102 protein-coding genes and 2 pseudogenes (1 of these 104 running past the window's edge) are annotated in these 112020 nt (G+C 73.4%); 58 read left to right on the top strand and 46 right to left on the bottom strand.

What is annotated here, in order from left to right:
* From ilvA to ACGF1Z_RS16375, 3 genes are all read left to right on the top strand, one after another.
* Positions 1-514 carry the end of a threonine ammonia-lyase gene (gene ilvA / locus ACGF1Z_RS16385; RefSeq protein WP_393004415.1) on the top strand. 722 nt of this gene lie to the left of the window's left edge, so 514 of the gene's 1236 nt are visible here — the last part of the coding sequence; its start codon lies off the left edge, out of view; its stop codon occupies positions 512-514.
* 155 nt (positions 515-669) lie between these two features.
* On the top strand, positions 670-1746 hold the full coding sequence (locus ACGF1Z_RS16380; RefSeq protein WP_393004413.1) for an ATP-binding cassette domain-containing protein: 1077 nt from the start codon (positions 670-672) through the stop codon (positions 1744-1746).
* Complete coding sequence (locus tag ACGF1Z_RS16375; protein ID WP_393004411.1) at positions 1743-2600, top strand: ABC transporter permease; 858 nt, start codon at positions 1743-1745, stop codon at positions 2598-2600. Before ACGF1Z_RS16380 ends, ACGF1Z_RS16375 begins: the two co-directional genes overlap by 4 nt.
* Positions 2601-2616: 16 nt before the next feature.
* Here the strand turns inward: ACGF1Z_RS16375 and ACGF1Z_RS16370 are convergent, their stop codons facing one another.
* The 4 genes from ACGF1Z_RS16370 to ACGF1Z_RS16355 form a co-directional block, all read right to left on the bottom strand.
* On the bottom strand, positions 2617-4950 hold the full coding sequence (locus ACGF1Z_RS16370; protein ID WP_393004409.1) for a protein kinase: 2334 nt from the start codon (positions 4948-4950) through the stop codon (positions 2617-2619).
* Positions 4951-4971: 21 nt separating this feature from the next.
* Positions 4972-7356 (bottom strand): PQQ-binding-like beta-propeller repeat protein, encoded by a 2385-nt coding sequence (locus tag ACGF1Z_RS16365; protein ID WP_393004407.1) that lies wholly within the window; start codon positions 7354-7356, stop codon positions 4972-4974.
* A gap of 106 nt (positions 7357-7462) precedes the next feature.
* Entirely contained in the window at positions 7463-7960 is a 498-nt protein-coding gene (gene greA / locus ACGF1Z_RS16360; protein ID WP_393004405.1) for a transcription elongation factor GreA, read from the bottom strand.
* Between the two features lie 201 nt (positions 7961-8161).
* Entirely contained in the window at positions 8162-8563 is a 402-nt protein-coding gene (locus tag ACGF1Z_RS16355) for a DUF4307 domain-containing protein (RefSeq protein ID WP_393004403.1), read from the bottom strand.
* Between the two features lie 96 nt (positions 8564-8659).
* On the opposite strand from ACGF1Z_RS16355, the gene mca reads away from it, so the two are divergent.
* Both mca and ACGF1Z_RS16345 read left to right on the top strand, forming a co-directional pair.
* On the top strand, positions 8660-9541 hold the full coding sequence (mca, locus tag ACGF1Z_RS16350; protein ID WP_393004401.1) for a mycothiol conjugate amidase Mca: 882 nt from the start codon (positions 8660-8662) through the stop codon (positions 9539-9541).
* Positions 9534-9767, top strand: a complete 234-nt coding sequence (locus ACGF1Z_RS16345; RefSeq protein WP_393004399.1) for a hypothetical protein — start codon at positions 9534-9536, stop codon at positions 9765-9767. The genes mca and ACGF1Z_RS16345 overlap by 8 nt, the downstream gene beginning before the upstream one ends.
* A 256-nt stretch (positions 9768-10023) precedes the next feature.
* On the opposite strand, the gene ACGF1Z_RS16340 is transcribed toward ACGF1Z_RS16345, so the two are convergent.
* Positions 10024-13188 (bottom strand): tetratricopeptide repeat protein, encoded by a 3165-nt coding sequence (locus tag ACGF1Z_RS16340; RefSeq protein WP_393004397.1) that lies wholly within the window; start codon positions 13186-13188, stop codon positions 10024-10026.
* A gap of 328 nt (positions 13189-13516) precedes the next feature.
* Here ACGF1Z_RS16340 and ACGF1Z_RS16335 point away from each other — a divergent pair, with 328 nt between their 5' ends.
* Complete coding sequence (locus tag ACGF1Z_RS16335) at positions 13517-13912, top strand: rodlin (RefSeq protein WP_365347908.1); 396 nt, start codon at positions 13517-13519, stop codon at positions 13910-13912.
* 211 nt (positions 13913-14123) lie between these two features.
* A pseudogene (locus ACGF1Z_RS16330) lies at positions 14124-14201 on the top strand (hypothetical protein); the annotation flags it as partial.
* A gap of 307 nt (positions 14202-14508) precedes the next feature.
* On the opposite strand, the gene ACGF1Z_RS16325 reads toward ACGF1Z_RS16330, so the two are convergent.
* A complete protein-coding gene (locus ACGF1Z_RS16325) occupies positions 14509-15075 on the bottom strand; it encodes a Uma2 family endonuclease (protein WP_393004395.1) in 567 nt (188 codons plus the stop codon).
* 232 nt (positions 15076-15307) lie between these two features.
* On the opposite strand from ACGF1Z_RS16325, the gene ACGF1Z_RS16320 reads away from it, so the two are divergent.
* Positions 15308-17332: a thioredoxin domain-containing protein gene (locus tag ACGF1Z_RS16320; protein ID WP_393004393.1), complete on the top strand. Its 2025-nt coding sequence runs from the start codon at positions 15308-15310 to the stop codon at positions 17330-17332.
* A 24-nt stretch (positions 17333-17356) separates the two neighbouring features.
* On the opposite strand, the gene ACGF1Z_RS16315 is transcribed toward ACGF1Z_RS16320, so the two are convergent.
* Positions 17357-18397 (bottom strand): LCP family protein, encoded by a 1041-nt coding sequence (locus tag ACGF1Z_RS16315; RefSeq protein WP_393004391.1) that lies wholly within the window; start codon positions 18395-18397, stop codon positions 17357-17359.
* Positions 18398-18515: 118 nt separating this feature from the next.
* Here ACGF1Z_RS16315 and ACGF1Z_RS16310 point away from each other — a divergent pair, with 118 nt between their 5' ends.
* Both ACGF1Z_RS16310 and ACGF1Z_RS16305 read left to right on the top strand, forming a co-directional pair.
* Positions 18516-18719, top strand: a complete 204-nt coding sequence (locus ACGF1Z_RS16310) for a hypothetical protein (protein WP_393004389.1) — start codon at positions 18516-18518, stop codon at positions 18717-18719.
* A gap of 169 nt (positions 18720-18888) precedes the next feature.
* Complete coding sequence (locus tag ACGF1Z_RS16305) at positions 18889-19122, top strand: chaplin (protein WP_393004387.1); 234 nt, start codon at positions 18889-18891, stop codon at positions 19120-19122.
* Between the two features lie 82 nt (positions 19123-19204).
* Here ACGF1Z_RS16305 and ACGF1Z_RS16300 read toward each other — a convergent pair whose 3' ends face one another.
* Positions 19205-20455 carry an ATP-grasp domain-containing protein gene (locus ACGF1Z_RS16300; protein WP_393004385.1) on the bottom strand — a complete coding sequence of 417 codons (1251 nt, stop codon included), beginning with the start codon at positions 20453-20455 and terminating at the stop codon, positions 19205-19207.
* A gap of 157 nt (positions 20456-20612) precedes the next feature.
* Here ACGF1Z_RS16300 and ACGF1Z_RS16295 point away from each other — a divergent pair.
* Positions 20613-21758: pseudogene (locus ACGF1Z_RS16295) on the top strand (glycoside hydrolase family 26 protein); the annotation flags it as partial.
* Positions 21759-22382: 624 nt separating this feature from the next.
* Here the strand turns inward: ACGF1Z_RS16295 and ACGF1Z_RS16290 are convergent.
* The 8 genes from ACGF1Z_RS16290 to ACGF1Z_RS16255 form a co-directional block, all read right to left on the bottom strand.
* A complete protein-coding gene (locus ACGF1Z_RS16290) occupies positions 22383-23549 on the bottom strand; it encodes a GNAT family N-acetyltransferase (protein WP_393004383.1) in 1167 nt (388 codons plus the stop codon).
* Complete coding sequence (locus tag ACGF1Z_RS16285; protein ID WP_393004381.1) at positions 23546-24175, bottom strand: lipopolysaccharide biosynthesis protein; 630 nt, start codon at positions 24173-24175, stop codon at positions 23546-23548. Before ACGF1Z_RS16285 ends, ACGF1Z_RS16290 begins: the two co-directional genes overlap by 4 nt.
* A gap of 10 nt (positions 24176-24185) precedes the next feature.
* Positions 24186-25361, bottom strand: coding sequence for a glycosyltransferase (locus ACGF1Z_RS16280; protein WP_393004379.1), 1176 nt, complete (start codon positions 25359-25361; stop codon positions 24186-24188).
* The gene (locus ACGF1Z_RS16275) at positions 25358-26143 is read right to left on the bottom strand and encodes a polysaccharide deacetylase family protein (RefSeq protein WP_393004377.1); all 786 of its coding nucleotides are present in this window, start codon (positions 26141-26143) and stop codon (positions 25358-25360) included. Before ACGF1Z_RS16275 ends, ACGF1Z_RS16280 begins: the two co-directional genes overlap by 4 nt.
* Positions 26055-27887 (bottom strand): murein biosynthesis integral membrane protein MurJ, encoded by a 1833-nt coding sequence (gene murJ, locus ACGF1Z_RS16270; protein WP_393005618.1) that lies wholly within the window; start codon positions 27885-27887, stop codon positions 26055-26057. Before murJ ends, ACGF1Z_RS16275 begins: the two co-directional genes overlap by 89 nt.
* A gap of 940 nt (positions 27888-28827) precedes the next feature.
* On the bottom strand, positions 28828-30153 hold the full coding sequence (locus tag ACGF1Z_RS16265; protein ID WP_393004375.1) for an O-antigen ligase family protein: 1326 nt from the start codon (positions 30151-30153) through the stop codon (positions 28828-28830).
* Positions 30154-30155: 2 nt separating this feature from the next.
* Positions 30156-31589, bottom strand: coding sequence for a sugar transferase (locus ACGF1Z_RS16260; RefSeq protein ID WP_393004373.1), 1434 nt, complete (start codon positions 31587-31589; stop codon positions 30156-30158).
* The gene (locus ACGF1Z_RS16255) at positions 31586-32758 is read right to left on the bottom strand and encodes a glycosyltransferase family 4 protein (protein ID WP_393004371.1); all 1173 of its coding nucleotides are present in this window, start codon (positions 32756-32758) and stop codon (positions 31586-31588) included. Before ACGF1Z_RS16255 ends, ACGF1Z_RS16260 begins: the two co-directional genes overlap by 4 nt.
* Before the next feature lie 998 nt (positions 32759-33756).
* Here ACGF1Z_RS16255 and ACGF1Z_RS16250 point away from each other — a divergent pair.
* The 6 genes from ACGF1Z_RS16250 (at position 33757) to ACGF1Z_RS16225 (ending at position 37681) form a co-directional block, all read left to right on the top strand.
* Complete coding sequence (locus ACGF1Z_RS16250) at positions 33757-33996, top strand: chaplin (protein WP_393004369.1); 240 nt, start codon at positions 33757-33759, stop codon at positions 33994-33996.
* 277 nt (positions 33997-34273) lie between these two features.
* The gene (locus ACGF1Z_RS16245) at positions 34274-34918 is read left to right on the top strand and encodes a hypothetical protein (protein ID WP_393004367.1); all 645 of its coding nucleotides are present in this window, start codon (positions 34274-34276) and stop codon (positions 34916-34918) included.
* A 282-nt stretch (positions 34919-35200) separates the two neighbouring features.
* On the top strand, positions 35201-35479 hold the full coding sequence (locus ACGF1Z_RS16240; protein ID WP_393004365.1) for a hypothetical protein: 279 nt from the start codon (positions 35201-35203) through the stop codon (positions 35477-35479).
* 254 nt (positions 35480-35733) lie between these two features.
* The gene (locus tag ACGF1Z_RS16235) at positions 35734-36495 is read left to right on the top strand and encodes an LPXTG cell wall anchor domain-containing protein (protein WP_393004363.1); all 762 of its coding nucleotides are present in this window, start codon (positions 35734-35736) and stop codon (positions 36493-36495) included.
* A 115-nt stretch (positions 36496-36610) separates the two neighbouring features.
* Complete coding sequence (locus ACGF1Z_RS16230; RefSeq protein ID WP_393004361.1) at positions 36611-37108, top strand: hypothetical protein; 498 nt, start codon at positions 36611-36613, stop codon at positions 37106-37108.
* A gap of 300 nt (positions 37109-37408) precedes the next feature.
* On the top strand, positions 37409-37681 hold the full coding sequence (locus tag ACGF1Z_RS16225; protein WP_376638329.1) for a chaplin: 273 nt from the start codon (positions 37409-37411) through the stop codon (positions 37679-37681).
* Positions 37682-37741: 60 nt separating this feature from the next.
* Here the strand turns inward: ACGF1Z_RS16225 and ACGF1Z_RS16220 are convergent, their stop codons facing one another.
* Together ACGF1Z_RS16220 and ACGF1Z_RS16215 are read right to left on the bottom strand one after the other, a co-directional pair.
* On the bottom strand, positions 37742-38608 hold the full coding sequence (locus tag ACGF1Z_RS16220; protein WP_393004358.1) for a tyrosinase family protein: 867 nt from the start codon (positions 38606-38608) through the stop codon (positions 37742-37744).
* Positions 38592-38978 (bottom strand): tyrosinase family oxidase copper chaperone, encoded by a 387-nt coding sequence (locus ACGF1Z_RS16215; protein WP_393004356.1) that lies wholly within the window; start codon positions 38976-38978, stop codon positions 38592-38594. The genes ACGF1Z_RS16220 and ACGF1Z_RS16215 overlap by 17 nt, the downstream gene beginning before the upstream one ends.
* 149 nt (positions 38979-39127) lie before the next feature.
* Between ACGF1Z_RS16215 and ACGF1Z_RS16210 the strand changes: the two genes are divergently transcribed.
* Genes ACGF1Z_RS16210 through ACGF1Z_RS16200 form a run of 3 tightly spaced genes read left to right on the top strand, consistent with a single transcriptional unit; the run spans position 39128 to position 41320 of the window.
* Positions 39128-39631 (top strand): DUF5949 family protein, encoded by a 504-nt coding sequence (locus tag ACGF1Z_RS16210; RefSeq protein ID WP_393004354.1) that lies wholly within the window; start codon positions 39128-39130, stop codon positions 39629-39631.
* 17 nt (positions 39632-39648) lie between these two features.
* Complete coding sequence (locus ACGF1Z_RS16205; RefSeq protein WP_393004352.1) at positions 39649-40296, top strand: vitamin K epoxide reductase family protein; 648 nt, start codon at positions 39649-39651, stop codon at positions 40294-40296.
* Position 40297: 1 nt separating this feature from the next.
* Complete coding sequence (locus tag ACGF1Z_RS16200; RefSeq protein WP_393004350.1) at positions 40298-41320, top strand: glycoside hydrolase family 26 protein; 1023 nt, start codon at positions 40298-40300, stop codon at positions 41318-41320.
* On the opposite strand, the gene ACGF1Z_RS16195 is transcribed toward ACGF1Z_RS16200, so the two are convergent.
* Positions 41274-41900 (bottom strand): TetR/AcrR family transcriptional regulator, encoded by a 627-nt coding sequence (locus tag ACGF1Z_RS16195; protein ID WP_393004348.1) that lies wholly within the window; start codon positions 41898-41900, stop codon positions 41274-41276. The genes ACGF1Z_RS16200 and ACGF1Z_RS16195 overlap by 47 nt on opposite strands.
* Before the next feature lie 27 nt (positions 41901-41927).
* Complete coding sequence (locus tag ACGF1Z_RS16190) at positions 41928-42620, bottom strand: hemolysin III family protein (RefSeq protein WP_393004346.1); 693 nt, start codon at positions 42618-42620, stop codon at positions 41928-41930.
* Positions 42621-42817: 197 nt separating this feature from the next.
* On the opposite strand from ACGF1Z_RS16190, the gene ACGF1Z_RS16185 reads away from it, so the two are divergent.
* Positions 42818-44641, top strand: coding sequence for a phosphoenolpyruvate carboxykinase (GTP) (locus ACGF1Z_RS16185; RefSeq protein WP_393004344.1), 1824 nt, complete (start codon positions 42818-42820; stop codon positions 44639-44641).
* Between the two features lie 414 nt (positions 44642-45055).
* On the opposite strand, the gene ACGF1Z_RS16180 is transcribed toward ACGF1Z_RS16185, so the two are convergent.
* Together ACGF1Z_RS16180 and ACGF1Z_RS16175 are read right to left on the bottom strand one after the other, a co-directional pair.
* Positions 45056-45448: a hypothetical protein gene (locus tag ACGF1Z_RS16180; protein WP_393004342.1), complete on the bottom strand. Its 393-nt coding sequence runs from the start codon at positions 45446-45448 to the stop codon at positions 45056-45058.
* Between the two features lie 149 nt (positions 45449-45597).
* Positions 45598-46809, bottom strand: coding sequence for a pyridoxal phosphate-dependent aminotransferase (locus ACGF1Z_RS16175; RefSeq protein ID WP_393004340.1), 1212 nt, complete (start codon positions 46807-46809; stop codon positions 45598-45600).
* Positions 46810-46926: 117 nt separating this feature from the next.
* On the opposite strand from ACGF1Z_RS16175, the gene ACGF1Z_RS16170 reads away from it, so the two are divergent.
* Both ACGF1Z_RS16170 and mptB read left to right on the top strand, forming a co-directional pair.
* Entirely contained in the window at positions 46927-47358 is a 432-nt protein-coding gene (locus tag ACGF1Z_RS16170) for a hypothetical protein (RefSeq protein ID WP_393004338.1), read from the top strand.
* A 44-nt stretch (positions 47359-47402) separates the two neighbouring features.
* On the top strand, positions 47403-48854 hold the full coding sequence (gene mptB / locus ACGF1Z_RS16165) for a polyprenol phosphomannose-dependent alpha 1,6 mannosyltransferase MptB (RefSeq protein WP_393004336.1): 1452 nt from the start codon (positions 47403-47405) through the stop codon (positions 48852-48854).
* 55 nt (positions 48855-48909) lie between these two features.
* Here mptB and ACGF1Z_RS16160 read toward each other — a convergent pair whose 3' ends face one another.
* Positions 48910-50508 carry an amidohydrolase family protein gene (locus ACGF1Z_RS16160; protein ID WP_393004334.1) on the bottom strand — a complete coding sequence of 533 codons (1599 nt, stop codon included), beginning with the start codon at positions 50506-50508 and terminating at the stop codon, positions 48910-48912.
* Positions 50509-50527: 19 nt separating this feature from the next.
* Complete coding sequence (locus tag ACGF1Z_RS16155; RefSeq protein ID WP_393004332.1) at positions 50528-51814, bottom strand: alanine racemase; 1287 nt, start codon at positions 51812-51814, stop codon at positions 50528-50530.
* Positions 51815-51965: 151 nt separating this feature from the next.
* Between ACGF1Z_RS16155 and ACGF1Z_RS16150 the strand changes: the two genes are divergently transcribed.
* The 4 genes from ACGF1Z_RS16150 (at position 51966) to ACGF1Z_RS16135 (ending at position 55180) form a co-directional block, all read left to right on the top strand.
* On the top strand, positions 51966-53192 hold the full coding sequence (locus ACGF1Z_RS16150) for a sugar kinase (RefSeq protein ID WP_393004330.1): 1227 nt from the start codon (positions 51966-51968) through the stop codon (positions 53190-53192).
* Positions 53189-53968 carry an IclR family transcriptional regulator gene (locus ACGF1Z_RS16145; RefSeq protein ID WP_393004326.1) on the top strand — a complete coding sequence of 260 codons (780 nt, stop codon included), beginning with the start codon at positions 53189-53191 and terminating at the stop codon, positions 53966-53968. The genes ACGF1Z_RS16150 and ACGF1Z_RS16145 overlap by 4 nt, the downstream gene beginning before the upstream one ends.
* On the top strand, positions 53965-54375 hold the full coding sequence (locus ACGF1Z_RS16140) for a RidA family protein (RefSeq protein ID WP_393004324.1): 411 nt from the start codon (positions 53965-53967) through the stop codon (positions 54373-54375). Before ACGF1Z_RS16145 ends, ACGF1Z_RS16140 begins: the two co-directional genes overlap by 4 nt.
* 247 nt (positions 54376-54622) lie before the next feature.
* Positions 54623-55180 carry a hypothetical protein gene (locus tag ACGF1Z_RS16135; RefSeq protein ID WP_393004322.1) on the top strand — a complete coding sequence of 186 codons (558 nt, stop codon included), beginning with the start codon at positions 54623-54625 and terminating at the stop codon, positions 55178-55180.
* On the opposite strand, the gene ACGF1Z_RS16130 is transcribed toward ACGF1Z_RS16135, so the two are convergent.
* Together ACGF1Z_RS16130 and ACGF1Z_RS16125 are read right to left on the bottom strand one after the other, a co-directional pair.
* Positions 55177-56571, bottom strand: a complete 1395-nt coding sequence (locus tag ACGF1Z_RS16130; protein WP_393004320.1) for a M14 family metallopeptidase — start codon at positions 56569-56571, stop codon at positions 55177-55179. The two genes, ACGF1Z_RS16135 and ACGF1Z_RS16130, sit on opposite strands and share 4 nt — an antisense overlap.
* Positions 56572-56787: 216 nt before the next feature.
* The gene (locus ACGF1Z_RS16125; RefSeq protein ID WP_393004318.1) at positions 56788-58488 is read right to left on the bottom strand and encodes a chitinase; all 1701 of its coding nucleotides are present in this window, start codon (positions 58486-58488) and stop codon (positions 56788-56790) included.
* 313 nt (positions 58489-58801) lie between these two features.
* On the opposite strand from ACGF1Z_RS16125, the gene ACGF1Z_RS16120 reads away from it, so the two are divergent.
* From ACGF1Z_RS16120 to ACGF1Z_RS16055, 14 genes are all read left to right on the top strand, one after another.
* On the top strand, positions 58802-59659 hold the full coding sequence (locus ACGF1Z_RS16120; protein WP_393004316.1) for a hypothetical protein: 858 nt from the start codon (positions 58802-58804) through the stop codon (positions 59657-59659).
* A gap of 186 nt (positions 59660-59845) precedes the next feature.
* Entirely contained in the window at positions 59846-60553 is a 708-nt protein-coding gene (gene cpaB / locus ACGF1Z_RS16115; RefSeq protein WP_393004314.1) for a Flp pilus assembly protein CpaB, read from the top strand.
* Positions 60554-60559: 6 nt separating this feature from the next.
* Positions 60560-61813, top strand: coding sequence for a CpaE family protein (locus tag ACGF1Z_RS16110; RefSeq protein ID WP_393004312.1), 1254 nt, complete (start codon positions 60560-60562; stop codon positions 61811-61813).
* Positions 61814-61815: 2 nt separating this feature from the next.
* Complete coding sequence (locus ACGF1Z_RS16105; protein ID WP_393004310.1) at positions 61816-62184, top strand: TadE/TadG family type IV pilus assembly protein; 369 nt, start codon at positions 61816-61818, stop codon at positions 62182-62184.
* Positions 62181-62987 carry a TadE/TadG family type IV pilus assembly protein gene (locus ACGF1Z_RS16100; protein WP_393004308.1) on the top strand — a complete coding sequence of 269 codons (807 nt, stop codon included), beginning with the start codon at positions 62181-62183 and terminating at the stop codon, positions 62985-62987. Before ACGF1Z_RS16105 ends, ACGF1Z_RS16100 begins: the two co-directional genes overlap by 4 nt.
* On the top strand, positions 62984-64327 hold the full coding sequence (locus ACGF1Z_RS16095; RefSeq protein ID WP_393004306.1) for a CpaF family protein: 1344 nt from the start codon (positions 62984-62986) through the stop codon (positions 64325-64327). The genes ACGF1Z_RS16100 and ACGF1Z_RS16095 overlap by 4 nt, the downstream gene beginning before the upstream one ends.
* 13 nt (positions 64328-64340) lie before the next feature.
* Positions 64341-65285 carry a type II secretion system F family protein gene (locus ACGF1Z_RS16090; RefSeq protein WP_393004304.1) on the top strand — a complete coding sequence of 315 codons (945 nt, stop codon included), beginning with the start codon at positions 64341-64343 and terminating at the stop codon, positions 65283-65285.
* Positions 65286-65297: 12 nt separating this feature from the next.
* Positions 65298-66185 (top strand): DUF5936 domain-containing protein, encoded by an 888-nt coding sequence (locus tag ACGF1Z_RS16085; protein ID WP_393004302.1) that lies wholly within the window; start codon positions 65298-65300, stop codon positions 66183-66185.
* 11 nt (positions 66186-66196) lie between these two features.
* The gene (locus ACGF1Z_RS16080; RefSeq protein ID WP_393004300.1) at positions 66197-66772 is read left to right on the top strand and encodes a LuxR C-terminal-related transcriptional regulator; all 576 of its coding nucleotides are present in this window, start codon (positions 66197-66199) and stop codon (positions 66770-66772) included.
* A 96-nt stretch (positions 66773-66868) separates the two neighbouring features.
* A complete protein-coding gene (locus tag ACGF1Z_RS16075) occupies positions 66869-67096 on the top strand; it encodes a Flp family type IVb pilin (RefSeq protein WP_393004298.1) in 228 nt (75 codons plus the stop codon).
* Positions 67097-67140: 44 nt separating this feature from the next.
* Positions 67141-67752 (top strand): hypothetical protein, encoded by a 612-nt coding sequence (locus ACGF1Z_RS16070; protein WP_393004296.1) that lies wholly within the window; start codon positions 67141-67143, stop codon positions 67750-67752.
* A 137-nt stretch (positions 67753-67889) separates the two neighbouring features.
* Entirely contained in the window at positions 67890-68351 is a 462-nt protein-coding gene (locus ACGF1Z_RS16065) for a hypothetical protein (protein ID WP_393004294.1), read from the top strand.
* A 10-nt stretch (positions 68352-68361) separates the two neighbouring features.
* Positions 68362-68976, top strand: coding sequence for an OmpA family protein (locus ACGF1Z_RS16060; protein WP_393004292.1), 615 nt, complete (start codon positions 68362-68364; stop codon positions 68974-68976).
* 7 nt (positions 68977-68983) lie between these two features.
* Entirely contained in the window at positions 68984-70273 is a 1290-nt protein-coding gene (locus tag ACGF1Z_RS16055; protein WP_393004290.1) for a hypothetical protein, read from the top strand.
* On the opposite strand, the gene ACGF1Z_RS16050 is transcribed toward ACGF1Z_RS16055, so the two are convergent.
* Entirely contained in the window at positions 70255-71292 is a 1038-nt protein-coding gene (locus ACGF1Z_RS16050) for an endonuclease domain-containing protein (protein ID WP_393004288.1), read from the bottom strand. The two genes, ACGF1Z_RS16055 and ACGF1Z_RS16050, sit on opposite strands and share 19 nt — an antisense overlap.
* Positions 71293-71476: 184 nt before the next feature.
* On the opposite strand from ACGF1Z_RS16050, the gene ACGF1Z_RS16045 reads away from it, so the two are divergent.
* Both ACGF1Z_RS16045 and ACGF1Z_RS16040 read left to right on the top strand, forming a co-directional pair.
* Positions 71477-71845: a hypothetical protein gene (locus tag ACGF1Z_RS16045; protein ID WP_393004286.1), complete on the top strand. Its 369-nt coding sequence runs from the start codon at positions 71477-71479 to the stop codon at positions 71843-71845.
* A gap of 171 nt (positions 71846-72016) precedes the next feature.
* Positions 72017-73189, top strand: a complete 1173-nt coding sequence (locus ACGF1Z_RS16040; protein WP_393005616.1) for a hypothetical protein — start codon at positions 72017-72019, stop codon at positions 73187-73189.
* Here ACGF1Z_RS16040 and ACGF1Z_RS16035 read toward each other — a convergent pair.
* A complete protein-coding gene (locus ACGF1Z_RS16035) occupies positions 73161-73523 on the bottom strand; it encodes a DUF192 domain-containing protein (protein WP_393004284.1) in 363 nt (120 codons plus the stop codon). The two genes, ACGF1Z_RS16040 and ACGF1Z_RS16035, sit on opposite strands and share 29 nt — an antisense overlap.
* Before the next feature lie 38 nt (positions 73524-73561).
* Here ACGF1Z_RS16035 and ACGF1Z_RS16030 point away from each other — a divergent pair, with 38 nt between their 5' ends.
* Together ACGF1Z_RS16030 and ACGF1Z_RS16025 are read left to right on the top strand one after the other, a co-directional pair.
* Positions 73562-74299 carry a prepilin peptidase gene (locus tag ACGF1Z_RS16030; RefSeq protein WP_393005614.1) on the top strand — a complete coding sequence of 246 codons (738 nt, stop codon included), beginning with the start codon at positions 73562-73564 and terminating at the stop codon, positions 74297-74299.
* A 25-nt stretch (positions 74300-74324) separates the two neighbouring features.
* Positions 74325-75863, top strand: a complete 1539-nt coding sequence (locus ACGF1Z_RS16025; RefSeq protein WP_393004282.1) for a DUF2079 domain-containing protein — start codon at positions 74325-74327, stop codon at positions 75861-75863.
* Between the two features lie 10 nt (positions 75864-75873).
* Here the strand turns inward: ACGF1Z_RS16025 and ACGF1Z_RS16020 are convergent, their stop codons facing one another.
* Positions 75874-77031: a winged helix DNA-binding domain-containing protein gene (locus tag ACGF1Z_RS16020; protein WP_393004280.1), complete on the bottom strand. Its 1158-nt coding sequence runs from the start codon at positions 77029-77031 to the stop codon at positions 75874-75876.
* A gap of 396 nt (positions 77032-77427) precedes the next feature.
* Positions 77428-78465, bottom strand: a complete 1038-nt coding sequence (mgrA, locus tag ACGF1Z_RS16015; protein ID WP_393004278.1) for an L-glyceraldehyde 3-phosphate reductase — start codon at positions 78463-78465, stop codon at positions 77428-77430.
* A 109-nt stretch (positions 78466-78574) separates the two neighbouring features.
* Here mgrA and ACGF1Z_RS16010 point away from each other — a divergent pair, with 109 nt between their 5' ends.
* From ACGF1Z_RS16010 to ACGF1Z_RS15990, 5 genes are all read left to right on the top strand, one after another.
* Positions 78575-79336 (top strand): isoprenyl transferase, encoded by a 762-nt coding sequence (locus ACGF1Z_RS16010; protein WP_393004276.1) that lies wholly within the window; start codon positions 78575-78577, stop codon positions 79334-79336.
* A 481-nt stretch (positions 79337-79817) separates the two neighbouring features.
* Positions 79818-81140, top strand: a complete 1323-nt coding sequence (locus tag ACGF1Z_RS16005) for a PhoH family protein (RefSeq protein WP_393004274.1) — start codon at positions 79818-79820, stop codon at positions 81138-81140.
* 358 nt (positions 81141-81498) lie between these two features.
* Positions 81499-82212, top strand: a complete 714-nt coding sequence (locus ACGF1Z_RS16000; protein ID WP_393004272.1) for a transglycosylase SLT domain-containing protein — start codon at positions 81499-81501, stop codon at positions 82210-82212.
* Between the two features lie 140 nt (positions 82213-82352).
* The gene (locus ACGF1Z_RS15995) at positions 82353-83849 is read left to right on the top strand and encodes an AI-2E family transporter (RefSeq protein WP_393004270.1); all 1497 of its coding nucleotides are present in this window, start codon (positions 82353-82355) and stop codon (positions 83847-83849) included.
* A complete protein-coding gene (locus ACGF1Z_RS15990) occupies positions 83846-84556 on the top strand; it encodes a hypothetical protein (protein ID WP_393004268.1) in 711 nt (236 codons plus the stop codon). Before ACGF1Z_RS15995 ends, ACGF1Z_RS15990 begins: the two co-directional genes overlap by 4 nt.
* Before the next feature lie 65 nt (positions 84557-84621).
* Here ACGF1Z_RS15990 and ACGF1Z_RS15985 read toward each other — a convergent pair whose 3' ends face one another.
* Entirely contained in the window at positions 84622-85155 is a 534-nt protein-coding gene (locus tag ACGF1Z_RS15985) for an alkyl hydroperoxide reductase (RefSeq protein WP_393004266.1), read from the bottom strand.
* Between the two features lie 2 nt (positions 85156-85157).
* Positions 85158-85712 (bottom strand): peroxiredoxin, encoded by a 555-nt coding sequence (locus ACGF1Z_RS15980; RefSeq protein ID WP_393004264.1) that lies wholly within the window; start codon positions 85710-85712, stop codon positions 85158-85160.
* A 151-nt stretch (positions 85713-85863) separates the two neighbouring features.
* On the opposite strand from ACGF1Z_RS15980, the gene ACGF1Z_RS15975 reads away from it, so the two are divergent.
* Positions 85864-86808: a LysR substrate-binding domain-containing protein gene (locus ACGF1Z_RS15975; protein WP_393004262.1), complete on the top strand. Its 945-nt coding sequence runs from the start codon at positions 85864-85866 to the stop codon at positions 86806-86808.
* Here ACGF1Z_RS15975 and ACGF1Z_RS15970 read toward each other — a convergent pair.
* The 3 genes from ACGF1Z_RS15970 to ACGF1Z_RS15960 are packed head-to-tail and all read right to left on the bottom strand — an operon-like array spanning position 86795 to position 90347.
* Positions 86795-89146 carry an FtsX-like permease family protein gene (locus ACGF1Z_RS15970; protein ID WP_393004260.1) on the bottom strand — a complete coding sequence of 784 codons (2352 nt, stop codon included), beginning with the start codon at positions 89144-89146 and terminating at the stop codon, positions 86795-86797. The genes ACGF1Z_RS15975 and ACGF1Z_RS15970 overlap by 14 nt on opposite strands.
* Positions 89143-89826, bottom strand: coding sequence for an ABC transporter ATP-binding protein (locus ACGF1Z_RS15965; RefSeq protein ID WP_393004258.1), 684 nt, complete (start codon positions 89824-89826; stop codon positions 89143-89145). The genes ACGF1Z_RS15970 and ACGF1Z_RS15965 overlap by 4 nt, the downstream gene beginning before the upstream one ends.
* The gene (locus tag ACGF1Z_RS15960) at positions 89823-90347 is read right to left on the bottom strand and encodes a PadR family transcriptional regulator (RefSeq protein ID WP_393004256.1); all 525 of its coding nucleotides are present in this window, start codon (positions 90345-90347) and stop codon (positions 89823-89825) included. Before ACGF1Z_RS15960 ends, ACGF1Z_RS15965 begins: the two co-directional genes overlap by 4 nt.
* Before the next feature lie 261 nt (positions 90348-90608).
* Here ACGF1Z_RS15960 and ACGF1Z_RS15955 point away from each other — a divergent pair, with 261 nt between their 5' ends.
* Complete coding sequence (locus tag ACGF1Z_RS15955) at positions 90609-92786, top strand: transglycosylase domain-containing protein (RefSeq protein ID WP_393004254.1); 2178 nt, start codon at positions 90609-90611, stop codon at positions 92784-92786.
* A 61-nt stretch (positions 92787-92847) separates the two neighbouring features.
* Here ACGF1Z_RS15955 and ACGF1Z_RS15950 read toward each other — a convergent pair whose 3' ends face one another.
* The 3 genes from ACGF1Z_RS15950 to ACGF1Z_RS15940 form a co-directional block, all read right to left on the bottom strand.
* A complete protein-coding gene (locus ACGF1Z_RS15950) occupies positions 92848-94692 on the bottom strand; it encodes a SpoIIE family protein phosphatase (RefSeq protein WP_393004252.1) in 1845 nt (614 codons plus the stop codon).
* A gap of 291 nt (positions 94693-94983) precedes the next feature.
* Positions 94984-95649 (bottom strand): DUF402 domain-containing protein, encoded by a 666-nt coding sequence (locus ACGF1Z_RS15945; RefSeq protein WP_393004250.1) that lies wholly within the window; start codon positions 95647-95649, stop codon positions 94984-94986.
* 65 nt (positions 95650-95714) lie between these two features.
* Positions 95715-97109 (bottom strand): class II fumarate hydratase, encoded by a 1395-nt coding sequence (locus ACGF1Z_RS15940; RefSeq protein ID WP_393004248.1) that lies wholly within the window; start codon positions 97107-97109, stop codon positions 95715-95717.
* A 107-nt stretch (positions 97110-97216) separates the two neighbouring features.
* Between ACGF1Z_RS15940 and ACGF1Z_RS15935 the strand changes: the two genes are divergently transcribed.
* Entirely contained in the window at positions 97217-98749 is a 1533-nt protein-coding gene (locus ACGF1Z_RS15935; RefSeq protein ID WP_393004246.1) for a ricin-type beta-trefoil lectin domain protein, read from the top strand.
* Between the two features lie 88 nt (positions 98750-98837).
* On the opposite strand, the gene ACGF1Z_RS15930 is transcribed toward ACGF1Z_RS15935, so the two are convergent.
* The 3 genes from ACGF1Z_RS15930 to ACGF1Z_RS15920 all read right to left on the bottom strand — a co-directional run bounded on the left by ACGF1Z_RS15930 (position 98838) and on the right by ACGF1Z_RS15920 (position 102555).
* Entirely contained in the window at positions 98838-99500 is a 663-nt protein-coding gene (locus tag ACGF1Z_RS15930; protein ID WP_393004244.1) for a lipoprotein, read from the bottom strand.
* A gap of 189 nt (positions 99501-99689) precedes the next feature.
* A complete protein-coding gene (locus ACGF1Z_RS15925; RefSeq protein ID WP_393004242.1) occupies positions 99690-100319 on the bottom strand; it encodes an HAD family acid phosphatase in 630 nt (209 codons plus the stop codon).
* A 571-nt stretch (positions 100320-100890) separates the two neighbouring features.
* Entirely contained in the window at positions 100891-102555 is a 1665-nt protein-coding gene (locus ACGF1Z_RS15920; protein WP_393004240.1) for a fumarate hydratase, read from the bottom strand.
* Positions 102556-102775: 220 nt separating this feature from the next.
* Between ACGF1Z_RS15920 and ACGF1Z_RS15915 the strand changes: the two genes are divergently transcribed.
* Positions 102776-103471, top strand: a complete 696-nt coding sequence (locus tag ACGF1Z_RS15915; RefSeq protein WP_393004238.1) for a DUF1707 domain-containing protein — start codon at positions 102776-102778, stop codon at positions 103469-103471.
* Positions 103472-103628: 157 nt separating this feature from the next.
* Positions 103629-104003 (top strand): WhiB family transcriptional regulator, encoded by a 375-nt coding sequence (locus ACGF1Z_RS15910; RefSeq protein ID WP_393005612.1) that lies wholly within the window; start codon positions 103629-103631, stop codon positions 104001-104003.
* Between the two features lie 106 nt (positions 104004-104109).
* Here the strand turns inward: ACGF1Z_RS15910 and glpX are convergent, their stop codons facing one another.
* The gene (glpX, locus tag ACGF1Z_RS15905; RefSeq protein WP_393004236.1) at positions 104110-105144 is read right to left on the bottom strand and encodes a class II fructose-bisphosphatase; all 1035 of its coding nucleotides are present in this window, start codon (positions 105142-105144) and stop codon (positions 104110-104112) included.
* 145 nt (positions 105145-105289) lie between these two features.
* Here glpX and ACGF1Z_RS15900 point away from each other — a divergent pair, with 145 nt between their 5' ends.
* The gene (locus ACGF1Z_RS15900; RefSeq protein WP_393005610.1) at positions 105290-105805 is read left to right on the top strand and encodes a DUF4245 domain-containing protein; all 516 of its coding nucleotides are present in this window, start codon (positions 105290-105292) and stop codon (positions 105803-105805) included.
* Positions 105806-105886: 81 nt separating this feature from the next.
* Here the strand turns inward: ACGF1Z_RS15900 and ACGF1Z_RS15895 are convergent, their stop codons facing one another.
* The 4 genes from ACGF1Z_RS15895 to ACGF1Z_RS15880 form a co-directional block, all read right to left on the bottom strand.
* Positions 105887-106477 (bottom strand): malonic semialdehyde reductase, encoded by a 591-nt coding sequence (locus ACGF1Z_RS15895; RefSeq protein ID WP_393004234.1) that lies wholly within the window; start codon positions 106475-106477, stop codon positions 105887-105889.
* A 162-nt stretch (positions 106478-106639) separates the two neighbouring features.
* Positions 106640-106876: an exodeoxyribonuclease VII small subunit gene (locus tag ACGF1Z_RS15890; protein WP_393004232.1), complete on the bottom strand. Its 237-nt coding sequence runs from the start codon at positions 106874-106876 to the stop codon at positions 106640-106642.
* 64 nt (positions 106877-106940) lie between these two features.
* Positions 106941-108158 carry an exodeoxyribonuclease VII large subunit gene (gene xseA, locus ACGF1Z_RS15885; RefSeq protein WP_393004230.1) on the bottom strand — a complete coding sequence of 406 codons (1218 nt, stop codon included), beginning with the start codon at positions 108156-108158 and terminating at the stop codon, positions 106941-106943.
* A 404-nt stretch (positions 108159-108562) separates the two neighbouring features.
* Positions 108563-109915: an APC family permease gene (locus ACGF1Z_RS15880; RefSeq protein ID WP_393004228.1), complete on the bottom strand. Its 1353-nt coding sequence runs from the start codon at positions 109913-109915 to the stop codon at positions 108563-108565.
* A 54-nt stretch (positions 109916-109969) separates the two neighbouring features.
* Between ACGF1Z_RS15880 and ACGF1Z_RS15875 the strand changes: the two genes are divergently transcribed.
* Entirely contained in the window at positions 109970-110971 is a 1002-nt protein-coding gene (locus ACGF1Z_RS15875) for a 4-hydroxy-3-methylbut-2-enyl diphosphate reductase (protein ID WP_393004226.1), read from the top strand.
* 53 nt (positions 110972-111024) lie between these two features.
* A complete protein-coding gene (gene ppgK, locus ACGF1Z_RS15870) occupies positions 111025-111798 on the top strand; it encodes a polyphosphate--glucose phosphotransferase (protein WP_393004224.1) in 774 nt (257 codons plus the stop codon).
* Positions 111799-112020: the final 222 nt, after the last annotated feature.

Genomic DNA, 112020 nt, shown 5'->3' with positions numbered 1-112020 from the left:
CAAGGTGGGGCGGCCGGGCGACGTGCCGTTCGGGATCGTCCGGGAGTACGTGGACGAGGTCCGCACCGTCTCGGAGGACGCGCTGTCCTCGGCGCTGCTGCTCTGCCTGGAGCGGGCGAAGCTGGTGGTGGAGCCGGCCGGCGCGAGCCCCGTCGCCGCGCTGCTCTCGGACCCGGAGGCGTTCCGGGGCCGGGGGCCGGTGGTCGCGGTGCTGTCCGGGGGGAATGTCGACCCGCTCCTGATGCAGCGGGTCCTGCGGCACGGCATGGCGGCCGCCGGGCGCTATCTGAGCCTGCGGCTGAAGGTCACGGACCGGCCGGGCACGCTCGCGACCCTGCTCGCGGTGCTGACCGTGGTCGACGCGAACGTGCTCGACGTGAGCCACGTGCGGACCGACCCGCGGCTGGGCCTGACGGAGGCGGAGGTCGAACTGCACCTGGAGACGAAGGGCCCGGAGCACTGCGAGGAGGTCGCCGAGGCGCTGCGGGACGCGGGGTACACGGTGCTGGGCTGAAAGCCGGCGGTGCGGTTCGGCTCGAATCGATTGCCTGTCGCGATGTATCGCGTTAGCGTGTGGGCGTCGTCACAGAACGCCGGGCGAGGTGGGCCCGGCGTCTCTAGACTTGTGTGAATTGTCAGGAAACGCCCGAACCTGCTGGGAGAACCCACATGCCAGGCGCGATCCACGCCGAAGGTCTGGTGAAGACCTTCGGCGACGTACGAGCTCTGGACGGCGTGGACCTCGACGTCCCCGAGGGCACCGTCCTCGGCCTCCTCGGTCCGAACGGCGCGGGGAAGACCACCGCCGTCCGCGTGCTCACCACCCTCCTCACCCCCGACAGCGGCCGCGCCACAGTGGCGGGGGTGGACGTGCTCGCGCACCCCGACGAGGTGCGCCGGTCCATCGGTCTGTCCGGCCAGTTCGCCGCCGTCGACGAGTATCTGACCGGCCGCGAGAACCTGCAGATGGTCGGCCGGCTCTATCAGATGGACTCCCGCACCGCGAAGGCCCGGGCGGGCGAGCTCCTGGAGCGGTTCGGTCTGGCCGACGCCGCCGACCGCACCGCCAAGACCTACTCCGGCGGCATGCGCCGCCGCCTCGACCTCGCCGCGGCCCTCGTGGTCTCGCCGCCCGTCATGTTCATGGACGAGCCGACCACCGGCCTCGACCCCCGCAACCGCCAGGCCCTGTGGGAGGTCATCCAGGAACTCGTCGCGGGCGGCACCACCCTCCTCCTCACCACCCAGTACCTGGAGGAGGCCGACCACCTGGCGGACGACATCTGCGTCGTCGACCACGGCAAGGTCATCGCCCGCGGCACCTCCGACGAGCTCAAGGCCCAGACCGGCGGCGAGCGCGTCGAAGTCGTCGTCCACGCACGCGAGATGATCCCGCCCGCCCGCGAGGTCCTGCACCGCTACGGAATGCCGGGCCAGGGCGACATCACCGTCGAGCACCACACCCGCAAGCTGACCGTCCCGGTCACCGGAGGCGCCAAGCTCCTCGCCGAGGTCATCCGCGACCTGGACGCCGTGGGCGTCGAGATCGACGACATCGGCCTGCGCCGCCCGACCCTCGACGACGTCTTCCTCTCGCTCACGGGCCACACGGCCGAGCGGGCGGAGGAGGAGAACGGCGAGGGCGCGCAGGGCCCGCGGGGCCGGCGCGCCGGGGCGCAGAAGCAGGAGACGCCGGATCCGGCGCGGACCGAGGAGCAGGACCAGGCCAAGGAGGCGGCGAAGTGACCACCCTGACCGACGCCGTCCCCCGGCCCAGGAGACGCGGCGCCGTCGCCCAGTCGATCAGCGACTCGCTGGTCGTCACCAAGCGCAATCTCATCCGGATGACCCGCATCCCGGAGATGGTCATCTTCGGGCTCATCCAGCCGGTGATGTTCGTGATCCTCTTCACGTACGTCTTCGGCGGCTCCATGCAGATCGGCGACTCCACCGACCCGGACGTCTACAAGAACTTCCTGATGGCCGGCATCTTCGCCCAGACGGTCACCTTCGCCACGGCCGGCGCGGGCGCGGGCATCGCCGACGACATGCACAAGGGCCTCATCGACCGCTTCCGCTCCCTCCCGATGGCCCGCGGCGCGGTCCTGACCGGGCGCACGCTCGCCGACCTCGTGCAGACCGCGCTGACGCTCACCGTCCTCGCGCTCGTCGCGCTGCTCGTCGGCTGGCGTCCCGGCTACGCGGCGCCGACCAACTTCGCGAAGATCATGGCCGGCTTCGGCCTGCTGCTCCTCCTCGGCTACGCCTTCACCTGGATCGGCGCGCTCATCGGACTGTCCGTACGCACTCCGGAGGCCGCCACCTCGGGCGGGCTGATCTGGCTGTTCCCGGTCACGTTCATCTCGAACGCGTTCGTGGACTCCAGCAACCTGCCCGGCTGGCTCCAGCCCATCGCCGAGTGGAACCCGTTCAGCGCCACCGTGCAGGCCTGCCGCAAACTCTTCGGCGACCCCGGCCTGTCCCCGTCCGACGCCTGGCCGATGCAGTATCCGGTGTGGGCGTCGCTGATCTACTCGGTCCTGATCGTCGTCATCTTCCGGACGCTGTCGGTGCGCAAGTACCGCCGGGCCGCCGGATGACGCGGGGGAGGCCCGGTCAGGGCGTGTAGCCCGAGATGACCAGGCCGTCGGCGCCGGCGAGGAACACCGCCCCGCCGGCGGCCACCACCCCCGACACGTTCGGGTCGCCCTCGACCGCGTCGAGCTGTTGACGGAGCTCGTCCGGCACGGCGAACGTCCGCTCGCGGCCCGAGGAGGCCTGCGCGGGGTCGTCGACGTCCGTCGCGGTGACGCTCGTCCCCGACCCCGTCAGCACCTGGTCCCCGGCGAACGCCACCCAGCTCCCGCCCCCGGGCCGGCTCCACCGCTCGGCGCCGCTGTCCAGGTCGTAGGTGACCAGCCTCCTCCCGTCGGTGACGGCGACCACCCCCCGGGCGTCGACCGCCGGCGCGCCGGTCAGCTCCACCCCCTCGGCGATCGTCCGCTTCCGCCGCAGCGTGCCGCGGTCCAGCACGTCGATGCCGTCGGACCGGCCGGCCGGGCACAGCACGCCGCCCTTGGCGACGACGAGCGTGAAACAGCTGTTCAGACCGGTGGCGCGGGCGGTCTCCCGGCCGGTCCGGGCGTCCAGCGCCATGACGGTGCCGTTCCCCGGGACGTACACCCGCCCGCCCGAGGCGACCGGCGACTCGGGGAACACCCCGATCCGCGTCCGCCACAGCTCCTTCGCCGTGCCACCGGAGAGCCGCACCGCCGTCACCAGACCGCCCGGCGTCTCCATGCCGGTCATGTCCACATAGGTCGTGTAGAGCACGTCGCCGAGCAGATCGGTGCCCTTCACCACGTACGGCGCGCCCGGCGCGGGCAGTCGTCCCGCCTCCGAGCCGTCGGCCGACCGGTAGGCGACCAGCCCGTCGTGCCGGGTGATCCACACCCGGTCGCCGACGACGGCCGGATACTGCGGCGAGACCGGCTGGGACGGGTCCCCCTGGGCCGGCTCGGACCACGCCTTCCCGCCGTCGGAGGCGCGCAGCGCCGCCACCCCGCCGCCGGAGCCGGTGCACACGATCACCTGCGGGGCGAGCGCGCAGGGCCCACCGGTGGCCTCGACCTTCACGGCCCACGGGGACCAGCCCGCCGGGCGGGCCCGGCGGTCGGAGCCGTCGGCGCCGAAGTCGCGGCCGTGGCCCTCGCCGGCGTACGGATGCACGACGTGGTCCAGGGCCGCCGGCCCGCCGCCCGTCGAGGGCGTCGCCGCGCCCGTCGCACTGCCACCGCCGGCCGCGGCCCCCGCGGCGCCGCCGCCCGCCGAAGCGCCCTTGTCGTCCCTGCCGTCCAGCATCACGATCCCGGTGGCCACCAGGGCCACCGCCGCCGCGCCCGCGGCGAACACCGCCCACCGGCGCCGCGGCCGCGGCCGCTGGGCGGGAGCCGTCGTCCGTGGCCGGGACACCATCGCGGTGGGGGAGTAGGGCACCTCCGGCGCCAGCGTCGGCAGATCCGCCACGCCCGCCCCCGACGCGGCCGCCTCCCCGATCTCCCGCGCCGCGTCCCCGTACCCCGCGAGCAGGGACAGCACGCCGGCCGGCCACGGGAAGGCCGCCTCCGTGCCGCCCCCGAGCAGTTCCACCAGCTCCGCCGCCGTCGGCCGCTCCGCCGGGTCGAGGTGCAGGCAGCGCGCGACGACCGGGCGCAACTCCTCCGGAACACCGCCGAGTTCGGCCTCCGCCCGGCTGATGCGGAAGAACACCGCCGCCATCTCGTCGTCCTGGAAGGGCCCCTGCCCGCAGGCGGCGAACGCGAGCACCGCGCCGAGGCAGAAGACGTCGGACGCGGGCACGACGGCCCGGCTGCCGATCAGATGCTCGGGCGACATGAAGCCGGGCGAGCCCACCACCAGCCCCGTCGAGGTCAGTGCCGTCGCCTCGAAGGCCTGCGCGATGCCGAAGTCGATCAGCTTGGGGCCGCTCGCGCCCAGCAGCACGTTCGCCGGCTTCAGGTCCCGGTGCAGCACCTGCGCCGCGTGCACCGCCTGCAGCGCCCGTGCCAGCGTTGCCCCGAGAGCACGCACCGCCGCCACCGGCAGCGCCCCGGCCCGGACGACCGCCTCCGCGAGCGACGGCCCCGGCACGTACTCGGTCGCCAGCCAGGGGGACACCGCGTCGGCGTCCGCGTCGACGAGCTGCGCCGCGTACGCGCTGCGGACCGCCCGGGCCGCCGTGATCTCGCGCCGGAAGCGGGTGCGGAAGTCCTCGTCGACCTCCAGGTCCTCCCGTACGGTCTTCACGGCGACCATCAGGTACGGGTCGGCGGTCGGCGCGTCCGCGCGGCAGGCCAGATGGACCTCGCCCATGCCGCCCGCGCCGAGCCGGGCGAGCAGCCGGTAGGGGCCGACGAGCCGCGGCGGCCCGGGAGGCAGTGCTTCCAGCACCGAAGTGGTCCTTTCGACGGGCTACTTGGGCAGTTCCACGGCGACCGCGACGCCCTGGTCGTAGACGATGTAGGCGACCCCGCCGACCGGCAGCACCTCGGGCGCCCGGATCGCGTCCGCGAACGACGGCTCCACCGAGAACTCCGCGGGCGGCCGCGCTCCGGGCGCTCCGGGCACCGGGGTGACGTCGAGCCGCAGGGGCTTCCCGTCCCTGCCGAGGCGCACCGTGTACAAGGAGGAGAAGTCGGCGAACACGACCCGGCCGTCCACGAGCAGCGGGGCCGACAGGGCCTGCTGCAGGCCGTCCGGAGCGTCCTTCGTCGGGAAGGAGCCGAGCTTCGCGCCGTCCCGCGGACCGTAGAACGTGAGGCCGCCCTTGCCGTCGTCGTCGAAGCCGGCCGCCACCCGATCGGTCACCAGCGCCGTGTGAAGGCGCTTGCCCGGGGCGGGAACGCGGCCCTCGGTGGCCAGGGTGGCCGCGTCGAGCGCGAACAGGAGCGCCTTGCCGTCGGCGCCCGCCTCGTAGCCGGCGCAGTAGGCGTGGCTGCCCAGCACCTTGATCGTGTCGCAGGTCCAGGCCTCGCGGTCGACCTGGCCGCGCGTGGCACCGGTCTTCGCGTCGAGGGCCACGAGCCCGCCGTCACCGAGGGCGTAGACGACACCCCCGGCGTACGCGACGGGTTCGAAGTCCCGGAACTCGGCGCGCGAGAGCGAGGCGTTGGTGAGGGACTTCGACCACAGCCTGCGGCCGTCCGCGACGGCGTACGCGGTGAGGGCGACGAGCGACAGGTTCTGGCCCTCCGACGCCTGGGTGGACACGAACACCGTTCCGTCGGCCACGACCGGCCGGCTGAACGCGCCCTGCTGGGCGAAGGCCGGCTTCTCCCAGCGCACGGCGCCGGTGCGGACGTCCCTGCCCTGCACCCTGTCCTCCGCCGCCAGGACGGCGGTGCCCTCGTACACCGTGGGCCGGGCCGCCTCGTGCGCGATGAAGACACCGCCGCTGGGGCCGATCCAGCTGCGGTTCTTGCGTGGATCGCCGCCCAGGGAGGCCTCCCACAGCTTCCTCCCGCTCGCCGGATCCAGCGCCTCGTACCGCCCGTCCGTCGTCCGGCAGACCAGCGCCCTCTCGTTCGCCGAGCAGCCGAAGGCCGGCGCCGACAGCTTCGCCCGCCACGGCTTCCACCCGGCCGGGCGCTGGGCGGCGTTCTGGGGGACGACTCCCGACGCGTCGGCGAGGCCGCGGTCGTCGACGCCGGAGACGCGGGGGCCGGCGGGCGGGGCGGCCGTCACCGGCTTCTCCGGGGCGGCCGGGGCCGGCCACAGCAGGTACGCGCCGAGGGCGCCGCCCAGGACCGCCAGGGCCGCCGCCGCGGCGACCAGCCCCCGGCGCCGGCGCTCGGGGGCGGGCGCCGGGGGCGCGGCCGGCGCGAGGGTCGGGGCGAAGTGCAGGCCCGCCGGGCCGGACGTCACCACCGGGGCGGGAGCCGCCGGGACCTCCAGGAGCGGGCCGCCCGCCGCGACGAGCTGGGCCAGCTCCCGGCCGTACTCGCCGATGTGCTCGCGGACCGGCTCCGGCCAGGCCGGGAGGCGCCCGTCGGCGCCGCCGAGAAGGGCGGCCAGGGCCTCCGGGGCGGGGCGGGCGTCCGGGTCGCGGGACAGGCACGCGGCCACCACCGGCCGCAGTTCCTCCGGCACCCGGTCCAGGTCCGCCTCCGCCTGCGAGACGCGGTAGAGGACGGCCGCCACGGGGCCGTCGCCGAAGGGGTCCTCGCCGGTCGCCGCGTAACAGAGGAGGGAGCCCAGGCAGAAGACGTCCGACGCGCCCGTCACCGTCCGCGCACCCGCCACGTGCTCGGGCGACATGAAGGACGGGGTGCCGACCATGAGACCGGTCGCCGTCATGGTCGTGGCGCCGCTCGCCCGGGCGATGCCGAAGTCGATCAGGCGCGGCCCGTCGGCGGCGAGCATGACGTTGCCGGGCTTGAGGTCGCGGTGCAGCACGCCTGCCGCGTGCAGGTCGGCGAGGGCCCGGGCGATGCGCGCGCCGAGCGCCCGGACCGTGGCGACGGGCAGCGGCCCGCCGCGCCGGACGGCCTGGGAGAGGCTGGGCCCGGGCACGTACGCGGTGGCCAGCCAGGGCGGCTCGGCGTCGGCGTCCCCGCCGACGGGCGCGGCGGCGTACGCGCTGTCGACCAGGGCGGCGACCTTGATCTCGCGGCGGAAGCGGTCGCGGAAGGCGGGGTCGCCCGCCACGTCGCGCCGTACGGTCTTGACGGCGAAGAACGCGCCGGACGCGTCCCGCCGGGCCAGGTACACCTCGCCCATGCCGCCGGCGCCGAGCCGGGCCAGGACCTCGTACGGTCCGATCCGTCGTGGCGTCCCCTCGCGCAGCGGTCCCAGCATCTGCCCCGTCCCCCTTCACCGGCCGACGGCGACGATCATTGCATGGGCATGACGAAGGGCCGGCCCCTTCTCCGGGGTCCGGCCCTTCTGCCTGGTCGAAAGAGGCTCAGCCGGTGTACGGCTTCGCGCTGAGGATCTTCACCATGGCCATCTTGCCGTTCGGCAGCTCGTACTCCGCGTCGTCACCGGCCTTCTTGCCGTTGACGCCGACGCCCAGCGGGGACTGCGGGGAGTAGGTCTCGATGTCACCGCTCGCGTACTCGCGGGAGGCGAGCAGGAAGGTCATCGTGTCGTCCTCGTCGCCGTCGAAGGCGATCGTCACGACCATGCCGGGCTCGACGATGCCGTCGTCCGCCGGGGCCTCGCCGACCTTGGCGTTCTGCAGGAGCTGCGTGAGCTGGCGGACCCGGAGCTCCTGCTTGCCCTGCTCCTCCTTGGCGGCGTGGTACCCGCCGTTCTCCCGCAGGTCGCCCTCCTCGCGCGCTGCGGCGATCTTGGCGGCGATCTCGGTACGCGCGGGACCCGACAGGTACTCAAGCTCGTCCCTGAGCTTGTTGTACGCCTCCTGGGTGAGCCAGGTGACGTTGTCGCTGGTCTGGGTCACAGGTGCTCCTCGTAGGTACTGGATATACAAAGCATCGCCCAGCGCGGAAGGCTGCCTCTTCAGCATGCGCCTTTCGAGCGGGCGAAACCACGAGCCTAACAATGAGTGGCGAAAAGCGGGAGGACATACACCACGGGATTCGCGTCACCCCAGGTCACCGGGGTGACCCGCCGAGGCTCATCCCCGGGTCCCTACCCACCGCTACCGGGCGGTACACCCGATGAGCTCGGCGCTGGTGGCGTTCGCCGTGGTGCGGATCGAGTAGACCCGGTCCAGGCGGTCGCCCGGCTCGTCGATCCGGACGTCCTTGCGGCCCACCTCGGCCCCGTCCTCGGAGCGCGAGCGCAGCGTGCAGACGCCCCTGGCGTCGGCGTCCTTGCGGATCTCCAGATGGACCTGGACCTCGTCGGCGCTCACGACGTCGAACTTGATCATCTCTGCGCTGATCTTGTTGTCGACGACGTAGTACCAGCCGAACCAGCCCATCACGACGAGGAAGACCGCGCCGAGCACGGCGCCGACGATCTTCAGCGTGCGATCCGCGCGCTCGTCCGCGGAGCGCCCGTAGCGCCCCTCGGGCAGGCCCTCGCGCACCGCGCTCATGGTCGTTCCTCTCGCCGCAGGGGTGCCGGAATTTTCCCACCCCCGATTCCGTCACTATAGAGACCTCCCTAGGCGACGAATCACTGAGGATGAGTCTTGACTGAGCAGCTGCGACTGATGGCCGTTCACGCCCACCCCGACGACGAGTCGAGCAAGGGCGCGGCGACGATGGCCAAGTATGTGTCCGAGGGGGTGGAGGTCCTGGTGGTGACCTGCACGGGCGGCGAACGCGGCTCCATCCTCAACCCGAAGCTCCAGGGCGACCCGTACATCGAGGCGAACATCCACGAGGTGCGCCGCAAGGAGATGGACGAGGCCCGCGAGATCCTCGGCGTCCGGCAGGAGTGGCTGGGCTTCGTCGACTCGGGCCTGCCCGAGGGCGACCCGCTGCCGCCGCTGCCCGAGGGCTGTTTCGCCCTGGAGGACGTCGACACCGCCGCGGGCGAGCTGGTCCGCAAGATCCGCGCCTTCCGTCCGCAGGTCGTCACGACCTACGACGAGAACGGCGGCTACCCGCACCCCGACCACATCATGACCCACAAGATCACGATGGTGGCCTTCGACGGCGCGGCGGACAGCGAGAAGTACCCGGAGGCCGAGTTCGGCCCGGTCTTCCAGCCGCTGAAGCTCTACTACAACCAGGGCTTCAACCGTCCCCGCACCGAGGCGCTGCACCAGGCCCTCCTCGACCGGGGCCTGGAGTCCCCCTACGGGGACTGGCTGAAGCGCTGGGACGAGTTCGAGCGCAAGGAGCGCACGCTCACGACCTTCGTGCCCTGCTCGGAGTTCTTCGAGATCCGCGACAAGGCGCTGATCGCCCACCGCACCCAGATCGACCCCGACGGGGGCTGGTTCCGGGTGCCCATGGACATCCAGCGGGAGGTCTGGCCGACCGAGGAGTACGAGCTCAGCAAGTCCCTCGTCGCCAGCAGCATCCCCGAGAGCGACCTCTTCGCGGGCATCCGGGACAATGCCTAGCATGAGCGCACACCTCGCACTGACCCAGCTCGCCCCGCTCGCCGCCAAGGAGCTGGACGAGAACAAGGTCACCCCCGGCGTCCTCGGGTTCATCGTCTTCGCCGTCCTGGCCCTGGCCGTCTGGGGTCTGATGAAGTCGATGAACCGCCACATGCACAAGATCGACTTCGCGGAGGCCCCGGACCCGGCCACCGCCGGCGCGGCTCCCGAGAGCGCCCAGAAGTAGCGCCGGGCGCGCGTACGGGCCCCGGGACCGCCCGGGGCCCGTACGAGCGCTGTCCCCGGCCGGCCCGCACCCGCGCGCCCCTGGCCCACCGGGCACCTCCGGACCGGGCCGGGCACACGGCCCGGCCCGGCGCGTCCCGGTCCGGCCTGAGGCGTACGGCCCGGCGCCCCGGTCCGGCCCGTGGGGCACGCTCCGGCGTCCCGGCCCGGCCTGAGGCGTACGCCCCGGAGCCCCGGCCCGGCCCGTGGGGCGCGCCCTACGCCGTCTCCACCGGCACGCCCAGGACCTCCCGCGCCTGCCGTCCCGGCACCATGCCCAGGGACCAGGCCTGCCAGCCCGCGTCCGGCGGAGTGCCCCGGTCCAGGACCAGGGCGTACGCCTCGGCGCAGTCCTCCAGGCGCGGGTCGCGGGCCGGATGCCGGGATGCGGCCAGGGACGCGAGCTCCTCCCGGGCGGCTACCGGGTCGGGCAGCAGCGTGCAGCGCAGGAAGCGGGCCCAGTCGGCGCCCCTGCGGTCGCCGTACGAGGCGAAGAGCCGGTCCGCCTCCCCGCACAGTTCGAGGGCCTGCGTGCCGCGGCCGTTGCCGGCGTCGACGATCGCCAGCTCCAGGCAGGTCCAGGCCTCGCCGTGGGCCACCCCGATGCGGCGGAAGTCGGCCCGCGCGTCCATCAGGAGCTGACGGGCGAAGCCGGAGTTGCGCAGATTGCCGGTCCGGGCGGCCCGCTGGTCGCGGGTGACCCGGCCCGCATGATGGCGGGCGCATGCCAGGCCGTAGACGTCGCGCATCCGGGAGAACATGGAGCGGGCCCGCTCCAGCTCCCGCACCGCCTGGTCCCGGTCGCCCCGCTCCTCCAGGGCGTGCCCCAGGTAGTACAGCGTCCACGCCTCGCCCCGCGCGTCCTCCTGCTCCCGGTGCCGGGACAGCGCCTGGCGCAGCCCGTCCACCGCCGCGGCCGCGTCCCCGTCGACCAGCCGAGCCCGGGCCAGCTGGGTCAGCGCCCACGCCTCGCCGCGGCCGTCCTGCGTCCGCCCGTACTGGTCGAGCGCCTGCCGCAGGTCCTCCTCCGCCCGTGCCACGTCGCCCGTGCGCAGCGACACCTGGCCCCGCTGGAAGTGCGCCCAGGCCTCGCCGTGCAGCGACTCGTGCTCCTGGTGCAGCGCGAGCGCCCCGTCGAGCAGCGTCAGGGCCTCGGCCAGATTCGACCGGTCCCGCTCGACCGCCGCCAGCGCGTGCAGCGTCCAGCCGCGGTCGGCGGCCAGCGACGCCGGCTCCTGGAGCGCCAGCGCCTCCCGCAGCCGGGCCGCCGCCTCCGCCAGATTGCCCTGGTGGTGCAGGGTGATCCCGAGCGAGCAGAGGGCGAGCGCCGCGCCCGCATCCTGATGGGCCTCCTGATAGAGGGACACCACCGAGGTCAGCGTCGTCCGCGCCTTGTCGAGCTCCCCCAGCTGCCGGGCCGCGATACCCGTCCGCCACTGCACGGACCGGGACAGCAGGCCCTGCCCCACCGCGTCCGTCAGCTCGTTGATCTCGCCCAGCCGGTACAGGTCCCCGCGCAGCAGGCAGTAGTCACACAGCGCGCCCAGCAGATCGAGCACCGTCTGCTGGTCGACGCCCTCCGCGTGCCGCAGCGCCGCCGTGATGAAGCTGGACTCCTCGTCGAGCCAGCGCAGCGCCGCCTCCAGCGACCCGAAACCGTGCCCGTCGAAGCGGCCGGCACGCGTCGACATCTTGCCGTCGACCATCCGGATCACCGCGTCCGCCAGCTCCGCGTAGTTCCGGATCAGCCGCTCCTGCGCCGCGGCGACCTCCGCCGGGTCCTCCTCGCCGGCCAGCCGCGCGGCCGCGAACCCCCGCACCGCGTCGTGCAGCCGGTAGCGCTTCCCCCGCACGTGGTCGAGCAGCCCCGCCCTCGCCAGCTCCTCCAGCAGCCGGGCGCCCTCCGCGCCCGTGCCGCCGAGCAGCGCCGCCGCCGCGGCCGCCCCCAGCGACGCCCGCCCGGCGAGCGCGAGCCGCCGCAGCAGCCTCCGCCCGTCCTCGTCGAGCACCTGCTCGTAGCCCACCGCCAGCGCCCGCTCCACCGGGCCGGCCTCCGCGCCGGCCGCCTCCAGGAACGCGCCGACGTCCGCCACGGTCCGCCCGCCGAGCACCGCCCCCGCCGTCCGCAGCGCCAGCGGCAGGCCCCCGCACAGCTCCCGCACCCGGTCGAGGTCCGCCCCGCCGGCCGGCCCCCCGACGCGCGCCGCCTCGCCGAGCAGTTCCTCCGCGCCCGACGCGTCCAGCGCCGTCACCGGCAGCAGGTGCACCGAGGCCGGCACGTCCGCGCCCAGGTCGAGCGGCTCCCGGCAGGTCACCAGCACCAGACTGTCGGAGCGTTCCGGCAGCAGCGCCCGCACCTGCTCCGCGTCCACCGCGTCGTCCAGGATCAGGGCCACCGCGAGCCCCGTCAGATGCCGGTGGTACAGCTCGGCGAGCCGCCGCACCTGCTGCTCCGCCGACGCGCCCTCCCGGAACAGCAGCTGGTCGCGCGGCGCACCCAGCCGGTTCAGCAGGTGCAGCAGCGCCTCCCGCGTCGAGAGCGGCTTCCCGCCGCGCGTCGCACCGCCCCGCAGGTCCACCACACAGGCCCCGCGGAACTGGTCCCGCAGCGCGTGGGCCGCCCGGACCGCCAGCGTCGTACGACCGGAGCCGGACGCCCCGGACAGCACGACCACCGTCGGCCGGGTCGTCGTCGCCGCCCGGCCCGCCTGCACCCACCGGGTGATCTGCGCCAGCTCCGCCCGCCGCCCCGCGAACGGGCCGTCCGGCGCGGGCAGATGCCCGAAGGACTGCTCCAGGACCGTACGCCTCCGGGCCGCCGCACTGCGGTCCGTGCCCCGCAGGCGCTCCACCACCTTCTTCGGCGACTGCCCCGCCGTCCCCGGCAGCACTCGCTGCTGCTCCAGGAACGGGCGCACGCCGCGCACCTCCAGGGCCGTCAGCCAGCGCAGCCGCAACTGCTCGACCCCGCCCGGCCGGCCGGCCGCCCCGGCCCTGCGGTGCGCGGCCACCCGGCGTCCCGCCCCGGCCCTCAGCGCGGCCGCCGCCGCACCGGCCACGGCGACCACGGCGCCCGCGCCGAACGCCGTGCCCGCCGCCGTACCGAGGGCCAGGTCACCGCCGACCGCCGCGGCGGCCGCGACGGCCGTCACCACGGCGGGCGTCCTCAGGTCGGCCGGCGCGGCCGGGCCGGCCTCCGCCGCCTCCACCGCCCGCAGAAAGGCCGCGTACTCCTCCGCCGAGGACTCCGCGATCGTGTCGAGCGCGGCCCGGCCGCGCGACAGGAGTGCCGCCGCGTCCAGGCGACCCCCCGAGTGCCGTACCTCTTCCTCGACGGCCCGTGCCAACAGCCGCTCGGCTTCGGCCCGGTGGCTGTCCCGCATCCCCGTTCCCCCTCCGCTCGCCGGCCCCGCCCGTGCCGCGCCCGCGGCGCGCCCGGATTCGCTCCCGGCTCGAACAGTCCGGCCCCAAGTGTCCTGCGCGAGCCGCGCCGAAGCGAGGGATCGGCGCCACGGGCCGGTGATCCCAAGGGATTCCGCCCCGCCGGGCAGCCCACCGAACGGCTGGCCGTCGACCTCCCGTCCGATGGCGTTCATGTGCTGAATACCGCGTCCGAGTGACGCCCCGGAACCAATCCTTCCCGGGGGAGTTGATCAGGACGCTTCGGTCAACGGAGCAGTTCCGGGCCATCGAGCTCAAGAAGGAAGACTCGTGATCAAGAAGGTTCTTGCTACCGCTGCTGTTGCGGCCACCGTCGCCGGCATGTCCGCGACCACGGCGATGGCGGCCGGCAACGACGGCGGCAGCGCCAACATCATCGGCAACCAGTCGAAGCAGTCCATCGGCAGCAACTCCACCGGTGGCTACATGAGCCCGAACTTCGGTCTCGTCAACGGTGGCGTCCTGCACTGCTTCGACGTCCAGAAGGTCGAGGCCCAGGTTCCGATCGGCGCCCTCATCGGTGTCCCGATCGCCGTCCAGGACGTCCTCGGCAACCCGATGTCGAACCAGACCTGCACCCAGAACTCCGTGCAGCAGAAGGGCGACGACGCCCTGTCGCACATCCTGGGCGAGGTCCTCTCGCAGAACGGCAACGTCGGCGGCTGATCTCCGCTGCCGCGTCGGGCGGCCCCGTTCCTCGCAGAGCCAGTGCGAGGAACGGGGCCTTCCCCGTATCCGTGCCCCGTTCGCGCCCGGCCCACCCGTGGCGTACGGGCGGTGTTTCCCCCGGACGCGAGCTTCCCGCGTGCGCGAGGACGGGGACATGCCGAACAGCCCATGAGACCTCCCCTGCCTCCTCCAGCACGCCGACACCCCGGTGGACCGGTGGCCCTGGTCGGCCGAGGCGTTCGAGGAGGCCCGGCGGCGTGACGACCCGGTGCTCCTCAGCGTCGGCACGACGTGGAGGTATGGATCGTCAAGGACGGCAAGGTCGTCGCCAGTGATCACGACGACGTGGTGATCCGCTGACGACGCCACGCGATCAGGGTGACGGGCATGAAGCGGGGGTGGCTCCCCACGCGGCTCGTCCCCGGCGAGAACGTACAGGCCGGCACCTGGCCGAAGCTGTCCACCCTCCCTCCGGACCGCCTACGACGGGTCCGGTCCGAGCTGGGGGCCGATGCCCAGAGGTCCCCGGTTGCGGACATGCCTCAGCCCACAGGGCGTCGGAGGCGCCGAGGGCGCGGGCGATTCCTCGTTGCTCACAGGGCCCCGAGGTCGACCGTGACAGGGAACGGCGCGGTGGCCTTCACGGTGCCGGTGAACACCTCGCCGTCCCGGTAGGCCCTGGTGGCCGGGTCGAGGACGTAGGTGTAGACGATCGGAACGCCGGTGGCGGCCTGCTCGATGCGCCAGTAGAAGGGGATACCGGCTTTGGCGTACTGGTCCACCTTCACGATGCGGTCGGTGGTCTCCGAGCCGGGCGACACGACCTCGACGACCAGGAGCACGTGCTCGGGGCGGGTGGGCGTGAGGTCGATGGTGTCCGCCCGGTAGACGATGACGTCCGGACGGCGGTTGGTGAGCGGCACGTCCTGCAGGCGGACGTCGAAGTCCGTGTCTGCGTTCCAGTCCGGGCCCGCGGCGGCATCCAGGGCGTTGGCCAGGAGGCGGGCCAGCCGGTTGTGCCGCTTGGAGGCGCTCGGGCTCACGACCACCATCCCGTCCACGATCTCGATGCCGGCGCACTGCTCCTCGGACCAGGAGTCGTACTGCTCCGCGCTGATCTGCGAGTGCATCCACGCGGGCGCCACCATCTCGGCGGACATGGAGTACCTCCTTCGAGGATGCGGTGCTGCCCGACTCAGCGTACTGCCCGCTTCCAGCCGGGCACCGGCTTCTGGCCGCGGCAGAACCTCCAGCGTCCGCAGGGGCGGCGTGGGTACACAAGGGGCGATCCGTATGCGCCACGTGATGGCGCATGAGTGCAGATCGGCCGAGCAGGGCGAGGGCTTCCGGGTCGAACCGGCAGGACCGTGTCGGCGTGAGAGGCTGGGTCGTATGAACCGGTTGGCTGGTGTGACCTCGCCTTATCTGCTTCAGCATGCTGACAACCCGGTCGACTGGTGGCCGTGGGGACCCGAGGCGTTCGAGGAAGCGAAACGGCGCGATGTACCCGTTCTGCTGTCGGTCGGCTACTCCGCGTGTCACTGGTGCCATGTGATGGCCCACGAGTCCTTCGAGGACGAGACCACCGCGGCCCTGGTCAACGAGCACTTCGTGGCCGTCAAGGTGGACCGCGAGGAGCGCCCCGACGTCGACGCCGTGTACATGGAGGCCGTGCAGGCCGCCACCGGTCAGGGCGGCTGGCCGATGACCGTCTTCCTCACCCCGGACGCCGAGCCCTTCTACTTCGGCACCTACTTCCCGCCCGAGGCGCGGCACGGCATGCCGTCCTTCTCCGACGTCCTCGACGGCGTCTCCCGGGCCTGGACCGAGCGCCGCGACGAGGTCGACGAGGTCGCCGGGAAGATCGTCAGGGACCTGTCGGCCCGCTCGCTCGCGTACGGCGGCGACGGAGTGCCCGGCGAGTCCGAGCTCGCCCAGGCCCTGCTCGGCCTGACCCGCGACTACGACGCCACCGACGCCGGCTTCGGCGGGGCGCCCAAGTTCCCCCCGTCGATGGCGCTGGAGTTCCTGCTGCGTCACCACGCCCGCACGGGCGCCGAGGGTGCGCTCCAGATGGCCGCCGCCACCTGCGAGGCGATGGCCCGCGGCGGCATCTACGACCAGCTCGGCGGCGGCTTCGCCCGCTACGCCGTGGACCGCGCGTGGGTCGTGCCGCACTTCGAGAAGATGCTGTATGACAACTCGCTGCTGTGCCGCGTGTACGCGCACCTGTGGCGGGCCACCGGCAGCGACCTGGCGCGCCGGGTCGCCCTGGAGACCGCCGACTTCATGGTCCGCGAACTGCGCACCCCCGAGGGCGGGTTCGCCTCCGCGCTCGACGCGGACAGTGACGACGGCGGTGGCAGGCACGTCGAGGGCGCCTATTACGTGTGGACCCCCGGGCAGCTGGCCGCCGTCCTCGGCGAGGACGACGCCCGCTACGCCGCCCGGTACTTCGGCGTCACCGAGGAGGGCACCTTCGAAGAGGGCTCCTCCGTGCTCCAGCTGCCGCAGGACGCCGGGGTCGCCGACGCCGAGCGGATCGCCTCGATCAAGGAGCGCCTGCTGGCCGCCCGGGACGAGCGCCCCCGGCCCGGCCGCGACGACAAGATCGTCGCCGCCTGGAACGGCCTCGCGATCGCCGCCCTCGCCGAGACCGGCGCCCTCCTCGACCGCCCCGACCTCGTCGACCGCGCCACCGAGGCCGCCGACCTGCTCGTCCGGGTCCACCTCGACGACTCCGCCCGGCTCACCCGTACCTCCAGGGACGGCCACGCGGGCACCAACGCCGGGGTCCTGGAGGACTACGCGGACGTCGCCGAGGGCTTCCTCGCCCTCGCGTCCGTCACCGGCGAAGGCGTGTGGCTGGAGTTCGCCGGCTTCCTCCTCGACATCGTCCTCGACCGGTTCACGGCCGAGGGCGGCGCGCTCTACGACACCGCGCACGACGCCGAGCCGCTGATCCGCCGCCCCCAGGACCCGACCGACAACGCCACGCCCTCCGGCTGGACCGCCGCCGCCGGCGCGCTCCTCTCCTACGCGGCCCACACCGGTTCCGAGGCCCACCGGAACGCCGCCGAGGCCGCCCTCGGCGTGGTCAAGGCGCTCGGACCGCGCGCGCCCCGCTTCATCGGCTGGGGCCTCGCGGTCGCCGAGGCACTCCTCGACGGGCCGCGCGAGATCGCCGTGGTCGGCGCCCCCGACGACGAGGGCTTCCGGGCCCTGCGCCGGACCGCCCTGCACGCCGGCAGCCCCGGTGCGGTCCTCGCCGCCGGGCTGCCCGACGGCGGGGAGTTCCCGCTGCTCCGGGACCGTCCGCTGGTCGGCGGCCGGGCCGCCGCCTATGTCTGCCGGCACTTCGTGTGCGACGCGCCGACGACGGATCCGGAGCTGCTCGCCCGCAAGCTCGGGGGCTGACGGCACGACCCGCGGGGCGGGGCCTCAGGGGCAGAGGGCGGACGCCCCTCCGTAGGGCGCGTACTCGCCCCAGCGGGTACTGCTCTGCGGTACGGGGCGCGCCTTCGGCAGGCCCTTGTCCGCGCCCAGCCGCGAGAACACCTCGTCGGCGTACTCGACGTCCCAGGAGACCGTGGCGCCGATGCCGGGGATGAGCGGGTTGATGTTCTTGATCGGCACGGTGGCGAACTCCGTTCGCGCGGGGGTGAGGTTCCGCAGCCGTGCCGCGAGCCCCAGCAGGTCCGCCGTGCTCATCTGGCGCTCGGTCTCCGGCGCCCCGCGCAGGGTCTCGGCGAACCGGCGCAGCGTGTCCGTCCCCAGGGGGAGGCCGGTGCGGAGCTCGCGCAGCGTGTTGACGACGAAGCGCTGCTGCTTCTTGATCCGCCCGAAGTCCGCCTGGCCGTCGGCCTTGCGCGAGCGGACGTACTGGAGGGCCTCGCCGCCGTGGACCCGGCGGGTGCCCGGTGCGAGGTCGAGCCCGGTGCTCGGGTCCTTCAGCGGGGTCCGGGTGCAGATCGGCACGTCGTCGAGGACGTTCACCGCGTCCATGAACCGGCGGAAGTCGATCTCGAGGTAGCGGTGGACGGGGAGCCCGGTCCTCGCCTCCACCATCTCGACGGCGAAGGCGGGCCCGCCCTCCCGCCAGGCCGCGTTGAGCTTCGCCCGGTGCGGGGCGTGCAGCGTGCCGGTGCGCCGGTCGACGTGCTCCGGGAAGTCGCTGAGCGAGTCACGGGGCAGGCTCACCACGCTGACCCGGTCGTACCGGGCGGAGACGTGCACCAGCATCATCACGTCCGTACATCCGCAGGCCTTGCCGCCCAGGAAGTACTTCTCGCGCTCCGCGGGGGTCACCCCGGCCCGGGAGTCGATGCCGACGAGCAGGATGTTGAGGCCCTTCGAGGGGGCCGGCAGCGGAGCCGGTGCCGCGGCGAGTGCGCCGGAACCGAGGGCGGCGAGCGCCGTGGTCAGGAGCAGCAGCCGTCGGCCGCGGCCGCGACTGCGGGGGCGGGCGTGCGCGGAATTCATGCCGGAACGTTAATTCGGGCGGTCTCGCACACAGGTACGCGACGCGGCGGGGACCGGTCGAATCACTCTCCCGTCGGCGCTGTGTCATGATGCCGGAACCCCAGAGGAAGGAGCGAATATGGCGCCCGATCCCGGGAAATGGGAGCGGATGGCCTTCATTCCGAAGAGCCGATATGTGCCCGACCCGCCACCCGCCGACAGGGAGCCGTTTCCGGTCTATTCCCTGCTGGCGCACCAGTGGATGAGGGCCGGCCGGGCCGTGCCCGGCATGCCGGACCGCGAGTGGGAGCGGCTGATGAGAACACCTATCTGGCCGCATTGAGCGGTGCAGGGCAATCCAATGGAGTGAACGAGGCAGTTCGCGACAGCAGCCGGTTTCTTTTTCGTGGCAGGGTCGTTGGCAACTGTGCAGTGGAAGGCGGGGGCGCTTGCGTACCCGCACATCACGAAAGCCGTGAATTCTCTTCCGCCGCAGAAAGGATCCAGACGAAATGAAGTGCAAGAAGGCTGCGGTCGTCGTCGCCGGTCTGCTCATGGCCATGGGTGCCGCCGCTCCCGCGATGGCCGACTCGTACGCCGAGGGCGCAGCCATCGGCTCCCCGGGCGTCCTGTCCGGCAACGTGGTCCAGATCCCGATCCACGCGCCGATCAACGTCTGCGGCAACAGCGTGAACGTCATCGGTCTGCTCAACCCGGCGGCGTTCAACACCTGCGTCAACGCCTGACGCCGCGCTGCTCCGGCGTCCGCCGGAAGGGGCCGGCCCCGGGGAGTGTCCACCACGCTCCCCGGGGCCGGCCTCCGGTGTGTCAGGGGGCGCCGGGCGGCAGGCGCGCCGGACGCCGGACACGGAGTCTCCGGCGGAGCGTGAGCAGCCCTCTGCGCAGGGCGTGGGCGCACCAGAGCCGCAGCATCGCGAACGCGGGGGCGAGGTCGTCGACCGCGAACCAGGCCGTCTCGCGGCCGCTCCGGTCCGCCGCGTACCGGCGGCGCGGCGAGGAGAGGCACGACATGACCGCGTAGTTCTCCACGACGAAGCGGCGTCCGTGGGCGGGGAGGTACGCGGGCACCGGACGGCCGGTGAGGTCCAGGTGCATGGCGCGGACCACGTCGAGCCCGTTCCGGTCCGCGAAGAGCCGGAACTGGGCGCCGGGGCGCGGGTTGAAGTCGAGCAGGTGGTAGGCGCCGGTGGCCCGGTCGAGCCGGAAGTCCAGGTCGCACACGCCCCGGTAGCCGAGCGCCGCGAGCAGTTCCCGGGCCAGGGTGTCCACCGCGGGGTTGGGCGTCCAGCGCCCCACCGCGGTGAGTCCGGCCCCCTCGGGCCAGGAGCGCTCCTTGCGGCCGGTCGCCCCGGTCGGGCAGCGGCCGGCGGAGTCCACGTATCCGTGGAAGAACCAGTCGAGTCCGCGCCCGGCGGGCAGCAGCCGCTGGAGCAGCAGCCTGCTGCCGGCCTGCGGGGTGCGCGCGTACAGTGCGCGGACCTCGGCGAGCGAGCCCAGGACGGCGGTGCTGTGCAGCCCGCCGCCGGCCGGCAGCAGCCAGGGACGGCTCCACTTGGCGATCACCGGGATGCCGAGCGCCCGGGCCATCGCGGCGGCCTCGTCGGTGCTGGTGGGGACCTCGGTGCGGGGGTGGGGCAGGCCCAGGGTCCGGCAGGTCCGGGCCAGCTGCACCTTGTCGGAGACCCGGGCCAGCTGCTCGGACGACTGGTCGGGCAGCAGGAAGCGTCCGGCGAGCTCGGGCCGGCACTCGGCGAGGGACACGGCGGCGATGTCGTCGAGGGCTACGAGCAGTGCGGGACGTGACGTGGTGCCGGACAGCTCCCCGGAGACCCGCAGCAGCAGCCGGGTGAGCTCGGCCGGCGAGGGCAGGGCGGGGCGCGGGTGGGCGCGGCGGAGGTAGCGGGAGCGGGCGACGGGCCCGGTGGGGGATTCGACCACCGCGTGCACCGCGATGCCCGCCCGTCCGAGGGACCGCACGGCGCCGAGCGTGCCGTGGTGAAAGGGATGGTCGTCGAGTCGCACGAGGACCGCGGGGACGCGGGTGTCAAAACTCGGCACGGCATGTCCTTCGTCTCGAGTGCCCCAACTGGGCGATGAAATCCACTGATGGACTATTGATCAGGTCGCGGCGGAGTTCTCGGTCGGCTCATTAGGAATACTTTCGGAACATCAGATTGACGGTCCATCACGTGGCGCGAGAGAGAGAAGGCCTGCCATGGGCATCCGAAAGCGAAGAAACTCCAGAGCATGGCTGGGGGTGTTCACCGCCGGTCTCCTCGCGTCAGGTTCTGTCGTGCTGTCGTCCCCCGCTCACGCTCGCGCCGCCGCCGCATCCGAATCCGTAACGACCCGGGACCCCCGACCGACTCTGTCGGGCGCCATGGGAGCCTTCCTGGAATCCGGACCGATCGGGGTGGCCCGGATCGCTCAGCTGGAACGGTGGCTCGGCGGTCATGAGCTGCGGGTCGGTCACACGTACCTGCCCGGCGACCTCTGGTCCAACATCGAGGGCCCGCCCGGCTTCCTGGACGCCTGGGCGGCCTGGCGGAACGAGCGCGCCGACCGCATGTTCGTCCTGAACGTGCCGATGCTGGAGCGGAACGAGGCCGGCGTCTCCGACCAGGAGGTGCGCCGCCAGCTCCGGCTGGGCGCCGCCGGCCGCTACGACCACCACTTCCAGCGGCTCGCCGAGCGCTTGGTCGACCTGGGCGCCGCCGACACGGTGATCGACCTCGGCTGGGAGATGAACGGCACGACGTACACCCACCGGTGTGCGCCGGATCCGACGGCCTGGAAGGGGTACTGGACGCGCATCGTGACCGCGATGCGTTCCGTGCCGGGGCAGGAATTCCGTTTCGACTTCAATCCGAGCCGGGGCCGGGACGCGATTCCGTGGACGGAGTGCTATCCCGGTGACGACGTCGTCGACATCATCGGGATGGATTCGTACGACCAGCCGCCGGGATCCAGCTTCGACGAGCACGTACGCGAGCCGTACGGCCTGCAGGCGCAGGTCGATTTCGCCGCCGCGCACAAGAAGCAGATCTCCTATCCGGAGTGGGGCCTCTTCCGGAACGGCGACAACCCGGAGTACATGCGGCGGATGCTCGCATGGATGACGGAGCACCGGCCGCTCTACCACACGATCACCGACTACTGCCCGCACGGCGTCTGGCAGTGCGACGACAACCCGCAGTCGTCGGAGGTCTTCCGCCAGATGCTGTACGGCGCGGAGCCGCAGGTCCCGACCGAGCCGACGGACCCGACGGAGCCCACGGACCCGACGGAGCCGACCGAGCCCACGGAGCCGACCGAGCCGACCGAGCCGACCGAGCCCACGGACCCGACGGTCCCTGAGCCGAAGCCGGAACCCAAGCCGGAGCCCAAGCCGGAGCCGAAGCCCGAGCCGAAGCCGGAGCCGAAGCCCGAGCCGAAGCCGGAGCCGAAGCCGGAGCCGAAGCCCGAGCCGAAGCCGGAGCCGAAGCCCGAGCCGAAGCCGGAACCCAAGCCCGAGCCGAAGCCCGAGCCCAAGCCGGAGCCGAAGCCCGAGCCGAAGCCGGAACCCAAGCCGGAGCCGAAGCCCGAGCCGAAGCCGGAGCCGAAGCCCGAGCCGAAGCCGGAACCCAAGCCGGAGCCGAAGCCCGAGCCGAAGCCGAAGCCGGAGCCGAAGCCCGAGCCCAAGCCCGAGCCGAAGCCGGAACCCAAGCCGGAACCCAAGCCTGAGCCGAAGCCCGAGCCCACCTGCTGGACCCTGAACCTCGGTTCATGGATCCAGAACTGGATCGGCGCCCCGATCTGCGTCCCCAAGGACGACTCCTGGAAGGACCTCTGGAAGGACGCCCTGAAGGAGCCGGTCAAGAAGCCCGTGAAGCCCGTGAAGCCCGTCACGACGCCGGGCGGTCCGGGCCTCGACTGGAAGGGCGCGCTGAACGGGGTCTGGCCCTTCTGACCCGTTCCCGGCGGCTCCCCGCGGCGGCGGAGGGACTCACCCTCCGCCGCCGTTCGGCGTCCCGGGCCGCCGCCGGCCGAGCAGCCGGCCCACCCACGCGCGCTCCCGCGCCTGCCGGGCCAGCAGGCGCCGGCCCTCCGCCGCACCGGCCCGCAGCCACAGCAGCGGGGCGGTGGCCCGTCCCGCGAGCATCAGGCGCTGGTTGGGCACGGTCTCGGGCCGCCAGTGGTGCTTGTACGGTTCGGTGCCGCGCAGCATGCTCAGCGTGGCCCGGCCGCTCGCGCTGGTCTCACGCGCCCCGTGGCGCAGCAGCATCGCCGCCACGTCCACCTTGCGGGCCCGCAGCGCCGGATCGGCGCCGTAGAGGTAGCCGCCCGCGAGCCGCGGCGACATCAGGGTGAGATCGGCGCACACCACGTCGCCGTCCAGGCGGAACTCGGTGACCATCGCGTCGCCGCGCTCGACCATCGGCCGTACCGCCCGCGCCAGGTGCTGGGCGAAGCGCTCGCTGGTGTGCTCGGCGGTGACGCCCCGGCCTCGCCACTGCAGTCGGTGGAGCGCGAGCAGGCGCTCCAGCGCGGCCGGCACCTCGGGGCCGGTGACGACGCGCTCGTCGATGCCGAGCGCGTCGAGCTTGCGCAACTTCGCCCGGACCCGCTGGGCCTTGCCCGAGGGGATGCGGGTGAGCAGCGCCTCCATCGGGACGGCGGGCAGCTCCAGGCACAGCGAGTCCGCGAGCCGCCGCCGCGGGCCGCGCCAGGCCTCGTAGACGCGTTCGAGGGCGGCGCCGGGCCGGACCTCGCGCAGGTCGACCACCGTGCCGCGCGCCGCCCGGGCCAGGGCCGCGGCGAGCGCGGGCACCGCCTCGGGACAGGCGTCGTCGAGGAGCACGTCGGTGAAGTCGGTGATGGCGCCGCCGAGCGGGGTGAGCACCGGCAGCGGGCCCGGGGCCCGCATCAGCGGTGCGGCCGCGACGAGCGTGCCGTCCGCCCGGCGTACGAGCACCACCCGCAGGGCGCCGGGCCGTCCGTACGACAGCCACCACGAGTGCAGCCACGCGTGGGACTGGAACGGCGTCGCGGTGACGCAACGGGCGTACAGCTCGGTCCACTCGGCGCCGAGCCGGCCGAACTCCGCGCCGTCCCGGCACACCTCGGCGCGCAGTGCGGGCGTCGTCCCGGTGAGGGCCGGTCTGCCGGTCACACCGCCTCCGACGCCGGCTGGGCGGCCGTCGACGGACCCGGCACCGTCGCCTGCCGGGAGTGCCGCGCCTCGGCGCGCACGGCCCGCTTCGGCCGGACGAGCAGGCCGAGTCCGCCGAGCAGCCCACCACCGCACGCGCCGACCAGCGCCGACAGGGCCGCGGACGGCGACACCGGGGTGACCGGCTTGGTCGCCCGCGAGAACTGGACGACCCTGACGCCCGTGTTCGCGGCGACGTGCGAGCTGTCGGTGATCAGCGCGCGGGCCACGGCGTCGGCCATCGACACCGCCGTCGACGGCTTCGCCGACCGCGCGGTGATCGAGATCATCGGCGCGTCCGGCGAGGTCGCGGCCTGCACGTCGGAGCGCAGCGTGGCCGCCGGGACCCCGGCCCACACCTGGGCGTCGCCGGTGACCGCGATGTCCGTGGCGACCCGGCCGTACGCCTGGGCGAAGCCGAGCGCGGCCGACGGGTCGGACTTCTCGGCCGGCACGACGATGACGTAGCTGGTCGCCGCGTACTGCGGGGTCTTCACGGCGCCGTAGCCGCCGCCGAGGGCCGCGCCGGCCAGCACGGCGGCGGGCAGCACCATCCAGCGGGCGGGGGCGAGGGGAAAAGGACTCATGGAGCAGCTCTCACTTCACGGAAGGGCGGGGGCCGTGGACGGCCTGGTGGTAGAGGGTCAGCAACTGCCGGGCGCTGTGCGCGATGTCGTAGCGGCGGACGGCCTCGGGCGGCGGCAGCCGGCCCGGCGGGCCGGGGTTCCCGGAGGCGCCGGCGCCCCGGGCGCCGCGCGCCGCGAGCAGTTCGCGCAGCGCGCCGGCCAGCTCGGGCACGTCCGGGCCGATGCGCCGCGCGCCCGGCGCCGCACCGGCCGGCAGGTCGTCGATCGCCGGGCAGGCCACGTACAGCGCGGGCAGTCCCGCGGCCAGCGCCTCGACGACCGCGAGACCGAAGGTCTCGTCGGGGGAGGTGGACACGAAGACGTCCATCGCGGCGAGCAGCGACGGCAGATCGGGCCGCCCGCCCGCCGGGCCCGTCGGCGGGTCGGGGAACGCGCCCGCGAGCAGCACCCGGCCGGCCGCCCCGCACTCCCCGGCCAGCCGCAGCAGCTCCGCCCGCCGGTCGCCCTCGCCGACCAGCAGCAGCCGCGCCTCCGGCACCGACGCCACCGCGCGGACCAGCCGGTCGAAGCGCTTGCCGGCCGTGAGCCGCCCCACCCCGCCGACCACGAAGGCGTCCGCGGGCAGCCCGAGCGCCGCCCGGGTCATCGTGCGGGCGCGCGGGTCGAAGGCGAAGCGGGCCGTCTCGATGCCGTTCGGCACCACCCGGATACGGGACGGGGCGACGCCCCAGTCCGCGAGCCGGCGCGCCACGCTCGGCGACACGGCCACCGTGGAGGTGCCGAGGCGCTCGGTCGCCAGGTACAGCGCCCGGGTGCCCGCCGACAGCGGCCGGCCCTCGATCTGGACGTCGCCGAGGGAGTGCTCGGTCGCGATGACGGACCGCACCCCGGCGAGCCGGGCGGCCGGCCTGCCGTAGACGCAGGCCCGGTACAGGTGGGTGTGGACCAGGTCGTAACCGCCCTGCCGGATCAGCCGGGTGAGCCGGGGCAGCGCGCCCACGTCCCGGTTCCCGGTCATGCCGAGATGGGTGACCGGGGTGCCGTCCGCCTCGATGCCGTCGGCGACCGCGCCCGGGTTGGTCAGGGTCACCACGCCGCTGCGCACCGGCAGGTGCCTCAGCAGCAGCCTCAGCTGCTGCTCGGCGCCGCCGATCCCGAGGCCGGTGATGACGTGCAGCACCTTCACGACAGGACCGCCCGGGCCGGGCCGCTGCGCGCGCGGACGAGATCGGCGGGCCGACGGCGCCGCAGCGGATGCAGGGTCCGTTTCGCGGCGAGCCGCCAGGGGGTGTCCGCCTCGCCGATGTGGATGCGGGGCAGCGCGTAGGCACCGGACATCGGGCCCGGGTCGATCGCGCAGGCGTACGCGTAACCGGCCTTGCGGACGGCCCGTACGCTCCGCGCGTCCACCGCCCCGTACGGGTAGCAGAAGCCGTCCACCGTGTCGCCGGTGATGTCCTCGATCAGCTGCCGGCTCCGCCGGGTCTCGGCGGCGAGCGTGGCGTCGTCGGTGTCGGTGAGGGGGACGTGGTGCAGGCCGTGCGAGCCGATCTCCATGCCGGCGGCGGCCGCCCGGCGGATGCCGTCCTCGTCGAGGAGCTCCTTGCGCGGGCCGTGCGGGTCCCAGGAGTTGGCGCCGCCGAGGCGCCCGGGCAGCACGTACACCGTCGCCGTGAAGCCGTGCCGGCGCAGCAGCGGCACCGCCGACTCCAGGAAGTCGGCGTACCCGTCGTCGAAGGTCAGCCCGACCAGACCGCGCTCCCGCCCCGCGGCGGCCGCCGCCAGCAGCTCCCGCACGGACACCGCGCGCAGCCCGCGGTCGCCCAGCCAGTGCAGCTGCCGGGCGAAGCGCACGGGGGAGACGGTCACCTTGTACGGATCATCGGCGACGTCCGCGATCGAGTGGTACATCGCCACCCACAGGGGAGGCTTCGGCAGCAGACGACGCAGTACGGCCGGTGCGGGCATGGAGGGTCCTCCCACGGGGGAAGCGGGGCAGGGGCGGGATCTCGGGCGCCTTGGCGGCGCACGCGACGAACAGCAGGAACACGCCGGTCACCACCGCGGCTGCGACGGCGACGGCGAGCACGGGCGGGCCGACGAGGACCGAGCTCAGCCATCCGGCCCCGGTGGCCCAGGCGCCGGCGAGGGCCAGCCGCAGCAGGCCCTTCCCGAGCCGCCGCACGTCGACCGGGACGGACTGGCGGTGGGCGCCCGCCAGCAGCATCACGGCGGTCAGGGTGATGCCGAAGGCGTTGGCGCCCGCGATGCCGGCGGCCCCCCACAGATGGGCGCCGGCCACCCCGGTGACGGCGGTCGCGGCGAGCCCGGAGCCCATCGCGGCGGCGGGGTACCAGAGCGGGCGGGCGGCGGAGAAGTAGCAGCGGACCAGGGCGCCCACCATCGTCTGGCCGAGCAGCCCGAGCGCGTACACCCGCATGACGGCGGCCGTCGCGGCCGTGTCGGAGGGGGCGAACGCGCCGCGCTGGAACAGGATCTCGACGATCTGCGGGGCGGCGGCGACCACCGTCGACGCGCCGACCAGCACCACGACCGCCGCCAGCAGCAGATCCCGCTCCACCCGTCGGCGGGCCTCCTCCGCCTCTCCGGCCGCCAGGGCGCGGGCGACGACGGGGAAGCTGACCGTGCACAGCATCAGGGAGAGGATCATCGGCATCTGCGCGACCTTCTGCGCGTAGTTCAGGTGCGAGATCGCGCCCGCGGGCAGCGGCGAGGCGAGGAAGCGTTCGATGAGGATCTGCGACTGCCGGGACAGCGCGAACACGACGACCGGTGCGATCATCCCGAACACGAGCAGCCGCCCGTCGCCCGGCGGGGCGGGCCGCGGCTCCTCGCCGCGGGCCGGCCGGGTCCGCAACTCCCGCAGCAGCGAGGGCGCCTGGACGAGCACCATCAGCACCCCGCCGACCGCCACCCCGGCCGCGGCCGACCGCACCCCGAGCGGTTCGCGCAGCACGAGGGTGGTGCCGATGATACCGACGTTGTACGCCACGTAGATCGCGGCCGGTGGCAGGAACGAGCCGTGCGCGCGCAGCGCCGCCGAGCAGTAGCCGGCCAGCGCGAACGACAGCACGCACGTGGCGGTGAGCCGGGTGCAGTCCACCGCGAGCTGCGGATCGGGCAGGCCGGGCGCGAGCGCGGACACCAGGAGCGGCGCGAGGACGACGAGCAGCGCGGAGACGGCCGCGACCGTGAGCACCAGCCGGGGCAGCGTGGTCCGCACGAGGGCCCGGACCGGGTCCCCGAACAGCGTCCCCGTCCGGCGCGCCAGCGCCCGGGAGAAGGCCGGTACGAGGATCAGCGCCATCGCGTCCTCGATGAGCAGCGTCGACGCGAACTCCGGGACCGTCCACGCCACCAGGAACGCGTCGGTCTCGGCGCCCGCCCCGAAGTACCCGGCGAGGATCTGGTCCCGTACGAGACCGAGCACCGCCCCGACGGCCGTCAGCCCCGCCGTCACCACCGCGGCCCGCAGCAGGAACCGCCCCGACGGCGACCGTCCCCCCTTGCGGCGGGCGTGCCGCCCCCGCCCCGCCGCGGCGTCGCCGGCCGGCCGGGTGCCCGGTGGCGCGCTCCGGGTGGTCCCGAGCAGCGGCGGCCGGGCGTCGCCGTCCGCGACCGGCCGGGCGCCGAGCCCGAGCGGCCGCCCGCCGAGCAGCGGCGGCCGGGGCGCGTCGAGCAGCGCACGCATCTCGGGATCGTCGAGGCGCGGCGCCCGTTCGCGCGCGACCCGCCGGACGGGCCGGGCACCTGCGGGCGGGCGCCCGCCCCGGCCGGGCGCCCGCGCCGCTCGCCGCACACCGGGCCCGCCGCCCTCGCACCGGGTGTCGGTCGGCACGAAGGCCGCCCACGGATCGGCGAGGAGCAGGTCCACGGGCACGTCGGCGGGCCCGAACCCGCCGTCTCCCTCGTCCCGTACGCCGGCGGTGACGACGCCCGCCCAGGGGTCGGCGACGACGGACGCGGCGTGCGGGGTGCCCGGCCCCTCGATCCGCGCCCCCGCCGCGGCCGGCGGCAGCCCGCAGAGGGCGTCCGCCGACGGCGTCGGCGACCAGGGGTCGGCGGAGGGGGCCGGGTGCGGCGCGTCGCGGTGCGCCGGGCGGTCGGCGGGAGCGCCGGGGGGCAGGGGGCGTGCGTCACTCCTCGGCGGAAGGCCGCACAGGGCGTCCGCGGGCGGGAGGGCCGACCACGGGTCGCCGGGGCCCGCCGGAGGGGCCGCCGCCGACGGGCCGGTGAACCCGTGTCCGCCGTCGGGGCCGGGGACCGGCGCGTGCGGTGTCAGCCGGCCGGACCCCGGGGGCCCGCCGGGGGCGAAGGGGACGGCGCCGTCCCGTCCGCCGGCGTGCGCGGCGAGCGGGACGGCGCTCTCGGTGGGGGAGGACGGCGGCGGCGCCCACGGGGCGTGCGGCGCGGGGGCGTCGAGCGGCGGGGCGCCGCGGCCCGGGGCCGTCCACGCGTCGTCGGGCGGGACGCCGCGGACGAGCCGCCCGTGGCCGGGGCGCCCGGCCGGAGGAGCGAGGGCCCCGGCGTCCGGCCCGGCGTCGTGCCGCCCGCTCCGCGCCGGGCCGCGCTCGGCCGGCGGCCCCGGCGGGCCGGTGGCGTCCGTCGGGGGCTGGAGGGGGGACCAGGGGTCACGCACGCCGCACCTCCGCCAGCGACCACCAGGCCGCCAGGCCGAGGACGACGGACATCAGGACCGTCGAGGGGCCGCCGATGTCCGCGTAGAAGAAGTCGACGAGCTGCCAGGTCAGCAGGCCGATCGCGACCAGCGCGCAGTCCGCGCCGAGCCGGCGCCGGCGCAGGGCGGCGACCAGGAGGGCGATCCAGCCGCCGGCGAGCGCGAGGAGCCCGACGAGGCCCTGCTCGCTGAGGACGAGGAGGTACATGTTGTGCGGCGAGAGCAGCGGCTGCCGCGCGAAGGCCGCACCCGCGCCGGCCGTGTCGCTGCCCGAGGACAGCGCCAGCGAGGCGTTGGAGTCGCGGTACGCGGGGAAGCCCTTCAGGCCCACGCCCGTCAGGGGCTCGGCGCGCCACATGCGGCCCGCCGCCGCCCACATCGTGTAGCGGTCCGTGACCGACTGGTCGGGGGCGGCGGTGACCTGCGTGATGCTGGTGACGCGTTCCTTCACCAGGTCCGAGCCGATGCCCAGACCGCCGACCAGGACCACCCCGAGCGCCGCCGAGACGAGCGCCACCCGCCCGGCCCGGCGCAGGCCGGACAGGAGGAGCTGGAGCACGCAGGTGAGGATCGTGGCGATCCACGCTCCCCGGCTGAAGGACAGCACCAGGGGCACGAACAACGCGCCGGCGCAGGCCAGCGCGACGGTCCTGGTGCGCCCCGCGGCGCCGCCGAGGGCCAGACCGGTCGCGATCACGAGGCCGTAGGCGACGACCGTCGCCATGCCCATCACATCGGTCGCCCCGAAGGTGCCGACCGCCCGGACGTCCGCCCCCTGGTACGAGGCGCCGGTCCCCGTCAGGTACTGCACGACGCCCACCGCGCCCTGGAGCAGCGCGAGGCCGACGAGGGCCCAGGCCACCACGGCGAAGTCCCGCCGGTCGCGGACCGACAGGAGGACCGCCGCGGGGACGAGCACGAAGATCTGCACGTAGCGGGCGACGCCCGGCAGGCTCGCCCCCGGGTCGTTCGAGGTGATGGCGGCCAGGCAGACGCCGAGCACCGGCAGGCCCAGCACGACGGCCGCCGCACGGGTCAGCGGACGGGCCCCGCCGCGTACCAGCCGCACCAGACAGACGACGACCAGCAGACCCGACGCGGCGTCGGCGACCGTGCCCGTGCCGCCCGTTCCGCCCTGCGCGCCGCCCCCGCCGCCCGGCACGAGCAGCAGCGCGATCACGGCGAGGACCGGGGACAGGGCCCCCACCCGGCGCGCCCATCCCCGTACGTCCGGGCCGGCGCCCGGCACGGCCGCCACCGCCGTCGTCATCGTCGCCATCGTCAGCTTCCTGTCGGTCGCACGAGGCCGGCCGCCGTGCGCAGCAGGATGCAGACGTCCTGCCAGAGCGACCAGTGGTCGATGTAGTGGTTGTCGAAGCGGCAGCGGTCCTCGATCGAGGTGTCACCGCGCAGACCGTGCACCTGGGCGAGTCCGGTGAGCCCCACCGGCATCCGGTGCCGCGCCGCGTAACCGGCGTGCACCCGGCTGAACTGGGCGACGAAGTACGGGCGTTCCGGCCGCGGACCGACCAGGCTCATGTCCCCGCGCAGCACGTTCCACAGCTGCGGCAGCTCGTCCAGCGAGGTCTTCCGCAGGAAGTGCCCGGCGGCGCTCATCCGGTGGTCGTGGGCGACGCTCCACCGGGTCGCCGACTCCGTCTCGTCGACCGGCTTGAGCGTACGGAACTTGAACAGCGTGAACAGACGCCCGTTCTGCCCCACCCGCTCCTGCCGGAAGAGCACCCCGGGCCCGTCCGAGAGCCGCACGGCCAGCGCGCACAGCAGCAGCACCGGCAGCGCGCACGCCAGCGCCGGCGCGGAGAGGGCCACGTCGAGCACCCGCTTCGCGGTCAGGCCGCGCCGCTCGCCGATCGGCACCAGGCGCCGGCAGCCGTAGCCCCACAGGTGCTCGCCCATCGGCCCGTCGGCGGGCTCGCCGCCGATCCGCCAGGTCGTGCAGCCGTAGTGCTGGAAGAGGGTCACGAGTCCCGGGTCCTCGGTCAGGAAGATCGCGTCGCGGACCGTGTTCTGGATGACCGCCCGGTGGATCTCCTCCCGGCTGGTGAGGACCGGCAGCCCCGGCTCGCCGTCCGGGCGCGCGCCGACGACGCCGACCGGCCGGATGCCGTACTCCGGGCGCTGCGAGAGCGCGGCCGCGAACCGGCGCGCCGGTCCCGCCGCGCCCACCACCAGCGCTGACCGGGGGTGCGCCCGCGCCGCGCGGCGCCGCCGTCCGTGCACGAGTCCGCGCAGCACGGTCACCGCGACGACGTGCGCCGCGTAGGCGACGCCCAGCCGCAGCGGTCCGATCGCGAGCGCCGGGGCCACCGCGGCGACCGCGGCGGCCGTCACGCACCAGGCGACCCCGGCACGGGCGGCGAGCGCGGGCACCTCGTCCAGGACGCCCGTGGGCAACCCGGTCGGCCGGTACAGCCCGGCCCGGCCGTCGAGGAGTACGACGAGGGCCGTCACGAACAGCGCCGGCTCCCAGCGCCGGTGCGCCTCGGCCAGCAGACCGACCGCGAGCAGCACGGCGAGCGCGTCGGCCGCCACCAGCGGCGGCGCGGTCGGCCGAAGCCGCCCCGGACGGCGCGGCGGCAGCGCGAGGCGGTCGGAGTCGCCGCGCGGCGGGGTGAGGGAGGCGAGGCCCTGAAGGGTGCCCGCGGCGGGCCAGGGGCCGGGCGCGGGAGGGATGCCGGTGCTTTCCGTAGTCACTGTGCGATCGGCTCTCTGTGCTTCGTGCACCGCACTCCGGCCAGTTCGCGGTAGAGCTCCGCGACGGCCGCGCCGGTGCGCCGCACATCGAATCTGCTGAGTACGTGCTCGCGGGCCTCCCGGCCCAGCGAGTGCCGCAGTGCGGGCCGGGCCAGAAGGCGGCCCAGCGCTGCGGCGAGTGCGGCCGGGTCCCCGGAGGGGACCAGGCACAGGTCCTCGTGGCCGGGCGGCAGGCTCTCGCGCGCCCCGTCCACGTCGCCGACGACCACCGGCCGGCCGCTCGCCATCGCCTCCAGCGGCGCGAGGGCCATCCCCTCCCAGCGGGAGGGGAGGACGACGACGTCGGCGGCCCGGTACCAGGGCGCGGTGTCGGCCACCGCCCCGGCGAACGTCACCGAATCCCCGGCGGCGGCCCGCAGTCGCTCCTCGTCGGGGCCGTCCCCGACGAGGACGAGCCGCGCCCCCGGCACCCGTGCGAGCACCTCGGGCCAGGCGGCGAGCAGCACGTCCTGTCCCTTCTGCCGGCACAGCCGGCCGACGCAGACGACGAGAGGGCCGTGAGGCACGCCTGCCGCCGGGCCCGTGGCGCCGGCGGAGCCCGCGGGGCCGTCCGGTGCGCCGCCCGGCGCGGGGACGTGGGACGCCCCCGGGGCCGGGGTGAAGCGGGTCGTGTCCACCCCGTTGTGGATCACCGACCAGGGCGCCCGGACCCCGGCCCGCTCGCCGGTGAGCCGTTCCGCCTCGCTGACGCAGACGACACGGGCCGTCCAGCGGGCGGCCGCGCGCTCCCAGCGGCGGGCGAGCGCTGCCGTCGTGCCCTCGACCGCCTCGAAGGACCAGGCGTGCGGCTGGTACACCGTAGGGATCCGGCCGCGCAGCGCGAGACGGGCGCAGAGCCCCGCCTTGGCGCTGTGGGCGTGCACCAGCGCGGGGCCCGACGAACGGATCACCCGGGCGAGTTCGCGGGTCTCGCGGAACAGCCGCGGGCCCGGCTCGCGGCCGGCCCGCCAGGTGTACGTGTCGGCGCCCTCCGCCCGTGCCGCCGCGGCGAGTCCGGTGCCGGGCGGGCAGGCGACGGCCACCCGCAGGCCGGCCGCGAGCTGGGCGCGGACCAGGTCGGTCACGACGCGGGCGACCCCGCCGTCACCCGGCTGGACCGCGTGCAGCACGTCCGGGCGTCTCCCGGGCGCGGGCGTCCGCCCGTCGGACGAGGTCCGCCCGGAGGAAGGATGCGCCGAACCGGGCGGCGTCCTTCCCGCTCCCGAGGCGGATGTGGAATCGATCGGCCCCATGGCGCAGCGCCCCCCGCAGATCAAAGACGTCGGAGTCGTACCCCAGGGTGTTCTGATGAACGGGCAGTCGCTTCGCCCGACTTGTTCCCGGAACCGTGATGCTGGAGTCCATCACGTCGTCCGCGGAATGCGCGGAATCGGGGACCACGCCGTGCGTGCCGCCCCTCGGCGGGCCGCATTCCCCGGCGAGGCCGTCCCCGGAAGGTCCCCGGCAGCCGTCGTCCTGGGGCGGCTTCCGTCCGCCGGCGCCCAGGTTCCCGCCCGCGTGCGGGCGACCCCGGCCGGCCGGGGCACCGGCGGGCACCGGCGGTTCGGCCCGGCCGGCGGGGTACGCGTGGGCGCCGCCGGCCACGAACCGCGGCGCGCAGGGGACTCGGGCGGATTCGCCGGACCGGGGAGCGACGGCTGAGCCGGCCGGGATCACGGCGGACGGCGCCGCGTACGACACGGCACCCACGAGACCCCGGCGTACGGCATGAACGGCATCGACCGCTGAATTCCGCATACAGGTTCTCCGCTTTGATGAGAGAAGGAGAGGAAGACCCGTGGAGACCGGGGGCGAGGAAGGAGTCGTCCGCGCGAAATGGATGAACGCGCGACGGGGACGGAAGCAACGTTCGGAAACGTTATAACCCCCACGGCGGGCGATAGTAAGCATGAGATGCTCAATAACGCTAACTTCCGTGCCCGCGAAGCGGGTTCCTCGTTGGGCGTGTTGCGCCATTCCGCTGCCGGTCACTCGAATGACCCTCTTATGGCCCAAAGATCGGTTGAACGTCACCCGTTCGGGAGAGCAACCGATGAAATCCTCGGGCGTTGTTGAAGGAGCCGGGCGAAACCGTCCGTGCAGTAAATCGATCGAGGAGACGTTCTCCATGTCCCGTATCGCCAAGGCTGTCGCTCTGTCCGTCGGTGCCGCTGCCGCTGTCGCCGGTGCCGCCGGTGTCGCCGCTGCCGACGCCGGCGCCGAGGGCGCGGCCGTGCACTCCCCCGGCGTCCTCTCCGGCAACGTCGTGCAGGTGCCGGTGCACGTTCCGGTCAACCTCTGCGGCAACACCGTCAGCGTCATCGGTGCGCTGAACCCGGCCTTCGGCAACACCTGCGTCAACGCCTGATCTCGCACGCCGGATCGTGGTCCTTCCAAGGCCGGCGCACCGCCCCGCAAGGGGCGGTGCGCCGGCCTTCGCCGTCTGCTCGCTGTCTGGTGACTCGTTCGGGCGCACCCCTGTGCGCCGTTCCGTGCAACGGCGTACGCCCCCTGGAGGAGCAGGTCAGAGGGGCGGATTCACTCGAACGAGGTCGTGGCGCTCGGTAGTTTCGCGGTTGCGGAGCGCTATAAGCGCAGGCACGGTGGCGGAGAAGTTGTCCGACGCATAAGGAAAAGGAACACATATGCGTCCCCTGGCATCACGCCGCCTCACCGCCCTGGCGATAACCGCCGCCGTCACCCTCGGTACGGCGGGAACCGCCTTCGCCGACGAGCACCGACCGTCCCGCCCGGCCACCCATGCCGGCACCCGAGCACCCCTGGCCGACGTGGCCGCACTCCAGGCCGACGCCGCCGCGCTGAAGGCCGAGATCGAGAACGCCGTCGCGGCGGCGAAGGGCGCGGCCCCTCTGGGTGCCGCCCGGGCGTCCGCCGCCCAGGCGTCGGCGCCCGCACCCGTGGACGTGGGCGACGACCTGCTCGCCACCGTGCAGAAGGCGGTCGCCGACCTGCTCGCGGCCGTCACCTCCGGCAACGTGACCGGCGTCGTCCCCCAGCTCGCCTCGACCGTGACCTCGCTGGTCAACCAGGTCGTGGCCACCGCGCTCGGCAGCGGAGCCGCGGTCCCGGGCCTGCCGTCCCTGCCCGGCCTGCCGGCCGCCCCGGATCTCCCGGCCGTCCCGGATCTGCCCGCCGCGCCTGACCTGCCGGCCGTCCCGAATCTGCCCGCCGCGCCGGATCTGCCGGCCGCGCCGGATCTCCCGGTCACGCTGCCGTCGACGGACGGCCTCCCGGCCGCACCGCCGGTCTCCACGGGCGCCCTTCCGTGACGCCGCCGGCGGTTCGCTGACCGACCGCAATCCGGGCCGCGCCCGTCCAGGACTCCTGGGCGGGCGCGCCTTCTTTCTTTCACGCCCCCTTGCGCGCCCCTTCCTCGCGGATGGTCGGTAAATAACACCGGCCCTCATCGTTCGGGTGCAGTGTCGAGAAATCCCCGCTCCTGGAGTTTCCGGGGAGGACGCGTCTCGTTACAGAAAGTGGAACGGCGTACGGGGAATCCCCAACACCCCTGTACGGCACGTGACTTGCACTCCACTGGAAGGAATCTCTTCATGAAGCCCACCAAGGTTGCCGCGGCCCTCGCCGGTTCTGTGATGGCCCTGGGCGTCGCCACGCCCGCCATGGCCGCCGGATCGATGATGCCCACCAGCCTGGACGGTGGACTCGGCGCGCTCACCAGCGGCGGTCTGACGACGGAAGCGCTCAGCAGCACCACGGACGGTTCGCCCGTCAAGACCGTCACCGACACCGCCACCCAGCTGAACAAGACCGCCAAGGGCGGCTCGCTCCTCGGGGGCCTCCCGCTCGGGGCCGGCCCGCTGGGCGGCTGACCGTCGCTCCAGCCCCCGTGTGGTGACAGGCCCTGGCGGATCCCCCCTTTGCCAGGGCCACACTTCTGCGCGTCATCGACGTCCGATGGAATGATTTTCGGATCACTCGCCGTGTTGTCCCCGCGCTCCGCCCCTCTCGTCTCCCTACGCTCACGCCATGCCCCCGCACCCGGACGGCGTGCGGGGGAACGGGCCGGTCGTCGGAGCGAGGGGGGATCCTCGCCGGTCGCTCCCTTTCCCAGAGGAAGAGCGGTATGCGATCCATCATCAGCAGGAAAGTGCTCACCACCGCCGCGGCGACCGGCATCCTGTCGCTCACCGGTGGCTTCGCCGCGACCGTGAACTCCGTGGCCGCCACCGGGGATTCGCCCGGGCCCGACGGCGCACAGCACCGCCAGGTGCCGATGCCGGGCAACGCGTGCGGGAGCCACGGGCGCCCGGGGGATCCCGTCGCTGCCGCCGTCGCCGACATCTGCCACCGCGCGGCGCGGTCCGCCGTCGGTGGCGGGGAGGACGGGCCCCAAGGCCACGGCGACGACGGACCGGGCGGCTACGGCGACGACGAGCCCGGCGGATACGGCGACGAGGGCGAAACCCCGCCGGGTCACACGATGCCCCCGAGTACTCCGCCGGGTCACACGATGCCCCCGAGTACTCCGCCGGGTCACACGATGCCCCCGAGTACTCCGCCGGGTCACACGATGCCCCCGAGTACCCCGCCGGGCGAGCACCCGAGCACCCCGCCAGGCCATTCGACGCCCCCGAGCACCCCGCCCGGGGAGCACCCCGGTCCGCCCGGTCACCCGACGCCGCCCGGTCACCCGGGCGGGCCGGGCGGTGAGACGCCGTCCGCGCCCGGCCGGCCCTCCCGTCCCGGGGACCGTCCCCACCTCCCCGACACCGGCGGCGACTCGGCGACCCTCGCCGGAGCCGCGGCGCTCGGCGTCGCGCTCCTCGGCGGCGGCACCGTGCTGTACCGGCGCGGCGGAAGGGCGGCCCGCGCCGGCCGCCACTGACGTACGGCGCCGACGTCCCGTCAACCGAGGCCCCCGCCCTCACCGGTGGGGGCCTCGTATTGGTGCACTCAGGGGAATGCCGTCACGAAAACAGGCCGCAACTCGTTCGCAGGACATGAATCTGCGATCTCACGCCGGCCTGGGACTCCTCGCGGCCGCCCTCGCCTCCGCGGCCCTGGCGCCCTCCGCCGTCGCGGACGCCCCGGTGGTCGTTCCGCTGCAGGGTCTCGAGCCGGTCCTCCCCATGGACGCCCCGTCGATCGAGACCGGCGTCCCCACGCCGATCCCCGGCGCGCCCACCGGCTTCCACGAGGGCGTCGGCGCACTGCCTGACCTCGCCCTGCCCCGTATCCCCCTCGACAGCACCCTGTCGGAGACCGACATCGCGGCTCCGCTGCCCGAGCTCCTCAAGGGCAGCAGGCCCGGCACCGCCGAGGTCACCAGCCCGCGCTCCGAGATGAAGGCCGTCACCCCGGGCGCCACCGTGGGCAACGCGCTGCACGCGCCGCGCGGCGACGCGCTCGGCCTCCCGGGGCTGGGAGTGCCGGAGGTCGGCCTCCTCACCCCTGCGCTGAACGGTGCGCTCGATCCCCAGCTGGGCCTCGCCCCGTAACGCACGGCCTTTTGTACGACTGTTGATCCGGCGGGTGAAGACACGATTCTTCCCGGTACTCGCGGGGTCGATGCTCGTTGCAACAGAAGGCTTGTCGCATGGCCGCGGCCCGCGGATCCCGGACCGCTCCGTCGTATCCGACGGCGGGTGGAACGAGTGATCCGCGGGCCATCTTCTCCGATTCCCCCTCTCTTCCGTCCCTTTCGGCGCAATGGCCGTGACCCCTGGGCCCCAGCGCCGTTGAAGGGACATGTGTGGCCGTGATTCTCGCGGTCGCTTTCCACGTTCAAGGAGTTCCTGATGTCTCGCATCGCGAAGGCTGCCGCTGTCATCGCCGGCACCGGTGCCGTTGCCCTCAGCGGAGCCGGCCTGGCCGTCGCCGACTCGGGCGCCGAGGCTGTCGCCGCCCACTCGCCCGGCGTCGGTTCCGGCAACGTCGTGCAGGTCCCGGTCCACGTTCCGGTCAACCTCTGCGGCAACACCGTCAACGTCATCGGCCTGATCAACCCGGCCTTCGGCAACCAGTGCGCGAACGTCGACGGCGGCCACGACGACGGCGGCTACGGCGGCTGATCCTCGGCCTCCCGCCGTACGAGCGTCCCCCCGGCCCGCACGCGGGCCGGGGGGACGCTGTCATGCGTAGCGGTAGACGCCGCTGTGGTCGAGCAGCTCCGCCGGGGTCAGGTTCCACGGGCCCATGCGCTCGTGTAGTGCGGTGACCTTGCGGTACTGCGGATCACCCAGCGGCGGCGGGTCCTTGGGGAGGTAGCCGGCGCCCGGGTGGCGCGCCTGCCAGCGCGACCACAGCAGGTCGATGTAGGCGTGGTGCAGCCAGAAGACGGGGTCGTTGACCGAGCCGCCGCCGAGCATCAGCCCGCCGACCCAGCGGTGCACCCGGTTGTGCAGCTGGAAGCGGGCGTTGCCCTGGCCCTGCGCCCAGCCCTCCAGGCGGTTGCGGAAGCCGGAGCGGCTGGTGGAGTTCCACGGCGCCGCGTCGTAGGTCCGCTCCCGCAGCGCCTCGTCGACCTCGGCGGCCGTCGGCAGTCCGATCGGATCGCGCGGGCGCCCGAAGTCCCGGCTCAGGAAGCGCTGCTCGGTCATGCCGTAGCGCACGGTCCACCGGCCGGCGGCGTAGGCGAAGGGGCCGGTCATGACCTGGAGGTCGCCGCGGCGGCCGTTGCCGCCCAGGAAGTCCTCGCCCCACAGGGAGGAGGCCGGGGTGTTGTCCCGGGTCCAGTCCCAGTACGGCACGGTGACCGAGGGGTCGATCCGGCGCAGTGCGCGCTCGAACTCCAGCAGGAACTTGCGGTGCCAGGGAAGGAAGCCGGGACACATGTGGGCGACCCGCAGCTTGCCCTCGCCGTCGGCGGTGTAGTAATCGATGTGGGTGCGGACGAACTCGTCGTACCTCCCGCTCCGTTTGAGTTCGAGGACGGCGGAGACGAAGCGTCTCCGCTCCGCACTCGTCAGATCGCGCTGGTTCTTACGCGTGTACACCACGCGGGCTCCCTCCCGGGTGGACGCCGTGGCCGGCGGCGAAGCGGCTCAGCGGGGCGGGCCCCAGCCCGTCCACGGCCGCGCGGGTGGCCGCCAGCGGCGTCGGACAGGACTCGTAGTGGTCGATCGGGGTGACCCAGCCGCCGTCGGCGCAGCGCATGAGGTGCAGGGGCCGGCCGTCGACGAGGACCACGGGCTCGCCGGCACCTCCGCGCAGGCCGCGGAGGTGCCGCCCGCCGTACATCTCGTCGAAGACCAGCGGGTCCTCGGGGGACGACGGCGCGGCCGCGATGCGGGTGAGCGCACCGCCCGTGAAGACGGTGACGACCGCGGCGAAAAGGGAACGCAAGACCGCGCGGCGAGGGATGATCATGAGTGATCTCCTGGGGTCGACTGATGCCCTCTGGGCACAACGAGGAAAACCCCGGTTCGTTGCGGGGGAAATGCGGGCGGACGGAATGTCGGCCGAATGAGTGAATTCGGCTGAGGGTGGCGGGTGTTCGTCCCCTAGCATCCGGACCCATGACCACTTCCCACGCCGTGTCCGCGGCGCACAGCGCGCATTCGATGGGCACGCTCAGCGTCATCTCGTGGACCCTCGGGCCCACCGACGACATGCCCGCCACGCCCTTCCTGATGGTGTATTCGGCCGGGGACGGCCTGCACGGACCCGAGGCCGGTGAGGCGGAGCTCCGGGAGACCCTGGAGGGAATGGGCGTGCCGATCGGCGGCATCGTCGTCGACGCGGGCCAGGAGCGCGGGATCGGCGCGCATCTGCTCGTCGAGGCGGAGCGGGCCGTGCTCACCATGCCGTTCATGAACGCGCAGTGCCAGGTGCCCGTGGAGTGGCAGCAGGCGGCGTACGAGACCGGCCACGTCATCGTGAAGATCCCGGTCGTGCCGTGGCCGGACGCGGCGCCCGGCGTGCCGGTCGCCGAGGACCGCCTCAGGGCGTTCATCTCCGCCGACGAGGTCGTGCGGAACTCGGGCCACATCGCGGTGCCGGTGAGCCGGATCCAGGGCTGACGGGCAGGGGTGGCCTCATGGCGACGGTGAACGTACGGGGCGGAGTGCCGGGTCAGCGGCAGCAGGAGGACGAGCGGGCGGGCGGAGCGGGGACCGGCGCGAGCCGGGCCTTCGCCTGGATGCTGGTCGTGACGGGCGCGGCCGGGGTGCTGGCCGGGTGGGTCATCACGATCGACAAGTTCAAGCTGCTGGAGGACCCGGGCTTCCAGCCGGGATGCAGCCTCAACCCGGTGGTGTCCTGCGGCAACATCATGAAGAGCGAGCAGGCCGCCGTGTTCGGCTTCCCGAACCCGATGCTCGGTCTCGTGACCTACGCCGCCGTCGTCGCCGTCGGCGCGGGGCTCCTGGCCGGAGCCCGCTACCGCGGCTGGTTCTGGCTCGGGCTCAACGCCGGAATGCTCTTCGGCGTGGGTTTCTGCACCTGGCTGATGCAGCAGTCGCTGTACGAGATCAACGCGCTGTGCCTGTGGTGCTGTCTGGCCTGGACGGCCACGATCACCATGTTCTGGTACGTCACCGCCCACAACGTGCGGCACGGGCTGCTGCCCGCGCCGGCCGGGGTGCGGAACTTCCTCGGCGACTTCACGTTCGCGCTGCCGGTGCTGCACATCGGGATCATCGGCATGCTGATCCTCACCCGGTGGTGGGAGTTCTGGACCAGCTGACGTGCGCTCCCTACTGACCTGGCCGCGGGTGGCACTGGCCGTGCTGCTCGCGGCCGTCCTCGTGCTCGCCCTGGCGTACGAGCGGTTCGCGCCGGGCGGCCGGCGGAGCGCGGAGCGGACCGGGCCCGTGCCGCTGCCCGGGGTCGCCTCGGGGTTCTTCACCGGCTCCGACGAGGCCGGGGTGCGGCGGATCGCCGAGGTGGAGAAGTGGCTCGGCGGGGAGCCGCTGACCGTCGGGCACACGTATCTGCCGGGCGACCGCTGGTCGAACATCGAGGGGCATCCGGCGCTCTTCGAGCCGTGGGCACGGTGGAAGGAGGAGCGGCCGGGGCGCCTGTTCGTCCTCAACGTGCCGCTGCTCGACCGCAACGAGGAGGGGCTGGACGACTCCCGGGTGCGGGCGGGGCTGCGCCGTGGGGCGGCCGGGGAGTACGACCGGCACTTCCGGACGCTGGGCGAGCGGCTCGTGGCGCACCGGCTCGCGGACGCGGTCCTGGTGCTCGGCTGGGAGATGAACGGCACCACGTACAGCCATCGTTGCGGACCGGATCCGGAGAGCTGGAAGACGTACTGGCGGCGGGTGGTGTCGGTGCTGCGGGCGGTGCCGGGGCAGCGCTTCCGCTTCGACTTCACGCCCAGCCGCGGGCTCGACGCGGTCGCCTGGCCGCGCTGCTACCCGGGCGACGACGTGGTGGACATCATCGGCCTCGACGCCTACGACCAGCCCGCCGGGGTCTCGTTCGAGGAGCAGCTGACCGAGGACTACGGGCTCGCCTTCCACGTGCGGTTCGCGGAGGAGCACGGCAAGCCGGTGTCGTTCCCGGAGTGGGGACTGTTCCGCAACGGGGACAACCCGGCGTACGTACGGGGGATGCTGGACTGGTTCGCGCGGTACCGGCCGGTGTACCAGACCTTCACCGACTACTGCCCGCACGGGGTGTGGGGGTGTGCGGAGAACCCGCTGTCGGGCGAGGTGGTCAGGGGCGCGCTCGGCCGGGGGAGCGGAGCGTCAGACCGGTCTTGAGGGTGTCGACGGTCCGGTCGAGCAGCGGTACGAGATCGGCGTCGGCGCCCCCGTGTCCGGCCCAGTACACGGTGGCCTCGCGCAGCGCGCCGAGGACCGCGGCGGTGAACACCCGTACCTCCAGGGCGTCGGCGGAGCGGCCGGTGCGTTCGGCGACGGCGGCGGAGAGTAGCCGGCCGGTCTCGGCGGTGGTCTCGGTGAGCCGGGCCCGGACGGCGGGGTTCTCCACGACGAGCCGGGCGCGCAGCCGGGTCTCCGCCGGCTCGCGGGCGAGGGCGGCGGTGACCGCGTCGAGGACGACGGCCCGCAGCGATTCCAGCGGCTCCTCGCCGGCGGGGCGGGCGCGCAGCCGGGCGAGCATGAGCTCGTCCTGGTCGTCGGTGAGGAGGATGTCCTCCTTGACCGGGAAGTAGCGCACCACGGTGGAGGGGGAGACCTCGGCCGCGGCGGCGATCTGGTCGATCGTGGTCGCGTCGTAGCCCTGCTCGGCCACGAGCCGGTAGGTGGCCTTCCGGATCGCGGCGCGTGTCTTGAGCTTCTTGCGCTCGCGCAGGCCTGGGCGCTCGGGATTGACGGGCATGGCCGTCATTGTGCCTGCTCAGGCAGGTCAGGCGTGCTGGTACGCGACGAGCGAGATGCCGATGTAGTGGACGATGAAGGCGGCGAGGGTGAGGGAGTGGAAGACCTCGTGGAAGCCGAACCAACGAGGTGACGGGTTGGGGCGCTTGAGGCCGTAGATGACCCCGCCCGCGCTGTAGAGCAGTCCGCCGACGACCACCAGGACGAGGACGGCGACGCCGCCGGCCCGCAGGAAGTCGGGCAGGAAGAAGACGGCCGCCCAGCCCATCGCGATGTAGCAGGGCGTGTACAGCCAGCGAGGGGCGCCGACCCAGAAGACCCGGAAGGCGATGCCGGCGCCGGCGGCCACCCACACCGCCCACATGAGCGGCCGGCCGGTGGAGTCGGGGAGCAGCAGCAGGGTCAGCGGGGTGTACGTGCCCGCGATGATCAGGAAGATGTTGGCGTGGTCGAGGCGCCGCAGTACGGCCTCGCCGCGCGGTCCCCAGTCGCCGCGGTGGTACAGGGCGCTGATGCCGAAGAGCAGGCAGGCGGTGAGGACGTAGATCCCGCAGGCGATCCGGGCCCGGGGCGTGTCCGAGAGGGCGACCAGAACGAAGCCCGCGACGATCACCGCGGGGAACATTCCGGCGTGCAGCCAGCCCCTCAGCCGGGGCTTCACGAGGAGTGCCGGCGCGGGGCGCTGATCCGTGGCGGGGAGGTCCGGCGTCGCTGCAGTCATGGACCCGCATGCTACCTACGCGATCGTAAGCACCGGATATGAGTGGCGATGCTCACGTGTGAGGCCCTCTGGACATATGGGCGGTAGCATCGGATGATCAAATGAGTGCGGTCGGCACCGGATGAGCGCCTACGACGCATCCGGGTCGCAGCCCCCAAGGGGCATACATCTAAAAAACCCCTCTTCAAGGAGCAATCGTGGCGCGCGACAACGCGGCTCCCTCCACCGTCCCCACCCAGCACCGGGAACTCGTGTCCTGGGTCAACGAGATCGCCGAGATCACCCAGCCCGACAGCATCGTGTGGTGCGACGGGTCCGAGGCCGAGTACGAGCGCCTCTGTGAGGAACTCGTCGCCAAGGGGACCTTCAAGAAGCTCGACCCGGTCAAGCGCCCGAACTCGTACTACGCCGCCTCCGACCCGACCGACGTCGCGCGCGTCGAGGACCGGACCTTCATCTGCTCCGAGAAGGAGGAGGACGCGGGCCCGACCAACCACTGGAAGGCCCCCGCGGAGATGAAGGAGATCTTCGCCGGCGAGAAGGGCATCTTCCGCGGCTCCATGAAGGGCCGCACCATGTACGTGGTGCCCTTCTGCATGGGCCCGGTCGGCTCCCCGCTCTCCGCCATCGGCGTCGAGATCACCGACTCCGCGTACGTCGCCGTCTCCATGCGCACCATGACCCGCATGGGACAGGCCGTCCTCGACGAGCTCGGCACCGACGGCTTCTTCGTCAAGGCCGTCCACACCCTCGGCGCCCCCCTGGAGGAGGGCGAGGAGGATGTGCCGTGGCCGTGCAACTCCACCAAGTACATCTCGCACTTCCCCGAGACCCGTGAGATCTGGTCCTACGGCTCCGGCTACGGCGGCAACGCCCTGCTCGGCAAGAAGTGCTACGCCCTGCGCATCGCGTCCGTCATGGCGCGCGACGAGGGCTGGCTGGCCGAGCACATGCTCATCCTCAAGCTGACGCCGCCGCAGGGCGAGGCCAAGTACGTCGCCGCCGCCTTCCCGTCCGCCTGTGGCAAGACCAACCTCGCCATGCTGGAGCCCACGATCTCCGGCTGGACGGTCGAGACCATCGGCGACGACATCGCCTGGATGCGCTTCGGCGAGGACGGCCGCCTCTACGCGATCAACCCCGAGGCCGGCTTCTTCGGCGTCGCGCCCGGCACCGGCGAGCACACCAACGCCAACGCCATGAAGACCCTCTGGGGCAACTCCGTCTTCACCAACGTCGCGCTCACCGACGACGGCGACGTGTGGTGGGAGGGCATGACCGAGGAGGCCCCGGCCCACCTCACGGACTGGAAGGGCAACGACTGGACGCCGGAGTCCGAGACCCCGGCCGCCCACCCGAACGCCCGCTTCACCGTCCCGGCCGGCCAGTGCCCGACGATCGCCCCCGAGTGGGAGGACACCAAGGGCGTCCCGATCTCCGCGATCCTCTTCGGCGGCCGCCGCGCCTCCGCCGTCCCCCTCGTCACCGAGTCCTTCGACTGGAACCACGGTGTCTTCCTCGGCGCGAACGTCGCCTCCGAGAAGACCGCCGCCGCCGAGGGCAAGGTCGGCGAGCTGCGCCGCGACCCCTTCGCCATGCTGCCGTTCTGCGGCTACAACATGGGTGACTACATGGCCCACTGGGTCAAGGTCGGCGCCGACGCGGACCAGGCGAAGCTGCCGAAGATCTACTACGTGAACTGGTTCCGCAAGAACGACGCCGGCAAGTTCGTCTGGCCCGGCTTCGGCGAGAACAGCCGCGTCCTGAAGTGGATCGTCGAGCGCCTCGACGGCAAGGCCGAGGGCGTCGAGACCCCCATCGGCGTCCTGCCGACGAAGGAGGCCCTGGACACCGAGGGCCTGGAGCTGGCCGACGAGGACCTGGACTTCCTGCTCACCGTCGACAAGGACGTCTGGCGCGAGGAGGCCGCCCTGGTCCCCGCGCACCTGGAGACCTTCGGCGAGCACACTCCGAAGGAGCTGTGGGACGAGTACCGCGCGCTGGTCGAGCGCCTGGGCTGATGCCCTGACGGCACCACGAACTCGTGGCGGGTTGCCCCGATTTCCGCCCTGACCAGCTGGGGTCACGACGGCCCGCCACGACGCATCCGGCCCCCGGAGCCCCCTCACGGCTCCGGGGGCCGGCGCACGTCCGGGGGCCTCCCTCGGCGCCCCCGGGGATGAGCTTGCGCAGCAGCGGTGCGGAGCGGTCCACCGCAGCCCCCCTTGGCGGACGGGAACGCGAAGGCGTAGCCCCTGAGGGGCAGTTCCTCCATGTCCCAGGACCCGGAGGTCGCCGTCCGTGCGGTGAGGCCCCTGGCTGCCAGGGCCTTCACGACCTCGGGATCGGCGAAGAACCGGCGACGGGGCCCGGGGGCGGTCAGGGGTGGGTGGCGCCCGGTCCGCGCGGTGTCGTGGCCGCGCGGACCGGGGCCGTCAGGGGGTGCCGACCAGCGAGTCGCCGGCGAGGGCCGCCGTGTGCGCGTCCATGCGCTCGGCGGCGAGGATCGCGGCGGCCGTGTCGGCCCGGGAGGCGGCGACGACCAGGGCGCGGCCCGCGAGCGCGTGGGCCTTGTGGTGCAGCGCCTCGGCGGAGGAGCCGCTGAGTCCCGCGTGGCGGGCCGGCGGCGCGCCACGCAGCCGGGCGACCTGCCGGGCGATCAGCTCGCCGGCCTCGGTGTCGCCGAGCTCGTCGGTGACGGCGAGCAGGGCGGCGAGGTGGCCGGCGAGCTGGATGTCCAGCTCTTCCTCACGGGAGCGGTGCGGAAACGTGGTCCGGTCGTCGTCGGCCGTCCGGTGGACCGACTTGGTGCGGATCGGTTCGTACATGGGGACGGCCTCCTGCGATAGCTCTGGAGGCATCCTAGCTTGGATTCAATCTAAATTTGTGCCACGTCTGAAAAGAGCGGGTCAAGAATGGGTCCGGGGAGTCGCGGCCGGCGCGTCGGGAAGGCGCCGCACAGGTCCCCGGGTGCGGCTCAGTGCTGGCTGTAGCCGTCCAGGAAGTTCCCGATCCGGGTCACGGCCTCCGCGAGGTCCAGGGCGTTGGGCAGGGTCACGATCCGGAAGTGGTCCGGCTCGTGCCAGTTGAAGCCCGTCCCGTGGACGACCATGATCTTCTCGGCCCGGAGCAGGTCCAGGACCATCTGCCGGTCGTCCTTGATCTTGTAGACGCTCGGGTCGAGCCGCGGGAACAGGTACAGCGCGCCCTTCGGCTTCACGCAGGTCACGCCGGGGATCTGGGTCAGCAGGTCGTAGGCCACGTCCCGCTGCTCCAGGAGCCGGCCGCCGGGGAGCACCAGGTCCTCGATCGACTGGCGCCCCTGCAGGGCGGCGGCCACCGCGTGCTGGGCCGGCATGTTGGCGCAGAGGCGCATGTTGGCCAGGATCGTCAGGCCCTCGATGTACGAGGAGGCGTGCGCCTTCGGGCCGCAGACCGCGAGCCAGCCGGAGCGGAAACCGGCGACCCGGTAGTTCTTGCTCATCCCGTTGAAGGTGAGCACGAGCAGGTCGGGGGCGATGGCGGCGGTGGGGGTGTGGGTCGCGCCGTCGTAGAGGATCTTGTCGTAGATCTCGTCCGAGCAGACCACCAGATCGTGCCGGCGGGCGATCTCCGTCAGCCCGCGCAGCATCTCGTCGTCGTAGACGGCGCCGGTCGGGTTGTTCGGGTTGATGATCACGATCGCCTTGGTCCGATCGGTGATCTTCCGCTCGATGTCGGCCAGGTCCGGCATCCAGTCCGCCTGCTCGTCACAGCGGTAGTGCACGGCCGTACCGCCCGCCAGCGACACCGAGGCCGTCCACAGCGGGTAGTCGGGGGCGGGCACCAGGACCTCGTCGCCGTCGTCGAGCAGCGCCTGCATCGCCATCTGGATGAGCTCGGAGACGCCGTTGCCGAGGTAGATGTCCTCGACCGACAGATGGATGCCCTTGGTCTCGTAGTGGCTCATCACCGCGCGCCGGGCCGACAGCAGGCCCTTCGCGTCGCCGTAGCCGTGCGCCCCGGCGAGATTGCGCAGCACGTCCTCGAGGATGGCCGGCGGACACTCGAAGCCGAAGGCGGCCGGGTTGCCCGTGTTGAGCTTGAGGATGCGATGACCGGCAGCCTCCAGCCGCATCGCCTCCTCGAGCACCGGACCCCGGATTTCGTAACAGACGTTGGCGAGCTTCGTGGACTGGATCACCTGCATGACGAGAGCTTACGGCGGCGCCGTGCCGGACGCTCCGTGTTTTGGGACACGTCGGACACCCGGCCGGGTGTGACCCAGGTCGTCGACCGGCTGTCGTGCTCCCTACAATCACGGCTCGTGAGCCAGTACGACACGGGGGGCGCCGAGCCCCCGAGATCCCGCCGCCGGCATGCGTCGAAGCGACGCGGCCCCGGCCCGCTCTGGACGATCGGCAGCGGCGCCGTCGTGGTGATCGGCGTCCTCGCCGCCATGACGTCCCTCGACTCCGGACCGGCCGGGCCGGCTCCGGCCGTCGACGAGGGGCATCCGGGGATGCCGGCGCTGATCCAGCGGGACGAGGGCGCCCCGGACGGGGACGGGGAGTCCCCCGGGCCGACGGCCTCCGCCCACCCGGCCCGGCCCTCGGGAGCCGCGAGCACGGCCCCGGCGCCTACGGCCGCCGCCCCGGCGGCCGCCACGTCCACCGGCGCCACGCCCACCACCAGCCCGTCCCCGCAGCACCCGGGAAGGTCGGGCTCGGCCCCGGGCGCCAAGAAGAAGCAGAGGTAAGCGGCCGAGGGGCGCGGCGGGGCCGCAGGATAGGTTGTCCCGTCATGTGGGTCTTCAGCACCGCCGGATGCCGGTGGCTCGGCGCGATCGGATCGCTCGCCGTCACCGTCGGCGGCTGGGCCGCCGGGACCCTGCCCGTGCGCGGCGGCCGGGGCCTGTGGGAGCCGCACGGCCCGGGCGTGACGGTCGCCGGGACGGTGCTCGCGTACCTGGGCCTGACCCTGCTGATCGCCGCGTGGTGGCAGTACGGGCGGCTGCTCGCGGCCGGCGCGGCCGACCGGGTCGTCACCACCCTCGGATGGTGGGTGGCCCCCCTCGTCCTGGCCCCGCCCGTGTACAGCGCCGACGTCTACAGCTACATCGCGCAGGGCGCGATGGTCCTGGAGGGCCACGACGTGTACGGGGCCGGGCCGGCCGTCCTCGGCCCCGGCGACCTCGGGGCCGACGCGGCCGCGAGCGTCGGCGGACACTGGACGCACACCCCCGCGCCGTACGGACCGGTCTTCCTCGTCCTGGCCCAGGCGGTCGTCAAGCTCACCGGGGGCGCGGTGGTCCCCGCAGTCCTCGGCATGCGCCTGCTCGCGCTCGCCGCGCTCGCGCTGATCGTGTGGGCCGTACGCGGCCTCGGCGGCGATCGGCGGCCCGGCGCGCTGTGGCTCGCGGCGCTCAACCCCCTGCTGCTCGTCCACGTCGTCGGCGGCATGCACAACGACGGCCTCATGACCGGTCTCCTGCTCGCGGGCCTGCTGCTCGCCGTGCGCGGGCGGTGGGTGGCCGGGAGCGTCCTCATCGGCCTCGCGGTCATGGTCAAGTCGCCGGCGGCGGTGGCGCTGCTCTTCGTCGGCGTCCTGGTCGCGCGGCGCACGGGCGGAGCACGCGGCCTCCTCAAGGGCCTGCTGCCGGGGGCCGTCGCGGCCGCCGTCGCGGCGGGCGCGACGCTCGTCGCGGGCACGGGCTTCGGCTGGCTCCGCACCCAGAGCGTGGCGGGGACCATCCACACGGCGCTGTCGCTCACGAGCGACGTCGGGCTGGGACTGGGACTGCTCACGGGGGACGACCCGGAGCCCGTGAAGGGAGCGGTCCAGAAGCTGGGCCTGCTGGTGGCGCTCGGGCTCATCGCGCTGCTGGCCCGGCGGGTCTGGCAGGGGCGCACGGACGTGGTCCTTGCCCTGGGGCTCTCGCTGCTCGCGCTCGTGGCGCTGTCGCCGATGGTGCAGCCCTGGTACGCGCTGTGGGGGACGTGCGCGGTGGCCGCGGTCGCGTGGGACACGCGCCCGGGCCGGTACCTCGCCGTGCTCTGTGCCGCCCTGACCTACGAGACGGCCCCTTCCGGCCACACGCCCTGGTACGGCTTCGCGCTGACGGGGCTGGCCCTGGCGGCGGGCGCGCTGTGGCTGCGCCGCGAGCCCTGGCCGCCGCCGCACGCGCCGGCCGCGCCGGTCACGCCCGCCGCCCCGCGCCCGGCACCGGACGAACGGGCGCGGCGGGCGGGCTGAGGGCGCGTCCCGGCGGGCCCTGCCCGCGCCGGGGCGGACAGGGGCCGGGCCGCGGTCAGCCGGCCGGGGTCCGGCGGACGGCGCGGCCGGCGAGGGCCTGGGTGCGCCGGCCGTCCTCGATGACGAACCGGCCGGCGACCAGGACGTGGGGGATGCCCACGGGGAGGGTGCGCGGGGCCTCGTACGTCGCCCCCGACGCCACCGTCGCCGGGTCGAACAGCACCAGGTCCGCCACGTATCCCTCGCGGACCAGGCCCCGGTCCGGCAGGCGGAGGCGGCGGGCGGGCCGGGAGGTGAGGTGGGCGACGCATTCCTCCAGCGTGAGGACGGCCTCGTCGCGGACGTAGCGGCCCAGGTACTCCGGGAACGTCCCGTACGCCCGCGGATGCGGCTTCGCACCCTGCAGGATGCCGTCCGAGCCGCCCGTGTGGACCGGATGCCGCATGATCGCGCGGACGTTCTCCTCGTGCCCCACGTGCTGCAGGACGGTCGAGCCCAGGCGGTCCTCCAGCAGCAGCCGGCGGGCGGCGGGCCAGTCGGGGAGGCGGCGGCCGACCCAGGACGCGAGCGCCGGATCCGTCACGCCCGAGATCTCGATCGTGTCCCACGCGACCGGCACCCCGTGGCAGCCGTCCGAGCCGAGCTCCTCCAGCTGGTGCCGGATCCGCTCCGCCGTCTCCTCGTCCCGCAGCCGGGCCGACAGCGCCTCCGGGCCGCCCTCGTGCGCCCAGCTCGGCAGCACGGCGGCGAGGGTCGTGCAGCCGGGGGTGTACGGGTAGCTGTCCAGGGTGATGTCGGAGCCGGTGGCCAGGGCCTCGTCCAGGAGGGACAGCAGTTCCGGGGCCCTTCCCCTGTTCACGCCGAAGTTCATCGTCGCGTGGGCCAGGTGCAGCGCGCAGCCCGCGTCCCGGGTGAGCCGGACCATCTCCGCGTACGCCTCCAGCGCCCCCGCCCCGTACGAGCGGTGGTGCGGGCAGTAGTAGCCGCCGTAGTGCGCCACCACCCGGCACAGCTCGGTGAGTTCGGCGTCGGGCGCGTACATCCCGGGGGTGTAGGTCAGGCCCGACGACATGCCGACCGCGCCCTCTTCGAGGCCCTCCGCGACCAGCTGCCGCATGCGGTCCAGCTCGGTCCGCGTCGCGGGGCGGTCCTCCCACCCCATGGCGTACATCCGGACGGTGCCCTGCGGGACGAGGTACGCCGCGTTGACCGCGATGCCGCGGCCGCCGTGCGCACCGTCCAGGCGGTCCAGGTACCCGCCCACCGTGCGCCAGTCGAGGTCGAGGCCGGAGCCGTCGCCGTTCCAGCCCGTGATCGCCCGGCGCACCTCGGCGAGGGTGCGGTCGTCGACCGGCGCGTACGACAGCCCGTCCTGGCCCAGCACCTCCAGCGTGACGCCCTGCGCGGCCTTCGCGCTGTGGTCCGGGTCGCGGAGCAGCGCGAGGTCGCTGTGGGCGTGCATGTCGATGAAGCCGGGGGAGAGGGCGAGGCCTTCGGCGTCGACGATGCGGCGGGCGGTGGGCCGCTGGCAGCCGGCCGCCGCGCCCTCCTGCACGATCGCGGCGATCCGGCCGCCGTCGACGGCGACGTCGGCCCGGTAGGAGGGGCCGCCGCTGCCGTCGACGACCTCGGCGTCGCGGAAGACCAGGTCCATGGCTGCTGCCCTGCCTCTCCTAGAAGAAGGTGCGGATGTAGTCGACGACCGTGCCGTCCGCCTCGACCAGCGGGATCAGCTGCCACTTGTCGAAGGACGTGCACGGGTGGGACAGGCCCATGCCGAGCCAGTCGCCGACCTCCAGGTCGGCGCCCTCCTCGGTGCGCACCCAGGCGTGCTGGTCGGAGAGGCCGGTGACGCTGATCCCGTCGGCGGGGCGGATCTCACCGGTGCGGGCGTCGCGGACGACCTGGGCCTCGGGAAGATGGAGGTCGTGGGCGGCGTCGCGCTTGCCGGCGTTGGTGAAGGCCTGCGCGGCGGTGGGGCGGGAGACGACCTGCGTCCAGAGCCGGAACGCGGGCTCCAGGGCGCCCTCCCCGGGGATCCGGTTGAAGGGCGTCAGCGTGCGGTAGTGGCCGCTGTCGTGGGACACGTACGCGCCCGAGCGGAGCAGCTTCAGGACGGGCAGGGAGAGCTCGGGGATCCCGGCGAAGACCTCGGCGACGGTGTCGAACCAGGCGCTGCCGCCCGCACTCACGACGATCTCGCCGGCGGCCGGGTCGAAGCGGCCCGCCTTGTCGAACTCGGCGGCGAGGGCGGTGAGCCTGCGCAGCCAGGCCCGGACCCGGTCCTGGTCCGCCTGCGGGACCTCGCCCTCGTAGCCGGCGACGCCGACGAGCCGGAGCGTGCGGGCGGCGGCGACGGCGTCGGCCACGGCGGCGCAGTCCGCCTCCGTACGGGCGCCGGTGCGCGCCCCGTCGCCGGCGCCGAGCTCGACGACGACGTCGACCGGCCGGCGGGCGCCGGCCCCGGTGAGGGCGGCGTCCATCAGCTCGACGCCGCGGACGGAGTCGACGTAGCAGACGAAGCGGAAGTCCGGGTCGGCGTCGAGTTCGGCGGCCAGCCAGCGCAGCGCGACGGCGTCGACGAGTTCGTTGGCGAGGAAGATCCGCGCGATGCCGTGGGCGCGGTAGACGCGGGCCTGGTGGGGGACGGCGGCGGTGATGCCCCAGGCGCCGTGCGCGATCTGGCGGTCGAAGAGCTGCGGGGCCATCGAGGTCTTGCCGTGCGGGGCGAAGGCGAGGCCGTGGCGCTCCGCGTAGCTCTCCAGGAGCCGGAGGTTGTGCTCGACGGACTCGGCGGAGAGGGCGAGGACGGGGGTGGTGAAGCCGCCGGTGAACAGGTTGCGGCGCTGGGCGGCGAGCTCGCCGACGGTCAGGCCCTCGGCGTCCGGGGGCAGGGCCTTGAAACGGTGGTCGACGCGCTCGTGCGCCAGGTCGGGGGCGGTGCCGGGGGCGGCGGGCATGCTTCCTCCTCGTCGAGGTGTCGCAATGAGCTCCGGTGCGGTGTTGCATGGTCTGCAACGGTCATTGCGTATAACGCTTACGGCTGTCTAACATCCGGGCCGAGGCCGGGTCAACGGACCCGCGAACCGTGCACTGCGAAGGAGGCCGAAGGTGACCGGTACCCCGCCGGACGTCGTCTGCCTCGGCGAGTCCATGGTCACCTTTCTGCCCACCCGGCCGGGCCGCCTCGCCGACGTCCCCTCCTTCGACCGTGCCATCGGCGGCGCCGAGTCCAACGTCGCGTGCGCGCTCGCCGCGGCGGGACACCGGACGAAGTGGGTGGGGCGGGTCGGACGCGACGGCTTCGGGGACCACCTGACGGAGGCGATCGGGTCCTACGGCGTCGACGTGTCCGCCGTCGTCCGCGACCCGGCGCGGCCGACCGGCGTCTACTTCCGCACCGCGGCCGACCGGGCCGCCGACGGGCACGAGGTCGTGTACCACCGGGCGGGCTCGGCGGCCTCGGCGATGTCGCCGGAGACCGTGCCGTACGGGATGCTCGCCGACGCCCGCGTCCTCCATCTGTCCGGCATCACCGCCGCCCTGTCCGACTCCTGCCTGGCGCTGATGCGGGCGCTCACCGCGCGGGACGGGTGGCCGGGCCCCGTCGGCCGCCCGCTGGTCTCGTTCGACGTCAACTTCCGCCCTGGGCTGTGGCCGGACGCCGCGGCCGGCGGCCGGGTCCTGCTGGAGCTCGCCCGGGGTGCGGACCTCGTCTTCGTGGGCGCCGACGAGGCGGAGACGGCCTGGGGGCTCGGTGAACCGCACGCGATCCGGGCGGCGCTGCCGGAGCCGGCGGTGCTGGTGGTGAAGCGGGGCGGCGAGGGCGTGACGGTCTTCGAGCGCGGCGGCCCGCGCCCCGGGGGCGACGGGGCCGGCTCGGGCGGCTCGGGTGGTGCGGGTGACGGAGGCTACGGGGACGGTGCGAGCGGCTCGGGCGGCCGGGGTGACGGCCGCGGTGCGGGCGACGGGGGCGCCCCGGGCGGCGAAGGGCCCGTGTCCCCCGGCGCCGTCGCGGTCGCCCCCGGCGCCGACGCGTCCCCGGACACCGTCACGCACGTCCCCGCCCCCCGCGTCGACGTCGTCGCCGCCGTCGGTGCCGGTGACGCCTTCGCCGCCGGATTCCTCGCCGGCACCCTGCGCGGGCTCGGCGTCGCGGCGCGGGCGCGGCACGGGCACCTGACGGCGGCCGCCGCGCTGACCGTGCCCGGGGACCTCGCCGTGCCGGTGGGACGCGCCCGCGCCGACCGGCTCGCCGCCCTGGACGACGAGGCCTGGGGGACACTTCACCTCGGCCCCGGCTGGACGGGGGACGATCAGGAGGTACGTACGCCATGAGCCAGACCGTCGACCGTGCGCTGAGCATCCTGCCGCTGCTCGCACAGGGCCCCGCCGACCTCGGGCAGGTCGCCGACCGGCTCGGCGTGCACAAGTCCACGGCACTGCGCCTGCTGCGTACCCTCCACGAGCACGGCCTCGTCCACCGCCAGCAGGACCAGCGCTACCGCCTGGGCGCCCGCCTCTTCGCGCTCGCGCAGGAGGCCGTCGAGAACCTCGACGTCCGCGAGATCGCCCACCCCCATCTCGCCGCCCTCAACGAGCGGATCGGCCACACCGTCCACCTCGCCGTGCACGAGGAGGGGGAGGTGCTCTACATCGACAAGGTGGAGAGCCGCTACCCCGTCCGCATGTACTCCCGCATCGGCAAGCCCGTCGCGATCACCGTCGCCGCCGTGGCCAAGCTGCTGCTCGCCGACCTGCCCGAGGCCGAGCGCCGCACCCTCGCCGCCAGGCTCGACTACCCGATGTACACGTCCCGTTCGACCCCCAACGCCACCGCCTTCCTCAAGGAGCTGGCGACCGTGCGCGAACAGGGCTGGGCCACCGACCTCGGCGGCCACGAGGAGTCCATCAACTGCGTCGCCGCGCCCGTCCGCGGCGCCGACGGCCGGGTCGTCGCCGCCATGTCGGTGTCCGCGCCCAACGTGGTCGTCACCGCCGAGGAACTCCTCGGCCTGCTCCCGCTGGTGCGTCGCACCGCCGACGACATCAGCCGTGAATACTCCGGTTCCGCAAGCACTCCCACGAACACGAAGGACCAGGACCCCACATGAGCGAGAAGACCGCCCTCACCCCCGCCACCCACACCGCCCCGCCCGCCCGGTTCTCGCACGGTGTGAAGAAGGGCAACATCCTGCAGGTGGCCGGCCAGGTCGGCTTCCTGCCCGCCGTCGAGGGCCAGGCCCCCACGCCCGCCGGCCCGACCCTGCGCGAGCAGACCCTCCAGACGCTCGCCAACGTCAAGGCGATCCTGGAGGAGGGCGGCGCCACCTGGGACGACGTGATGATGATGCGCGTCTACCTCACCGACGTCGCCCACTTCGCCGAGATGAACGAGATCTACAACGCGTACTTCGAGGAGCAGGAGCTCAAGGCGCCCGCCTCGGCCCGCACGACGGTGTACGTCGGCCTGCCCCAGGGGCTCCTCATCGAGATCGACGCGCTCGCCGTCCTGGGCTGACCCCGGGCCGGGTCACCCCGGTCCGCGGCACCACCCGCCGCCGCGCGGCGCGGCGTTCGGCCCCGGACGCCGCGCCGCACCTCCTCCCCGCCGCCGGCGCCCTCCCCGCGCCGGCGGCGGTCCGCGGCTCCTCGGGGTCGGGCCGCCGCCCTGCGCCGCCCGGGTGCGCCCGGCCGGCCGTGCGGTCGCCGTACGGGACGGCCGGGGCGGCTGCCCTCCTCACAGGATCGTCGGCCATACTCGCCGTGTGGAGCAGCGCACAGGACCCAGCATCCAGACCGTGCCCGGCGTCGCGACCGACCCGGCTTTCGTCCCGGGCCTCACGGGCCCCGTTCCTGACGGACCGGAGGAGGGGACGGCGGCCCCGGTGGCGGCCGTCGCCGGGCCGGCCGACGGGGCCGCGGCCGGGGAACAGGCCGTCTCCGACGCCGTCGTGGGGGACACGGAGCCCGGGGACGCCGTCCCCGGTCGGGCCTCCGAGGACGCCGCCGGGGAGGAGGCCGTCCAGGACGCGGCTCCCGACGGCCCCGCCTTCGAGGCCGCCGACCGGCGGGCCCGGCTCGTGGCGGACGCGGCGGGGGTGCGGCTGAGCCTCGACGAGGAGAGCTGCGACTTCCGCTGGGACGAGATCGGCGCGGTGGAGGTCGCCTCGCCCCGTTTCGGCAAGCGGTTCAGGGTGGTCGTGCACACTCCTGACCGGCGCTGGTACCCGATCGAGATCGAGGCGCCGGCCAGGAGCCGCGTCCAGGAGTGGGAGTCGGGCCTGGACGCGGTGCTGGACGCGTACTTCGACGAGAACGCCTAGCAGTACTGCGCGGCCTTGCCGATCGAGCGGTACATGCAGTCCGCGTTCTCCAGGAGTTGCAGGACGGCGTCCCGGTTGCGGCCGGTCTCCCGCTCGATCACCTCGTCGGGCGGGTAGAAGCCGCCGTTCCAGGACGACGTCGGGTACATCTCGAAGGTGTACGCGAAGATCTTCTGGGTGCCCCAGAGGTAGTCGTCGATCGACCCGTCGGTGATGTAGAGGTCGCTGGACTGCTCGGGCGTGTAGCCGTTGCTCGTGGCCATGTTCCGGCCGACCGTGGCGAACGCGTCACGGTCGTCCTGGGTCATGCCGGGGGCGGTGTCGGCGTTGGTCCAGCCGAAGGGCCACAGGACCAGTTCGCTGTACGTGTGGAAGTCGATGGCGGCCTTGATCTGCTGCTTGCCGCCCACCACGCGGGAGCGCACGAAGTCGGCGACGACCTTCACCTCGGGGGCGGACTCGGCGGCCGCGCCGCGGTAGGTCTCGGAGCTCTTGGACCCGGAGGATCCGCCGCAGCAGCCCCACTTGTAGTCCCAGTTGCGGTTGAGGTCCGTGCCGACGTACGACGAACCGGAGTTGGGCTGGCGGTTCTTGCGCCAGCTGCGGTAGGAGCCGCTCGCGATGTCGTACTCGCCGCCGTCCGGGTTCAGGTCCGGCACGATCCAGATCTCGCGGCTGTTCACCATGCCGGTGATCCGGGGGTCCGTGCCGTAGCCGGCGCCGAGCTCGCGCAGCAGGTAGAGCGCCATCTCGACGGTGAGGTGCTCGCGGGCGTGCTGGTGGTGGGTGAAGAGGACCTCGGGCTCGTTCTCGTCGGTGCCGACGTTGTCGCTGACCTTGATCGCGACGATGTCACGGCCCTGGTACGTCTTGCCGATGACCCGCTTGCTCATGAGGGACGGGTAGGCGGCGAGGCGCTGGTCGATCTCGGCGTTCATCTCCGCGTAGTTGTGGTACTTCGCGTCGGCAGAGGGGAAGTCGAGCGGCCCGGCGGCCAGGCCGGGGGTGTTCCGCTGCGGCGGTCCGGGGAGGGCGGTGGCCCGGTAGCCGAGCGCCCTGAGGTGCTTGAGCTGGGTCGCGTTGGCGCTGACGACCACCGCGCGGGCGTCGACCTCGTCGATGGAGACGCCGGTGGCGGTCAGGGCGGAGCGTTCGGCGGCGGTGGCGGGCCCGGCGATCTCGTACTGCCGGATCACCTCGTCGGCGGCGGCGGTCGGCGCCGGGTCGGCCCCGGCGGGTGTCGTGAGGGCGGAGACCGGCGCTGCGAGGGCGAGCGCCAGGAGGGTCGCCATGACGGCGGACCTCTTCCCGCGGGAGCCGCGGGATCCGGGTGATGCGGGGGATGCGGGCGATCCTGGGGAGCCGGGGATGCCTCGGGTACGAAGTCGCATGCTGTCTCCTGGGTGGGGAGTGTGGGGAGTGCGACAGACGGTCGTTCGCCGGAAATCGGACGTCGGACGCCGTACGGTGCTGACATGGTGAGGGGGTGACATGAACGGGTCAAGCAGGCAAGTTCGGCCACATTCTTCCGTCCCTCGTCCCCGGGCACGCCACAGCGCCGCCGGGGGAGCGGCGGCGCTGCGGACGGATTCCCCCGAAGGGCTCAGTTACGGCAGGTTGTGGACGTGCGGGCCGACCGCGTTCGACCAGGCGTTGCCGGCCGTGGCGTCCCAGTTGGTCGACCAGGTCATCGCGCCCCGGATGTTCGGGTAGGTCTGCGCGGGCTTGAAGGTGCCGCAGCCGGTGCCCTTGGCGAGGCAGTCGAGCGCGTTGCGCACGATCTGCGGGTCGACGTAGCCGCTGCCGGCGCCGCGGGTCGAGGCGGGCACGCCCAGGCCGACCTGGGAGGCGTCGAGGCCGCCCTGGAGCTGGATGCAGGCGAGCGCGGTGAGGAAGTCCACCGACCCCTGGCTGTAGACCTTGCCGTCGCAGCCGAGCATGGAACCGCTGTTGTAGTACTGCATGTTGACGACCGTGAGGATGTCCTTCACGGCGAGCGCGGTCTTGAAGTACTCGGTCCCGGTCGACTGCATGTCGATGGTCTGCGGGGCCATCGTCAGCACCATCGACGAACCGGCCCTGGCGGAGAGCTGACGCAGCGCCTTGGTCAGGTACGTGGAGTTGATGCCGTGCTCCAGGTCGATGTCGACGCCGTTGAAGCCGTACTCCTGCATCAGCGCGTACGCGCTGTCGGCGAAGGCGGTGGCGGAGGCGTCGCTGTTGATGGTGACGTTCCCCTTCTCGCCGCCCACCGAGAGGATCACGGACTTGCCGGCCGCCTTCTTCGCCGCGATGTCGGCCTTGAAGTCGGCGGTGGAGGCGTAGCCGACGGCCGGGTCCAGGTTGAAGGTGATCTGGCCGGGCGTCGTGGTGGCGTCCGCGAAGGAGACGGCGATGATGTCGTACTGCGTCTGCACGTCCCGCAGCTTCTGGACCGTGGCGCCGTTGTTGAAGTTCTGCCAGTAGCCGGTCAGCGCGTGCTTGGGCACGGCCGGGCCGGGGCCCGGGTTGGTGACCTCGGCGGTCTTCGCGGCGACGGCCGCCGACTTCGCGGACTCGCCCGCGGCGTTGGTCGCGGCGACCTGGAACTGGTAGGTGGTGTTCGCGGCCAGCCCGGTGACGGTGGCCGAGGTGCCGCTGACCGTGGCGGCGAGAGCGCCGTCCCGGTAGACCTTGTAGCCGGTCGCGTTGGAGACCGCGCCCCAGCCGAGGGACACCGAGGACGAGGTGACGGAGCCCGCGGCGAGACCGGCCGGCGCGGCCGGGACCGTCGGGGCCGGGTCGGTGCCGCCGCCCCCGTCGGGGCCGAAGACGCTCACGTCGTCGACGGAGTACGCGGCCGTGCCGTACCAGCCGTGGGTGTAGATCTGCACGGAGGTGGTGCTCGCGCCGGTGGTGAAGGTGGTCGTCAGCTGCTTCCAGCCCGCGCTGTCCGGGGTCCAGGTGGAGACGTCGGTGGTGCCGGTGCCGGTCGCGCCGAGGTACGCGTAGCCGCCCTGCACCCAGGCGCTCAGGGTGTAGGTGGAGCCCGGCTTCACGGCCACGGTCTGCACGCACCTGGCGTTGTCGAGGCCGGCCGGGGTGGCCCGCAGGGCGCCCGCCCCGGTGCGTACCGGCGAGGAGACGACCGTGCCGCTGCCGGCCGAACAGGACCAGTTGGCGAGGCCGTTCTCGAAGCCCGCGTTCCTGGCGACGTTGACGTCGGCGGCCTGGGCGGTGCCGGCGCCGCCGACGAGGGCGAGCCCGGTGCTCAGGGCGAGCGCCAGCGCCGTCCTGGCGGCCGCGGCTCTGGTGGTGGTGCGGTCCACGTGGTGCCTCCGGGGGGGGAGTGGGGGAAGGGGAGGCCGTACGCCTTCGTACGGGGGTGCGCCTTCGTACGGGGATGGGGATGGCGGAGGTGGGGAAGGGCGGGGGCCACCGCTGGGGGAACAAGTTGGTCCAGACCAATTGCGTTGTCAAGGCCTCGGACAGGAACCGCAGTTCAGAGCCGACCGGGTGCGTCACGAATATGACGGAGCTTGAAGGATTGTGTGTTCACCACTCCAGTGGCCTGGATAAGGTGCAGTCGCGGTAACGCTGCGAACGCAGCTAGTGATCAGTGAGGGATCGGGGGAGCCCGACGTGCCGACAGCCATTGCGGTCACCAGCGCCGACCTGGTGCTGCCGCCGACCGATCCGCAGACGCCCCCCGCCGCCGTGCTGCCCGGCCCCGACGCCCGGCCGCTCGACGCGGCCCTCGCCGACGTGCGCCGCCTGCTCGACCAGCAGGGGCACCTGGTCGTCGTCTGCCCGGCCTCCGTGCCGCCCGCCACCGCCCAACGGCTGCACGCCGTACGGTCCCTGCTCGAATCCGACCGGATCGCGATCGTCCGGACCGCCCTGCCGCCGCTCGGGGCCGCCGTGCTCGTCCGGCAACTGCGCCAGCTCTCCGCCTGCGACTTCAGCCCCGGCGTCCTCGCCTCCGCCGCCCGGCTCCTCACCCACTACGTGTACGCCGGGGCCGTCCTCGGCTCCGTGGCCCGGCTCGACCACGTCCCCGTCGGACTCACCTCCCACGTCAAGGGCTGGCTGCCCGGCGCCCACTTCGCCGTGCTCGCGGGACCCGCGCCCCAGCTCGTACGGCTCGGGTCGGGCGGCTCCGGCGGCGCCGGGGAACTCGCCGGCCCCGAGTTCACCACCGACCTCGTCCTCGCCCGCGGCCAGCTCCAGACCGACTGGCCGACCGCCGCCCTCGCCCCCCGCTGGCAGGTGCGCGCCGTCCAGGAGGCCGCCCTGCCCGAGGCGTCGGCGCGCTGGTGGGGCACCGGCCGGCTCGTCGAGTTCGCCGCGTACCTGCCCGACCTCCCCGTCCTGTACCAACTGGTCTCCTCCGTGCGGCGCGAGACCTGCCACTGGTGCCGGATGGAGCTGATCGGCGACCGCTGCGGCTTCTGCGCCGCGCCCCTGCCCACGGCCCAGCCCGCCACCACGGCCGGCTGACGCCGTCCGCCCGGCCCGGCCCTCCCGCCGCCCGAACGCCCCCGCCCTGCCCGCCCCGACCGCCCTGCCCCGTCCCGACCGCCCTGCCCGTCCCCGTACCGCCGGCCCCGACCACCCCGTACCGCCCGCCCCGACCGCCCCGCCCCGTCCGTCGCGTCACCCGTCCACGATCGAGGTAGTACGGCCATGAACTCCCGCCAGCGCCGTGGCGTCATCCTGCTGCTGCTCTCCGTCCTGTGCGCCCTCGGCGCCTTCGCCGGCGTCCTCTCGGTGATCAGCGACGTGAACTCCAAGGTCGGGCCCGAGGTGACGGCCTACCGGGTACGGGGAGACATCGCGCCCTACAAGGCCCTCGGCCCCGACCAGTTCGAGAAGATCACGATGCCCGAGCGCTGGCTTCCGGCCACCGCCGTCACCGACCTCGCCCAGACCGAGGGCAAGATCGCGGTCACCACCCTCAAGAAGGGTTCGCTCCTGCAGCGGGACATGATCGTCGACCGGCCCGCGCTCGCCGCCGGACAGCAGGAGATCGCCATCATGATCGACGCCGCCACCGGCGTCGCCGGCAAGATCACCCCCGGCTCCAGCGTCAACATCTACGCCACCTTCGCCGGCGAACGCGGCGGCCAGGCCGCCCAGTCCAAGCTGATCGTCGCCGGCGCCCGCGTGCTCGACGTCGGACCCCTCACCCCCATCGGCGCCGGACGCGAGGAGCGCAGCAGCCGCGCCACCGAGGCCGTGCCGATCACCTTCGCGCTGTCCACGGCCGACGCCCAGCGCGTCGCCTACGCCGAGTCCTTCGCCGAGCACGTGCGCCTCGCCCTCGTCGCCCCCGGCAGCACCACCCCGCCCGACCCGCGCGACCGCACCTACACGCTCGACAAGGACAAGTGAGGCCGAATGACCACGAGGATCCTGCCGGCGGTCGGCGACCCGGACGCGGCCCGTGCCGTCACCACCCTCATCGGCCAGCTGCCCGACGCCGAACCCGCCGGGCCCCTCACCGACTCCACGCAGCTCGTCGACACCCTCGCGCGGCTCGCCGCCGAGTCCCTCGACGCACTGCCCGAGGTCGTCCTCGTCCACGAGCGGATCGGCCCCGTACCGGCCCTCGAACTCATCCGCGAGGTCGCCCTCCGCTTCCCCGCCGTCGGCGTCGTCCTCATCACCGCCGACGCCAGCCCCGTGCTGTTCTCCGCCGCCATGGACTCCGGCGCCCGCGGCCTCGTCACGCTGCCGCTCGGCTACGAGGAACTCGCCAGCCGCGTCCAGGCCGCCGCCCAGTGGTCCGCCGGCGTCCGCCGCCACCTCGGCGCGGGTGCCGAGACACCCGCCGGTCCCGGCGGCACCGTCGTGACCGTCAGCGGCGCCAAGGGCGGCGTCGGCACCACGGTCACCGCCGTCCACCTCGCCCTCGCCGCCCGCGCCTCCGGCCGCACGGTCGCGCTCGTCGACATGGACCTCCAGGGCGGCGACGTCGCCTCCTACCTCGACGTGCAGTTCCGCCGCTCGCTCGCCGACCTCGCCGCCATCAACGACATCACGCCGCGCGTGCTGCAGGACGCCGTCTACGTCCACGAGACCGGCCTCTCCCTGCTCCTCGCCCCCGGCGAGGGCGAGCGCGGCGAGGAGGTCACCGACCGCTCCGCCCGCCAGATCGTCAGCGCCCTGCGCACCCGCCACGAGGTCGTCGTCGTCGACTGCGGCACCCACCTCGACGCGGCCGGCGCCGCCGCCGTCGAGATGGCGGACACCGCGCTGCTCGTCACGACCCCCGACGTCGTCGCGGTGCGCGCCGCCAAGCGGGTCGTCCGCATGTGGGACCGGCTGCAGGTCCGCAAGCCGGAGGAGACCACCGTCCTGGTCAACCGCCACCACCGCGCGACCGAGATCCAGCCGGCACTCGTCCAGAAGATCACCGGCACCCGGATCGCCGGCGTGTCCGTCCCCGCCCACTTCAAGGAACTCGCGGCCGTCGTCGACGCCGGCCGGCTGCACGACCTGGACGCCCGGTCCACCGTCAAGCAGGCCCTGTGGGCGCTCGCCGGAGAACTCGGCCTGGTCAAGGCCGCGGCGGGCACCCCGGCCAAGGAGCTCGTACGCGGCGGGGACCGCGGCACCCTCGGGCTGCGGCGCCGCGGGGCAGGGCGATAGACGTGCGCGGGCCGTGGCGGGACGAGCGGGGGCAGGTGGCGGTCGAGTTCGTCGGCATGCTGCCGCTGATCCTGCTCACGCTGGTGCTGCTCTGGCAGTGCGTCCTGATCGGTTACACGTACACCCTCGCCGGGAACGCGGCCGACGAGGCCGCCCGCGCCTACGCCGTCGGCGACAGCTGCCGCGAGGCCGCGCTGCGCAACCTGGACGGCGCATGGCGGTCGGGTGCCTCCCCCGACTGCCGGCGCGAGGACGGCATGGCCCTGGCCAGGGTGAGTATCCGCGTGCCCGTGCTCTTCCCGGGGGCGATCAGCTTCCCCTTCACGGTGGAGGGCGACGCGGCGGCCGTGTGGGAGGGGGACGAACGATGAGGCGACCGGGGAACGGGAGCGGGGGCCGGGGCGCCGCGGGGAGCGGGGGCACGGACGTCGCCGGGAGCGGAGGCCGGGGCGCCGCCGGGAGCGCAGGCCGGGGCGCCGCGGGGAGCGGGCGCGCGAAGTCGGACCGTGCCCGGGGCGGGACCGTCGCCGGGAGCGGCACCACGGCCGGCAGCCCGACCACCGCCGGCATCGGCGCCACCGAGGGCAGCGGCACCACGGCCGGCAGCCCGACCACCACGGGCAGCGGCACCACGGCGGGCAGCCGCACCACCGAGGGCAGCGGCGCCACCGAGGGCAGCGGCGCCACCGCGGGCAGCTGCACCACCGTCGGCAGCGGCGCCACCGAGGGCAGCGGCGCCACGGCGGGCAGCCGTACCACCGCCGGTGGGCGTGCCCCGGTCCGGGCCCGGCTCCGAGCCGGGCTCCGGGCCCGGGACCGCGGGCAAGTGGCCGTCGAGTACCTGGGCTTCCTGCCGATCCTGCTGCTCATCGGTCTCGTCGGCGTCCAGCTCGGCATCATCGGGTACGCGGCCCAGCAGGCGGGCACCGGAGCGCGCGCGGCCGCACGGGCGGCGAGCGTGGACGACCCCGGCTCCGTACCCGGCCCCGAGGCGGCCGGGAAGGCGGCGATGAGCGACTGGATCGCGCGCCGCAGCCGCGTCGAGGAAGGCGACGGCACGGCCACCGTCACCGTGCCGATCCCCTCCCTCATCCCCTTCTGGACCTTCGACGACGTGAAGAGGACCGCCACCATGCCCGTCCCCGATTCCGCGCCCGAGGAGGACCGGCGATGAGCCTGCGGTCCCGCATCAGCAGCCCCGAGGACAACCGGGCGGGCGCCGGCCGGGAGGACGGACACCTCGTCGCGTCCTTCCGCGCCAAGCTCCTGGAGGAGATCGACCTCACCGAGATGTCCGCGCTCGCCGCCGCCGAGCGCCGGGCCCGGCTGGAACGCGTCCTCGGGCACATCATCAGCCGCGAGGGCCCGGTGCTCTCCACCGCCGAACGCGCCCAGCTGATCCGCCGGGTGGTCGACGAGGCGCTCGGACTCGGCGTGCTCGAACCGCTCCTCGAAGACGCCTCCATCACCGAGATCATGGTCAACGGCCCCGACCAGATCTACATCGAACGGGCCGGCCGGGTGGAGCTGCTGCCGCTGCGGTTCGCCTCGCACGAGCAGCTGATGCAGACCATCGAGCGCATCGTGTCCACGGTCAACCGGCGCGTCGACGAGTCGAACCCGATGGTCGACGCCCGGCTCCCGTCCGGCGAGCGCGTCAACGTCATCATCCCGCCGCTCTCCCTCACCGGGGCCACGCTGACCATCCGCCGTTTCCCCCGCGCGTACACGCTGCACGAGATGATCGGCCTCGGCTCGATCGACGAGCAGATGCTGCTCCTGCTGTCCGGGCTCGTGCAGGCCAAGTTCAACGTCATCGTGTCCGGCGCCACCGGCACCGGGAAGACGACGCTCCTCAACGCCCTCTCCGGCCTCATCCCCGAGGGCGAGCGGATCATCACCATCGAGGACTCCGCCGAACTCCAGCTCCAGCAGTCCCACGTGATCCGCCTGGAGGCCCGGCCGCCCAACATCGAGGGGCGCGGCCAGGTCTCCATCCGCGACCTCGTCCGCAACTCCCTGCGCATGCGCCCCGACCGCATCGTCGTCGGCGAGGTCCGCGGCGGCGAGACCCTCGACATGCTCCAGGCGATGTCCACCGGCCACGACGGCTCGCTCGCCACCGTCCACGCCAACTCCGCCGAGGACGCCCTCATGCGGCTCCAGACCCTCGCCTCGATGTCGGAGGTCAAGGTCCCCTTCGAGGCGCTGCGCGACCAGATCAACAGCGCCGTCGACGTCCTCGTCCAGCTCACCCGGCACCCCGACGGCACCCGGCGGGTCACCGAGATCGCGATCCTCGCCTCCAACGGCCGCGAGCGCTATCTGCTCGCCACCGTGTGCCGCTTCCACGCCCGGCCGCTCGCCGCCGACGGACGGGTGTACGGCGAGTTCGCCTACCACCCGCTGCCGCGCCGGGTCGCCGAACGGCTCTACATGGCGGGCCAGCCCGTCCCGCAGGCCTTCGGCGTGGCCGCGACCGACGAGCACCTCGCCACCCGGGAAGCGAAGTAGGGGAGGAACGACCGTGAACCCGACACTGCTGACCGTGGGCGCGGCGCTGGTCGCCGGCGTCCTGGCCGTGGCCGGCCTGCAGTTCTACGCGAGCGGGGCCGCGCAGCGGTCCGCCCTGATCGCCCGCCTCTCGCAGACCGCGGGCGAGGGGGGCGACGGCGCGGGCCGCCGCAGGCGCCCCTTCCGCGGCATCGACCGGCGGGTGCGGCGCACGACGTTCGGGCGCAAGCTCGAACTCCGCATCTCCGCGACGGGACTGGACCTCACCCCCGGGGAGTTCGTCGTCTCCATGGCGGTGACGGTGGGCGCCCTGTGGATCGCCGGACAGGCCCTGCTGTCCCCGTTCTTCGGGCCGATCTGCGGCTTCCTCGGGGTGTGGGTCGCGATGGGATTCCTCAACTGGCAGCGCCAGAAGCGCATCGAGAAGTTCATCAACCAGCTTCCCGAACTCTCCCGCATCCTCGCCAACGCCACCCAGGCGGGCCTCGCGCTGCGCATGGCCCTGTCGCTCGCCGCCGACGAACTGGACGCCCCGGCGGGTGACGAACTGGAGAAGGTCGCCCAGCAGCTCGCCGTCGGCACCTCCCTCGACGACGCGCTCGGCGAACTCGCCGAACGCCTCCCCTCCCGCGAACTCGTCGTCCTCGTCACGACCCTGGTCCTCGCCAACCGGGCCGGCGGCACCGTCGTCTCCTCGCTGCGCAACCTCACCGAGACGCTGGAGGAACGCAAGGAGACCCGGCGCGAGGTCCGGACGCAGCTGTCGCAGGTGAGCATGACGGCGTACGCCGTCCCGGTCATCGGCGTCGGCTCGCTGCTCCTCATCGACAACATGCAGCCGGGCGCCCTGGACCGGATGACCGGCTCGGGCCTCGGCCAACTGGCGGTCGTCCTCGCCTTCGGGCTGTACGGAGTCGGCTTCATGGTGATCCGCCGCCTCGCGAAGATCGACGTGTAAGGGACCCGGACCGTGGACCTGCTGCTCGCCCTGCTCGCCGGCCTCGCCGTCGCCGGCGTCTTCTACGGCATCCGCCTCTACCGCGCCGACGCCAGACTGCCCAGCGACCTCCAGCTCGCCCTGGAGGTCGGCGCGACCCGGACCGGCGCCGTCGACTCGGTCGTCGACCGCCTCGGCATGCGCTGGTCGCCGGCCGTGCTGCGGCTGATGGGCCCCAAGCGGGTCAACGCCGTGCGCCGCCGCATCGACCTCGCCGGAAACCCCGGCGGCCTCACCATCGACCGGTACGGCGCGCGGCGGGCCGTCTACGGCGTCCTGGGCGGCTTCGGCGGCCTGCTCATGGTGAGCAGGGGCTCGATCCTGGTGGCCGTGCTGCTGTTCGCCTTCGGCGCGTTCTGGACGGAGGTCGGCATCTGGTCGGCGGTCCGCATCCGCAAGGACCAGATCGAACGCACCCTGCCGGACTTCCTGGACGTCCTGGCCGTGGTCGTCTCCGCCGGGCTCGGCTTCCGCCAGGCCCTGGAGCGGGTGGCGGACAAGTACGAGGGGCCGTGGGCCGACGAACTGCGCATCACCCTGCGCCAGATGGACATGGGCGTCAGCCGGCGGGAGGCCTTCGACGAGCTGCGCCGGCGCAACGACTCCGAGCAGGTCGCCCAGTTCGTGACCGCCCTCCAGCAGGGCGAGGAGCTGGGCGCGCCGATCGTCGACACCCTGATCCAGATCGCCAACGACATGCGCCGGACCGACGCGCAGAACGCCCGCCGCAAGGCCGCGAAGGCCGTCCCCAAGGCGACGATGGTCATCACGACCCTGATGGTCCCGGCCACGATGATCCTGCTGGGCGCGGGCCTGTTCCTCGGCACGGGCACCGACTTCGGCTCGATCACCGGCGAATGAGGACACGTCGCATGCGAAGAGTCGTGGTGGTGGCGGAGAACCCGGTGGTGCGGGCGGGCCTGGCGGTGCTGCTCGCGGCACCGGCGGACGTGGCGGTGACCGCGACCGCACCCGACCCGGCCACGGCGCTCGCGGCGGCCCGGGGCACCGCCCCCGGCCTCTTCGTCCTCGACGGAGACCCCGGCGCCGTACGGCATTTGGCCCGGACGGCCCCGGTACTGCTCCTCACCCACACCCCGGTGCGCGCCACGGGCGCGGCAGGGCACCTGGTCCACGGCGACTTCGACGAAGCGGATCTCCTGCACGCCGTGCGTGCGACTGCACATGCTGGCGGAGCTTCAACTGTCTCCAATATACTGCGCTTCAGAAATCCAGCTTCGCAGGTGCAACGGTTCGGACTGAGTGCCAGGGAGGTGGAGGTGATGGACCTGATCGCGTCCGGCATGACCAACCAGCAGATCGCCGCCACCTGCTCCATCACCGAGAAGACCGTCAAGAACCACATCAACCGCATCTTCGCCAAACTCCACAGCACCACCCGCGGCGAAGCCATCGCCTCCTGGCTCGGCACGAGGACCGCCTCATGAAGCCGACTACGCACCGTGATTGGGCCTACGGACCCTGTGAACAGCCCGCCTTCCGGGCGTACCCTGCCCGAGTCGCCGGACTCGGAGGGGAACACGATGAACGACGCGCTGCTGAAGGCCCTGACCAAGGCCAGGGTGCACGCGGGAAGTTGGTCCGCGAGGAGGAACTCCCGGGGGGACCGGGGGCAGACGGCCGTCGAGTACCTGGGGATCATCGTGGTCGTGGTGGCGATCGTCGTCGCGATCTCGGGCACCAGCATCGGCCAGGACATCAAGGACGCGATCAGTCGGAAGATCACCAGTCTGACCGGAGGCGGCAAGTAGGCCGCCGAGGCGACGCGGGCCAGGCCTTCCCCGTCTACATCACGGTGATCGCGGGTCTGCTGTTCCTCGCGTTCGTCTACTTCGCCGTGGCCCAGGCGGCAGTCACCCGCAACGGGGGTCAGACGGCGGCCGACGCCGCCGCGCTCGCCGCCGCCCAGGACGCCAGGGAGCAGCTGCGGGACGGCTGGCTCGACGTGATCCTCGACCCGGCCGAGTGGGGCGGGTACCTGGAGGGTGACGGGTATCTGACCGATCAGGCCTGCGGCCAGGCGGAAGTGTTCGCGGCGAGGAACAGGGCCCAGGTCACGGACGGCGGCTGCAGCCCGTTGCGGACCGGCGAGAAGGGGTTCGAGGTCGAGGTTCGCACCCTCGACGCGGCCGGTGTTCCCGGTGGGGAGAAGCAGCACGCGGTCGCGACAGCGACGGCGGTCCTGGAGCCACGCTGCTCCTTCGACGCCCCCGAGCCGACGCCCCCTCCCACTCCCTCCACGCCCACGCCGACCGGCTCCGGCTCGCCCGAGCCGACCCCCACGCCGAGTCCGGAGCCGGAGCCGATCACCGGCCTGGTGTGTGACGGCGTCGAGTGGGTCATCGACCCGGATCACCCGCGGCTGCCCGACGCCGCGGACCTCTTCACTGTTCGACTTGCCGACTGACGAGCGAAGGACCTTGACTCATGAACGTTCGGTACGCGAGGAAGGCCCGCAGAGGGGCGGCCGTAGCCCTTGCGGCTGGACTGGCTCTCGTCGTGACGGGGTGCGGCAGCGAAGAGCAGCCGAAGAAGCAGCCGGCCGTGAGCTCTCCGGCCCCCCGGCCGAGCGGTCAGGACGGAAAGGCCCCTCCCTCGGCCGAGCCCACCGAGGTCCTGGCCGTCCTCAAGGGGCAGGAAGGGCTGGAGCTGACGGTCAACTCCGCCCAGCGCGACGCCGGCGGCTTCCTCACCGTGAGCGGTGTCCTGAAGAACACGTCCGGCGATGTCGCCGTCGTTTCCTCCCACTTGAGCGGCGACGAGACGGAGATCATCAAGCACGGCAATTCCCTCGGTGGCGCCACCCTCCTCGACTCCCGAGGGAAGAAGCGCTACTACGTCCTCCGTGACACCGACGGGCGGCCTCTGACCACCACCCGGCTCTCCAGCCTCGACTCCGGTGCGGAGACCCCCGTCTTCATGCAGTTCCCCGCCCCGCCCCCCGCCACCACCGAGGTCTCGCTCCAACTGCCCACCTTCACGCCCGCCACCATCAAGCTCTCCTGAGGGCGCAGCCATGAAGACGACGTCGACTCCTCGCCGCATCGCCGCCCTCACCGTCACCGCCCTGCTCCTCGGCGGCACCGTCGGCAACGCGCGCGCCGACGATCCCCCCAACTCCACCTCCAGCGGCGCCCCGCCGCCCGCCATCGACGCCACCTCGCCCGCCCTGATGCTCCCCGACGGCGCCACCCTCGCCCCCGCCAAGGTGCTCGACATCAAGCAGATCGTCGAGGAGGAGGGCGGCGAGCAGCGCCGTGAGGACACCAACGTCGACGTGACGTTCGCGCTGCAGGCCGAGGTGCTGTTCCCCAAGGACAGTGCCAGGCTCAGCCCGGCCGCCACCGCCCGCATCGCCGCCATCGCCGCGGAGGTCGACAAGCAGGGGTCCGGCCGGGTCCGCGTGTTCGGGTTCACCGACGACCTGGGGACGTACGAGCACGGTCTGAAGCTCTCCAAGGAGCGGGCCGACGCCGTGCAGCAGGAGCTGGCGAAGAACCTGGACCCGGGGACCACCTTCGACATCCGCGGGTACAGCGAGGACTATCCGATCGCCGACAACTCCACCGAGGAGGGACGGAAGAAGAACCGCCGCGTCGAGGTCTCCTTCCCCCGCACCTCCGGCGGGTAACGGGGCGATGCGCAGGGTCACGGTCGCCGCGCTCGTCCTCGGGGTCCTCGGCACGACCGCCGCCCCCGCCTCCCCCGTCGCCCCCGCCGGACCGCCCCGGCCGACGGGATACCGCAACGCCCCCGACGCCCGGCCCGTCCGGGCGGGTTCGGTGCTGCCCGGCCCCGGCACGTACACCGACAGCATCGCCCGGGGGGAGACCCGCACCTACCGCGTGCGGCTCGATGGTTCCTCGAACGTCTTCCTCTCCGCCGTCCTCGCCCCGCCGCCCGGCGCCGCCGTCGACGTCGTGGACGGCGTCTCGTTGTCGCTGCGCACCGCCTCCGGTCTGCTGTGCGGCATGCGCGCCGACATACGCCTCTACGGCGACACCGCCCGGCCCGTCGCCGACTACGTCAGCCGGCGCCTCGAAGCGGGCCGGGACTGCCAGGAGGCGGGGGAGTACGACCTGGTCGTCCAGGGGGTGGGCCGGGACGGCGACGCCGGGCGGCGGCGGGCCTGGCGCTGGGACCTGGAGCTCGGTTACGTGGTGGAGCCCGCGCCCGGCCCCGACGCGGAGCCCCCGCCCCCGCCCCCGCCCACCGCCTGGAGCACCGCACCGCCGGCGGACCTCGGCGCCGACGCCCCCGGACCCGGCAGGGCGGCCCGCGGGGGAACCGGCTTCAACGACGCCGCGCAGCTCGCCGGCGCCGGGACCTGGCGGGACGAGTTGCGGCCCGGGGAGAGCCGCTTCTACCGGGTGCCCGTCGCCTGGGGGCAGCAGCTCTTCGCCCGCGCGCGGTTCGGCAACGCCGCCGCCCCGCCCGGGCGTTCGGCGCTGCCGGACGGGCTGCGTCTCGCCCTGTACAACCCGGCGCGCGGCGCCGTCGACGAGCGCAGGGCCCTGTACACCGGCGCCCCCGCCACGCTCCTGCTCGCGACGGCCCCCGCCGCCTACGCCAACCGCACCGAGGGCACGAGCGACGCCGTCAGCGCGATGCGCTTCGAGGGGAGCTACTACCTTCAGGTCAGCCTCGACCGGCAGGCCCCCGCGTCCGTCCCCCTGGCTCTCGACCTGGCCCTGCCGTCGTCGTCCGCCGCCACCGGGCACGAGGGCTCGGGCCTCGGCGCCGGTCCCGCCCGCGGTGACGCCGCCGCCCCCGGCCCGGATCCCGTGCTGCGCGCCGTGGGGATCGCGGGCATCTCCACCGGCACCGTCCTCGTCGTGTCCCTCGCCGCCTGGCCCCTTCTCGCCTCCCGCCTCTCCCGCTCCCGCGCCCGGACCCGGCCCCGCGGGCGTCACGCCCGCGGGACGTGACGGCCGGCCGGGTCCTGTCCGGGGCGGTCGGCCAGGGCGGCCCGGATCGTGGCCGCCATATGGTCCGGGCGGGCGAAGACCTCGCGGGCCGTGAAGCGCAGGACGCGGCGGACGCCCGGGCAGCTCTGGAGCTCGTTGAAGCGGTGGACGTCGCGTTCGTGGGCCTCCCGGGTGGCGTGGTGATAGGCGAAGCCCTCGATCTCGACGACCAGTCCGGCGGAGCGGAAGAGGAAGTCGGGGTGCAGCGGGCGGCCCGCCCGCGTGTGCAGGGTCGGCTGGACCTCCGGGTGCAGGCCGGCGTCCCGTATCCGCAGCCGTGCGACGGTCTCGGCGGGCGAGCCCGAGCCCGCCACGGCCAGCGGCAGCCAGCGCCGGGCGGCCGGGCCGCCCGCGCGGCGGGGCGCGGCGAGTTCGGCGGCCAGGTCCCCGGGCCGGACGAGCGGGCCTCGGCGCAGGCCGCCGACCGAGCGCCGGGAGAGCGCCGAGTCGGCGACGACCACGGCGGCCTCCCTGCTGCCGGCAGCCCGTATCAGGTCGCCGGCCGTCCGCGCGGGGTTCGTCACCCGCAGCCCGTGCCGCAGCGAGCAGTCCCGGTCGGTGAGCCGCGACGTCGTCCGGATCCGTGTGCGCACGTGCGGCCTTGCCGGGCCGCCCGGGGCCCGGCCGCCCGGGTGGGGCGTGCGGGGCCCGCGCGCCGCGCGGGAAAGGAATTCGAGGGTCGTGGCGTCCCCCGGACCGTCCCCCGAACCGTCCGGCCCGAGGTCCGTGAGACGTTCGATGCGGTGCAGCGCGGCCGCCGTGCCGTGGCTGCACACGAGATCCGGGTGGAGCAGTTGGAGCGCCCTGGCCCGCACCCGCCAGTCCACCTCCTTTCCCGGGACCGCCCACGCGCCGCGGCAGATCCGCTGCCAGCCCTCCCCGCGCAGCCGCCGGCCCAGCCGTCCGCGCGGCCAGCCGGCGGCGAACGCCCAGACGGTGAGCAGCACCCCGCCCCTGGCGAGTCTCGTCAGCTCGTACATGTGCGCAAGGTCCCACGGACGGGGGACACTTCGCATCCCCTGTGGAAAACCCGGGGAAAACCCGGCATAAGACGTCGTCAGGAAAACGCAAAAGTGACGCGACGGGGCACTTCGGGAGGAGCATCCTGGTCTTCAGGCCTCCCCCCAAGGCACAACTCCAGAGCGCTTCCGAAGTGGGCAGCCCATGACGACCACGACCCCGAGCAGCGTCCAGTTGGTCAGCGATCTCGTCGCCCGTGTCCCCGCGTTCCGTGACGCGTACCACACACACGTCTTCCACCAGGGCGGTGTCCTGCCGCACGTCTTCTTCTGGAACGTCGTCCAGGGCACCGTCGACTCCTTCCTCGGCGAGGCCGGGGACGGCTCCGACTGGCGGCGCACCCTCGACTTCCTGGAGGAGCAGAGCCGCCGTGGCGTCCTGGGCGTCGACGAGGTGATCGTCACCTCCTTCCTCGGCGACCTGCCCGCCCCGCACGAGCCCGGGTACGAGATCGTGGGGCAGCTGGGGCCGGTCCTGGCGGCCAGGTTCCTGCGCGTCCGGCCGGGCGGCTGAGGGCCGACGGCCCGCCCCGCACCGCCCCCGCACCCGCACCGCCCCCGCCCCCGCACCGCCCCGCACCGCCCCGCCCGCCCCCCGCCCCGCACGAGCCCGGGGACGAGATCGCGGGGCAGCCGGGGCCGGTGCCGGCCCGGCCAGGTTCCCGCGCATCCGCACGGGCGGCTGATAATCGACCGCATGTCCCGCACCGCCCCCGCCCCGTCCGGAGCCGTCTCCCCCCGGGCCGCCCCGCCAGGAGCCGTCCCCGGCCGGGCCCGCCCGCCCTGGGCCGCCCTCGGCGGCTACGCGGCCACCCGTGTCCTCGGCCTCGTCGTGCTCGCCGCCGCCGCGGCGGCCACCGGCAAGGACGGGCTGCACCGGCTCATGGGGCGCTGGGACGCGGTCTGGTACACGCGGATCGCGGAGCACGGCTACGGCCACGAGGTCACCCTGCCCGACGGCGGCGTCCACGCGGACCTGGCGTTCTTCCCGCTCTTCCCGGCACTCGAACGCGGCCTGTCCACCGTCCTGCCGGTCGACGCCGCGACCGCGGGGCTGCTCGTCTCCTGGGCGGCCTCGCTCGCCGCCGCGTGGGGGATCCACGCGGTCGGCACGCACGTGACGGGCCGGCCGCGGGTCGGTGTGGTGCTCGCGGTCCTGTGGGGGGTGTACCCGACGGCGTTCGTGCAGTCGATGGCGTACACGGAGACCCTGTTCACGGCCCTCGCCGCCTGGTCGGTCCTCGCCGTGCTGCGCGGGCGCTGGATCCTGGCGGGCGCCCTGTGCGCGCTCGCCGGCCTCACCCGGCCGACGGCCGCCGCGCTGATCGCGGCGATCGGGATCACCGCCCTGGTCACCGTCGTACGCGAGCGGCGGCTGCGTGCCCCCGTCCTCGCGGGCGCGCTGCTCGCGCCGCTGGGCTGGCTCGCGTACGTCGCCTACGTCGGTCTGCGCCGGGGCAGCGCCACCGCCTACTTCGAGGTCCAGGCCGCCTGGGGCAACTCCGTCGACGGCGGTGTCGCCCTCGCCCGCTTCGTCGCCGGGCTGCCCTGGCCGGCCGCGCTCGGGCTGTGCGCCGCGCTCGGGCTGCTCGGCGCCCTGGTGGTGCTGTGCGTGCGGCAGCGGCAGCCGCTTCCGCTGCTCGTCTACACGATCGCCGTGGTCGTGATCTCGCTCGTCGGCGCCGCCTACTTCGGGTCCCGGCCGCGCCTGATGATGCCGGCGTTCGGCCTGCTGCTGCCGGCCGCGGCGGCGCTGGCCCGGGTCCGTACCCGTACCGCCGTCCCCTTGCTCGCGGTCCTCGCGCTCGCGTCCGCGGCCTACGGGGCCTTCACCCTGCTCGGCTCGGGTCCACCCTGACGGAGGCGCCGCGCCGCAGCCCCCACCCCGCCATCGTGCCGCCCGCCGCCTCCAGGACGTGCCGGCCGCGCAGCCGGATCATGCCGAGGCGGCCCGGCGGCATGGTGACGACGTCGAGGACCCGCCACGAGCGGTCCAGGTAGGCGACGTCGACGGCGAAGCGCATGCCGAAGGTGTGGATGCTGTTCGTCGGGGTGATGAGCAGGGCGCCCTCGATCCCGTCCCGGCCGAGCAGCCCCCGCCGCCGGGCCCGGTAGGAGGCCGCGATCTCCAGCGGCACCGCCCCGCCCGGGGTCTCCAGCAGGCCCGTCCCGTCACGCCAAGTCCTCCCCATGAGGGAGACGCTAGCCCTAGGGTCGGGCCGTGGACGCCCTGTTGCCGGTTCTCGTCACCGCCGCCGCCCTGTGGGGTGCGGCGGCCGGGCTGCTCGTCCCCCGTGCCGCGTACCGGCTGTCCGTCGCGCCGGAGGAGCCGTGGCGGGCCGCCTGTCCCGCCGGACATCCGTTCGCCGGCCCGGGCCGGGGCTGGCTGGGCGGTCCGGGGCGGGCCGGGTGTGCGACGAGTTCCGCGCCGCTGACGGCGCCGCTGCTGACCGCGCTCGCCTGCGCCGCGCTCGCGGCGGCCACCGGCGGGCCGCGGCCCGAACTGCTCGTGTGGCTGCTGATCGCGCCCTTCGGCACCCTCCTCGCCTGCGTCGACGTGCGGGTGCACCGGCTGCCCGACGGGCTGACCCTGCCGCTCGCCGCCGCGGTGCCGCTGCTGCTCGCGGCCGCCGCGAACCTGCCCTGCGCGGCGGGGTCCTGGACCCACTCCCTGCTGGGGGCGGCCGCGCTCGGCGGCGGATATCTCGTGCTGTTCCTGCTCCATCCGAACGGGATGGGCTTCGGCGACGTGAAGCTCGCGGTCCCGCTCGGCGCGGCGCTCGGCTGGTACGGCTGGGGCGTGCTGTTCCTCGGGGCGTTCGCCGGCTTCCTGCTCGGCGCGCTGTACGGGCTCGGGCTGGTCCTCACCCGCCGCGCGCGCCGCGGGACGGCGATCCCCTTCGGCCCCTTCATGATCGTCGGCGCGCTGCTCGGGCTGCTGCTCGGCGCGTTCACCGCCCTCCCCTGAACGGGCCGCCCTAGCATCACCCCATATGCGGACAATCGATGAGAAAGCGTCACCGAAGCGACAGGAGGCGGCGCTCCCCGACCTGCCCGCCGTCCCGCCCTGGTACCGGCGCCCCGCCCTCGTCCCCTGGGCCTGGGCGGCCGCCCTCTGCCTCCTCTACGCCACCGTCGCCGTGCGCCGCCACCTCCTCATGCGCACCACCGGATACGACCTCGGCATCTTCGAGCAGGCCGTCCGCGCCTACGCCGAGCTCCGCGCGCCCGTCGTCCCGCTGCGCGGCGAGGACTTCAACCTTCTCGGCGACCACTTCCACCCGCTGCTCGCCGTCCTCGCCCCCTTCTACCGGCTCTGGCCCTCCCCGCTCACCCTGCTCGTCGCGCAGTCCGCCCTCCTCGCGCTGGGAGCCGTCCCGCTGGTCCGCCGGGCCCGGCAGGTGGCCGGCCGGCGCGGCGCCCACGCGGTCGCCCTCGGCTACGGGCTGAGCTGGGGCGTCGCCTCCGCCGCCGCGTTCGACTTCCACGAGGTCGCGCTCGCCGTCCCGCTGCTCTCCTTCGCCCTCGACGCGCTCGCCCGGCGCCGCTGGAAGAGCGCCGTCGCCTGGGCCGCCCCGCTCCTCCTCGTCAAGGAGGACCTCGGGCTCACCCTCGCCGCCGTCGGCGCGTACATCGCCCTCAAGGGGCGCCGGGACGCCGAGGGGCGGCCGGACCGGCGGGCCCGCACCCTCGGGCTCGCCACCGCCGCCGCCGGTCTCCTCGGCTCGTTCCTCGAGATCAGGGTCCTGCTCCCGGCCCTCGACCCCACCGGCGGCTACGCCCACGGCGGGCAGCTCGCCGCCGCACACGGCTCCCTGCTCGGGGCGCTCGCGCACGCCCCGCTGGACCTGCTCCGCCCCGACGTCAAGGCGACGACCCTGATCCTCGTCTTCGCGCCCTCGGCGCTGCTCGCCCTGCGCTCCCCGCTCGCCCTGATCGCGCTGCCCACCCTCGCCTGGCGGATGGCCTCCGAGAACGCCTTCCACTGGGGCACGGCCTTCCACTACAGCGCGGTCCTCATGCCGGTGGTGTTCGCCGGACTCCTCGACGTCCTCGGCCGCGAGACCAACCCCCGCAACGTGCGCGCCGCCCTCGCCACCGTGCTCGCCGTCACGGCCGCGCTGCTGCCCTCCTTCCCGCTGGCGCAGCTCGCCCAGCGGGCCACCTGGCACACCACCCCGCACCTGGAGGCCGCCCGCGACCTGCTCGCGCGGATCCCCGACGGCGCGACCGTCGCCGCCTCCAACCGGCTCGCCCCGCAGCTGACCTCGCGCTGCACGGTGGTCCTCTTTCCGGCCTTCCCGGTCGGCGGCCGGCTCTACGAGTACCGGCGCACGGGCCTGCCGCGGCCCACCGCCGAGTGGATCGTGCACGACCCGGAGGCCCCCGAGGCATGGCCCTACCGGCGCGGACACTGGCCGTACCCGCTGGAGCAGCAGCGGGCCGAGCTGAAAGCCGCCGTCGAGAAGGACGGGTACACGGTCGTCGCGCGCCGCGACGGAATCACCCTGCTCCGCCGCGCCGCCCGCTGAGGCGCTCCCGTCAGGCGTGCGGCCCGACCGCCACCGGACCCACCGTCAGCTCGGCCCGGCCCTCCAGGACCGCCGCCACCCGATCGGCCTGTGCCCCCAGCGCCCGGAGCCGCGCCGCGGAGAGGGGACGCAGCGGCTCGACCGTCACCGCGATCCGCTTCCCGGAACGGCGCTGGTGCCACACCCCCTCGACCGTGCCGTCGACGAGCAGCACCGGGAAGTTCCCGGCCTGGCCGCCCGCCAGGGCCCGCTCGGCGGCCCGGCCCGCGAAGAGCCGGGCCCGCGGCTGGGAGGCGATGCCGAAGCCGTCGAAGTACGGCAGCAGCCGCACCCCGCGGCCCGGCCGCTCGTCCGGGAAGTCCGTGTCACCGGCGGCGACCCAGGCCTCCGTCCCGTCGAAGGACACCTCCTCGATCCGCCCGGCCGCGGCGAGGGAGGCGAAGAGCCGCGCCGCCCAGCCCGCCGGCGCCGCCAGCCACTTCGCGAAGTGCGCCGGGGTCGCCGGGCCGTAGGCGCGCAGATAGCGGTCCACCAGCTCGCCGAGCGCCCGCGGTCCGGACCGCGGGCGCACCGCGGGGTTGGTGTAGGTGACCTTCCGTCCCCGGTCACGGCCGAAGGCCAGCACTCCCCGGTGCGCGGCCAGATGCGTGATCTGGCGCCACCGGGGCCACTTGTCCTGGAAGGCGTCCACCACCCGGTCGCCCGCCCACGGGCCGGTGCGCGCGACGATCGCGTCGGTGAGCTCGTCCACGGTGAGCTCGGTGCCGGTCAGCGCGTCGGCGATCGCCGCCACGACCTCGTCCGTCTGCGCGGGCGTCATGCGCACGTGCGGCGGCTGCCCGCTCGCCCCTGCCGGGATCGCGGACAGAGCGCCCGTCCACATCGGCAGGTCGGCGGCCGGCAGCAGGTGCACGGTGCCGCGCGGCCCGTACGTCTTCGTCAGCGCGCGGTCCTGCCACAGCGCGGCCCGCACGTCGGCCCGCGTCCCCGCCGTCCTGCGGAGCGCCAGGGACAGCTCGGCCGCGGACAGGACCTGGGCGTGCGCGCCGAGCATCGCGGCGGCCACCGCGGCCGGCGAGGCGTCCGCGGGCTCGTCCAGGAACTGGCGGCGCATCCGGCGGGCATCGGCCTGCGCCCAAGTGACGTGCGGGGAAGGGGAGGTCGTCATGGGGCGACCGTAGGGGGCATGGAGGTCGGATCCGGTCCGCTTCGCGCCCGCCCCGCCCGCGGTGTCGGCACCCGCGGGGCGTCAACCGGGCGACCTGACGGAGGGGTCCCCCGTCGGAGGTACGGATTCCGCCGCCACGCCCGGGCGCAAACCCGCCACGAGGCGTTGGAGCCCTTGTGCCGCTTGGCCTCCGGCGAATTCGACGGGGTCTCTTCGGCGCGGCTGGCACGCAGGACGACTAATGAAGGGTTATGGTGGAAACCCCCCCTCGGGCCGGTCCGTATCCCCCCCACGGACCGGCCCGTTTTTTCTCTCCCGCTCCGGGCGGGCCCGGTTCACGGCGAAGGGCGGGCCCCCGTCCCCGCCCCCGCGCGGTCCCCCGGCCGCCGCGGCGCGTCAGCCCCGGCCGGCCCAGATGTTGGTGCCCTCGGTGTCGACGGCGAAGGAGTCGATGTCCTTCAGCTCCTCGTCGGTGAGCGGGGCCGCGGCGAGCGCCGCCACGTTCTCCTCCAGCTGTGCGACGCTGGACGCGCCGATCAGGGCCGAGGTCATGCGCTCGTCGCGCAGCACCCAGCGCAGCGCCAGCTGGGCGAGGGACTGCCCGCGCCGCTCGGCGATGTCCGCGAGACCGCGCAGCCGCCGCAGCACCTCGTCGGAGAGCAGGTCCGGGTCGAGGGACTTGCCCTGGGTGGCCCGGGAGCCCTCGGGGATGCCCTTCAGGTACTTGTTGGTGAGCAGCCCCTGCGCCAGCGGCACGAAGGAGATGCAGCCCATGCCGGCCGCCTCCAGGGTGTCGAGGAGGCCGTCCTCCTCCGTCCACCTGTTGATCATGGAGTACGAGGGCTGGTGGATGAGCGCCGGGACGCCCATCTCCCGGAGGATCCGCGCGGCCTCGGCGGTCTGCTCGCTGGTGTAGGAGGAGACGCCCACGTAGAGCGCCTTGCCCTGCTGGACGGCGGAGGCGAGCGCCCCCATCGTCTCCTCCAGCGGGGTGTGCGGGTCGAAGCGGTGCGAGTAGAAGATGTCGACGTAGTCGAGGCCCATCCGCTTCAGGGAGGCGTCGAGCGACGACATCAGGTACTTGCGCGAACCCCACTCGCCGTACGGGCCGGGGTGCATCAGATAGCCGGCCTTGGTCGAGACGATCAGCTCGTCCCGGTACGGCGCGAAGTCCTGGGCGAGGAGCTTCCCGAAGTTCAGCTCGGCGGAGCCGGGCGGCGGGCCGTAGTTGTTCGCCAGGTCGAAGTGGGTCACGCCCAGGTCGAAGGCGCGGCGCAGGATCGCGCGCTGCGATTCCAGGGCGCGGTCGTCGCCGAAGTTGTGCCACAGGCCCAGCGAGATCGCGGGGAGCTTGAGTCCGCTCCGGCCGGTGCGCCGGTACTCCATGGCGTCGTAGCGGTCCGCGGCGGCGCGGTACAGGGGGGAATCAGTCACGTATCTCTGCTTATCACGGACTTGTGACAGTCCCGGGCTGGGAGCCGGTTACCCGTCCGCAGTAATGTGGCCGCTTCGGGGGCCGACGCTCATGGAGGGGTAAAGAACAGTGAACCTGCGCGACCTGGTGTACGGGCTCTACGCACGCCGGGTGGAAGGCCGCCTCGACCACGCCCAGGTGCCCAAGCACATCGGCGTCATCCTCGACGGCAACCGGCGCTGGGCCAAGGCCTCCGGCGGCACCCCCGAACAGGGGCACAAGGCCGGCGCGGACAAGATCCAGGAGCTTCTCGGCTGGTGCGCCGAGACCGACGTCGAGGTCGTCACGCTCTGGATGCTCTCCACCGACAACCTGAACCGTCCCGAGGAGCAGCTCCTCCCGCTGCTCGGGATCATCGAGGACGCCGTGCGGGCGCTCGCCGCCGACGGCCGCTGGCGGGTGCACCACGTGGGCACCCTCGACCTGCTGCCGGCGCGCACCCAGTCCGTCCTCAAGGAGGCCGAGCAGGCCACCCTGGACAACCCGGGCATACTCGTGAACGTCGCCGTGGGCTACGGCGGCCGGCAGGAGATCGCGGACGCGGTCCGCTCGCTGCTCCTGGAGCACGCGGAGCGCGGCACCAGCTTCGAGGAGCTGGCGGAGATCGTCGACATCGACCACATCGCGGAGCACCTCTACACGCGCGGCCAGCCCGACCCGGACCTGGTGATCCGCACCAGCGGAGAGCAGCGCCTGTCCGGTTTCATGCTGTGGCAGAGCGCGCACTCCGAGTACTACTTCTGCGAGGTCCACTGGCCGGCCTTCCGCAAGGTCGACTTCCTGCGCGCGCTGCGCGACTACGCCGCCCGGCACCGCCGCTTCGGCAACTGACCCCACCCGCGGGGGCCGCGCGAGCGCCCCACGGAGCCCGGCAACGCCCCCTCGCCGCACCGCCGGCGACCCGGGTGGCGCCGCCCTGTGAGGCCCCCCGCCCGGCGCGCACCGGGCTCCGCGGGCGTCGCAGGGGACTCCCGCGACACCCCAGGACGACAGCTCCGCCTTCCGTCACCCCCCGTTCACGAACACGCCGTCATATGCCATGGCATGACGGCGCGTGCGGGAGGGCATATCCCTGGTGAAGTGAGCGGCACGGAGACCGCCACCCGGGAGGCCCTTTGCACCAGGACGACCGTGCAGGACATGTACGGACGAAGCGGAGGGCCGGTGCTCGGCCCGCGCATCGTGGCCTGAGCCCGGTCCCATTCCGCCGCGACATCCGCTCCTCCGGCAGCTTTGCCGGCGGCCCCTCCGTCGGAGCGGTCCCGTCGCAACCCCGACCTCACAGGGGTCCTCGAAGGGGGTCTGTCCTTCCGTGGTGACCAGCACTAAGCGCCGCTTGTCCGACAGGCGCACCTATGTTCTCGACACCAGCGTCCTGCTGGCCGACCCCAGCGCGATGTCCCGCTTCGAGGAGCACGAGGTCGTGCTCCCCATCGTCGTGGTGACCGAGCTGGAGGCCAAGAGGCACCACCCCGAGCTCGGTTACTTCGCCCGGCAGGCCCTCCGCCTGCTCGACGACTTCCGGGTCCGGTACGGCCGTCTCGACTCCCCGCTCCCCGTAGGGGAACTGGGCGGCACCCTGCGTGTCGAGCTCAACCACTCGGACCCCGGTGTCCTTCCGGCCGGCTACCGGCTCGGGGACAACGACTCCCGCATCCTCGCGGTCGCCCGCAACCTGCAGGCGGAGGGCTACGACGTCACCGTCGTCTCCAAGGACCTGCCGCTGCGGATCAAGGCGTCCTCGGTCGGTCTCCTCGCCGAGGAGTACCGGGCGGAGCTCGCCATCACGGACTCCGGCTGGACCGGGATGTCCGAGGTCGCGCTCGCCGCCGACCAGGTCGACCTGCTCTACGACCAGGAGTCCCTGTACGTCCCGGAGGCGGCCGGGCTGCCGGTGCACACCGGGCTCGTGCTGCAGTCCGAGCGGGGCAAGGCGCTGGGCCGGGTCACGGCCGAGGCCACGGTGCGCCTGGTGCGCGGCGACCGGGAGGCCTTCGGCATCCGCGGCCGCAGCGCCGAGCAGCGCATCGCGCTCGACCTGCTGCTCGATCCGGACGTCGGCATCGTCTCCATGGGCGGCCGGGCCGGCACCGGCAAGTCGGCGCTCGCGCTCTGCGCGGGACTGGAGGCGGTCCTGGAGCGCCGTCAGCACCAGAAGGTGATGGTCTTCCGTCCCCTGTACGCGGTGGGCGGGCAGGAGCTCGGCTATCTGCCGGGCACCGAGGCCGAGAAGATGAGCCCCTGGGCGCAGGCGGTCTTCGACACGCTCTCGGCCGTGGCGGGCCGCGAGGTGATCGAGGAGGTGCTCGGCCGCGGGATGCTGGAGGTCCTGCCGCTCACCCACATCCGGGGCCGCTCGCTGCACGACGCGTTCGTCATCGTGGACGAGGCCCAGTCCCTGGAGCGGAACGTACTGCTGACCGTTCTGTCCCGGATCGGGGCGAATTCCCGGGTGGTGCTGACCCACGACGTCGCCCAGCGCGACAACCTGAGGGTGGGTCGGTACGACGGAGTCGTCGCCGTGGTCGAGAAGCTGAAGGGGCATCCGCTCTTCGCTCACGTCACGCTGACGCGTTCCGAGCGTTCGCAGATCGCCGCGCTCGTGACCGAGATGCTGGAGGACGGTCAGATGTGATCTGTCCTGAATGAGGTGATTCGCACCGCAGTTGGCGCCGCCCGGCAAAGCGCGTGAGCTTAGCCGGGCGGCGTCGTGCTGTCTCCCGTATCCGTCAAATCCCGTGCGTCCGACCAGGTGTGAGCTTTCACACGCAGCACGGAATTGCCTTGCGGTGTCGCCGTCCGGCAGAGTCTTGCTTCCGTCAGGCCCCGCATACGGCACACGTGCACCCTCAGGGGTGTAGCACCACACAACTCAACAGCCGTTCGCCGTATGCCGCCCACAGCACCACGGGCCCGTGTCTTCTGTGACCCAGTAGTCGGAGACCAGCGTCAGGGGCACGATTTTCGCCCGTTTTGGTCACCCTGTGCGGGCGATGCTGGAAGGAAACCGTGTGAGCCGGATCTCGGTCCGGGGATTCGCGGTGGCTTCGGCCACTGCGGTCACCACTGTCGGCGCCGTCGTCGGTGTCGCCTCGGGCAACGCCGCGCAGGCCGCTGACGACAACTTCGAGGCCACCGCGGCCGACACCACGCTGCTCGCGGACATTCCCGCCGGCGAGCAGGCCCAGGTACAGGTCTCCACCCTCGCGGAGCAGGCCGACGCCCAGGCCGCCGCCGCGGACTCCGCCGCGCGCAAGTCCGCCGAGGAAGCCGCCCGCATCCAGGCCGCCAAGGACGCCGAGTCCAAGAAGGAAGCGGCCGAGAAGGCGGAGAAGGAGCGCAAGGAGGCCGAGGCCGAGCGCGCCAGCCGGTCCGCCCTGCGCGACGCGTCGAGCTTCGCCGCCCAGGGTTCGTACAGCATCTCGGACGTCAAGGCGATCGCCCGCCAGATGATCCCGGGCGACCAGTTCCAGTGCTTCAGCAACATCGTGAACCACGAGTCCGGCTGGAACTACACGGCGACCAACGCCTCCTCGGGCGCATACGGTCTCGTCCAGGCCCTCCCCGGTTCGAAGATGTCCTCGGCCGGCGCGGACTGGCGGACGAACCCCGCCACCCAGATCAAGTGGGGCCTCAGCTACATGAACGGCCGTTACGGCAGCCCCTGCGGCGCCTGGTCGTTCTGGCAGGCGAACCACTGGTACTAGGAGACGGCGCCCGGTAGTGATCCGTACCGGCCCCCGCTCAACCCGGCGAAGCCCCTCACCGTCCTTCGGTGAGGGGCTTCGCCCGTGCAGGGGTGTAGGTTCAGGAATCCGAGGGGGGACGAGGGGGGAGAGGGAAGAGCATGTCGAGACTGCCAGGATGGCTGCGCCGGATGGGCGACGGCCTGAGCCGCATGGGCGAACGCCTTGACGAGCGGCGGGCGGAGGCCGAGGACGAGGCCGCCGCGGGCGCGCCGTACGCCGGCCCGGGACCCGTGCCCGCCCTCGCGACCGCGGACGCCGCCCCGGGCACCGGGACCGCCCCGGCCGCCGAGGCGGTCCAGACCGGGACCGAGGTCCCGCGACCCGGACCGTCCGTCGCGAAGTCCGCTGTGGACACCGCCCCCGAGCCCGCCCCCGCCCCTCCGGTGGCCGCCGCCTCCGTGCCCGCGCCGCCCGCCTACGCGCCCGCCGTCGCGGCCCGCCCCGACCCGGTGGCCGCGATCCCCTGGGGCATGCGGGTCGCCGCCGAGGCGGGCTGGCGCCTGCTCGTCCTCGCCGGCACCGTCTGGGTGCTGATGAAGGTGATCAGCTCGGTGCAGCTGGTCGTCCTCGCCTTCGTCGCCGCCCTCCTCATCACCGCGCTGCTCCAGCCCACCGTGGCCCTGCTGCGCAGGAAGGGCCTGCCGCGCGGGCTCGCCACCGCCGTCACCGCCGTCTCCGGCTTCGTGATCATGGGGCTGGTCGGCTGGTTCGTGGTCTGGCAGGTGATGGACAACATCGACAGCCTGTCCGACCGGGTCAAGGACGGCATCGAGGAGCTCAAGCACTGGCTCCTCGACAGCCCCTTCCACGTCACCGAGCAGCAGATCAACGACATCGCCAAGAACCTCAGCGACACCATCGGCGCCAACGCCGAGCAGATCACGTCCGCCGGACTCCAGGGCGTGACCGTGGTCGTGGAGGCGATGACCGGCATCCTGCTCGCCATGTTCTCCACCCTCTTCCTGCTCTACGACGGGAAGAAGGTCTGGGAGTGGACCCTCAAGCTGGTGCCCGCCCAGGCACGGCCCGGTGTCGCGGGCGCCGGCCCCCGGGCCTGGCGCACCCTCACCGCGTACGTCCGCGGCACGGTGCTCGTCGCCCTCATCGACGCCGTCTTCATCGGCCTCGGGCTGTACTTCCTCGAAGTGCCGATGGCCGTGCCGCTCGCCGTGTTCATCTTCCTCTTCGCGTTCATCCCGCTGGTCGGCGCCGTGGTCTCCGGCGCCCTCGCCTGCGTCGTCGCGCTCGTCACCAACGGGGTGTTCACCGCCCTGATGGTGCTCGTGGTCGTGCTCGCCGTCCAGCAGATCGAGGGCCACGTCCTGCAGCCGTTCATCCTCGGACGGGCCGTACGGGTGCACCCCCTCGCGGTCGTGCTCGCCGTCGCGGCCGGCGGCCTCACCGCCGGCATCGGCGGCGCCGTCGTCGCCGTCCCGCTGGTCGCCGTCGCCAACACCGCGGTCGGCTACCTCCGGGCGTACAGCACCGAGCAGGCCCTGCGCGCCGCCCCCGAGCCCCGGGGCGCGACCGCCTACGAGGTGGCGCCGACCCCGGCGCCCGGCTCGGCCGACCGGGTGCCGGGAGGCTCCGCGTGATCTCCGAGCCCGAGCTGGTCGGCGGCCCGGACGGCCAGGGCACCCCGAGGCCCCCGGTGTGGGCGGAGCCGCAGCCCTGGCCGCAGCAGGTGCCCGGCGGGCAGCCGGAAGCGCCGCGGGCCCGCCGGCCCTGGCTGTGGGCGCTCGGCGGCGCGGCCCTCGCCTCGGCGGTATGGGCCGGCGGGCTGTACGCGTACGAGAGCCGGGGCCCCGACCTCGGCGCCTACCGCACCGACCGCGACCCGTGCCGGGTGGCCCGGTTCGACGGGCTGACCTCGGCGATCGGGCCCAAGGGGCCGTCCATGAGCGAGCCGCTGAAGGTGGACGAGCCCGCCCTCTTCCAGTGGGGGTGCAGCGTGAGCCTGGCCAAGGGGAGAGCGCGCTACGGCGCGAGCGTGGACTACTCCCTGCACCGGGTGACCGACCCCGGCCCCGAGTTCGACGCCCGGATGGCCGACCCGCAGGTCAGCGAGCTGGGCGACCGGATCGGCGGACTGGCGGAGTACGCCTACGTGGGGGAGATCAGCGGCGGCGGCGTCTGGGTGAAGGTCGTGGACGGGCAGGCCGAGATCTCGCTGACCGTCATGCCGGAGATCTGGGACGAGAAGAACAACCGGTACCTGGAGTCGCCGGACCTGGACCCGGCGGCCCTGCAGACCTATCTCGTCGAGGACATGCGGCAGTTGATGGCGGCGCTCCAGCGGTGAGCGGGAACGCCCGAGGGGCCCCGGGGTGTGCACCCCGGGGCCCCTCGCGTCGTGCGCAGAGAGCCCTACTCGGACAGCACGGCCTCGGCGTCGAGCGTCACGCCGACCGCCTGGATGACCGAGGCGATCTTCACGGCCTCCTGGATCGTCTCGCGGTCGACGCCGGCCTTGCGCAGGACCTGCTCGTGCGAGTCCAGGCACTGGCCGCAGCCGTTGATCGCGGACACGGCCAGCGACCACAGCTCGAAGTCGACCTTCTCGACACCCGGGTTGCCGATGACGTTCATCCGCAGACCGGCGCGCATCGTCCCGTACTCGGGGTCCGACAGCAGGTGCCGGGTCCGGTAGAAGACGTTGTTCATCGCCATGATCGCGGCGGCCGACTTGGCGGCCTGGTAGGCCTCGGGCTTCAGGTTCGCCTGTGCCTCGGGCTCCAGCTCCCTGAGGACCCGCGGCGAGCGCGAGGCGATGGCGCAGGCCAGCACCGTGCCCCACAGCTGCTGCTGCGGAAGCTCGCTGTTGCCGATGACCGAACCGAGGTTCAGCTTCAGGTCCTTGGCGAAGTCCGGTACGGCGGCCTTCAGCTCATCGAGAGCCATGCTCACTCACCGGCCAGGAGCGCGGCGGCGTCGAGGGTGTCCTCGCCCTTGGTCCAGTTGCAGGGGCACAGCTCGTCGGTCTGCAGGGCGTCGAGGACCCGCAGGACCTCCTTGGGGTTACGGCCGACGGAGCCGGCGGTCACCATGACGAACTGGATCTCGTTGTTCGGGTCCACGACGAAGACGGCACGCTGGGCGAAGCCGTCCGCACCCTCGACGCCGCAGTCGCGCATGAGCTCGTGCTTCGAGTCGGCGAGCATCGGGAAGGGCAGGTCACGCAGGTCGGCGTGGTCCTTGCGCCAGGCGTGGTGGACGAACTCGGAGTCGCCGGAGACGCCGAGGATCTGGGCGTCACGGTCGGCGAACTCGTCGTTCAGCTTGCCGAACGCGGCGATCTCGGTCGGGCAGACGAAGGTGAAGTCCTTCGGCCAGAAGAACACCACGCGCCACTTGCCCTCGTAGGACTTTTGGTCGATCTGCGCGAACTCCTTGCCGCTCTCCAGCGACACGCAGGCGGTCAGGTCGTAGGTGGGGAACTTGTCACCGACAGTGAGCACGCGCTCTCCTTACAGGCCGGAAGGATCCCTTTTGAGGTCTTCCGTGAGGGGTTGGACGGCCCACAGCATGGCACGGAGTGCATTGATCAGTGAAATAGCTAGAGTGGGTCGGGTTGATCGAAGGTGGTTATCAGTGAATCCGGTACGCAGGGTGAAGCAGCCCAGCCTCTCCCAGCTCAGAGCGTTCGCGGCGGTTGCGGAGCATCTGCACTTCCGGGATGCCGCGGCAGCCATAGGGATGAGCCAGCCGGCCCTCTCGGGGGCGGTCTCGGCGCTTGAGGAGGCACTCGGTGTCCAGCTCCTCGAGCGTACGACGCGCAAGGTCCTGCTCTCTCCCGCGGGGGAGCGGCTCGCCGTGCGCGCCCACGCCGTGCTCGACGCGGTGGGCGAGCTGATGGAAGAGGCGGAGGCCGCCCAGGCGCCGTTCACCGGGGTGCTGCGGCTCGGGGTGATCCCGACGGTCGCGCCCTATCTGCTGCCGAGCGTGCTGCGGCTCGTCCACACCCGCTACCCCGAGCTCGACCTCCAGGTGCACGAGGAGCAGACCTCCTCGCTGATCGAGGGGCTCTCCGGCGGGCGGCTCGACCTGCTGCTGCTCGCCGTCCCGCTCGGAGTCCCCGGCGTCACCGAACTCCCGCTCTTCGACGAGGACTTCGTGCTCGTCACGCCCGAGGGGCATCCGCTCGCCGGGCGGGCCGACATCCCGCGCGAGGCGCTCCGAGAGCTCAGGCTGCTGCTCCTGGACGAGGGGCACTGCCTGCGCGACCAGGCCCTCGACATCTGCCGGGAGGCCGGCCGCGCGGACGGGGCACCGGTCACCACGACCGCGGCGGGACTGTCGACGCTGGTGCAGCTGGTGGCCGGCGGGCTCGGCGTGACCCTGCTGCCGCGGACCGCGGTGAAGGTCGAGACCGCCCGTAACGCCGCCCTGTTCACCGGGGACTTCGCCGATCCGGCGCCCACCCGGCGGATCGCCCTCGCGATGCGGACGGGCGCGGCCCGCCAGTCCGAGTTCGAGGAACTGGCGGGCTCGCTCCGGGACGCCATGAAGCGGCTGCCGGTACGGATCGTCCGGGCGGGCGCTACTCCGTCCTGAGGCCGTCGGCCCGCATCAGCCGCCAGAGCAGCGGCAGGCTCAGCACGGTGACCAGCGCGATCAGGGCCGCGCCCACCCCGGTGACGGGCAGGAAGACCCACCAGTCCTCGACCGGCTTGCCGATCATCCGCAGCAGCACCAGGCCGAGCGCCAGCCCGCCCGCCACCGACAGGGCGAGGCCGAGGACGATCGGCACCGCCGTCTGCCACAGCACCGACCAGCCGAGGGTGGCGCGGCGGGTGCCGAAGGCGACCAGCGAGGACAGCAGCCGCTTGCGTTCCCGCAGTTGCTCCAGGGTCGTGACCAGCAGCGACACCGCGACGAGCAGCATGGTGAGGGTGGCGCCGATCAGGATGCCGGTGCGGACGCTGCTGAACTGGGCGTCGCGCTCGACGTCCTGGAGGGTCTGCACCCGCGTCAGCGGATCGATCCGGGCGACCGTGTTCCGCACGTACTCGGCGGCGTCCGGCACGGCCGGGTCGATCCGGATCATGGCCCCGGCCTCCGGGGCGTCGAGCCGGGTGGCGTCGATCGCCTTCGGCGTGGCCATCACCCCGGACCACACCCGGCCCAGCGGATCGGGGCGCGCGTCGACCGTGCGGGCCGAGGCCGGGATGCGCCAGGTCGGCACGGCCCCGCCCGCGTACCCCAGCGGGTCGCGCAGCGCGACCACCGCACCCGGCCCGGCGGTCTTGGCGACCCAGGCGTCGTCCGGGCCCTGCGCGCCGTGGGCCAGGACGACGAACACGTCGCCGTCGGTGCACGAGGGCAGGCGGGCGAACTCCCTCAGGGAGGCGCAGTCGCCGACCGCCATCGAGGTGACGGGGGCGAAGTCCTCCCCCTTCCGCAGCGGGCCGGCACGCCACACGCTGGACTCGATGGTGCCGACGACCGACCGCACGCCCTTCGTCCCGGACAGCGCCTCGATCGCCCGGCGGGCGTCGTCGGCGTTCCTGGCCGCGACCTTGGTCTCCAGCTGGGCGCGGGCGGTGTCCATGGCGGTGGGCCGCATGAAGTCGTTCTGCATCGCCTGGAACAGCATCTGCAGCGCGATCGCCCCGGCCGCCGCGACGACGATGCCGCTGACCGTACGGGCCGCGGTGCCACTGCTCAGCTGGAGCCTGCGGGTGGCGAGCTGCCAGGCCACCGGGCCGCCGCGCAGCCGCCGCACCAGCGCCTCCACCAGCCAGGGCAGCAGCGTGGTGAGTCCGACCAGGGCGACGGTCGAGCCGACGGCGATGCCGACGGCGTCGATCGAGGTCTCCTCGATCCGTACCTCTCCTCCCGCGGTCGGCACGAGCAGGGCCGCGCCGGCGAGGACGAGGACCAGTCGCCAGGCGAGCCGGCGGGGCTTCGGGGTCGCGGTCCTGACCACGCCCAGCGGTTCGATCGCCACCCCGCGCAGGGCGAAGAGGCTGACCACGACGGCGGACACGGGCACGGCCGCGACGATCACCGCGGCGAGCCAGGGCACCGGGGACATGTCGGACGGGAAGGCGTTGACGTCCCAGATCTGCACGGTGCCGGCCAGCTGCCCGGCCAGGGCGAAGAAGCCGGCGCCGGCGGCGAGGCCGAGCAGCGCGCCCGCGAGGGACTCGCCGGCCGCGATCCGCCGGGTCATGGCGGTGTCCGCGCCGACCAGGCGCAGCGCGGCGAGCCGCCGGTCGCGCTGCTCGCCGCCGAAGCGGACGGCGGTCGCGATGAAGACGAGCACCGGCAGCAGCAGGACGACACAGGCGATGACGACGAGCAGCAGCAGGAACGCGTTCATCGGCTCCTCCGGCACCGACCAGCCGTAGCGCTCACCGCGCCCGGTGAAGGCGTCGGTGGTGAGGACGTCCGAGCCGGCGACGTAGCGCAGTTCCGCCGGGCCGATCAGCGCCGCGTCGCCGAGGGTTCCCGTGACCTTGTAGGGCAGGCGTTCGCGCAGGAGCGCGCCCTCGGGGGAGCCGAGCAGCTCGCGCAGGGCGGGGGAGACCAGCATCTCGCCGGCCGCGGGCACCTTCGCCGCTCCCGGGGGGACGGCCGGGCTCGCGCCCTCGGGCCGGAGCAGCAGGCCGGTGACGGTGTCGCCGCGGTAGACGTTGCTCTGGTCGGCGTAGAGAAAGGTGTCCGGTCCGGGCCGCTCCACCAGCTCGCTCGCGTCGACGGCGCGGGCCGACTCGCGCACCTCCCGCTGGAACAGCATGTTCGGCAGGGACGCGGCGACGAGCAGCAGGGCCACGCCCAGTCCGATGCCGGTGGCGGTCAGGGCGGTGCGCAGCCAGCCGCCGCGCCCGCCGGTCACGGCGAAGCGGGCGCCGAGGGCCAGGTCGCGGGCCCAGGTCCGCATGCTCATACGGCCCACTCCGTGTCCCGCACGCTGCCGTCGCGGACCACGACCTCGCGGTCGGAGTAGGCGGCGACCCGGGCCTCGTGGGTGACCAGGACGACGGCGGCGCCGGTGTCCCGGGAGGCGTCGGTGAGCAGCTGCATCACCCGCTCGCCGTTGAGGGAGTCGAGCGCGCCGGTGGGCTCGTCGGCGAAGATCACCCGGGGTGCGGTGACGAGGGCGCGGGCGACCGCGACCCGCTGGCCCTGGCCGCCGGAGATCTCGCCGGGCCGCTTGCCGGCCACGTCCTCGACCTCCAGGCGGGCGAGCCACGCGCGGGCCCGTGCCTCGGCGGGCCTGCGGCGCTCGCCGCCCAGGCGCAGCGGCAGGGCGACGTTCTCGACGCAGGTCAGTTCCGGCACGAGCTGGCCGAACTGGAAGACGAAGCCGAAGTCGGAGCGGCGCAGCGCGCTGCGCTGCCCGTCGCTCAGGGCGGTGAGTTCGCGGCCGTCGTAGTGGATGGTGCCCGCGTCGGGGCGGACGATGCCGGCGAGGCAGTGCAGCAGGGTGGACTTGCCGGACCCGGAGGGGCCCATCACGGCGACGACCTCACCGGCGCGCAGGGAGAAGTCGGCCCCGGCGAGGGCGGGCGTCGGCCCGTAGGACTTGTCCATCCCGCTCGCGCGGAGCAGGGGTGCGGTCGTCATCGGCGGATCTCCTCGGCGAGCCGGTCGAGGCGGGCGGCGGTCAGCTCCAGCCAGCGCAGGTCGGCCTCCAGGTGGAAGAGCGCGTGGTCGCAGACGAGCTGGTCGGCGAGGTCGCCGTCCTTCTTGCGCCGGGTGAGCTCGCGCATCAGGCGCAGGTGTTCGGTGCGCTGGACGTCGAGCAGCTCGGCGGCGCCGCGGCCGGTGAGCAGGGCCAGGACGACCTTGGTGTAGAGCGTGGACTGGAGGTACGGCTCCGGCTTCTCGGGGGTGGCGAGCCACTGCGCGACGTCGGTGACGCCGGCCTCGGTGATGGCGTACCGCTTGCGCTCGGGGCCGGCCCCGGCCTCGAGGCCGTCGACCTCGACGAGGCCGTTCCTCAGGAGCCGGGACATCGTCGAGTAGACCTGCCCGTAGTGGAGGGGCCGGTCGTGGCCGAAGCGCTCGTCGAAGGCGCGCTTGAGGTCGTAACCGTGGCGCGGGCCGGACTCCAGGAGTCCCAGAAGGGTGTGACCGATGGACATGATGCCACTCTACACGCGGTGTATACGCGTGATGTATAGCCCTGGTGGGGGCCGGTCAGGGAGTGCCGGGGCGGCGAGGGCACCCGTCGAACGCGAAGTCTGTGACCGGCCGCACACAACCATCCGCACCTGTGGAGCGTCGGTTCCCTCGGGAGTGGGTGCTCATTGTCACGCCCGGAAAGCCGGATGGATCGCCCTTTGTCGCGATCGCCGGTGTTAGCTTGCTGAGCTGATTCGAAGACGAGCGGAGCGAACGAGGACATGGGCCGAACAGGTAACAGCCAGGCGGGAAAGGGCGGGCGGATACGCCGCCTCTTCACCTGGAAGAAACTCCTGGGCACGTTCTTCGTGGGCTGCCTGCTCGTGATGGGCGCCTTCTACGCGCTCTACCTGATGGTCCCGGTGCCGTCGGCCAACGCGGACGCGACCCTGCAGAGCAACGTCTACAAGTACTCCAACGGCAAGGTCATGGCCCGCACGGGCAAGATCAACCGCGAGATCGTGGGCCTGGAGAAGGTCCCGACCGACGTTCAGCGGGCCTTCGTCGCCGCCGAGAACAAGACCTTCTACAAGGACAACGGCGTCGACGTCATGGGCACCGCCCGTGCCGCCTGGAACACCCTCACCGGCAAGGGCAAGCAGGGCGGTTCGACGATCACCCAGCAGTACGTCAAGAACTACTACCTGAGCCAGGACCAGACGGCGACCCGCAAGCTCAAGGAAATGGTCATCGCCATCAAGGTGGACCAGCGCATGAGCAAGCCGGAGATCCTCGCCGGCTACATCAACACCAGCTACTACGGCCGCAACGCCTACGGCATCCAGGCCGCCGCCCAGGCCTACTACGGCGTCGACGCCACCAAGCTCACCGCCGCCCAGGGCGCCTACCTCGCCTCCGTGCTCCAGGCCCCCAGCCAGTACGACTGGACCTTCGCCGGCCCCGAGGGCCGCAAGCTCGTCGCGCAGCGCTGGAACTACGTCCTCGACAACATGGTCGAGGAGGGCTGGCTGGACGCCGCGCAGCGGGCCGGCATGAAGTTCCCCGTCCCGCAGAAGCCCAAGGCCCCCAAGGGCCTCAGCGGCCAGAGCGGCTACATCGTCGAGGCCGCCAACCAGGAGCTCGTGCGCCAGGGCGTCAGCGAGGAGGACCTGAAGGCCGGCGGCTGGACGATCACCCTCAACATCGACGAGAAGAAGCAGAAGGCCCTGGTCAAGGCGGTCGACGAGCAGCTGGAGGACGAGCTCGACCGCAAGGGCGACAAGAAGCAGGCGACCGTCCAGGCCGGCGCCACCTCCGTCGACCCGAAGACCGGCGCGGTCGTCGCCATGTACGGCGGCGTCGGCGCCACCGAGCACTGGACGAACAACGCCACCCGGCGCGACTACCAGCCCGCCTCGACGTTCAAGCCGCTCGTGCTCGCCTCGGCCCTCGACAACGACGCCGAGACCCAGGACGGACGCCGGATCGGCCTCGGCACGATCTACGACGGCACCAGCAAGCGCCCCGTGGTCGGCAGCGACATCCCGTTCGCCCCGGAGAACGAGGACAACCAGAGCTACGGCCCGGTCAGCGTCCAGAAGGCCACCAACAGCTCGATCAACTCGGTGTACGCCCAGATGATCGTGGACGTCGGCCCCAAGAAGGCCAAGCAGACCGCCCTCGCCCTCGGCCTGAAGGACGGCGCGGACTTCGTCGAGACCCCCTCGATGTCCCTCGGCGTCATGGGCGCCTCCACGCTGGACATGGCCGGCGCCTACGCCACCCTCGACAACCACGGCAACAAGGTCACCCCGACCCTCGTGAAGACCGCCGAGCACAAGGACCGCAAGGTCGAGGGCGTGCAGTCGATCGGCGAGCGGGTCATCAGCCGTGAGGCCGCCGACACCACCACCAAGGCCATGCAGGGCGTCGTCCAGAGCGGCTCCGGCTTCCGCGCCGCGGGCGACTACCAGGCGGCCGGCAAGACCGGCACCTCCGAGAACAACCGCTCGGCCTGGTTCGTCGGCTACACCCCCGAACTCGTCACCGCCGTCGGACTCTTCGGCGAGGACGCCAAGGGCAACCAGGTGACGCTCACCGACACGATCAACCCGGGCCGCGCCAACGGTGGCCGCACCCCGGCCCAGATCTGGGGCGCCTACACGACCAAGGCGCTCGGCGGCGGCTCCGACGCCACCTTCGACCTGCAGACCGACGGCACCTCCGGCGGCGACACCGCCCCGACGCCGACCCGGACCACCGGGTCGCCGACGCCCACCCCGACGGACACCGGCGAGGCCACCACCCCGCCGCAGCCGCCGACCCCCACGGCCACCACCCCGACGCAGCCGCCCACGGCGACCGCCACGACCCCGCCGGAGCCGACGCCGACGCGGACGTCGGACCCGACGACCCAGCCGCCGCCGGACGGCATCGTCGACGGCCGCCCCGGCACCTGACACACCGACGGCCGGGCCCCTCGCAGGGGCCCGGCCGTCGGCGTTCGCGTCCGTGCGCGGCTCAGCGCGTGGCCAGCTCGAACCACACCACCTTGCCGCCCGAGAGCCGCGTCGCCCCCCAGCGCCGGGCCAGCCGGTTCACCAGGAACAGTCCGCGACCGCTCTCGTCGGTGTCCCGCGCCCGCCGCTGCCGGGGCAGCTGCGGCGAGTCGTCGCCGACCTCGCAGCGCAGCACGTCGGTCCGCAGCAGCCGCAGCGTCACCGGCCGCTCCGCGTACCGCACGGCATTGGTCACGACCTCGCTGATCAGCAGCTCCACGGAGTCCGTGAGCTCCTCCAGGTCCCAGCGCGCCAGCGCCCGCCGGGCCAGCCGCCGGGCCCGGCCCGGGGCGGCGTCCTCCGGTTCCAGGAACCAGTACGCCACGTCGCTCGGCGCGATCCCGTCGAAGCGGGCCGCGAGCAGCGCGATGTCGTCGTCCCGGTCGCCCGGGCCGAGCATGTCCAGCACGTCGTCGCACAGCGCCTCCAGCGGAGGCGAGTGGTCCGGGCCGGTGAGCTGGGCCGTCGCCGCGAGCCGCTCGCGCAGCTGCTCGATCCCGGTCCACACGTCCCGCAGCCGGGACTCCACCAGACCGTCCGTGTAGAGCAGCAGCGTGGCCCCGGCCGGCGCGTCCAGCTCCACCGCCTCGAAGTCCACCCCGCCCACCCCGATCGGCGCGCCCGGCGGCACCCGGAGCACCTCGGCCCGGCCGCCCAGGTGCAGCAGTATCGGCGGCGGATGGCCGGCGTTGGCGATGGTGATCCGGTGCGAGACCGGGTCGTAGACCGCGTACATGCAGGTGGCCATGCGGTTCTCGCCGAGCCGCTGGGCCTGCTCGTCCAGGTGGTGCAGCACCTCCTGCGGGGGCAGGTCGAGCCCGGCCAGGGTCTGCGCGGTGGTGCGCAGCTGGCCCATGATCGCCGCCGAGGTCATGGAGTGCCCCATGACGTCGCCCACGACGAGCGCGACGCGGCTGCCGGGCAGCGGGATCGCGTCGTACCAGTCGCCGCCGACCCGGGCGGTCTCGGCCGCCGGCAGATAGCGCGAGGCGAGCCGCACGCCGGTCGGCTGCGGCAGCGAGTCCGGCAGCATCGTGCGCTGCAGCTCGTCCGCGATGTAGGCCTCGCGCCCGTACAGCACCGCCTTGTCGATGCCCAGGGCCGTGTGGGTGGCCAACTGGGCCGCCACGAGCAGGTCGTTGGGCTCGAAGCCGGCCCGCTCCGGTCGGCGCAGGAACACCGCGGCGCCGATCACCCGGCGCCGCCCCCGCAGCGGCGCGAGTATGGCCCGCTGCCCGCCCGGCACCGGGTGGTCCGGCCCGAGCAGCTCCGGCAGGGCGGCCCGGGCGGCGGCGGAGTCGCCGGGCACCGGCCGCACTCCGCGCAGCACCTCGGCCAGCGCGCTGCCCGAGCGGACCTCGCACAGCTCCGCCGCGGGCGTCGGGTCGGGGTCGGGGACGAGGACGAGCTCCTCGCCCTCACCGTCCGTTAACCGCAGCCGGTCCGTACGGCGCAGGCGCAGCATGAAGGGCTCCGCCGGCCGCTCGTCGCCCACCGGCAGCGGGTCGCGCAGATAGACCAGGATCGCGTCGGAGAAGGTCGGCACGGTCGCCCGGCACAGGCCGAGGACGATCTCGTCGAGGTCGAGGCCGCGCGCGATCCGCCGGGTCGCGGCGCCCACGAACCGCAGCCGGTCGCCCTCTCGCCGCGCGGCGGCGCCGTCGCCACCGTTCTGACCGCCGCCGCCGGGCGGAGGCACCGCGACAGCCGCCGCCGTCACCGCCGCCTCCTGGCGGGGGCGGGTGCGTTCCTGGGGCCGGTCGGCCATCGCCTTGCGGCCTTCGTGGGAGGTGGGATGCTCCGTCACGCCTGGGATTCCGTCCATCCGGGCCGGTGGTGCGTTGCACGCGCTCTTCTCGCCGATGCCGCTCCTTCGGCGGGGCTAAACCACCGGCGCGAGGTCGATGTGGAGGAGGGGGCCGACGCGGCCGCGCACAGGTCAGGCACTGCTCTCCCCCTCATGAGGCAATCATGGCCGACCGGTGGATGACCAGAGGTCAGGTCCGGTGCCGTGCCGGGTCTTTGACGTGCCGTCCGATCGTTCGGGTGCTTGCGGAGGACGATCCTACGTTTGCCCCCCGGGGGCGCATCAAGGGTCTCATGGTGCCGTGTGCGCCGGGGTGCGATCCCAGTCGGCCGGCAGTTCGGGCACCTTCCAGGCGGGGTCGGGCCGCCAGTTCTCCCAGCCGTCCGAGAACGGCGCGCCCCAGGACCGGATCACCTCGACCGCCGCCCGGCCCGCCCGCCGGACCCCGGCCGCCTGTGCGGCGTCCATCAGCCCGGCCCGCCGGGCCTGGGCGAACTCGTCCTCGTCCCGCCACAGCCAGCTGCGGTCCGGGTAGACGGAGATGTCGAGGAAGTGGTCCTCGGAGTCGACGCCGCCGGACCAGCGGGTGCGCGGCTCCTCGAGGTTCACGTACCAGCTGCGGAAGCGCCAGCCGCGCTCCCAGAAGAGCCAGACCGACCACGGGTCGGCGGGCGCGGCCAGCTTGAGCACCCCGGTGCCGTGCCAGTGGGCGCGGGTGGTGGTGCGCGGCGCCGTGTAGCGGGTGGCCAGCGGCTCCTCGTGGACGGGGCTGCCGTCGGCCAGGACCGGCTTGACGCACTCGGTGCCGGGGGCCATCCAGACCGCGAGGAGCTCAGGGGTGTCCTGGACCACGGTCACCGGGCGGCAGATGTGCACGTCGCCGGTGCCGTTGTCGCGGTAGCGCCAGAGGATGTGATCCCCCGGCGCCCAGTGCCGAGGACGGCCGGATCCTGTCATGCGCAGATCTTAGGGGCGGCCCCCCGGCACCGCTGCGGCGAAGGTCACGGATGAGTCAGGTGCGGTCAGGGGCGGGTCATGCGCAGGACGTCCAGCGCCTCGTCGAGCTGTTCCAGGGTGAGGTCGCCCCGTTCCACGTATCCGGAGTCCAGGACCACCTCGCGGATCGTCCTGCGCTCGGCCAGCGACCTCTTGGCGACCTTGGCGGCCTCCTCGTAGCCGATGTACTTGTTCAGGGGCGTCACGACGGACGGCGAGGACTCGGCGTACTCGCGGGCCCGCTCGGCGTTGGCGGTGATCCCGTCGACGGTGCGGTCGGCGAGCAGCCGGGCGGCGTTGGCCAGCAGGCGCACGGACTCCAGCAGGTTCTTGGCCATGACCGGGAGCATCACGTTGAGCTCGAAGTTGCCGGCCGCGCCGGCCACCGCGACCGTGGTGTCGTTTCCGGTCACCTGCGCGGCGACCATCAGCACCGCCTCGGGGATGACCGGGTTGACCTTGCCCGGCATGATCGACGAGCCCGGCTGGAGGTCCGGCAGGTTGATCTCGGCGAGTCCGGTGCGCGGGCCGCTGGACATCCAGCGCAGATCGTTGGCGATCTTCGTGAGGGACACGGCGATGGTCCTGAGCTGGCCCGAGGTCTCCACGAGCCCGTCCCGGGCGCCCTGGGCCTCGAAGTGGTCGCGGGCCTCGGTGAGCGGCAGGCCGGTGGCCCGCGCGACCTCGGCGATGACGGCCGCCGAGAAGCCGGGCGGCGTGTTGATGCCGGTGCCCACCGCCGTGCCGCCGAGGGGGAGTTCGGCGAGCCGGGGGAGCGAGGCCGTCAGCCTCTCGACGCCGTACCGGACCTGGGCCGCGTAGCCGCCGAACTCCTGCCCGAGGGTCACCGGCGTGGCGTCCATCAGGTGCGTACGGCCCGACTTGACGACGTCCGCGAATTCGGCTGATTTCCGCTCCAGCGAGGCGGCCAGACGGTCGAGGGCCGGGATCAGGTCGTGGGTGACGGCGGCGGTGGCGGCGATGTGGATCGACGAGGGGAAGACGTCGTTGGACGACTGCGAGGCGTTCACGTGGTCGTTGGGGTGGACGTCCCGGCCCAGCCGTTCGCTCGCGAGGGTGGCCAGCACCTCGTTGGTGTTCATGTTGGAGGAGGTGCCGGAGCCGGTCTGGAAGACGTCGACCGGGAAGTGCTCGTCCCAGCGACCCTCGGCGACCTCCGCCGCCGCGTCCCGGATCGCCCCGGCCACGTCCGCGTCGAGCACCCCGAGCTCGGCGTTGACCTTGGCGGCGGCGCCCTTGATCCGGGCCAGGGCCTCGATGTGGGCCCGTTCCAGGCGCTGTCCGGAGACGGGGAAGTTCTCCACCGCGCGCTGGGTCTGGGCGCGCCACTTGGCGTGGGCCGGGACCCGAACCTCGCCCATGGAGTCGTGCTCGGTCCGGTAGCCCTCTTCGTTGCTCATGGTTCGTCAACCTCCTGAAAAAGCTGAGCACTTGTCTTGTTCGATGTATTCCCAAGTCGTTTACCGGCCAGTAGAAACCGTGGGTAACCCCACTTCCAGGAGGCGCAATGACGCGCACCAGGTACAGACTCCGCTGGCCGGTCGCCGCCCTCGCCGCGGCGGCGGCGGCCCTCGGCAGCATGACGGCCGCCGCCCCCGCCGGAGCGGCCGACACGTCCACCACGGCCGGAATCACCTCCGTACCCCTCCCGCCCGAGCTGGAGGCGATCCGGGCCGCCGAGGCCACCGCGATCTACGGCACCCCCGAGGAACGCCCGCTCACCCAGCGCAGGACCGGGCTGATCTCCCTCGGCGACAGCGAGATCTCCGGCGAGGGCGTCGGGACCTACGAGTCGCCCACCAACGGGCCGACCAACTGGTGCCACCGCTCGCCCGACGCCGCCATCCACCGCACCGGGATCCCCGCGGACCTCACGTTCAACGTGTCCTGCTCCGGCGCGTACACCGGCAACATCCGGACCGGCGGCTCCCGGCAGTACGCCGACGAGCTGGTCCAGAGCGACAACCTGGCGATCAAGGCCCGCAACACCCGCATCAAGATGGTGGTGCTGGTCGCGGGCGCCAACGACGACCTCCAGTTCGGTCCCGTCATGACCGACTGCGTCCAGCGCTACCTGCTCTCCCAGGGCGCCTGCGAACCCACGTACGCCCCCGGCTGGCAGGCCCGCGTCGACGGCCTCGTCCCCAAGGTCGAGCAGACCGTCCGCGACCTGAGGACCGTCATGCGCGACGCCGGCTACACCGACACCGACTACAAACTCGTGGTCATGGGCTACCCCAGCCCGATCGGCCCCGACTTCAGGGACAACCCGAACTTCCCCGGCAAGCTCGTCTGCGGCGGCCTCGGCTACGACTCCGACACCAAGTGGGGCCGGAACACCGCCGTCCCCGCCTTCGAGCGCGGCATGCGCAAGGCGGCCGCCGACACCGGCGCCGTCTTCCTCGACAACTCCCGCCTCTTCCACGGCCACGAGGTCTGCATGGAGGACGCCTGGGCGCGGGGCCTCTACATCGACCTCTCCAAGCCCGGCACCCCGGACGAGAACTCCGTCCGCCAGTCCTTCCACCCCAACTACCGGGGCCACGGCGCCTTCGCGTCGTGTCTCACCCAGATCTACGGCGCCGGCGTCCGCGAGGCCGCCTGCGCCGACGTCGACTCCTCGGGCACGCCGACGCTGTTCCCGCTCGCCTGGGACGACGCGTACACGCCCCTGAAGAACGCGGCCACCGGCAACTGCCTCGACGTGAACGCCTCCGAGTCCGCCAACGGCACCGCCGTCCTCGGCTGGGACTGCCACGGCGGCCGCAACCAGGGCTGGTGGTACGACCCCGGCCGCCGGACCGTGCACACCCAGCTCACCCAGGACCGCTGCCTGGACGTCCCCGGCGCGGTCTACCAGGCGGGCAAGGCGCTCATCATCTGGAACTGCAGCGGCGCCGCCAACCAGAGGTTCGTCCGCGACGGCGACACCCTCCGGCCGGCCGCGGCCACCGGACTGTGCCTGACCCAGGGCGCGGCCAGGGAAGCGGTCCGGCTGCAGAACTGCAACGGCTCGGCGAACCAGCGCTTCGCCGCCTGACGCCCCCGAGGGTCCGCACGACACCGTGGCCCCCGTCCGGTGCGGGACGGGGGCCACGGGCGGCTTCACCACGCTTCTGCGGTGCGGCTCACCGCACCTTCAGGCTCTGCTTCGCCAGCTCGTACGCCGGGAGCATCTCCTGATGCTCCTCGGTGTCGAGCCCGCCGAGGTGCACGATGACCGGGCCCTTCGGGGTGTCCACCGCGAAGGCCCGCTCCTGCTTCTTCTCGTCGAGGGCCTCGCTGTGCACGGTGTAGACGGCCTCCGCGGCGGGCAGCCCGCCCGCGTGCGTCTCCTTGACGAGGACGCCCGAGGTCTTGTCCTGCGCCTTCACGAAGGCCTCGAGCGCGGCACGGGCCGGACCCTGGTCCGCGGGCGCGGTCCACACCCGCAGGAAGCCGATGTTCCCGGCGGGCTTGGCGTCCACCTCGCAACGGGCGAAGGCCGGCCCCTGGCGGGTGAGCGCGGCGAAGTCCGGGTTCTCCGGATCCTTGATCGCCTTCGGCTTCCAGTCCTTCGCGAGGGAGAACGAGACGGGCAGCTCGCAGGCCGTACCGGCGCCGCCGAGCGAACCGGCCGCGGCCGCGGGCCTGTTCTGCGCGGGCGCCGACGGGGGCGCGGCGCTCGTCGGCGCGACGGGCGCCGGCTGCGCCGCGGGGGAGTCCGCCTGGGTGCCGCAGGCGGTCAGCAGCAGCCCCGCGGCCACCAGGGCGCCGGGGACGGCCGTACGTATGGATGCTCTCTGTGGCATGGGCCCATCATCCCCGGCCGGGGACGGGCCCCCGCGACCCGGGTGCACCCCGGGGCCGACCGCAGGGCGATGACGGGCGGGCCCGGGGGAGAGCCGCCGTCCCGCGCCGCCATCCGCCTGGCCCCTGCCGGAGGCCGCCCGGGCACGGGCCTTCCCGTCACCACGCGCCGCCTCCGGACCGGGCGACCCCTACGACAGCTTGCCGCCGTAGTCGGGCAGCTTGAAGGTGCGCTCGGCGTGGCCGCCCACCAGGTCGGTGGTGTTGTTGCCGATGTTCGCGATGATCGTGTAGCCCTTGGCCTCGATCTCCGCGCGCTTGGCGGTCTTGTACGCGCCGACCTCGGCGAACAGGTCGGGCAGGGAGCGCACGTACAGCCCGTCGACGGGGTAGCCGGCCCGCTTCAGGTTCCAGTCCGTCAGGGACTGGATGATCCCCGGACGAGCCGTCACGAAGAAGACGGACACCCCGCGCGCGTGGGCGTCGGCGACCAGGTCGCGCACCTCGGGGATGGCCGGCGTCGGCAGCTCCCAGAACGGGTGGAAGTCCGTCTCCAGCGAGGAGTTGTCGATGTCGAGGACGATCGCCTGCCTCTCGCCGTCGGCGTCCTCGGTGCGGTCCTCGATGTACGGGCGGGCCTGGGCCACCACGGCCGCCACGTCGTGCCGCCAGGTCGTGTAGTCGACGTGCTTGATCGCGGCGGTCGACGTGAGGTGCGTGTCCGGGTCGGCCGCGGAGGCCGCCGGCGCGGGGCCGACCAGGAGGAGGGCGGTCAGTCCGAGGGTGGCGGCGGCGGATGCTTTGGCCTGTGCGGAGGGCATGGGGGGCTCCCGAGGGTCTACCGGCTCAGTGGTTGACATGCTCGCGCCCCATACTGACCAGTAGGGGACGGGAGGGCTACCAGTCGGTAGCGAAAATCTGAGCGGAGATCGACGAAGTGACCCGACGGGCCCCGGGATTCGGCCCCGTGGGGGCCCGGGATCAGCCCCGTGGGGGCCCGGTGGTCAGTGCCCGCGGCGGCCCCGGTGAACGGCGCCCGGCCAACGGCCCTTCGGCGAACGGCCGTCCACGTGCGGCCGGTGCGGGCCGTCGCCCGGCACCCGACCGGCCGTCCCTCGCCCGGCACCCGACCGGACGCGCCCCGCCCGGGACCACGACCGTCGCGCCGTCCGCCCGGCCTCACGACCGGCCGCGGCGGCCCGGCAGCCCGCACCGCAACGGGCCCCGCCCCCACCGGCCCTGCCCCCACCGGCCCCGCTCGACCGGCCCCGCCTCGACCGGCGACCCCGGCGGCCCCCGAAGGCCGCCCCGGCCGGCAACGGCCTGCCGCCGTCCGGAGCCGGACGACGAAGGGCCCCCGGCAGGCGCCGGGGGCCCTTCGTCACGCGGGGGTCAGAGACCGGGACCGCGCACCGGGATGTGGGTGAAGGTCGGCTCCGGGGCCGGATTCTGGAAGAAGTCGTTGCCCTTGTCGTCCACCACGATGAACGCCGGGAAGTCCTCGACCTCGATCTTCCAGACCGCCTCCATGCCGAGCTCCTCGTACTCGACGACCTCGACCTTCTTGATGCAGTCCTGGGCGAGGCGCGCCGCCGGGCCGCCGATGGAGCCCAGGTAGAAGCCGCCGTGGGCGCCGCACGCGTCGGTGACCTGCTTCGAGCGGTTGCCCTTGGCCAGCATGACCTTCGAGCCGCCCGCGGCCTGGAACTGCTCCACGTACGAGTCCATGCGGCCGGCCGTCGTGGGGCCGAAGGAACCGGAGGCGTAGCCCTCGGGGGTCTTGGCGGGGCCGGCGTAGTAGACCGGGTGGTCCTTCAGGTACTGCGGCATCTCCTCGCCGGCGTCGAGCCGCTCCTTGATCTTGGCGTGCGCGATGTCGCGGGCCACGACCAGCGGGCCGGTCAGCGAGAGGCGGGTCTTGACCGGGTACTTGGTGAGCTCGGCGAGGATCTCGTCCATCGGCTGGTTGAGGTCGATCTTCACGACCTCGCCCGCCTCCAGGTGCGCGTCCTCGGTCTCCGGCAGGAAGCGCGCCGGGTCGGTCTCCAGCTGCTCCAGGAAGACGCCCTCGGCGGTGATCTTCGCGACGGCCTGGCGGTCGGCCGAGCAGGAGACGGCGATCGCCACGGGCAGCGAGGCGCCGTGCCGCGGCAGGCGCACCACGCGCACGTCGTGGCAGAAGTACTTGCCGCCGAACTGGGCGCCGATGCCGATCTTCTGCGTGAGCTCGAAGACCTTCTCCTCCAGCTCCTTGTCACGGAAGCCGTGGCCGGTCTCGGCGGAGCCCTCGGCGGGCAGCTCGTCCAGGTAGTGCGCGGAGGCGTACTTGGCGGTCTTCAGGGCGAACTCGGCGCTCGTGCCGCCGACGACGATCGCCAGGTGGTACGGCGGACAGGCGGCCGTGCCGAGCGAGCGGATCTTCTCCTCCAGGAACTTCATCATGGAGGCCTCGTTCAGGACCGCCTTGGTCTCCTGGTAGAGGAAGGACTTGTTGGCCGAGCCGCCGCCCTTGGCCATGAAGAGGAACTTGTACGCGCCGCCGTCGGTCGCGTACAGCTCGATCTGCGCGGGCAGGTTCGAGCCGGTGTTCTTCTCCTCCCACATGGTCACCGGGGCCATCTGCGAGTAGCGCAGGTTGAGCTTGGTGTAGGCGTCGTAGATGCCCTTGCTCAGGGCCTCCTCGTCACGGCCCTGCGTGAGCACGTTCTGGCCGCGCTTGCCCATGACGATCGCGGTGCCGGTGTCCTGGCACATGGGCAGGACGCCCGCGGCGGCGATGTTCGCGTTCTTCAGGAGGTCGAGCGCGACGAACTTGTCGTTGCTCGACGCCTCCGGGTCGTCGATGATCTTCCGCAGCTGGGCCAGGTGGGCCGGGCGCAGGTAGTGCTGGATGTCGTGGATCGCCTCGGCGGCCAGCTTGCGCAGCGCCTCCGGCTCGACCTTGAGGAACGTACGGCCGTCGGCCTCGAAGGTGGAGACGCCTTCGGAGGTCACCAGGCGATAGGGCGTGGTGTCCTCTCCCAGGGGGAGCAGATCGGAGTACGCAAACTCTGGCATGACGGCGGCCATTCCTCACTCGGCGGACAGACGCGCCCCCTCCGTCGGCGGCGCGTCCTCCAGCCTAAGACGCGGGGGCGGCCGCGATCCTGTGAGGTAAGGCTCAGTAGCGGCCGGGACCGCTCCGGAATGGCGCCTTTCCCCCGTGGCGCTGCCGTGGTCCCCGGGACACGGCCGTTCCCCCTGGTCGCGATCTATCGCGTTTCGCTACGCTGAGGTCGTGGACCTCGAAAAGCAGCCTCAGCAGCCGCCCGCCCCCGCGCCCCGGCCCGACTTCGCCGATCCCCAGGGGTCGCTGCGGGCCTCGGACGCGGACCGGGACAGGATCGCGGACATCCTCGCGGACGCCCTGGCGGAGGGGCGGCTCGACGCCGAGGAGCACTCGGAGCGGATCGACGCGGTCTACCGGGCGAAGACCGTCGGCGAGCTGGAGCCGATCGTGCGGGACCTGCCGGTCGCCGGCTCCCGGCCGCAGACCGCACCCGCCCCGGTCTACGGTCCCGAGGACGCCGAGGGCCCGGCCGACAACCTGGTCGCGGTGTTCTCCGCGTCGACCCGGCGGGGCCGCTGGCGGGTGGGCCGCAGGACCAACGCCTTCTCGCTCTTCGGCAGCATCGAGATCGACCTGACCGAGGCGATCTTCGCGCAGCGCCTCACCACCATCAACGCGACCTCGATCTTCGGCAACGTCGAGGTCCGCGTCCCGGAGAACGTCACGCTGCGCGGCAGCGGCACCGGAGTCCTCGGCAACTTCGAGGTGGTGACCCTGGAGGGGGCCGATCCGCAGGCGCCGGTCGTGGTCGTCAACGGCTTCGCGATCTTCGGCAACGTGGAGGCCAAGCCGAAGCGCGGCAAGTGGATCACCGACCTGCAGAACCAGGTTCAGGACAAGTTCCGCAAGCGTCTCGGGCACTGACGCCCGCGTTCCGCTCCGCAGCCTGACCGGAATTCGCCGTCGGGTGTCCGCACCGCGGAACACGGCGGCACGCAGTGCATAGGCGCGCGCACAGCGGGTAGGGCTGGTGCATCGTCGCTCGCTTGCCCGCGGAAGCCGTCGTCAGGAGTAGACCGTGCTGCACACGCCGCCGCATCAGCCCCTCCGGGTCGCCGCCGCCGTGCCGCCCCAGCGCATCCCCGCTCGGGAGGACGAGGCCGGTCCCTGGCACGCGGAGGCGGTGTGCCGGAGGGACGAGGCCGGGCTCTTCTTCGCCCCTTCCAAGGAACCCACCGCCGCCCGGCTCGCCCGTGAGGAGGCCGCCAAGCGCGTCTGCGCCCGCTGCCCCGTGATGGTCGAGTGCCGTGAGCACGCGCTGCTCCAGCCGGAGCCGTACGGCGTGTGGGGCGGCCTCACCGCCGCCGAGCGCCGTGTGGTCCTGGCCCGGCGGCGCCGCCGGGAGGTCGAGCTCCGCAAGGCGGCCGCGGCCGAGCGCGTCGCCCAGGCCGGCTGACGGGTCCGCGGCCCGTACGGGAAACGGGTCCGCGGCCCGTACGGGAAGGGGCGCCCCCACCGCACATGGGGGCGCCCCTCTTCGTACCGTCGTGCTGCCGCGCCGCCTACTTCGCGCGGTCGAAGTCGATCTTGCTGTACGCGCGCAGCTTCGACAGGCGGTGCGTGGAGTCGATCTGCCGGATCGTGCCGGACTTCGAGCGCATGACCAGGGACTGCGTGGTCGCGGTCTCGGAGCGGTAGCGCACCCCGCGGAGGATCTCGCCGTCGGTGATGCCGGTGGCGACGAAGAAGACGTTGTCGCCGGAGACCAGGTCGCTGGTGGTGAGGACGCGGTCGAGGTCGTGGCCCGCGTCGAGGGCCTTCTGGCGCTCGGCCTCGTCCTTCGGCCACAGCTTGCCCTGGATCACGCCGCCCAGGCACTTTATGGCGCAGGCCGAGATGATGCCCTCGGGGGTGCCGCCGATGCCCATGAGCAGGTCGACGCCGGTGCCCTCGCGGGCGGCCATGATGGAGCCGGCCACGTCGCCGTCGGAGATGAACTTGATCCGGGCGCCGGTCTCGCGGATCTCCTTGACGATGCCCTCGTGGCGGGGGCGGTCCAGGATGACCACGGTGACGTCCTCGGGCGTCATGCCCTTGGCCTTGGCGACCCGGCGGATGTTGACCGAGACGGGCGCGTTGATGTCGACGAAGTCGGCGGCCTCGGGGCCGGTGACCAGCTTGTCCATGTAGAAGACCGCGGACGGGTCGAACATCGCGCCGCGGTCGGCGGCGGCGAGGACGGCGATCGCGTTCGGCATGCCCTTGGCGTTGAGCGTGGTGCCGTCGATCGGGTCGACGGCGATGTCGACCTCGGCGCCGGTGCCGTCGCCGACCCGCTCGCCGTTGAAGAGCATCGGCGCCTCGTCCTTCTCTCCCTCGCCGATGACGACCACGCCGTTCATCGAGACGGTGGAGATCAGGGTGCGCATGGCGTTCACCGCCGCGCCGTCCGCGCCGATCTTGTCTCCGCGGCCGACCCAGCGGCCGGCAGCCATGGCGGCGGCCTCGGTCACCCGGACCAGTTCGAGGGCGAGGTTGCGGTCGGGGGCCTCGGGGGAGACCTCCAGCTCGGGCGGCAGGTGGTGGTGCTCGGTCATCGGAGCGCACCTTTCTATGCGGCGACGGTCGGCGACGGCCGGAAAAACAGAGGGTGCTGTGACTCTATCGTCAGGTCGATAAATTGAGCAGAGGGCCCCACGTATGAGCGCGCCACCCTGATGCGAACATGGTGGCGTGGCAGGTATGCGAGGCAGGCAGACGGTACGCGGGATGTTCCAGTCCCTCGCGGTGATCATGGTCGCCGCGGGCGTGATGTATTACTTCATCCCCCACGACGAGAAGGCGACCCCGGTCGAGACCAAGGACTACCGGGTCGAGCTGGCGACGGCGCAGCGAGCGGCGCCGTACCCCGTGCTGGCCCCCGAGGGTCTCGGCGCGGACTGGAAGGCGACGGTGGTCTCGTACCGGCGCGAGGAGCACGACGCCTGGCGCCTCGGCTTCCTCGACCCGGACACCCAGTACGTGGCGGTCAACCAGTCCACCGCCGACCCCGCCACGTACGTGCCGGAGGTCACCCTGGAGGCCAAGAACTCCGGGAAGACGCAGACGGTGGGCGGCCGGGTCTGGCAGCGCTGGGAGGGCCCGAAGTACGACGCCCTCGTGCGCACCGAGGGCGGTGCGACGACGGTCGTGGCCGGCACGGCCTCGTTCGAGCGGCTCGCCCAGATGGCGGGCGCGCTGCAGTCGCAGAAGGCCTGACGGCGCGGGGCCCGGATTCCGCGTGCGCGAGAAGGGCCCCCGGTGCGGTGCACCGGGGGCCCTTCGCATGCCGTCACGTCATCAGACGGTGGTGATGACCTCGTCGAAGGCCAGGCGCGGGGAACGCGGGAACCAGGCGTCCTCGCCCGGCTTGCCGATGTTGACGACCATCAGCGGGGTGTGGTCGTCGTCCAGGAACTCCTTCTGGAGGCCGGCGAAGTCCACGCCCGTCATCGGGCCGGCGGCCAGGCCGGCGGCGCGGACGCCGACGATGAAGTACGCGGCCTGGAGGGCGGCGTTCAGCAGGGCGGACTGCTCACGGACCGGGCGCTCGGCGAAGAACATGTCCTTGGCCTGCGGGAAGTGCGGGAGCAGGGCCGGGAGCTCCTCGTGGAACTCGTTGTCCGCGGAGAGGATCGCGACCAGCGGGGCGGCCTTGGTCTTGGCCTGGTTGCCCTCGGCCATGTGCGCGACCAGGCGCTCGCGGGCCTCGGGGGAGCGGACCAGGGTGATGCGCAGCGGCGTCTGGTTGAACGCGGTCGGGCCGTACTTGACGAGGTCGTAGATCGCCTGGACCTGCTCGTCGGTCACCGGCTCGTCGGTGAACGTGTTGGCAGTGCGGGCCTCACGGAAGAGGAGGTCCTGGGCGGCGGGGTCAAGAACGAGAGACATGCTGCGTACCTTCCGAACTGCAAGGGGGGTCGCTCGTCGGGGGGAGCGAGCGATGTCCCGACAGTACGCCCGGAGTAGGTGAAGTTTCAACTATCCAAAACGGATAGTGATCCGGTTCACAGCTCCAGTGTACGCGTCAGCCCCGCACCCCTCCGCCTCCGCTCACTCCTCCCCCTCCGCCTCCTCCTCGGCCCGCTCCGCCGCCAGCGAGGCGTCGAGCCGGGCCCGCGCCCCCTCCAGCCAGTGCCGGCACACCTTCGCCAGCTCCTCGCCGCGCTCCCACAGCGCCAGCGACTCCTCCAGCGTCGTCCCGCCCGCCTCCAGGCGCCGGACGACCTCGATCAGCTCGTCCCGCGCCTGCTCGTAGCCGAGCGTGCCCTGTTCCGTACCCGTAGCCATGCGTCTCTCCTTGGAAATCCCTGGGGAAGATGATCCGGACCGGCGTCCGGCAGATGTGCGGCGCTCAGTCCTGACCCGCCGTACGGCGCACCGTGAAGTCGCCCGCCGCCACCCGGGCCCGCAGCTCCTCGTCGGCCTTGACCTCCGCCGGGTCCCGCACCACCGCGCCGTCCGCCCGCTGGAGCACCGCGTACCCCCGCTCCAGCGTCGCCGCCGGCGACAGCGCCCGGACCCGCGCCCGGGTGTGCGACAACTCCGAGTCCGCCCGGTCCAGCAGATGCCCGAGGGTGCGCCGGCTGCGGGCGAGCAGCGCGTCGAGCTCGTCCTCGCGCACCTCCACCATCCGCTGCGGATGCTCCATGACCGGCCGGGCCAGCGCGTGCGCCAGCCCCCGCTCCTCACGCTCCAGCAGCCCCCGCACACAGCGCAGCGCCCGGTCCCGCAGGCCCCGCACCCGCTCCAGCTCCTCGCCCACGTCCGGCACGACCTTCTTGGCGGCGTCGGTCGGCGTCGACGCCCGCAGGTCCGCGACCAGGTCGAGCAGCGGGGAGTCCGGCTCGTGGCCGATCGCCGACACCACCGGCGTACGGCAGTCGGCGACCGCCCGGATCAGCCGCTCGTCCGAGAACGGCAGCAGGTCCTCGACGCTGCCGCCGCCCCGCGCCACGACGATCACGTCCACCCCCTCGTGCGCGTCCAGCTCCCGCACCGCCTGGATCACCTGCGGCACGGCCTTCACCCCCTGCACCGCCACGTTGCGCACCTCGAAACGGACGGCCGGCCAGCGCCGCCGCGCGTTCTCCAGCACGTCCCGCTCGGCCGCGGACGCCCGCCCGCAGACCAGGCCGATCAGCTGCGGCAGGAACGGCAGCGGCTTCTTCCGGTCGAACGCGAAGAGCCCCTCCGCGGCCAGCGACTTCTTCAACATCTCCAGACGGGCCAGCAGCTCGCCGATGCCGACCGGCCGGATCTCCGCCGCCCGCAGCGACAACTGCCCCCGCGGCGCGTACCACTCCGGCTTCGCGTGCACGACCACCCGCGCGCCCTCGGACACGACGTCGGCGACGACGTCGAAGACCTGGCGATAGCACGTGACGTTGATCGAGATGTCGTGCGAGGGGTCCCGCAGGGTCAGGAACACCACCCCGGCGCCCGGCCGCCGCGACAACTGCGTGATCTGCCCCTCGACCCACACCGCTCCGAGCCGGTCGATCCAGCCCCCGATGAGCCGGGAGATCTCACCGACGGGCAGCGGCGCTTCGGCTGACGTGTTCAGACCCATGCGCCGAGCGTAACGGCCCGGTCCGACAGCGGAGGCGTGCCGTGCGGGAGCCCGTCCCGCTCCCGGCCGGGGCCCCGGGGGCTCCTCACGGCCGGACGCCCGTCGTGGCTCGGGCCGCTGGTCGGGGATCGGGCCGCGGGTCGCTTCGGGCCGCCGGTCGCGGCTTCGGTCGCCTGCCGTGGATCGGACCGCGGGTCGCACTTCGGGCCGGCCGGTCGCGGCTCCGGACGCCTGCCGCGGCTCCGGGCACCCGCTACGGCCCCGGACGCCCGTTCCCGTCACTCCGCCGGTCGCCATCACTCGGCCGGTCGCCGGAGTGGCGTCAGGTGTTCGGCGCCGCCGCGTACGCCGTCACGCCCCCTGCCGCCGCGTACGCCGCCACGCACCCTGCCGCCGGCACCCCGTCACGCCTCCGGGCGCCGGGCGCCCTGCACCGCGAGGACCACCAGACCGATGCCCAGCCAGATCACGCCGACCACCTGCGCCGAGGGAGAGGCCTCCACGATCACCGCGACCAGGATCGCCGCCCCCAGCACCGGCGCCACCACATGGCGCAGCCAGTGCGGCGGCCCCGCCATCCGCCGCACCGCGAACCAGACCACCACACTCGCGTGCAGCAGCACGAACGCCGTCAGCGCGCCGATGTCCACCACCGACACCAGGTGGTCGAGACCGTCGTCGCTCCGCGCCGCCCACACCGCAGCGATCATCGTGACCGTCGCCGACACCAGCAGCGCCACCCGGGGCACCCCCGAGTCCGTCCGGGCCAGCAGATGCGGCAGGCGGTGCTCGCGCCCCATGGCGAACAGCAGCCTGCTGCCCGCCGCCTGCCCCGCGAGGGCCGCGAAGGCCGCGCCGATCGCCTTCGAGACGGCCACCAGATCGTGCAGCCAGCCGCCCACCGCCCCCTCCACCGCGTCGTAGAAGGCCGAACCCTGCAGCGCCGGATCCGCCGCCAGCTCGCCCGACGAGACCGGTTCGAGCAGCGCCACCAGCCAGGTCTGCGCCACGAAGAGGGCGCCCGCCAGCGCCAGACAGAACAGCAGCGCGCGGGCCACCTTCTCGGAGCCGCCGGTCACCTCCTCCGCGAAGGCCGCGATCGCGTCGAAGCCCAGGTACGACAGGACCGCTACCGACACCGCCCCGACGATCGCCGCCGCCGAGAACCCGGCGTCCCCCGTGAGCGGCGACCACCAGTCGCGCTGCGCCCCGTCCCGGACGAGCACGACGACCGCCGACACGACGAAGACCAGCAGCACCACGATCTCCATCGCGAGCACCGCGAAGCCGACCCGGGCCGCCGCCCGCACGCCCCACAGGTTGAGCAGCGTCGTCACGACCACGGCGATCCCCGTCCACACCCACCGGTGCACCTCGGGGACCAGCGCCTCCATGGCGATCCCCGCGAACAGATACGCGACGGCCGGGATCAGCAGGTAGTCGAGCATCGCCATCCACCCGGCGACGAACCCCGGCCCCTCGCCGAGCGCCGTGCGCGCGTACGTGAACACGGAGCCCGCTCCCGGGGCGACCCGCACCATCTGCGCGTAGCTGAACGCGGTGAACGCCATCGCGACCGTCGCCACGACGTACACCAGGGCGACCGCCCCGTGCGACTTGGCGTCCAGCGTGCCGTACACACCGACCGGCGCCATCGGGGCGATGAACAGGAGGCCGTAGACCACGAGATCCCGGAAGCCGAGATTCCGCCGCAGCCCCTCGTGGTCCGTCTCCGCCGCCCGTGCGTCCTCAGCCATGGCGTCAGTCTCGGCCACGGCGGTGACGAAACCGCCCACCGACGCGGCCTTACGATGGGGACCATGACTGCAACGCCCGCGAACAGCCCGAAGCGTGTCCTGCTCGCCGCTCCCCGCGGCTACTGCGCGGGCGTCGACCGCGCCGTGATCGCCGTGGAGAAGGCCCTGGAGCAGTACGGGGCCCCCATCTACGTCCGCCACGAGATCGTGCACAACAAGTACGTCGTGCAGACCCTGGAGCGGAAGGGCGCGATCTTCGTCGACCAGGCCACCGAGGTGCCGCCGGGCAACATCGTGATGTTCTCGGCGCACGGCGTCGCCCCGACCGTCCACGAGGAGGCCAGGCAGGGCCGGCTCGCGACCATCGACGCGACCTGCCCGCTGGTCACCAAGGTCCACAAGGAAGCCGTGCGCTTCGCCAACGAGGACTTCGACATCCTCCTCATCGGCCACGAGGGCCACGAGGAGGTCATCGGCACCTCCGGCGAGGCCCCCGACCACATCCAGCTCGTCGACGGCCCCGAGGACGTCGCCAAGGTCGAGGTCCGCGACCCCTCCCGGGTCGTCTGGCTCTCCCAGACCACGCTCTCGGTCGACGAGACCATGGAGACGGTGGACGCGCTGAAGGAGAAGTTCCCGCAGCTGATCTCCCCGCCGTCGGACGACATCTGCTACGCCACGCAGAACCGCCAGACCGCGATCAAGGAGCTCGCCACCCAGGCCGAGCTGGTCATCGTCGTCGGCTCCAAGAACTCCTCGAACTCGCAGCGCATGGTCGACGTCGCCAAGCAGGCCGGCGCCCCCGCCGCGTACCTCGTCGACTTCGCCTCCGAGATCGACGAGACCTGGCTGGAGGGCGTCACCAGCGTCGGCCTCTCCTCCGGCGCCTCCGTCCCGGACGTGCTCGTCCAGGAGGTCCTGGAGTGGCTGTCCGAGCGCGGCTACGCCGACGTGGAGCTGGTCAAGACGGCCGACGAGTCGCTGACCTTCTCGCTCCCCAAGGAACTCCGCAACAAGGACCTCCGCGCGGTGGCGGATGCGCTCGGCAAGAAGTGACGACGTCTCCCGTTGAGGCGTGACGGAGGGCCTCTGCCCGTAACGTTGGGTCCATGAACGTCTTCGGAGTGGACATCGGCGGCTCGGGCATCAAAGGCGCCCCCGTGGACCTGGTCCGCGGCGACCTGGCCGAAACCCGCCACAAGGTACTCACCCCCCAGCCCGCGACGCCCGACGACGTCGCGGGCTGTGTCGTCGAGGTCGTGGACCACTTCGGCTGGTCCGGGCCGATCGGCGTCACGTTCCCCGGGGTCGTGACCGGCTCCACCATCCGCACCGCGGCCAACGTCGACAAGGGCTGGATCGGAGTCGACGCCGGCCGCCTGCTCGGCGACCGGCTCGGCGGACTGCCGGTGACCGTCCTCAACGACGCCGACGCGGCCGGAACCGCGGAGATGGCCTTCGGCGCGGGGAAGGGCCGCAAGGGCACCGTCATCCTGCTCACCCTCGGCACCGGCATCGGCTCGGCCGTCTTCGTCGACGGCAAGCTCGTCCCCAACACCGAACTCGGGCACCTGGAGCTCAAGGGCCACGACGCGGAGAAGCGCGCCTCGTCGAAGGCACGCGAGGACGACGACCTGACCTGGGAGCACTGGGCGACGCGGCGGCTGCAGAAGTACCTGGAGCACGTCGAGATGCTGTTCTCTCCGGAGCTCTTCATCATCGGCGGCGGAGTCAGCAGGAAGGCCGACAAGTTCCTGCCGCTGATCGAGGGCATCAGGGCGGAGATCGTGCCGGCGCAGCTGCAGAACAACGCGGGGATCGTGGGGGCGGCGATGGCGGCGGGGTCGCCGCCGGTCTCCCCGCCCGGGGCGTCGGTGCTCTGACCTCCGGCGGCACGGCGGCTTGCGGGGGCGCGGCGGCTCCTAACGGTGCTGCGGCTTCATGCCCTGCTCTGGGCTGCCGGCACCACCGTCCCGACCCGGGGTGCGCCGAACCCCGTGGGGGTGCCGGGGGCGGGGCCGGGGGGGGGGGGGGGGGGGGGGGGGGGGCCCGGGGGGGGGGGGGGGGGGGGGGCCCCCCCCCCCCGCCCCCCCCCCCCCCCCCCC

It is taken from the genome of Streptomyces sp. NPDC048018 (assembly GCF_043202995.1).
GTDB lineage: Bacteria > Actinomycetota > Actinomycetes > Streptomycetales > Streptomycetaceae > Streptomyces.
The sequence above is the reverse complement of the archived record's forward strand: the minus strand, read 5'-3'. Positions and strand labels throughout refer to the sequence as shown.

Excerpts from the sequence above, each read along its gene's own strand:
- ACGF1Z_RS15935 (WP_393004246.1), top strand. The coding sequence starts at position 97,217 with ATGACGCGCACCAGGTACAGACTCCGCTGGCCGGTCGCCGCCCTCGCC.
- ACGF1Z_RS15930 (WP_393004244.1), bottom strand. The coding sequence starts at position 99,500 with ATGCCACAGAGAGCATCCATACGTACGGCCGTCCCCGGCGCCCTGGTG.
- ACGF1Z_RS16310 (WP_393004389.1), top strand. The coding sequence starts at position 18,516 with ATGGCGCCCGATCCCGGGAAATGGGAGCGGATGGCCTTCATTCCGAAG.
- ACGF1Z_RS15955 (WP_393004254.1), top strand. The coding sequence starts at position 90,609 with ATGGGCCGAACAGGTAACAGCCAGGCGGGAAAGGGCGGGCGGATACGC.
- ACGF1Z_RS15985 (WP_393004266.1), bottom strand. The coding sequence starts at position 85,155 with ATGGCTCTCGATGAGCTGAAGGCCGCCGTACCGGACTTCGCCAAGGAC.
- ACGF1Z_RS15970 (WP_393004260.1), bottom strand. The coding sequence starts at position 89,146 with ATGAGCATGCGGACCTGGGCCCGCGACCTGGCCCTCGGCGCCCGCTTC.
- ACGF1Z_RS16205 (WP_393004352.1), top strand. The coding sequence starts at position 39,649 with ATGGCGACGGTGAACGTACGGGGCGGAGTGCCGGGTCAGCGGCAGCAG.
- ACGF1Z_RS16245 (WP_393004367.1), top strand. The coding sequence starts at position 34,274 with ATGCGTCCCCTGGCATCACGCCGCCTCACCGCCCTGGCGATAACCGCC.
- ACGF1Z_RS16025 (WP_393004282.1), top strand. The coding sequence starts at position 74,325 with ATGCGGACAATCGATGAGAAAGCGTCACCGAAGCGACAGGAGGCGGCG.
- ACGF1Z_RS16060 (WP_393004292.1), top strand. The coding sequence starts at position 68,362 with ATGAAGACGACGTCGACTCCTCGCCGCATCGCCGCCCTCACCGTCACC.
- ACGF1Z_RS16250 (WP_393004369.1), top strand. The coding sequence starts at position 33,757 with ATGTCCCGTATCGCCAAGGCTGTCGCTCTGTCCGTCGGTGCCGCTGCC.
- ACGF1Z_RS16240 (WP_393004365.1), top strand. The coding sequence starts at position 35,201 with ATGAAGCCCACCAAGGTTGCCGCGGCCCTCGCCGGTTCTGTGATGGCC.
- ACGF1Z_RS16380 (WP_393004413.1), top strand. The coding sequence starts at position 670 with ATGCCAGGCGCGATCCACGCCGAAGGTCTGGTGAAGACCTTCGGCGAC.
- ACGF1Z_RS16080 (WP_393004300.1), top strand. The coding sequence starts at position 66,197 with ATGCGAAGAGTCGTGGTGGTGGCGGAGAACCCGGTGGTGCGGGCGGGC.
- ACGF1Z_RS16235 (WP_393004363.1), top strand. The coding sequence starts at position 35,734 with ATGCGATCCATCATCAGCAGGAAAGTGCTCACCACCGCCGCGGCGACC.
- ACGF1Z_RS15895 (WP_393004234.1), bottom strand. The coding sequence starts at position 106,477 with ATGTCTCTCGTTCTTGACCCCGCCGCCCAGGACCTCCTCTTCCGTGAG.
- ACGF1Z_RS16315 (WP_393004391.1), bottom strand. The coding sequence starts at position 18,397 with ATGAATTCCGCGCACGCCCGCCCCCGCAGTCGCGGCCGCGGCCGACGG.
- ACGF1Z_RS15995 (WP_393004270.1), top strand. The coding sequence starts at position 82,353 with ATGTCGAGACTGCCAGGATGGCTGCGCCGGATGGGCGACGGCCTGAGC.
- ACGF1Z_RS16020 (WP_393004280.1), bottom strand. The coding sequence starts at position 77,031 with ATGACGACCTCCCCTTCCCCGCACGTCACTTGGGCGCAGGCCGATGCC.
- ACGF1Z_RS16050 (WP_393004288.1), bottom strand. The coding sequence starts at position 71,292 with ATGTACGAGCTGACGAGACTCGCCAGGGGCGGGGTGCTGCTCACCGTC.
- murJ (WP_393005618.1), bottom strand. The coding sequence starts at position 27,887 with ATGCGTGCGCTGCTCGACGCGCCCCGGCCGCCGCTGCTCGGCGGGCGG.
- ACGF1Z_RS16100 (WP_393004308.1), top strand. The coding sequence starts at position 62,181 with ATGAGGCGACCGGGGAACGGGAGCGGGGGCCGGGGCGCCGCGGGGAGC.
- ACGF1Z_RS15890 (WP_393004232.1), bottom strand. The coding sequence starts at position 106,876 with ATGGCTACGGGTACGGAACAGGGCACGCTCGGCTACGAGCAGGCGCGG.
- ACGF1Z_RS16320 (WP_393004393.1), top strand. The coding sequence starts at position 15,308 with ATGAACCGGTTGGCTGGTGTGACCTCGCCTTATCTGCTTCAGCATGCT.
- ACGF1Z_RS16175 (WP_393004340.1), bottom strand. The coding sequence starts at position 46,809 with ATGCAGGTGATCCAGTCCACGAAGCTCGCCAACGTCTGTTACGAAATC.
- ACGF1Z_RS16055 (WP_393004290.1), top strand. The coding sequence starts at position 68,984 with ATGCGCAGGGTCACGGTCGCCGCGCTCGTCCTCGGGGTCCTCGGCACG.
- ACGF1Z_RS15940 (WP_393004248.1), bottom strand. The coding sequence starts at position 97,109 with ATGAGCAACGAAGAGGGCTACCGGACCGAGCACGACTCCATGGGCGAG.
- ACGF1Z_RS15920 (WP_393004240.1), bottom strand. The coding sequence starts at position 102,555 with ATGCCAGAGTTTGCGTACTCCGATCTGCTCCCCCTGGGAGAGGACACC.
- ACGF1Z_RS16265 (WP_393004375.1), bottom strand. The coding sequence starts at position 30,153 with ATGGCGACGATGACGACGGCGGTGGCGGCCGTGCCGGGCGCCGGCCCG.
- ACGF1Z_RS15945 (WP_393004250.1), bottom strand. The coding sequence starts at position 95,649 with ATGACAGGATCCGGCCGTCCTCGGCACTGGGCGCCGGGGGATCACATC.
- ACGF1Z_RS16285 (WP_393004381.1), bottom strand. The coding sequence starts at position 24,175 with ATGAGTCCTTTTCCCCTCGCCCCCGCCCGCTGGATGGTGCTGCCCGCC.
- ACGF1Z_RS16275 (WP_393004377.1), bottom strand. The coding sequence starts at position 26,143 with ATGCCCGCACCGGCCGTACTGCGTCGTCTGCTGCCGAAGCCTCCCCTG.
- ACGF1Z_RS15965 (WP_393004258.1), bottom strand. The coding sequence starts at position 89,826 with ATGACGACCGCACCCCTGCTCCGCGCGAGCGGGATGGACAAGTCCTAC.
- glpX (WP_393004236.1), bottom strand. The coding sequence starts at position 105,144 with ATGACCGAGCACCACCACCTGCCGCCCGAGCTGGAGGTCTCCCCCGAG.
- ACGF1Z_RS16365 (WP_393004407.1), bottom strand. The coding sequence starts at position 7,356 with ATGCTGGGACCGCTGCGCGAGGGGACGCCACGACGGATCGGACCGTAC.
- ACGF1Z_RS16145 (WP_393004326.1), top strand. The coding sequence starts at position 53,189 with ATGAGCCAGACCGTCGACCGTGCGCTGAGCATCCTGCCGCTGCTCGCA.
- ACGF1Z_RS16210 (WP_393004354.1), top strand. The coding sequence starts at position 39,128 with ATGACCACTTCCCACGCCGTGTCCGCGGCGCACAGCGCGCATTCGATG.
- ACGF1Z_RS16045 (WP_393004286.1), top strand. The coding sequence starts at position 71,477 with ATGACGACCACGACCCCGAGCAGCGTCCAGTTGGTCAGCGATCTCGTC.
- cpaB (WP_393004314.1), top strand. The coding sequence starts at position 59,846 with ATGAACTCCCGCCAGCGCCGTGGCGTCATCCTGCTGCTGCTCTCCGTC.
- ACGF1Z_RS16190 (WP_393004346.1), bottom strand. The coding sequence starts at position 42,620 with ATGACTGCAGCGACGCCGGACCTCCCCGCCACGGATCAGCGCCCCGCG.
- ACGF1Z_RS15880 (WP_393004228.1), bottom strand. The coding sequence starts at position 109,915 with ATGGCTGAGGACGCACGGGCGGCGGAGACGGACCACGAGGGGCTGCGG.
- ACGF1Z_RS16195 (WP_393004348.1), bottom strand. The coding sequence starts at position 41,900 with ATGCCCGTCAATCCCGAGCGCCCAGGCCTGCGCGAGCGCAAGAAGCTC.
- ACGF1Z_RS16215 (WP_393004356.1), bottom strand. The coding sequence starts at position 38,978 with ATGATCATCCCTCGCCGCGCGGTCTTGCGTTCCCTTTTCGCCGCGGTC.
- ACGF1Z_RS16095 (WP_393004306.1), top strand. The coding sequence starts at position 62,984 with ATGAGCCTGCGGTCCCGCATCAGCAGCCCCGAGGACAACCGGGCGGGC.
- ppgK (WP_393004224.1), top strand. The coding sequence starts at position 111,025 with ATGAACGTCTTCGGAGTGGACATCGGCGGCTCGGGCATCAAAGGCGCC.
- ACGF1Z_RS16355 (WP_393004403.1), bottom strand. The coding sequence starts at position 8,563 with ATGAGCGCGGTGCGCGAGGGCCTGCCCGAGGGGCGCTACGGGCGCTCC.
- ACGF1Z_RS16110 (WP_393004312.1), top strand. The coding sequence starts at position 60,560 with ATGACCACGAGGATCCTGCCGGCGGTCGGCGACCCGGACGCGGCCCGT.
- ACGF1Z_RS16075 (WP_393004298.1), top strand. The coding sequence starts at position 66,869 with ATGAACGACGCGCTGCTGAAGGCCCTGACCAAGGCCAGGGTGCACGCG.
- ACGF1Z_RS16345 (WP_393004399.1), top strand. The coding sequence starts at position 9,534 with ATGCCTAGCATGAGCGCACACCTCGCACTGACCCAGCTCGCCCCGCTC.
- ACGF1Z_RS16130 (WP_393004320.1), bottom strand. The coding sequence starts at position 56,571 with ATGCGACTTCGTACCCGAGGCATCCCCGGCTCCCCAGGATCGCCCGCA.
- xseA (WP_393004230.1), bottom strand. The coding sequence starts at position 108,158 with ATGGGTCTGAACACGTCAGCCGAAGCGCCGCTGCCCGTCGGTGAGATC.
- ACGF1Z_RS16325 (WP_393004395.1), bottom strand. The coding sequence starts at position 15,075 with ATGTCCGCCGAGATGGTGGCGCCCGCGTGGATGCACTCGCAGATCAGC.
- ACGF1Z_RS15900 (WP_393005610.1), top strand. The coding sequence starts at position 105,290 with ATGCGAGGCAGGCAGACGGTACGCGGGATGTTCCAGTCCCTCGCGGTG.
- ACGF1Z_RS15875 (WP_393004226.1), top strand. The coding sequence starts at position 109,970 with ATGGGGACCATGACTGCAACGCCCGCGAACAGCCCGAAGCGTGTCCTG.
- ACGF1Z_RS15960 (WP_393004256.1), bottom strand. The coding sequence starts at position 90,347 with ATGTCCATCGGTCACACCCTTCTGGGACTCCTGGAGTCCGGCCCGCGC.
- ACGF1Z_RS16155 (WP_393004332.1), bottom strand. The coding sequence starts at position 51,814 with ATGCCCGCCGCCCCCGGCACCGCCCCCGACCTGGCGCACGAGCGCGTC.
- ACGF1Z_RS16230 (WP_393004361.1), top strand. The coding sequence starts at position 36,611 with ATGAATCTGCGATCTCACGCCGGCCTGGGACTCCTCGCGGCCGCCCTC.
- ACGF1Z_RS16225 (WP_376638329.1), top strand. The coding sequence starts at position 37,409 with ATGTCTCGCATCGCGAAGGCTGCCGCTGTCATCGCCGGCACCGGTGCC.
- mptB (WP_393004336.1), top strand. The coding sequence starts at position 47,403 with ATGTGGGTCTTCAGCACCGCCGGATGCCGGTGGCTCGGCGCGATCGGA.
- ACGF1Z_RS16305 (WP_393004387.1), top strand. The coding sequence starts at position 18,889 with ATGAAGTGCAAGAAGGCTGCGGTCGTCGTCGCCGGTCTGCTCATGGCC.
- ACGF1Z_RS16035 (WP_393004284.1), bottom strand. The coding sequence starts at position 73,523 with ATGGGGAGGACTTGGCGTGACGGGACGGGCCTGCTGGAGACCCCGGGC.
- ACGF1Z_RS16140 (WP_393004324.1), top strand. The coding sequence starts at position 53,965 with ATGAGCGAGAAGACCGCCCTCACCCCCGCCACCCACACCGCCCCGCCC.
- ACGF1Z_RS16180 (WP_393004342.1), bottom strand. The coding sequence starts at position 45,448 with ATGTACGAACCGATCCGCACCAAGTCGGTCCACCGGACGGCCGACGAC.
- ACGF1Z_RS16160 (WP_393004334.1), bottom strand. The coding sequence starts at position 50,508 with ATGGACCTGGTCTTCCGCGACGCCGAGGTCGTCGACGGCAGCGGCGGC.
- ACGF1Z_RS16340 (WP_393004397.1), bottom strand. The coding sequence starts at position 13,188 with ATGCGGGACAGCCACCGGGCCGAAGCCGAGCGGCTGTTGGCACGGGCC.
- ACGF1Z_RS15925 (WP_393004242.1), bottom strand. The coding sequence starts at position 100,319 with ATGCCCTCCGCACAGGCCAAAGCATCCGCCGCCGCCACCCTCGGACTG.
- ACGF1Z_RS16000 (WP_393004272.1), top strand. The coding sequence starts at position 81,499 with ATGCTGGAAGGAAACCGTGTGAGCCGGATCTCGGTCCGGGGATTCGCG.